The organism is Caballeronia cordobensis, from assembly GCF_001544575.2.
Classification (GTDB): Bacteria; Pseudomonadota; Gammaproteobacteria; order Burkholderiales; family Burkholderiaceae; genus Caballeronia; species Caballeronia cordobensis.
Window position 1 is genome coordinate 170,641 of the sequence record NZ_FCNY02000005.1, and the last position, 115,343, is coordinate 285,983.

At 64.7% G+C, this 115,343-nt stretch carries 101 protein-coding genes and 1 pseudogene (2 of these 102 only partly in view); 51 read left to right on the forward strand and 51 right to left on the reverse strand.

Going from position 1 to position 115,343, the window contains the following annotated elements; translation table 11 throughout:
- The 4 genes from AWB70_RS11575 to AWB70_RS11590 all read left to right on the forward strand — a co-directional run.
- Nucleotides 1-1,516 carry the 3' portion of an IlvD/Edd family dehydratase gene (locus tag AWB70_RS11575; RefSeq protein ID WP_053570169.1) on the forward strand. It extends 254 nt beyond the left edge of the window, so only the last 1,516 of its 1,770 coding nucleotides appear in the window; its start codon lies beyond the left edge, outside the window; its stop codon occupies nt 1,514-1,516.
- Between the two features lie 192 nt (nt 1,517-1,708).
- The gene (locus AWB70_RS11580; protein WP_053570168.1) at nt 1,709-2,659 is read left to right on the forward strand and encodes a dihydrodipicolinate synthase family protein; all 951 of its coding nucleotides are present in this window, start codon (nt 1,709-1,711) and stop codon (nt 2,657-2,659) included.
- Nucleotides 2,660-2,707: 48 nt separating this feature from the next.
- A complete protein-coding gene (locus AWB70_RS11585) occupies nt 2,708-4,015 on the forward strand; it encodes an MFS transporter (RefSeq protein WP_014193174.1) in 1,308 nt (435 codons plus the stop codon).
- Between the two features lie 9 nt (nt 4,016-4,024).
- Nucleotides 4,025-4,969, forward strand: coding sequence for a 2-hydroxyacid dehydrogenase (locus AWB70_RS11590; RefSeq protein ID WP_053570167.1), 945 nt, complete (start codon nt 4,025-4,027; stop codon nt 4,967-4,969).
- Here AWB70_RS11590 and AWB70_RS11595 read toward each other — a convergent pair whose 3' ends face one another.
- The 4 genes from AWB70_RS11595 to AWB70_RS11610 all read right to left on the reverse strand — a co-directional run bounded on the left by AWB70_RS11595 (nt 4,970) and on the right by AWB70_RS11610 (nt 9,692).
- Nucleotides 4,970-5,920 (reverse strand): amidohydrolase family protein, encoded by a 951-nt coding sequence (locus AWB70_RS11595; protein ID WP_053570166.1) that lies wholly within the window; start codon nt 5,918-5,920, stop codon nt 4,970-4,972.
- A gap of 24 nt (nt 5,921-5,944) precedes the next feature.
- Nucleotides 5,945-6,751: an NAD-dependent epimerase/dehydratase family protein gene (locus tag AWB70_RS11600; protein ID WP_053570165.1), complete on the reverse strand. Its 807-nt coding sequence runs from the start codon at nt 6,749-6,751 to the stop codon at nt 5,945-5,947.
- Nucleotides 6,752-6,765: 14 nt separating this feature from the next.
- Complete coding sequence (locus tag AWB70_RS11605) at nt 6,766-8,058, reverse strand: MFS transporter (protein WP_053570164.1); 1,293 nt, start codon at nt 8,056-8,058, stop codon at nt 6,766-6,768.
- Between the two features lie 86 nt (nt 8,059-8,144).
- The gene (locus AWB70_RS11610) at nt 8,145-9,692 is read right to left on the reverse strand and encodes a D-arabinonate dehydratase (protein WP_053570163.1); all 1,548 of its coding nucleotides are present in this window, start codon (nt 9,690-9,692) and stop codon (nt 8,145-8,147) included.
- 203 nt (nt 9,693-9,895) lie between these two features.
- Here AWB70_RS11610 and AWB70_RS11615 point away from each other — a divergent pair, with 203 nt between their 5' ends.
- The 8 genes from AWB70_RS11615 to AWB70_RS11650 all read left to right on the forward strand — a co-directional run bounded on the left by AWB70_RS11615 (nt 9,896) and on the right by AWB70_RS11650 (nt 17,935).
- Nucleotides 9,896-10,834: an SMP-30/gluconolactonase/LRE family protein gene (locus AWB70_RS11615; RefSeq protein ID WP_053570162.1), complete on the forward strand. Its 939-nt coding sequence runs from the start codon at nt 9,896-9,898 to the stop codon at nt 10,832-10,834.
- Nucleotides 10,835-10,925: 91 nt separating this feature from the next.
- Nucleotides 10,926-11,993 (forward strand): catalase family peroxidase, encoded by a 1,068-nt coding sequence (locus tag AWB70_RS11620; protein WP_053570161.1) that lies wholly within the window; start codon nt 10,926-10,928, stop codon nt 11,991-11,993.
- A gap of 166 nt (nt 11,994-12,159) precedes the next feature.
- Nucleotides 12,160-12,705, forward strand: a complete 546-nt coding sequence (locus AWB70_RS11625) for an RNA polymerase sigma factor (protein WP_014193166.1) — start codon at nt 12,160-12,162, stop codon at nt 12,703-12,705.
- Nucleotides 12,702-13,616 carry an anti-sigma factor gene (locus AWB70_RS11630; protein WP_053570160.1) on the forward strand — a complete coding sequence of 305 codons (915 nt, stop codon included), beginning with the start codon at nt 12,702-12,704 and terminating at the stop codon, nt 13,614-13,616. Before AWB70_RS11625 ends, AWB70_RS11630 begins: the two co-directional genes overlap by 4 nt.
- A gap of 161 nt (nt 13,617-13,777) precedes the next feature.
- Nucleotides 13,778-14,731, forward strand: coding sequence for an anti-sigma factor family protein (locus tag AWB70_RS38725; RefSeq protein WP_053570159.1), 954 nt, complete (start codon nt 13,778-13,780; stop codon nt 14,729-14,731).
- A 91-nt stretch (nt 14,732-14,822) separates the two neighbouring features.
- A complete protein-coding gene (locus AWB70_RS11640; RefSeq protein ID WP_053570158.1) occupies nt 14,823-15,659 on the forward strand; it encodes a hypothetical protein in 837 nt (278 codons plus the stop codon).
- 29 nt (nt 15,660-15,688) lie between these two features.
- Nucleotides 15,689-16,582: a Tll0287-like and HAMP domain-containing protein gene (locus AWB70_RS11645; protein ID WP_053570157.1), complete on the forward strand. Its 894-nt coding sequence runs from the start codon at nt 15,689-15,691 to the stop codon at nt 16,580-16,582.
- Between the two features lie 3 nt (nt 16,583-16,585).
- On the forward strand, nt 16,586-17,935 hold the full coding sequence (locus AWB70_RS11650) for a serine/threonine-protein kinase (RefSeq protein ID WP_053570156.1): 1,350 nt from the start codon (nt 16,586-16,588) through the stop codon (nt 17,933-17,935).
- Nucleotides 17,936-17,937: 2 nt separating this feature from the next.
- On the opposite strand, the gene tagF is transcribed toward AWB70_RS11650, so the two are convergent.
- The 23 genes from tagF to AWB70_RS11765 form a co-directional block, all read right to left on the reverse strand.
- On the reverse strand, nt 17,938-18,480 hold the full coding sequence (gene tagF, locus AWB70_RS11655) for a type VI secretion system-associated protein TagF (protein WP_143281630.1): 543 nt from the start codon (nt 18,478-18,480) through the stop codon (nt 17,938-17,940).
- On the reverse strand, nt 18,462-21,971 hold the full coding sequence (gene tssM / locus AWB70_RS11660) for a type VI secretion system membrane subunit TssM (protein ID WP_053570154.1): 3,510 nt from the start codon (nt 21,969-21,971) through the stop codon (nt 18,462-18,464). The genes tagF and tssM overlap by 19 nt, the downstream gene beginning before the upstream one ends.
- Complete coding sequence (tssL, locus tag AWB70_RS11665; protein ID WP_053570153.1) at nt 21,968-23,302, reverse strand: type VI secretion system protein TssL, long form; 1,335 nt, start codon at nt 23,300-23,302, stop codon at nt 21,968-21,970. The genes tssM and tssL overlap by 4 nt, the downstream gene beginning before the upstream one ends.
- Nucleotides 23,303-23,330: 28 nt before the next feature.
- A complete protein-coding gene (gene tssK, locus AWB70_RS11670; RefSeq protein WP_053570152.1) occupies nt 23,331-24,665 on the reverse strand; it encodes a type VI secretion system baseplate subunit TssK in 1,335 nt (444 codons plus the stop codon).
- 8 nt (nt 24,666-24,673) lie between these two features.
- A complete protein-coding gene (tagH, locus tag AWB70_RS11675; protein WP_053570151.1) occupies nt 24,674-26,041 on the reverse strand; it encodes a type VI secretion system-associated FHA domain protein TagH in 1,368 nt (455 codons plus the stop codon).
- Between the two features lie 9 nt (nt 26,042-26,050).
- Nucleotides 26,051-28,024 carry a type VI secretion system Vgr family protein gene (locus tag AWB70_RS11680; RefSeq protein ID WP_053570150.1) on the reverse strand — a complete coding sequence of 658 codons (1,974 nt, stop codon included), beginning with the start codon at nt 28,022-28,024 and terminating at the stop codon, nt 26,051-26,053.
- Nucleotides 28,011-30,620 (reverse strand): type VI secretion system ATPase TssH, encoded by a 2,610-nt coding sequence (gene tssH, locus AWB70_RS11685; protein WP_053570149.1) that lies wholly within the window; start codon nt 30,618-30,620, stop codon nt 28,011-28,013. Before tssH ends, AWB70_RS11680 begins: the two co-directional genes overlap by 14 nt.
- A 4-nt stretch (nt 30,621-30,624) precedes the next feature.
- The gene (gene tssG / locus AWB70_RS11690; RefSeq protein WP_053570148.1) at nt 30,625-31,641 is read right to left on the reverse strand and encodes a type VI secretion system baseplate subunit TssG; all 1,017 of its coding nucleotides are present in this window, start codon (nt 31,639-31,641) and stop codon (nt 30,625-30,627) included.
- Complete coding sequence (gene tssF, locus AWB70_RS11695) at nt 31,626-33,488, reverse strand: type VI secretion system baseplate subunit TssF (protein ID WP_053570147.1); 1,863 nt, start codon at nt 33,486-33,488, stop codon at nt 31,626-31,628. Before tssF ends, tssG begins: the two co-directional genes overlap by 16 nt.
- The gene (gene tssE / locus AWB70_RS11700) at nt 33,485-33,988 is read right to left on the reverse strand and encodes a type VI secretion system baseplate subunit TssE (protein WP_053570146.1); all 504 of its coding nucleotides are present in this window, start codon (nt 33,986-33,988) and stop codon (nt 33,485-33,487) included. Before tssE ends, tssF begins: the two co-directional genes overlap by 4 nt.
- A gap of 13 nt (nt 33,989-34,001) precedes the next feature.
- The gene (locus tag AWB70_RS11705) at nt 34,002-34,493 is read right to left on the reverse strand and encodes an Hcp family type VI secretion system effector (protein ID WP_014193150.1); all 492 of its coding nucleotides are present in this window, start codon (nt 34,491-34,493) and stop codon (nt 34,002-34,004) included.
- 50 nt (nt 34,494-34,543) lie between these two features.
- Entirely contained in the window at nt 34,544-36,061 is a 1,518-nt protein-coding gene (gene tssC / locus AWB70_RS11710; protein ID WP_053570145.1) for a type VI secretion system contractile sheath large subunit, read from the reverse strand.
- Nucleotides 36,062-36,071: 10 nt separating this feature from the next.
- On the reverse strand, nt 36,072-36,596 hold the full coding sequence (gene tssB / locus AWB70_RS11715) for a type VI secretion system contractile sheath small subunit (protein WP_045457535.1): 525 nt from the start codon (nt 36,594-36,596) through the stop codon (nt 36,072-36,074).
- Between the two features lie 37 nt (nt 36,597-36,633).
- A complete protein-coding gene (gene tssA / locus AWB70_RS11720) occupies nt 36,634-37,656 on the reverse strand; it encodes a type VI secretion system protein TssA (protein WP_053570144.1) in 1,023 nt (340 codons plus the stop codon).
- Between the two features lie 83 nt (nt 37,657-37,739).
- Complete coding sequence (locus AWB70_RS11725) at nt 37,740-38,243, reverse strand: DUF3455 domain-containing protein (protein ID WP_053570143.1); 504 nt, start codon at nt 38,241-38,243, stop codon at nt 37,740-37,742.
- 85 nt (nt 38,244-38,328) lie between these two features.
- Nucleotides 38,329-39,351, reverse strand: coding sequence for a hypothetical protein (locus tag AWB70_RS11730; RefSeq protein ID WP_053570142.1), 1,023 nt, complete (start codon nt 39,349-39,351; stop codon nt 38,329-38,331).
- Between the two features lie 71 nt (nt 39,352-39,422).
- Nucleotides 39,423-40,904, reverse strand: coding sequence for a M81 family metallopeptidase (locus AWB70_RS11735; RefSeq protein ID WP_053570141.1), 1,482 nt, complete (start codon nt 40,902-40,904; stop codon nt 39,423-39,425).
- Nucleotides 40,901-42,160: a Zn-dependent hydrolase gene (locus tag AWB70_RS11740; RefSeq protein ID WP_053570140.1), complete on the reverse strand. Its 1,260-nt coding sequence runs from the start codon at nt 42,158-42,160 to the stop codon at nt 40,901-40,903. The genes AWB70_RS11735 and AWB70_RS11740 overlap by 4 nt, the downstream gene beginning before the upstream one ends.
- A 36-nt stretch (nt 42,161-42,196) precedes the next feature.
- Nucleotides 42,197-42,898: an ABC transporter ATP-binding protein gene (locus AWB70_RS11745; RefSeq protein WP_014193142.1), complete on the reverse strand. Its 702-nt coding sequence runs from the start codon at nt 42,896-42,898 to the stop codon at nt 42,197-42,199.
- Nucleotides 42,895-43,662, reverse strand: coding sequence for an ABC transporter ATP-binding protein (locus AWB70_RS11750; RefSeq protein WP_053570139.1), 768 nt, complete (start codon nt 43,660-43,662; stop codon nt 42,895-42,897). The genes AWB70_RS11745 and AWB70_RS11750 overlap by 4 nt, the downstream gene beginning before the upstream one ends.
- On the reverse strand, nt 43,659-44,624 hold the full coding sequence (locus AWB70_RS11755; RefSeq protein ID WP_235024228.1) for a branched-chain amino acid ABC transporter permease: 966 nt from the start codon (nt 44,622-44,624) through the stop codon (nt 43,659-43,661). The genes AWB70_RS11750 and AWB70_RS11755 overlap by 4 nt, the downstream gene beginning before the upstream one ends.
- A 53-nt stretch (nt 44,625-44,677) precedes the next feature.
- Complete coding sequence (locus tag AWB70_RS11760) at nt 44,678-45,538, reverse strand: branched-chain amino acid ABC transporter permease (protein WP_053570137.1); 861 nt, start codon at nt 45,536-45,538, stop codon at nt 44,678-44,680.
- 83 nt (nt 45,539-45,621) lie between these two features.
- Nucleotides 45,622-46,830, reverse strand: coding sequence for an ABC transporter substrate-binding protein (locus AWB70_RS11765; protein WP_014193138.1), 1,209 nt, complete (start codon nt 46,828-46,830; stop codon nt 45,622-45,624).
- Between the two features lie 209 nt (nt 46,831-47,039).
- Between AWB70_RS11765 and AWB70_RS11770 the strand changes: the two genes are divergently transcribed.
- Complete coding sequence (locus AWB70_RS11770; RefSeq protein WP_045457560.1) at nt 47,040-47,873, forward strand: FadR/GntR family transcriptional regulator; 834 nt, start codon at nt 47,040-47,042, stop codon at nt 47,871-47,873.
- Between the two features lie 4 nt (nt 47,874-47,877).
- Here the strand turns inward: AWB70_RS11770 and AWB70_RS11775 are convergent, their stop codons facing one another.
- A complete protein-coding gene (locus tag AWB70_RS11775) occupies nt 47,878-49,428 on the reverse strand; it encodes a bifunctional AfsR/SARP family transcriptional regulator/alpha/beta hydrolase (protein ID WP_053570136.1) in 1,551 nt (516 codons plus the stop codon).
- Between the two features lie 119 nt (nt 49,429-49,547).
- Here AWB70_RS11775 and AWB70_RS11780 point away from each other — a divergent pair, with 119 nt between their 5' ends.
- The 4 genes and pseudogenes from AWB70_RS11780 to AWB70_RS11795 all read left to right on the forward strand — a co-directional run bounded on the left by AWB70_RS11780 (nt 49,548) and on the right by AWB70_RS11795 (nt 53,052).
- Nucleotides 49,548-50,921, forward strand: coding sequence for an NAD(P)/FAD-dependent oxidoreductase (locus AWB70_RS11780; protein WP_053570135.1), 1,374 nt, complete (start codon nt 49,548-49,550; stop codon nt 50,919-50,921).
- Nucleotides 50,922-50,976: 55 nt separating this feature from the next.
- Nucleotides 50,977-51,220 (forward strand): annotated as a pseudogene (locus tag AWB70_RS39260) (DUF6429 family protein).
- 504 nt (nt 51,221-51,724) lie between these two features.
- Complete coding sequence (locus AWB70_RS11790) at nt 51,725-52,522, forward strand: DUF2092 domain-containing protein (protein WP_232355545.1); 798 nt, start codon at nt 51,725-51,727, stop codon at nt 52,520-52,522.
- A gap of 20 nt (nt 52,523-52,542) precedes the next feature.
- On the forward strand, nt 52,543-53,052 hold the full coding sequence (locus tag AWB70_RS11795; RefSeq protein WP_235024217.1) for a DUF6515 family protein: 510 nt from the start codon (nt 52,543-52,545) through the stop codon (nt 53,050-53,052).
- A 135-nt stretch (nt 53,053-53,187) separates the two neighbouring features.
- On the opposite strand, the gene AWB70_RS11800 is transcribed toward AWB70_RS11795, so the two are convergent.
- From AWB70_RS11800 to AWB70_RS11810, 3 genes are all read right to left on the reverse strand, one after another.
- Nucleotides 53,188-54,588 (reverse strand): DEAD/DEAH box helicase, encoded by a 1,401-nt coding sequence (locus AWB70_RS11800; protein ID WP_053570132.1) that lies wholly within the window; start codon nt 54,586-54,588, stop codon nt 53,188-53,190.
- A gap of 95 nt (nt 54,589-54,683) precedes the next feature.
- Nucleotides 54,684-55,901, reverse strand: coding sequence for a GGDEF domain-containing protein (locus tag AWB70_RS11805; protein WP_053570131.1), 1,218 nt, complete (start codon nt 55,899-55,901; stop codon nt 54,684-54,686).
- Nucleotides 55,902-55,995: 94 nt separating this feature from the next.
- The gene (locus AWB70_RS11810) at nt 55,996-57,024 is read right to left on the reverse strand and encodes a GlxA family transcriptional regulator (RefSeq protein WP_041732527.1); all 1,029 of its coding nucleotides are present in this window, start codon (nt 57,022-57,024) and stop codon (nt 55,996-55,998) included.
- 129 nt (nt 57,025-57,153) lie between these two features.
- Here AWB70_RS11810 and AWB70_RS11815 point away from each other — a divergent pair, with 129 nt between their 5' ends.
- The 7 genes from AWB70_RS11815 to AWB70_RS11845 all read left to right on the forward strand — a co-directional run bounded on the left by AWB70_RS11815 (nt 57,154) and on the right by AWB70_RS11845 (nt 63,584).
- Entirely contained in the window at nt 57,154-58,095 is a 942-nt protein-coding gene (locus tag AWB70_RS11815) for an ornithine cyclodeaminase family protein (RefSeq protein WP_053570130.1), read from the forward strand.
- Nucleotides 58,096-58,223: 128 nt separating this feature from the next.
- Nucleotides 58,224-59,324 carry a cis-3-hydroxy-L-proline dehydratase gene (locus AWB70_RS11820; protein WP_053570129.1) on the forward strand — a complete coding sequence of 367 codons (1,101 nt, stop codon included), beginning with the start codon at nt 58,224-58,226 and terminating at the stop codon, nt 59,322-59,324.
- Between the two features lie 166 nt (nt 59,325-59,490).
- Nucleotides 59,491-60,309: an amino acid ABC transporter ATP-binding protein gene (locus AWB70_RS11825; RefSeq protein ID WP_053570128.1), complete on the forward strand. Its 819-nt coding sequence runs from the start codon at nt 59,491-59,493 to the stop codon at nt 60,307-60,309.
- Complete coding sequence (locus AWB70_RS11830) at nt 60,306-60,947, forward strand: amino acid ABC transporter permease (RefSeq protein WP_053570127.1); 642 nt, start codon at nt 60,306-60,308, stop codon at nt 60,945-60,947. The genes AWB70_RS11825 and AWB70_RS11830 overlap by 4 nt, the downstream gene beginning before the upstream one ends.
- Nucleotides 60,944-61,603 carry an amino acid ABC transporter permease gene (locus AWB70_RS11835; protein WP_053570126.1) on the forward strand — a complete coding sequence of 220 codons (660 nt, stop codon included), beginning with the start codon at nt 60,944-60,946 and terminating at the stop codon, nt 61,601-61,603. The genes AWB70_RS11830 and AWB70_RS11835 overlap by 4 nt, the downstream gene beginning before the upstream one ends.
- 61 nt (nt 61,604-61,664) lie before the next feature.
- Entirely contained in the window at nt 61,665-62,501 is an 837-nt protein-coding gene (locus AWB70_RS11840) for a substrate-binding periplasmic protein (RefSeq protein WP_053570125.1), read from the forward strand.
- 48 nt (nt 62,502-62,549) lie between these two features.
- Nucleotides 62,550-63,584 carry a proline racemase family protein gene (locus AWB70_RS11845; protein ID WP_053570124.1) on the forward strand — a complete coding sequence of 345 codons (1,035 nt, stop codon included), beginning with the start codon at nt 62,550-62,552 and terminating at the stop codon, nt 63,582-63,584.
- Nucleotides 63,585-63,646: 62 nt separating this feature from the next.
- Here AWB70_RS11845 and AWB70_RS11850 read toward each other — a convergent pair whose 3' ends face one another.
- Nucleotides 63,647-64,540: a LysR family transcriptional regulator gene (locus tag AWB70_RS11850; RefSeq protein WP_053570123.1), complete on the reverse strand. Its 894-nt coding sequence runs from the start codon at nt 64,538-64,540 to the stop codon at nt 63,647-63,649.
- Nucleotides 64,541-64,646: 106 nt separating this feature from the next.
- Here AWB70_RS11850 and AWB70_RS11855 point away from each other — a divergent pair, with 106 nt between their 5' ends.
- Together AWB70_RS11855 and AWB70_RS11860 are read left to right on the forward strand one after the other, a co-directional pair.
- Complete coding sequence (locus AWB70_RS11855; RefSeq protein WP_053570122.1) at nt 64,647-65,306, forward strand: peroxiredoxin-like family protein; 660 nt, start codon at nt 64,647-64,649, stop codon at nt 65,304-65,306.
- Between the two features lie 224 nt (nt 65,307-65,530).
- Entirely contained in the window at nt 65,531-68,794 is a 3,264-nt protein-coding gene (locus AWB70_RS11860) for an efflux RND transporter permease subunit (RefSeq protein WP_053570121.1), read from the forward strand.
- 11 nt (nt 68,795-68,805) lie between these two features.
- Here the strand turns inward: AWB70_RS11860 and AWB70_RS11865 are convergent, their stop codons facing one another.
- The gene (locus tag AWB70_RS11865) at nt 68,806-69,711 is read right to left on the reverse strand and encodes a LysR family transcriptional regulator (protein ID WP_053570120.1); all 906 of its coding nucleotides are present in this window, start codon (nt 69,709-69,711) and stop codon (nt 68,806-68,808) included.
- 268 nt (nt 69,712-69,979) lie between these two features.
- Between AWB70_RS11865 and AWB70_RS11870 the strand changes: the two genes are divergently transcribed.
- Nucleotides 69,980-70,612: a glutathione S-transferase family protein gene (locus AWB70_RS11870; RefSeq protein WP_053570119.1), complete on the forward strand. Its 633-nt coding sequence runs from the start codon at nt 69,980-69,982 to the stop codon at nt 70,610-70,612.
- Nucleotides 70,613-70,877: 265 nt separating this feature from the next.
- Nucleotides 70,878-72,428 (forward strand): amino acid adenylation domain-containing protein, encoded by a 1,551-nt coding sequence (locus AWB70_RS11875; protein ID WP_053570118.1) that lies wholly within the window; start codon nt 70,878-70,880, stop codon nt 72,426-72,428.
- A 13-nt stretch (nt 72,429-72,441) separates the two neighbouring features.
- On the opposite strand, the gene AWB70_RS11880 is transcribed toward AWB70_RS11875, so the two are convergent.
- The gene (locus AWB70_RS11880; protein WP_045457610.1) at nt 72,442-73,389 is read right to left on the reverse strand and encodes a LysR family transcriptional regulator; all 948 of its coding nucleotides are present in this window, start codon (nt 73,387-73,389) and stop codon (nt 72,442-72,444) included.
- 117 nt (nt 73,390-73,506) lie between these two features.
- Between AWB70_RS11880 and AWB70_RS11885 the strand changes: the two genes are divergently transcribed.
- The gene (locus AWB70_RS11885; RefSeq protein ID WP_053570117.1) at nt 73,507-74,571 is read left to right on the forward strand and encodes an Ldh family oxidoreductase; all 1,065 of its coding nucleotides are present in this window, start codon (nt 73,507-73,509) and stop codon (nt 74,569-74,571) included.
- A gap of 54 nt (nt 74,572-74,625) precedes the next feature.
- Here the strand turns inward: AWB70_RS11885 and AWB70_RS11890 are convergent, their stop codons facing one another.
- The 6 genes from AWB70_RS11890 to AWB70_RS11915 form a co-directional block, all read right to left on the reverse strand.
- A complete protein-coding gene (locus tag AWB70_RS11890) occupies nt 74,626-75,978 on the reverse strand; it encodes an MFS transporter (protein ID WP_014193114.1) in 1,353 nt (450 codons plus the stop codon).
- A 210-nt stretch (nt 75,979-76,188) separates the two neighbouring features.
- Nucleotides 76,189-77,121, reverse strand: coding sequence for an MBL fold metallo-hydrolase (locus AWB70_RS11895; RefSeq protein WP_053570116.1), 933 nt, complete (start codon nt 77,119-77,121; stop codon nt 76,189-76,191).
- A 319-nt stretch (nt 77,122-77,440) separates the two neighbouring features.
- Nucleotides 77,441-78,487 carry a porin gene (locus tag AWB70_RS11900; RefSeq protein ID WP_143281631.1) on the reverse strand — a complete coding sequence of 349 codons (1,047 nt, stop codon included), beginning with the start codon at nt 78,485-78,487 and terminating at the stop codon, nt 77,441-77,443.
- A 144-nt stretch (nt 78,488-78,631) separates the two neighbouring features.
- The gene (locus AWB70_RS11905) at nt 78,632-80,011 is read right to left on the reverse strand and encodes a uracil-xanthine permease family protein (protein ID WP_053570115.1); all 1,380 of its coding nucleotides are present in this window, start codon (nt 80,009-80,011) and stop codon (nt 78,632-78,634) included.
- Between the two features lie 38 nt (nt 80,012-80,049).
- A complete protein-coding gene (locus tag AWB70_RS11910) occupies nt 80,050-81,348 on the reverse strand; it encodes an MFS transporter (RefSeq protein WP_053570114.1) in 1,299 nt (432 codons plus the stop codon).
- A gap of 244 nt (nt 81,349-81,592) precedes the next feature.
- Nucleotides 81,593-82,306 (reverse strand): GntR family transcriptional regulator, encoded by a 714-nt coding sequence (locus AWB70_RS11915; RefSeq protein WP_014193109.1) that lies wholly within the window; start codon nt 82,304-82,306, stop codon nt 81,593-81,595.
- A 125-nt stretch (nt 82,307-82,431) separates the two neighbouring features.
- Here AWB70_RS11915 and AWB70_RS11920 point away from each other — a divergent pair, with 125 nt between their 5' ends.
- The 20 genes from AWB70_RS11920 to AWB70_RS12015 all read left to right on the forward strand — a co-directional run bounded on the left by AWB70_RS11920 (nt 82,432) and on the right by AWB70_RS12015 (nt 103,164).
- Nucleotides 82,432-82,827: a carboxymuconolactone decarboxylase family protein gene (locus AWB70_RS11920; RefSeq protein ID WP_041732523.1), complete on the forward strand. Its 396-nt coding sequence runs from the start codon at nt 82,432-82,434 to the stop codon at nt 82,825-82,827.
- A gap of 116 nt (nt 82,828-82,943) precedes the next feature.
- On the forward strand, nt 82,944-83,738 hold the full coding sequence (locus AWB70_RS11925) for an alpha/beta fold hydrolase (RefSeq protein WP_053570113.1): 795 nt from the start codon (nt 82,944-82,946) through the stop codon (nt 83,736-83,738).
- 77 nt (nt 83,739-83,815) lie between these two features.
- Nucleotides 83,816-84,529: an SRPBCC family protein gene (locus tag AWB70_RS11930; protein ID WP_075644278.1), complete on the forward strand. Its 714-nt coding sequence runs from the start codon at nt 83,816-83,818 to the stop codon at nt 84,527-84,529.
- 30 nt (nt 84,530-84,559) lie between these two features.
- Nucleotides 84,560-85,441, forward strand: a complete 882-nt coding sequence (locus AWB70_RS11935; RefSeq protein WP_053570112.1) for an FAD binding domain-containing protein — start codon at nt 84,560-84,562, stop codon at nt 85,439-85,441.
- A 23-nt stretch (nt 85,442-85,464) separates the two neighbouring features.
- Nucleotides 85,465-85,977, forward strand: a complete 513-nt coding sequence (locus AWB70_RS11940) for a (2Fe-2S)-binding protein (protein ID WP_041732877.1) — start codon at nt 85,465-85,467, stop codon at nt 85,975-85,977.
- Between the two features lie 4 nt (nt 85,978-85,981).
- Nucleotides 85,982-88,348 carry a xanthine dehydrogenase family protein molybdopterin-binding subunit gene (locus AWB70_RS11945; protein ID WP_053570111.1) on the forward strand — a complete coding sequence of 789 codons (2,367 nt, stop codon included), beginning with the start codon at nt 85,982-85,984 and terminating at the stop codon, nt 88,346-88,348.
- A 59-nt stretch (nt 88,349-88,407) separates the two neighbouring features.
- On the forward strand, nt 88,408-89,136 hold the full coding sequence (locus AWB70_RS11950) for an enoyl-CoA hydratase/isomerase family protein (RefSeq protein WP_053570110.1): 729 nt from the start codon (nt 88,408-88,410) through the stop codon (nt 89,134-89,136).
- Between the two features lie 73 nt (nt 89,137-89,209).
- Nucleotides 89,210-90,886 (forward strand): UbiD family decarboxylase, encoded by a 1,677-nt coding sequence (locus tag AWB70_RS11955; RefSeq protein WP_053570109.1) that lies wholly within the window; start codon nt 89,210-89,212, stop codon nt 90,884-90,886.
- Nucleotides 90,873-91,466 carry a UbiX family flavin prenyltransferase gene (locus tag AWB70_RS11960; protein ID WP_014193100.1) on the forward strand — a complete coding sequence of 198 codons (594 nt, stop codon included), beginning with the start codon at nt 90,873-90,875 and terminating at the stop codon, nt 91,464-91,466. Before AWB70_RS11955 ends, AWB70_RS11960 begins: the two co-directional genes overlap by 14 nt.
- Nucleotides 91,467-91,537: 71 nt before the next feature.
- Nucleotides 91,538-93,010, forward strand: a complete 1,473-nt coding sequence (locus tag AWB70_RS11965; RefSeq protein ID WP_053570108.1) for an NAD-dependent succinate-semialdehyde dehydrogenase — start codon at nt 91,538-91,540, stop codon at nt 93,008-93,010.
- 76 nt (nt 93,011-93,086) lie between these two features.
- On the forward strand, nt 93,087-94,748 hold the full coding sequence (locus AWB70_RS11970; RefSeq protein ID WP_053570107.1) for a UbiD family decarboxylase: 1,662 nt from the start codon (nt 93,087-93,089) through the stop codon (nt 94,746-94,748).
- Between the two features lie 109 nt (nt 94,749-94,857).
- The gene (locus AWB70_RS11975; RefSeq protein ID WP_053570106.1) at nt 94,858-96,216 is read left to right on the forward strand and encodes an MFS transporter; all 1,359 of its coding nucleotides are present in this window, start codon (nt 94,858-94,860) and stop codon (nt 96,214-96,216) included.
- A gap of 16 nt (nt 96,217-96,232) precedes the next feature.
- Nucleotides 96,233-97,270 carry an XdhC family protein gene (locus tag AWB70_RS11980; RefSeq protein ID WP_053570105.1) on the forward strand — a complete coding sequence of 346 codons (1,038 nt, stop codon included), beginning with the start codon at nt 96,233-96,235 and terminating at the stop codon, nt 97,268-97,270.
- A 100-nt stretch (nt 97,271-97,370) separates the two neighbouring features.
- Nucleotides 97,371-97,817 carry a hypothetical protein gene (locus AWB70_RS11985; RefSeq protein ID WP_053570104.1) on the forward strand — a complete coding sequence of 149 codons (447 nt, stop codon included), beginning with the start codon at nt 97,371-97,373 and terminating at the stop codon, nt 97,815-97,817.
- Between the two features lie 134 nt (nt 97,818-97,951).
- The gene (locus AWB70_RS11990; protein WP_053570103.1) at nt 97,952-98,971 is read left to right on the forward strand and encodes an AAA family ATPase; all 1,020 of its coding nucleotides are present in this window, start codon (nt 97,952-97,954) and stop codon (nt 98,969-98,971) included.
- A 3-nt stretch (nt 98,972-98,974) separates the two neighbouring features.
- Entirely contained in the window at nt 98,975-99,838 is an 864-nt protein-coding gene (locus tag AWB70_RS11995; protein ID WP_053570102.1) for a DUF58 domain-containing protein, read from the forward strand.
- Nucleotides 99,835-100,695 (forward strand): hypothetical protein, encoded by an 861-nt coding sequence (locus AWB70_RS12000; RefSeq protein ID WP_082378128.1) that lies wholly within the window; start codon nt 99,835-99,837, stop codon nt 100,693-100,695. Before AWB70_RS11995 ends, AWB70_RS12000 begins: the two co-directional genes overlap by 4 nt.
- Nucleotides 100,692-101,681 (forward strand): vWA domain-containing protein, encoded by a 990-nt coding sequence (locus tag AWB70_RS12005; RefSeq protein WP_053570101.1) that lies wholly within the window; start codon nt 100,692-100,694, stop codon nt 101,679-101,681. Before AWB70_RS12000 ends, AWB70_RS12005 begins: the two co-directional genes overlap by 4 nt.
- Entirely contained in the window at nt 101,678-102,217 is a 540-nt protein-coding gene (locus AWB70_RS12010; protein ID WP_053570100.1) for a hypothetical protein, read from the forward strand. The genes AWB70_RS12005 and AWB70_RS12010 overlap by 4 nt, the downstream gene beginning before the upstream one ends.
- A complete protein-coding gene (locus AWB70_RS12015; RefSeq protein ID WP_053570099.1) occupies nt 102,214-103,164 on the forward strand; it encodes a vWA domain-containing protein in 951 nt (316 codons plus the stop codon). The genes AWB70_RS12010 and AWB70_RS12015 overlap by 4 nt, the downstream gene beginning before the upstream one ends.
- Here AWB70_RS12015 and AWB70_RS12020 read toward each other — a convergent pair.
- On the reverse strand, nt 103,147-104,067 hold the full coding sequence (locus AWB70_RS12020; protein WP_053570098.1) for a LysR family transcriptional regulator: 921 nt from the start codon (nt 104,065-104,067) through the stop codon (nt 103,147-103,149). The two genes, AWB70_RS12015 and AWB70_RS12020, sit on opposite strands and share 18 nt — an antisense overlap.
- Nucleotides 104,068-104,201: 134 nt before the next feature.
- Between AWB70_RS12020 and AWB70_RS12025 the strand changes: the two genes are divergently transcribed.
- Nucleotides 104,202-104,954, forward strand: coding sequence for an SDR family NAD(P)-dependent oxidoreductase (locus AWB70_RS12025; RefSeq protein ID WP_014193087.1), 753 nt, complete (start codon nt 104,202-104,204; stop codon nt 104,952-104,954).
- Between the two features lie 45 nt (nt 104,955-104,999).
- On the opposite strand, the gene AWB70_RS12030 is transcribed toward AWB70_RS12025, so the two are convergent.
- The 10 genes from AWB70_RS12030 to AWB70_RS12075 are packed head-to-tail and all read right to left on the reverse strand — an operon-like array spanning nt 105,000 to nt 114,245.
- On the reverse strand, nt 105,000-106,016 hold the full coding sequence (locus AWB70_RS12030) for a branched-chain amino acid ABC transporter permease (protein WP_053570097.1): 1,017 nt from the start codon (nt 106,014-106,016) through the stop codon (nt 105,000-105,002).
- An 8-nt stretch (nt 106,017-106,024) separates the two neighbouring features.
- The gene (locus AWB70_RS12035) at nt 106,025-106,909 is read right to left on the reverse strand and encodes a branched-chain amino acid ABC transporter permease (RefSeq protein WP_053570096.1); all 885 of its coding nucleotides are present in this window, start codon (nt 106,907-106,909) and stop codon (nt 106,025-106,027) included.
- A gap of 14 nt (nt 106,910-106,923) precedes the next feature.
- Nucleotides 106,924-107,694, reverse strand: coding sequence for an ABC transporter ATP-binding protein (locus tag AWB70_RS12040; RefSeq protein WP_053570095.1), 771 nt, complete (start codon nt 107,692-107,694; stop codon nt 106,924-106,926).
- The gene (locus AWB70_RS12045) at nt 107,675-108,445 is read right to left on the reverse strand and encodes an ABC transporter ATP-binding protein (protein WP_053570094.1); all 771 of its coding nucleotides are present in this window, start codon (nt 108,443-108,445) and stop codon (nt 107,675-107,677) included. The genes AWB70_RS12040 and AWB70_RS12045 overlap by 20 nt, the downstream gene beginning before the upstream one ends.
- Nucleotides 108,446-108,476: 31 nt before the next feature.
- Entirely contained in the window at nt 108,477-109,166 is a 690-nt protein-coding gene (locus AWB70_RS12050) for a DUF2848 domain-containing protein (protein WP_053570093.1), read from the reverse strand.
- 11 nt (nt 109,167-109,177) lie between these two features.
- Entirely contained in the window at nt 109,178-110,413 is a 1,236-nt protein-coding gene (locus AWB70_RS12055) for an ABC transporter substrate-binding protein (protein WP_087086262.1), read from the reverse strand.
- A gap of 37 nt (nt 110,414-110,450) precedes the next feature.
- On the reverse strand, nt 110,451-111,794 hold the full coding sequence (locus tag AWB70_RS12060) for an amidase (RefSeq protein WP_053570092.1): 1,344 nt from the start codon (nt 111,792-111,794) through the stop codon (nt 110,451-110,453).
- Nucleotides 111,795-111,796: 2 nt separating this feature from the next.
- Nucleotides 111,797-112,183 carry a hypothetical protein gene (locus tag AWB70_RS12065; protein WP_053570091.1) on the reverse strand — a complete coding sequence of 129 codons (387 nt, stop codon included), beginning with the start codon at nt 112,181-112,183 and terminating at the stop codon, nt 111,797-111,799.
- A 29-nt stretch (nt 112,184-112,212) separates the two neighbouring features.
- On the reverse strand, nt 112,213-113,694 hold the full coding sequence (locus AWB70_RS12070) for a 4-hydroxyphenylacetate 3-hydroxylase family protein (protein WP_053570090.1): 1,482 nt from the start codon (nt 113,692-113,694) through the stop codon (nt 112,213-112,215).
- A gap of 32 nt (nt 113,695-113,726) precedes the next feature.
- Nucleotides 113,727-114,245: a flavin reductase family protein gene (locus AWB70_RS12075; RefSeq protein ID WP_045457696.1), complete on the reverse strand. Its 519-nt coding sequence runs from the start codon at nt 114,243-114,245 to the stop codon at nt 113,727-113,729.
- Nucleotides 114,246-114,517: 272 nt separating this feature from the next.
- Here AWB70_RS12075 and AWB70_RS12080 point away from each other — a divergent pair, with 272 nt between their 5' ends.
- Nucleotides 114,518-115,343, forward strand: partial view of an IscS subfamily cysteine desulfurase gene (locus AWB70_RS12080; RefSeq protein ID WP_053570089.1) — the 5' portion only. It continues 386 nt past the right edge of the window; 826 of the gene's 1,212 nt are visible here — the first part of the coding sequence; it begins with the start codon at nt 114,518-114,520; the stop codon falls past the right edge of the window.

Genomic DNA, 115,343 nt, shown 5'->3' on the forward strand with positions numbered 1-115,343 from the left:
CGTGATGCTCGCGGGCGGCCTGCCGATGGACTTCCCCACCATCTCGATCGCCGAATCGTTCTCGCAGCCCACCAGCATGTATCTGCGCAACCTCATGTCGATCGACACCGAGGAAATGATCCGCGCGCAGCCGATGGACGCCGTCGTGCTGATCGGCGGTTGCGACAAGACCGTGCCCGCGCAGCTGATGGGCGCGGCATCGGCGAACATTCCGACGATCCAGCTCATCACCGGTTCGATGCTGACGGGCGCGCATCGCGGCGAACGCGTCGGCGCGTGTACGGATTGCCGGCGCTACTGGGGCCGTTTTCGCGCGGAAGAGATCGACGAGACCGAGATCGCGGCCGTCAACAATCAGCTCGTCGCGAGCGTGGGCACGTGTTCGGTGATGGGCACGGCAAGCACGATGGCCTGTATCGCCGAGGCATTGGGCATGACGGTGCCGGGCGGTGCATCGCCGCCGGCGGTGACGTCGGACCGCATGCGCATTGCGGAGATGACCGGCACGCAAGCCGTGCAAATGGCGCGCGACGGACTCACCATCGACAAGATCCTCACCGCCGAAGCCTTCGAGAACGCCATGCGCGTGCTGCTCGCCATCGGCGGCTCGACGAACGGCATCGTGCATCTGACGGCGATCGCGGGCCGCATGGGCTACGACGTCGATCTGAAAGCGCTCGATCGCATGGGGCGCGAGACGCCCGTTCTGGTCGATCTGAAACCGTCGGGTTCGCATTACATGGAGGACTTTCACAAGGCGGGCGGCATGGCCACCTTGCTGCGCGAACTGAAGCCGCTATTGAATCTCGACACGCTGACGGTCACGGGCCGCACGCTCGGCGAGGAAATCGAAGCCGCGGGGCCGGCATTCGAACAGGATGTGGTGCGGCCCTTCGACCGGCCGATCTTTCCGCAAGGCGGCATTGCCGTGTTGCAGGGCAATCTCGCGCCGGGCGGCGCGATCATCAAGCAGTCCGCGGCGAACGCGAAGCTCATGGAGCACGAGGGCCGCGCGGTCGTGTTCGAGAATGCGGCGGACCTCGCCGCGCGCATCGACGCCGACGATCTCGACGTCAACGCGGACGATATTCTGGTGCTGAAGAACATCGGCCCGAAGGGCGCGCCCGGCATGCCCGAAGCGGGCTATATCCCGATCCCGCGCAAGCTCGCCACGGCCGGCGTGAAGGATATGGTGCGCATCTCCGACGGCCGCATGAGCGGCACCGCGTTCGGCACCATCGTGCTGCATGTGACGCCCGAATCGGCGGTGGGCGGGCCGCTCGCCTACGTGCAGTCCGGCGACCGGATTCGCCTGAGCGTGGCGAAGCGCGAAATCTCGCTGCTGGTCAGTGACGACGAACTCGCGGCACGCGCGGCGCGTCATCCCGTCACCGTGCCGAAAGCCGAGCGTGGCTATCGCAAGCTGTTCTTCGATACGGTCACACAAGCGGATCAAGGCGTCGATTTCGATTTCCTGCGCGCTACGGAACATCGCGGCACCACGCCCAGAAGCTAGACGCAACGCGTTCCGTTCTCCTCCGCGTGAGGCCGCCTTCGGGCGGCCTCTTTTCATTGCTGCGCCGGGTTTCGCGCGAGACATCAAAAATTCTTTTCTTTGAAGCAAGCATGTAGCGGCACTTCGAGGTCCGGCGCGCGACGATACTGACCGCGCCCCTCGAACCTGTCAGGACACTCAGGAGACGCTTGCATGACTTCGTCAAGGACCTTTCAGGGCGCGCTGTCGCCCGTTCTCACGCCATTCGACGACGACGGCGCGCCCTCGGCGCAACGGCTCGTGCGCCATTGCCGCGCGTTGCTGAACGACGATGTCGGCCTCGCCGTGTTCGGCACCAACTCGGAAGCCAACTCGCTCTCGGTCGCGGAAAAGCGCGGCCTGCTCGACGCGCTCATCGCCGCGGGACTGCCCGCCGCGCGCATGATGCCCGGCACCGGCGCGTGCGCCCTGCCCGATGCCGTCGAACTCACGCGACACGCCGTGGCGAACGGCTGCGGCGGCGTGCTGATGCTGCCGCCGTTCTACTACAAGGGCGTGAGCGACGAAGGCCTGTTCCGCGCCTATGCCAGCGTGATCGAAGCCGTCGGCGACGCGCGTCTCAGGATCTACCTCTATCACATTCCGCCGGTCGCGCAGGTGCCGTTGAGTCTCGCGCTCATCGAACGGCTGCTGAAGGCGTATCCGGGCACGATCGCGGGCATCAAGGACAGTTCGGGCGACTGGGGCAACACCTCGGCGCTGATCGACGCGTTTGCGGCCACGGGCTTCGAAGTATTCGCGGGCAGCGAGACGTTCCTGCTGCGCACCCTGCAGGCGGGCGGTGCCGGTTGCATCACCGCGACCGGCAACGTCAACGCGGCCGCCATCGCCCGACTTGCGCGCGAATGGCAGGCCGTCGATGCCCCCGCGCAGCAGCGCCGGCTCGATGAAACCCGCGCCGTGTTCCAGCGCTTCCCGATGATCGCCGCCATGAAAGCCGCCATCGCGTGGCAGTCGGGCGACGACGCGTGGGCGAACCTGCGTCCCCCGCTCGTCGAACTCGATGCGACGCAGCGCGTGCAGCTTGAAAACGCGCTGGAGGCGATCGGCTTTCGCATGCCCCATGCGGACCAGCTTGCGTTGCGCGCCGAAGCGGCGCACTGAGCGTCGCACAGCCACTACAACGACCCGGACGACAAGAAGGAGACAGCCTTGTACGAAAGCACGTCATTTCCCGCATCGATCGAAGCCAGCGAAGCCGACTCCATCTTTCGGCGCGTCGCGTTGCGCTTCATGCCGCTCCTCTTCACCGGTTACGTGGTGGCTTATCTGGATCGCGTGAATGTGGGCTTTGCGAAACTGCAAATGCTCAACTCGCTGCATCTGAGCGAAGCGGTGTATGGCTTCGGCGCGGGACTGTTTTTCGTCGGGTATTTTTTCTTCGAGGTGCCCAGCAACCTGCTCTTGCATCGCATCGGCGCGCGACGATGGATTGCGCGCATCATGATCACGTGGGCGCTGCTCTCGATGGCAACCGCCTGGGTGAGCACGCCCATGCAGTTCTATGCCGTGCGGTTCATGCTCGGCGTGGCGGAAGCGGGATTTTTTCCGGGCATGGTGCTCTATCTGACCTACTGGTTTCCATCGCACCGGCGCGGCAAGATGGTCGCGCTGCTGATGGCGGGCAATCCGGTGTCGGGGCTCGTCGGCGGACCGGCATCGGGATGGATCATCCATTCGATGAACGGCCTGTGGGGCCTCGCGGGCTGGCAGTGGCTCTTCATCATCGAAGCGTTGCCGTCGATCGCGCTGGGCATCGTGATCCTGAAGCATCTCGACGACCGCGTCGCCGATGCCGCCTGGCTCACCGAGCGCGAGCGCCGCGTGGTGCAGGATGAAATCGCCGCCGATACCGCCACGCAGACGCACGGCTCGGTGCGCGCCGTGTTCACGTCGGCGCGCGTGTATCTGATGTGCCTGATCCTGTTCGGCATCGTGATGGGCTCGTATGCCATCGGCTTCTGGCAACCGAGCATTCTGCGCTCGACCGGCATCGAAGACGCCTTCGTCATCGGCCTGCTGACGATGATCCCCTACTCCATCGCGCTCGTCGCGATGATCGTCGCCGGCAAGCATGCGGACCGCACCCGCGAGCGCCGCTGGCACGTCGCGCTACCCGCGCTGATCGCGGCGGCGGGCTTCGTGCTGTGCGCGCTGTTCGGCTCGTCGTCGGCGATCTCGGTGGCGGGCCTTACGCTGGCGACCGCGGGCGTCATCACCGCCTTGCCGATGTTCTGGGCGTTGCCCACCGCGTTTCTCGGCGGCACGGGCGCGGCGGCGGGCATCGCACTCATCAACTGCACGGGCAATCTCGCGGGCTTCATCAGCCCGGCCGTGATCGGCTGGCTCAAGACGATGACGCATTCGCTTTCGTCGGGGCTGTTCGTGGTCGCGGCGTCGCTCGCGCTCTCGGCGCTGCTGATTCTCGTCTTCGTGCCCGCGAAACTCGTCAACAGGTAAGGATGCGAGATGCAACACGACGACCTCACCCTGCCGCCCGTCCTGCAGATCGGCGAGTTTCCGGCGATTGCGCAGGCGCTGCTGAACGAGCGGCTGACCTTGCACTCGCTCGCCGACATCGACGCCGACGATGCCCTGCGCGCGCGCATCGGCGCAATTGCAACGCGTTCGAACTACGACATCGACATCGCGCTGATCGAGCGCCTGCCGTCGCTGCGTATCATCGCGACGAGCGGCGTCGGATTCGATCGCATTCCGGTCGAGTTCGCGCGCGAACGCGGCATCGTCGTCACGAACACGCCGGATCTGCTCAACGCGGCCGTCGCGGAACTGACTATCGGCCTGATCCTCGCGTTGCTGCGCCAGTTGCCGCTGGCGGATCGTTACGTGCGCGAGGGCATGTGGAGCCGGGGCGCGTTTCCGCTCGGATCGAGTCTCGCTGGAAAGCGCGCGGGTATCGTGGGCATGGGGCGCATCGGCAAGGAGATCGCGCGGCGGCTCGAACCGTTCGGGACCGAGATTGCCTACTCCGGCCGCACGCGCCAGAGCCTGCCGTTCGAATGGTTCGCCACGCCCGTGGAACTGGCGCGCTGGTCCGATATATTGATCGCGAGCTGTCCCGGCGGCAGCGCGACGCGGCATCTGATCGATGCGGCCGTGCTCGATGCGCTCGGCGCGAAGGGGCTGCTGGTGAATATCGCGCGCGGTTCGGTGGTGGACGAGGCGGCCCTGGTGGCGGCGCTGCAACGCAAGGCGATCGCCGGCGCCGCGCTCGACGTCTTCGAACACGAGCCGCTCGAGGCCGGTTCGCCGCTCTGCACCTTCGATGAAGTCGTGCTCGCCCCGCATATCGGCAGCGCAACGCATGAGACGCGTCTCGCGATGGCGCGTCTCACTGCCGATAACATCGTCTCGTTCCTGACGACGGGAAAGGCCCTGACGCCGGTCTGCTGATCAAACGAAGCCGTAGAGCTTCGCGGGCGTATCGACGAGGATCATCTTGCGCGTGGCTTCGTCCGGAACCACCCGCGCGAACAGGTCGGTGAGCAAGGCGTCGTCGGGAATGCGGTTCAGCGGCTGCTCGGTCGGATGCGGCCAGTCGCTGCCCCACAGCACGCGCTCCGGCGCGACCTTCGCGAATCCGGATGCCAGCGCGACGCTGTCCGCATAGGTCGGCGGCCCGACGCGCGTCTCGTTGTAGAAGCCGATCAGCTTGACGTACGCCTTGCCGCTCGTGAGCAGTTCCGACACCATCTGAAACGCGGTCTGATGGAGCGCGTCCGGTTCGGGCACATGCGCGAGATGATCGAACACCACCGGGCACGGCAGGTCGTACCACACGCTGCGCGCCTGCAGCAGAAACGCCGCGGGCGCGTTCACCTGCACATGCCAGCCCATCGGCGCAATGCGCGCCGCCAGCGGCTTCACCATGTCGAGCGTGGTCGTGCCGGGCGGCGCGAGATTGAAGCGGATGCCGCGCACGCCGGCGCGATCGAGCGCTTCGAGTTCCGCCTGGGTGACGCTCGTATTGACGACCGCGATGCCGCGCGCGCGGCCATCGAAACGCGCAATGGATTCCACGAGCAGGCGGTTGTCCACGCCATAACTCGATGGCTGCACGATCACGTTGCGCGTGGTGCCGATGCGCTGCTGCAATTGCCGGTAGTCGTCCACGGTCGCATCGCCGGGTTTGAGCGTCGCTTCGGGCGCCCACGGATAACGATGATCGTAGATATGGTGATGACAGTCCGTCGCGTTCGGCGGCATCGGCAGCGTCGCGCGCTCGGTGCCCGTGGACCATTTCACTTGCGAATTCTGAACTTGCGTTTGCGCGCAGCCGCCCAGCATCGCCAACGCACCGAGCGCCTTGAGCGTCGTGCGGCGCTTCTCATCGAATCCCGCCATGCCTTCTCCTTTTATTAACGTCATTCAGTCGATGCGATCCGGATTGCCGGCGAACTCGCGCAAACAACCGAATCCGCCATGAAACAGGGCCTCCGTTTCATCTTCGGGCGGATTCGACGCAAGCACCTCCGCCGCATGTGTCTCGCCGTCGTCCTGAGGGACATAGCCGAGTGCCCGCGCGTTCGCATTGCTCCAGCGATTGCGCGCATTGTCCGACACGCCGTACACGACGACGAAGTGATAGTCGGGCGCATCGATGCAGCGGCGCGTGAGCTGAACCATGTCGCGATGACTGATCCACGAGGCGAGATGCCGCGGCGCGCTCGGCCGGTCGTCCGGGCGAAACGAACCGATGCGCATGCACGCGACCGACATGCCGTACTTGTCGGCATAGAGACGTCCGAGCGCTTCGCCGAATACCTTCGATACACCGTAGCGGCTGTCGGGCCGGAACATGACGGTGTCGTCGATCATGCGATCGCGCCGATGAAATCCCACCGCGTGATTCGAACTCGCGAACACCATGCGCTTCACGCCGGCCTGACGCGCCGCTTCGAACACGTTGTAGCAGCCGTCGATATTCATGTCGCGGATCTTCTGCCATGTGTCCTCGTCGGGAATGCCCGCGAGATGCACGACCGTATCGACGCCTTCCATAATCGCGCGCAGCGCCTCCGGGCGCGTGATGTCCGCCGTGACGACTTCCTCATGCTCGCCCGCGCTCGCCTGAGGCGCGATATCCGCGAGACGCAGCGCGTAATGTCCCGCGAGCCCCGCGCGCAACACGCGGCCGATCTGCCCGCCCGCACCCGTGATCAGGATACGTTTCATATAGAGTCTCCGTCTTAGCGTGCCGACTGGCCTGCGATGCCCAGGTTGGACACGCGGCGGTTATGCACGAACAGCACCATCGCGATCACACCGGTAAAGTCGATGAGCGCGCCGAACAGGAACGCGCTGTGATAGCCGCCGAAGTACTGGATGAGAAAGCCCGTGAGCGCCGGCCCGATGATGCCCGACAGATTGCTCAGGAAGTGAATGAAGCCGCCCACGCCGCCCTGACGATGCAGCGGCAGGATTTCGTGCTGAATGGCCCAGATTGCCTGGCACGAACCGGTGAGAAACAGCAGCGCCGCCGCGATCAAACCCACCGCCGCCGCAAGCGATGTCGCCGACGTGATGCTCAGCACCGCCACGCCCGAGAGCGCCAGCGGAATCGTCGCGACGAGCTTGCGCGCCTTCACGGGATCGTCCATGCGCCGGTAGATCCAGTCGCCGATCAGACCGCCGCCGAAGTAGCCGATCGCGCCGCAGATCCACGGTATCGACGTGATAATGCTCATCTGCTTCAAGTCGAGATGCAGCACGTTGGTGAGATAACTCGGCAGCCACGAGATGAACACATACTGCGTGTAGTTCACGGCGAACAGCCCCGCGCCCAGCGCGAGCGTGCTCGGACGGCGCAGATACGCGCCGAGCGTCATGCCGTCGTCCTCCACGTTCGCGGCTTCGGCAACGGCGCGGCTTTCGTCGATCAGGCGGCGTTCATCGGCATGCACGCGCGCATTGCTGGCGGGCTTGTCCGTCACGAAGATGCGCCACACGACGAGCCACAGAAAGCCCAGCACCGCAATGACGATGAACGACATGCGCCAGTCGAACGCATACGCAATGAGCCCGACGATGGGACCGGCGATCGCGTTGCCGAGCGTTTGCCCGGAGAACGTGAAGCCGATCATCGTCGAGGTTTCATGGCGCGGAAACCAGTTCGAGATGGTGCGGTTCGTGTTCGAACTCATGGGCCCTTCGCCGATGCCGAAGAACACGCGGCACAGCAGCAGCGACACGAATCCCGTTGCTGCCGCAGTGAGGCCGCAGAACAGCGACCATAGGCCCATTGCGTAAGTGAACACGCGCACCGTGCCCCACTTGTCGGCGAAGTAGCCGCCGAGAAACGAGAAGATCGAATAGCCGATGAAGAAGCTGCTGAAGATGATGCCGAGCTGCGAGGGCGACAGGTCGAGCGTCTTGCTCACGATGGGCGCGACGATGCCGAGCGCCGCGCGGTCCATATAGTTGATCGCGCCCGCCGTGAATAGCAGGCCCGCGACCACATAGCGGTATTTGCCGGTTTTCATATGTCTCCTTGACTGCTTTTTTATGGGTCACGCGGCGGCGACTTCATGTGCGTCGCCGGCCGTCGCGAGTCACGCGCACTGCGCCTTCAACTCATGATGCCGATCTGCCAGGGCACGAACTCGTGATCGCCGAGGCCGAGCAGTTCGCTCTTCGTCCGTTTGCCCGATGCCGTTTCCAGCAGCGCTTCGAAGATGGCTTGCCCCATGCTTTCGATCGTCGCTTCGCCATCGAGAATCGCGCCGCAATTCAGGTCCATGTCTTCGCTCAGGCGCCGGTACATCGCCGTGTTGGTGGCGAGCTTGATCGAGGGCACGGGCTTCGCGCCGAACATCGAGCCGCGCCCCGTCGTGAACGCGATGAGATTCGCGCCGCCCGCGATCTGCCCTGTCGCCGACACCGGATCGAAGCCGGGCGTATCCATGAAGACGAGGCCGTTCTGCGTCACCGGCTGGGCGTAGCGGTACACCTCCATCAAAGGCGTGGTGCCGCCTTTCATCGACGAACCGATCGACTTTTCGAAGATGTTCGCGAGTCCGCCGACCTGATTGCCGGGGCTGACTTTTCCGTTGATCTGCACGTCGCGGCCGACGGAATACTCTTCTTTCCACCAGCGAATGCGCTCGACGAGCTTCTCGCCCACCGCGCGACTCGCCGCGCGGCACGTGAGCGTGTGCTCCACGCCATAGACCTCGGGCGTCTCCGAGAGGATCGCCGTGCCGCCGTGACGCACGAGGATGTCCATCGCGGCGCCGAGCGCGGGATTCGCGCTGATGGACGAGAAGCCGTCCGAGCCGCCGCATTGCAGGCCGATCTTGAGATGACTCGCATCGACCGTGCTGCGCGTCACGGCGTTCGCATGCGGCAAGAGCGCCTTCACCGTTTCGATGCCCGCCTCGATGGTCTTGCGCGTGCCGCCCGACTCCTGCATCACGAAGGTATGCAGACGCGAATTCGCTCCCATGCCTTCCTGATCGAGCAAACCTTGCAGTTGATTGCGTTCGCAGCCGAGCCCGACGATGAGCGCCGCCGCGAGATTGGCGTGTCGCGCGTAGCCCGCCATCGTGCGGCGCAGAAGCTGCATGGGCTCGCCGCTCATTTCCATGCCGCAGCCGATCGAATGACTGAACGCGACGACACCATCGACATTGGGATACGCCGCGAGACGTTCGGGCGTGAACCATTCAGCGATCTTGTGCACGACGGTCGCGGAGCAGTTCACCGTCGACAGAATGCCGATGTAGTTGCGCGTCGCCACGCTGCCGTCCGCGCGCACGATGCCCTGAAACGTCGCACGTTGCGATGCGGGCAGCAGGTCGACCGCGCGATAGTCCCGGCCGTGCGCATAATCGCGATCGAAATCGCGAAACTCGACATTGTGTCCGTGGACCAGCGTGCCAGCCGGAATATCTGTCGCGGCAAAGCCGATCACGACGTTGTACTTGCGAATCGCCTCGCCTTGCCGGATCGCGCGTGCGGCGATCTTGTAGCCGGCCGTGACCTGGCTGCGGCTCACGAAATCTTCCGCCTCCACGCGCGTGCCGATGGCCACATCGGTGCGGGCGATCACCACGTTGTCATGGGAATGCAGGCGAATCACCGGCCCGGCGACGCGCTTTTCGGACTGCTCGATCATGGGGGTTCTCGTTCCTTGGACGTTTGATGCGCGGCGCGCACGCGCCCTTTTACGCGTTCCACGACTCGCCATGCCCATGATACGAATCGGGGATTTGCTATGGCTTGCTTGAGAACCAAGAATTTTTATCGTCCGGAGGCTTAATCTTCAGGCTCCGGACAAACGGTCCATGCAGAACAACCCGGCAAACAGGAGACGACCCGATGTGGCAACAGACCGAACGCTATCCCGACCCCCGCGTGATCTCGCTCGATCCTTCGTTCGATCGCTATCGCGTGAACTTCTCCGCGGTCGAACGCCTTGCAACAGGCTTTCGCTTCATCGAAGGCCCGGTATATTTCGGCGATGCGCGATGCGTGTTGTTCAGCGATATTCCCAACAGCCGCATCATGCGCTGGGACGAAGAGACGGGCGCGGTCAGCGTGTACCGTGCGCAGTCGAACTACGCCAACGGCAATACGCGCGACCGTCAGGGACGGCTCATCACCTGCGAGCATGGACGGCGCATCGTGCGCACGGAATACGACGGGCGCATGACGGTCCTCATGGATTCGTTCGAGGGCAAGCCGCTCAACTCGCCGAACGACATCGTCGTCAGATCGGACGACTCGATCTGGTTCACCGACCCGCCGATGGGCATCTGGGGCCACTATGAAGGCAACAAGGCCGAGCCGGAGCTGCCGCATTCGATCTACCGCATCGACGGCAGGACGGGCGAAGCGAGCCTCGTCACCGCCGACCTCAAGGGCCCCAATGGTCTGTGCTTCTCGCCCGACGAGAAGCGCTTGTACGTGACCGAATCGCGCGGCGTGCCGAACAAGCTGATCCACGTCTTCGACGTGTCGGACGATGGCCGCGGCATCGGCCGGGGCCGCGTGTTTTACGACGCGGGCGTGGGCACCGTCGACGGCATTCGCGTGGATATCGACGGCAATCTGTGGTGCGGCTGGGGCATGGGCAGCGAAGAACTCGACGGCGTGATGGTGCTGTCGCCGGCGGGGAAAGCGATCGGCCGCATCGCGCTGCCGGAACGATGCGCGAACATCTGCTTCGGCGGCCCGAAGCGCAATCGTCTCTTCATGGCGGCGTCGCAATCGCTCTATGCGGTGTATGTGAACACGCAAGGCGTCGCGGGCGGTTGAGGGTGCGGGCTGGGGATTCTGCGCGTTTGCACGGGCTATCCTATACTCGACAGCCTTTCGCTCTGATCAGTCGCGTAGTCCGCTCTGCGTTATGCCCCGAATTCCGCCTGCGCGATTCGTCATCGGTTGCGCATTCATCGCGTCAGCGCTCACCGTGGTCGTCGTATCGTTCGCGTGGGTCGCCGGGTGGATTGCCTGGCCCGGCACGGCACCGGCGCTTTCGCCCGCACGTCTGATCGACGCATTCGAGCACGCAGGCGGCAGGCACCTAGGGTTTCGTCGCAATCATGCCAAGGGAATCTGTGTAAGCGGCTACTTCGACAGCAACGGCAACGGCGCGGCGCTTTCGCGTGCCGAGGTCTTTCGACCGGGCCGCACGCCGGTGACGGGGCGCTTCTCCGCGCCCGGCGGCAATCCCGCGGAAAGCGACGCGGCCACCACCGTGCGCAGCTTCGCGCTGCGCTTCATGATGCGCAACGGAGAAGAATGGCGCACCGGCATGAACTCCGCGCCGGTCTTCGCCGTTCGCACGCCGCAAGCCGTGTTCGAGCAACAGGAAGCCATGCGGCCCGACCCGCGCACGGGCCGCGCGGATCCCGCCAGGCTGGAGGCGTTCTTCGCGGCGCACCCGGAAACCAACGCGTTGCGCGACTGGCTCGCCGCGCATGCGCCGTCCTCGACCTTCTACAACGCGAACTATTACAGCATCAACGCGTTCCGTTTCACCAATTCGGACGATGCCACGCGATTCGTGCGCTGGAGCGTGACGCCGGAAACGCCCTACGCACCCTTCGACGCCAGCCGGAATGCAACGCGCGATCCCGACTTTCTCGCGCATGACCTGCGCACGCGGCTGCGCGAGCATCCCGTCACATGGCGCTTGATGCTGACGCCAGCCGGCCCGGGCGATCCCGTCGACGACGCCACGCGCGCGTGGCCTGCCGAACGCGAAGCGCATCGAATCGACGCGGGGACGCTCGTCATCACGTCCGCCGAGTCGCAGATCGACGGCGCATGCCGCGACGTCAATTTCGATCCGACCGTGCTGCCGCGGGGCATCGCGCCTTCCGGCGACCCGCTGCTCGCCGCACGCGCCGCGGCCTACGCCGAGTCGTTCAGGCGTCGCACAGCCGAGGAGGCCCGTGCGAACGTGCGTTGAAAAAATGAGAGAACGCGTGGAATAAAGCCCTCGGGCGAAGTGTTTCATCCCAAGTTAAACTTTGCGGTTCGTACCTCGCGCCGGTGCCGGGAAGGAGACGATCGACCACGATCGCGACAGCACGCGCGGCATGGATCCGCCCGGGGATCATGGAGAGATACGTTCAATGAGCGGTGCAGACCTGCCCGGCATGCTTCCTGACATGCTGCCGCGCCTATGGGCATTCGCGCTTCGTCTTTCGGGCGACCAGCACGATGCCGAAGATCTCGTGCAGCGCGCGTGCGTGCGCGGGCTCGAACGCGCACATCAGCTTCAACCCGACACCGCGCCCCTGAGCTGGATGTATGCCATCATCCATTCGACGTGGATCAACGAACTGCGCGCGCGCAGCGTCCGCAAGCGGGCGAGCTTCGAGTGGGACGACGACTTCCTCGAAAATCTGCCCGACCCGGTCGACAGAAGTCCGGAAACGCAGTTGATGCACGGGCAGATCGTCGATGCGATCGAGCGCCTGCCTGAAGCGCAACGTGTGGTCATGTTGCTCGTCGCGGTCGAAGGCTTCTCGTATCAGCAGGCCGCGGACACGCTGGAGATTCCCATCGGCACGGTGATGAGCCGCCTCTCGCGCGCCCGGCAATCGATCGGCGCCATGTTCGGCGAGCAGACGCCCAAGGCTCGCCCCGCTCCGACTCACAAGGATTCGTTCGCATGATGGCCGACGACGCTCAACTTCTCGCTTATGTCGACGGCGGGCTCTCTCCGGAGGAGCGCGAATCCGTCGAAGCCCAACTACGCGAATCCGCGGAAGCGCGCAAGAAAGTCGCGCTCCTGCGTGCCTCGAAGGTCGAGTTCGCGGACGCCTTCGCGAAACAGCCTCTGCCTCCCGTGCCGGAGAGCCTGCGGCTCAACATCGACCAGATGGTGAAGGCGCATCGGGCCGCCGCGGCCGCGCCCGCCGCCGCCAATGAACCCGCCAATCCTGACGACGCGCACGCTCCCGCCGCGCCGGTGCGGTCGCGGCTGCGCCGCATGCCCATGTGGCTCGCCGCGGCATGCGTCGCGGGCGCGTTCGTGGCCGGCCAGTTCGTCCATTTCGGCTCGCTGCTCGGTTCACCGCAGCCCGGCGGCGGCACGCAAATGGCGAGCGCCGATGTCTCTCCGTGGGTCGCCGCCGCCGTCGGCTATCAGAAGCTCTATACGCGCGACACGGTCGGCTATCGCGAAGACGATCCGGCCACCGCCGCCCGCGTCGTGGCCGATATCCGCAACGAAGACCGCATCGCGCTGCGCGTGCCGGACCTCAGCAGCGCGGGGCTGACTTTCAAGTCGGTGCAGCGCCTGCGCTTCAACAACAAGCCGCTGGTGCAGATCGTCTATCTGCCGCGCAACGGGCCGCCCATTGCGCTGTGCGTGATGAAAGATGCCCGGCCGGACGAGACGGTCGCGTCCCGCACGGTCGACGCCATGGACGTCACAACCTGGCGGCAGGGCGAGATGAGCTATGCGCTCATCGGCCAGGCGGGCGACGTCGATCTGGGCGCGCTCGGCAAACGCATCTCCGAACTCGACATGGCGCCGCTCTTCAGCGAGGCCTCGCACGGGCCGGCGAACCTGGCCGGGTGATGCGCCGCGCTTTTCTTTTTTAGCGCATGGAATAAACACCGTTTCCGGGTGTTGTGTGATTAGCCCCTCGTATCCGGGGGGCGTGGGACGCGCGTCCGGTTCGCCGGACAGCGCGTGAGACCGCGCTGCACAATCCGCCGCGAACAGCGCTTGAAAGCCTTATGACACCGGACGACATCGAACTGCTGGCCTACGTGGACGGCAAGCTGCCCGCGCCTGAACGCGCGGCGCTCGAGCGCCTGCTTGCCGCATCGCCCGATGCGGCGTTGCGTGTCAAACGCCTCGAAGCGTCGAGCCTGCCGTACGCGGAGGCCTTCGCGTATCAGCGGCTGCCGCCGGTTCCGCCGTCGCTCGCACGGATGATCGACGGCATCGCGCAGGCCGCGCGCCTCGACACGCCGGGGCCGGCTCACAGCGGGCGCGGCGCCGGCGCCAACGACGACAGAAACATCGGCGCGCCCGTATGGCACGCGACGGCGCGGGTCCGCAGGACAGCCGCGGCCGGCTGGCTCGCCGCGGCGTTCTTCGCCGGCGCACTTGCATGCGGCTTCGCGTTGCGCTTTGGTTACGACGATGCCCGTCTCGTGCCGCATCAGGAAGGCGCTCAGGCGTCGGCTCAGGTATCCGCGGACCCGGCGGCCGCGCCCTGGGTCGAGGCCGCCGCGCACTATCAACAGCTTTACAGCCGGGAAACGCTGGCGAATGTCGAGGCCGATGCGGCCCTCTCGCAGACGACGCTCGACAAGATTCGCCAGGACGACCGGCTCGCCATCGGCATTCCCGACTTGCGCGCGTACGGCCTCACGTTCAAGCGCGTCCAGCGCCTGCAATTTCATGGCCGGCCGCTGGTGCAGATCGTCTACCTTCCCGCGCAGGGCAATCCCGTCGCGCTGTGCCTGATGCACGAAGCGCAGGCTGACGCGATGCCCGCCGACCGCACGGTCGCCTCGATGGCGGTCGTCACCTGGCGCCGTGCGCACATCGGTTATGCGCTCATCGGCGCATCGGGCGACGCCGCGCTGAACCGGCTGGCGCGCAGCCTCGCGCAGGGCGACGCCGCCTCGCTGTTCGGCGCAGCAGAGGGTCTGCGCACCCTCGTCGCATCGTCCAGCTGAGGCGAGACAGCACGGAATAATCGCGCTTCCCGGCTGTTGTGTTGAAGAGACCGGCGTCTGCCGGACCACAACGCATCGACCGGCGGCGAGGATGATTCATCGATTGCCCTTCAGCACAGCAGGACTTGTCATTGCCGCGGCGGTAGCGTCGCCCGCTTACGCGGGATGGACGCTCGCGAGCGCCGATGCGCCCGTCAGCGTGATTCGCGGAGAGCGCCTGAGCGACCTCACCGCGGGCGCGAGCCTGCGCGAAGGCGATATCCTCGAATCACGCGAAGGCGTCGTGCACCTGCAGGACGAACACGGCACGCTGCTCGCGCTCGGCGCGCGCACCCGCGCCATGCTCGCCGCGGATGCGCACGTCGCGCTGCTCGACGGCTGGCTCAAGGTGGCCGCCGCACCCTGCGACGCTCACGCATGCGCTGCGCCGCATGTGGATACCGAGCGCGGCGCGCTGGATATCGGCGCTGGCGCTGCGGCGATCGTGCTCGCGCGCGACGATACGAACGCCGTCGATATCTTCAGCGAAACCGGCACGCAGACCCTCCCGGCGAAACCGCCCGTGACGCTCGCCAGCGGCCGTTTCGTCACCCTCGATGCGCATGCCGGCGCGCAACAGTCGGCGCGGCCATCGAGTGCATTTCTCGCCGATATGCCCGTCGCCTTTCGCGACGCCTTGCAGCCGCTCCCGCCCGCGAAGCCGTCGCAGAACGCGCCGGTTTCGCGCGCCGTGAATTACGGCGATGTCTCGCCGTGGCTCGTCAGCGGCCTGCCCGAACGCAGGACATTCCCTGCGCGCTTTCGCTCGCGTCTTGCCGACACCGCTTTTCGCCGCGACGTGGATGCGCATCTGAAGGCACTGCCCGACTGGCGCGCCCTGCTCTATCCGCCGCGTCGCCCCAGCGCCGAGGGCGCGCGTCATCCATAAGCATTGCATATCATCACCATGTCATCGCCATGAAGCTCAGACTGTCTCTCACCGTCAAATTCAACCTCGTGTTCCTGGTCATTTTCGCGGTCGCACTGGTGGCGATCGGCGCGGTGTCGGACCGCCTGCTTCAGAAGCAGGCGCTCGAAGAAACCGTGCACGATGCCAACGTGCTTGCAAGCGCGGCATCGTCGATGCAGAACTACACGGCCGCGCACGTGACGCCGCTGCTCGCCACTCAGGTGAAGTACCGCTTCGTCCCCGAATCGATTCCCGCGTTCTCCGCCATCGAAATGCTGAACCTGCTGGAGAAGGACTTCCCGAACTTCTCTTACAAGTCGACGATGCTCAACCCGACCAATCCGCGCGACCGGCCGACAGACTGGGAAACGGACGTGATCCGCCATCTGCACGATCATCCCGAACTGAAAACCCTTTCCGGCGAACGCGATGCGCCCGGCGGCCGGGCGCTGTTTCTCGCGCGTCCGAGCCGCATCACCGATGCCGCGTGCATGCAGTGTCACAGCACGCCATCGGCCGCGCCCGCGACGGTCACCGAGAAATACGGCACCGCGAACGGCTTCGGCTGGACCATGAATGAAGTCATCGGCGCGGAGTTCGTGTCGGTGCCGATGGCGCAACCCGTGGCGCGCGGCCGCGCCGTGTGGCGCACCTTCATGCTGTCGCTGACCGGCGTGTTCGCGGTCTTGCTGATCGCGATGAACGTCATGATGCATGTGCTGATCACACGGCCGATCCGCTCGCTGTCCCACGCCGCCGATGAAATGAGCCTCGGCAAGCTCGACACCGTCATTCTGCAAACGCGCGGTTCGGACGAGATCGCCTCGCTCGCGGTGTCGTTCGGCCGCATGCGGACGAGCCTCGTCGAAGCGTTCCGCATGCTCGACGAAGAGCAGGCCTAGCCGATGCCATCGGCAGACGACGTGCCGGCAACGCTTGGGCGCTACGTCATCGAGCGCGTGCTCGGGCGCGGCGCGATGGGCATCGTCTATCTCGCGTTCGATCCGCATATCGAGCGGCAGGTCGCGCTGAAGACGCTGCACCGCCTTGCCGCCGACGACGCCACCGCCGCGCACGAACTGACCGCGCGCTTTCTGAACGAAGCGCGCGCGTCCGGACGTCTCGTGCATCCGAACATCGTCGCGATCTACGACTACGGCGAAGCCGACGACATCGCCTTCATCACGATGGAATACGTGCGCGGGGAAAGCCTCGCCGCGCGTCTCGCCCGGCACGCGCGCACGGCCACGCCGATGAATCCGGCCAGCGCGCTTCGCTGGTTCGCGCAACTGCTCGATGCACTCGACTACGCGCACGAGGCTGGCATCGTGCATCGCGACATCAAACCGGCCAATCTGCTGATCGCGCCGCGCGGCGAATGCAAGATCGCCGATTTCGGCATCGCCCGTCTCGACACGTCGGCGCTCACCCAGACGGGCACCTTGCTCGGCACGCCGAGTTACATGTCTCCGGAACAGTTCACCGGCGATACCGTCGATGCGCGCGCCGACCTGTTCTCTGCCGCCGTCGTGCTCTATGAAATGCTGACTGGCGTGTGCCCGTTCACCGGCACCCCGGCGGCGGTCATGCGCGGCATTCTCGACGACATGCCGCCGCTTCCGTCGAGCGTCGCGCGCGGCGTTCCCGCTTTTATCGACGACCTCGTGATGAAGGGCATGGCGAAGCGCCCGGACGCCCGCTTCACTTCGGCGCGCGAATGGCGCGACGCGGTGCTGGCCGCGCTCGCTGCCGATGCACAGGACGATGCCGAACGCACGGTGATCGCCGCGCGCGTTCCGCCCGCCGCGCTGGATGCGCTCGTTGCGCCGCCCGCCTTCGCGCCGGACATGATCGCGCAAATCGAAAAGCGCCTCGCGAGCCACGTGGGTCCGGTCGCATCGCTGCTGATGCGCCGCGCCTGCGCGAACGCGGCGGACATCAATACGCTGCGCGGGCGGCTCGCGGCACATCTGCCGACAGACGAAGCGCGCCGCGATCTCGATGCGTTGCTGATGCGCCTGGCAGCCGTTACGCCGCCTTCGCCCGACGCACGGGCGCAGACCGTCAGCGCGGAAAGCGTGAACGAGGCCGCCGCGCGGCTCACGACTTATCTCGGCCCGGTCGCGCGCATCGTCGCACGCCGCGCCGCCGCGCAATCCGCCGATCTGCCCACTTTCTATGCGCGTCTGCTCGACGCCGTGCCCGACGAGCATCGCGAGACCTTGCGGCGCGAATGGGGCATCGCGGGCGGCTAGCGTCAGTCGCCGAGCAGACGCAAGAACAAGCCGGAGTCGAGCGCGCCAGTGTGCCGATGCGCTTCGCCGTCCGCTGCCGTCCACCACGTGCTGCCGCTATCAAACGAGGTTGCACGGAACGGCGGCGCAGGCAATGCCGCGAGCCGCGCCTCGAATGCACGCAATGAAAACGACGGCGCGAGCGTGGACAGCGCGAGCGCAGCCGCCGCTTCGTGCCACGGCGAATCGCAGGCGCACGACGCGCCGTCGGTTTGCCGCGCGACGATCAGCGGGAAGTAGCGCCCCACCGCATCGATGCCGGGCATCAGCACGCCGGCATACGCGCATTCGTCGAACGAGCCGGGACTTGCGCAGAAGCGCCACACGGGCATCGCGAGATAGTGTTCGAGCCAGTCCTCCGGCGCACGCTGGCGGGCCGTCAGCAGGCCGCGTTGCAGCCAGGCGTCGCAGGTTTTCACGAATGAGTCCGGCAAACCGCGCCCGACGAAGTCTCCGTGCGTGCGGACCTTGCCATAGAAGCCCGCGCTCATAACGAAGCCGGGCAACGGAAGGCATTCAGGACGCCCGCGCGGAACGCATTGTTCACGCTGCTGGCAACGAGCGACAGCACGACCTTGCCGCCATCGAACGACACACTGAAGCGATCGGGTGGCCCGGCCTGTTGCACCCGCGCACCGTCGAACACATGAAACAGCGCCCACGGTCCGTCCGCGCGCAGCGGCGTACCGTCGGCGGGATCGAGTTCGACATGGGCCTGCCCCGTGCCCTTGCCGCTCGGCCAGCGAAACTCGGCCGTGGCGTTGGGCGCGTCGCCCGAGGCGGCGAGCTGCGTGCCGTCGATATCGAGCACGAAGCGCTTCACCGACGGATCGAGCGACGTCACTTTCGCCGTGAAGCGAACGGACACATCGCGGCCGCCGTCGCGGAACAGCGCATCGCGCAACATCGCGGCACGCTGGAACTGCACCGGCACGTCGTCCGACAGACCGAGCGCCTTCGCCTCGGGACGCCACTTCCACACCGCCCCCGACGTGTCGACGCGGCTCTGCAGATTCTGCTGAAAGAACGTATCGACGAGGCCGCCGGGCGCGAGCACGCGCGCGAAATCGTCGGGGGCTGCGTCGCGCGCTGCGCCGCGCACCAGCGGATAGCGCCCGTCGAGCGCCTGTCTGCACGCCGGCGCGACGCTAGCCGCCCACGCGGACTGCAACTGCGCCCGCTGGCTCTGGATCTGCACGGTATCGGCGTTGCCGGCGACGCCCTGCAGGATGGCCGCGAGCGGCGCGGGCGCATTCTGCGACATCAGCTTGAGCCGGTCCAGCGGCGCGGTCGCGGGCAGCGGCAGGGACTGCCTGCGCGCGGTGTCTTCCGCCTGCAAGGTCGCGGCGGCGTCTTTCAGCGCGTTGACGTAGTCGTCGAGCGGTGCGCCGGCGAGATCGTGCAGCGCCTGGAAATGCGCATCGACGAGCGTCGGCGCGGCGGGCGCGTCCGTCTCGACGCCGATGCGCTTGCGCAGCGTGTCGAGCTTGCCGGGCTGCACGGCGGGCGGCGTAAAGCGCGTTTCGCGCGCAATCCCTTCGATCAGCGCGCGCAGCGGCGAATTCGGCGCGCCGAGCAGGTTCGCCACGCGGGCGCCCTGATCCGGCGCATCGAACGGCACGACGCCGATATCCGCCAGCAGCGCGTCCCATTGGCGAATGGTTTCGTCGCTATAGAGGCGTGTGAGCGCGGTGCGCAACGCGTCCGTATCCTGCGCGCCGGCGCGGGTCTGGCCGTTGCCGAGCACCCAGTCGTCCTTGGGCAGATTCGCAAGCGCCGCTTCGCGCAGACGCTCGAACGCCGCGAAGCCCTCGCGCGTATAGGCGCCGTCGATGCCTTGCGTGAGCGGCGCGCCGCTCTTTCTGACGAACACGATCTGTCCGCTCGGACCCGCCGCCTTCGCGACCGTGAATTCCGGCAGCCGCTGCTGCGCAAGCTGCTGCTGGATGCGTCCGTCGAGCCGCTGCGCCAGCGGCACGCGATTCAGCACGGCGCGCGCCTGCGCAATCAGGCTCTGGTCGAGCGGCAGGTTCGAATCGAACTGTCCGCGGCTGAACAGCGCCCGGAGATGACGCTCGATGTTCGCGCGCTCTGTGTCGCTCGCGTCCTTCATGGCGCCCTGCCGCCAGGTGCGCATCGCCCAGACCTGCAGTGCGTCGGGGTCGAAGTGGGCCGGATCGCCCAGCATCAGATACGCGCGCAGGGCCTCGTAGAGCGTCGCTGTATCTTCAGACCCGGCGTGGCGCAACTGGTCCTCCATGCGCTGCACGACGATCGGCAGCAAGGTCTGCCGCAACAGCCGCTGATAGACGCGCTCGGCTTCGAGCCCGAGCTTCTCGCGCTGATCGAGCCCGAAGCCCGCCCACCACGACGGTTCGCGCGAGGCGCGCTCGGCATCGCCGCCGGGCAGATCGCGCGCGGCATCGAGCAGCGGCAGCACGGCGAGCGGACTGTCGCCGGCGCTCGTCTGCTTCGCGCGTTCCGCCAGCGCCGCGATCTGCTGACGGCTTTCCTCGACGAAACGCCGGTTCTGCCGGTCGCTGGCAATCAGTCCGGCCAGCCCCGCCGCGAGCAACACGCCGATCAGGCCGACGGCGATCCGCTGAAAGCGCGTGCGCCGCCGTTCCGTGCGCGGATCCGTGCCCGCGATCCCCTGCTCCGCAAAGATCACGTCACGCAGCAGCCGCTTGACGAAGTAGGCGCGTCCGCTCGATGCATCCGCCATCACGACTTCGCGGCGCAGTCCGAGCGAGCCGGCCATGGCGCTCATCATGCGGTCGAGCGGACGGCCGCTTTGCGTGCCGCTCGTGAAGTAGACGCCGCGCAGCAACGCCGCGCGGGAGAAGCGCGAATCGCCGAAAGCATCGTCGAGAAAGCGCTGCAACGCCTGCTCGATGCCCGCGAACTGCTGCGGGAACGCGTGGATCAGCGCGCGGCGGCGCACGTCGGTTTCCTGCTGCATGCGTTGCAGCACGCGGTCCTGCACCTGCCGGTGAAGCAGACGGAACTCGTCGGGAAAGCGCGCGAGCGGTGTGGCGGCCTCGGCTTCGCCCTGATCCGATGCGAGCGGAAACGTCACGCCCCAGACCTGTTCGCGTTCGTCGCGGCCGAAGTCGTCGAAGTATTCGGAGAAACCCGCGAGCATGTCGCTCTTGGTGACGACGACGTACACCGGCAGACGCACGCCGAGTTGCCTGTTCAGTTCGGACAGACGCTCGCGGATGGTCACCGCATGCGCGGCGCGCGCTTCGTCGGACTGCTGCAGCAGATCGGCGACGGACACCACGGCCATCACGCCATCCAGCGGGCGGCGCGGACGATATTTGCGCAGCAGGGCGAGAAAGCCGAGCCACGCGCCGCGATCCGCTTCTTCATGGCTATCCTGCGTCGTGAAGCGGCCGGCGGTATCGAGCAGCACGGCGTCGTCGGTGAACCACCAGTCGCAATTGCGCGTGCCGCCGACCCCGCCCACCGCCTGCGCGCCCAGCCGGTCCGCCAGCGGAAAGCGCAGGCCGGAGTGCGCCAGCGCGGTGGTCTTGCCCGCCCCCGGCGCGCCGACGAACATGTACCACGGCAGATCGTAAAGCGCTTCGCGGCGCGGCCTGAGCCAGCCGGCCACGCCCTGCTTCGCGCCGCCGCGCGTTTCGCGCAGCGTTCTGAGAGCGTCTTCGAAACGCGTGCGCAGCGTGGCGAGTTCGGCATCGGCGGCCTGGCGCGCGGGGTCCGGCTCGCGCCGCGCGGGATCGAGCGCATCGGCGACGAGACCCTGCACGAACTTCGACCCGGCGATGCGCGCCTTGGCATACCGCACGCCCCAGTATCCCGCCCAGCACAGGACGATCAGCGCGACTGCGAGCCACCGGCGTGCTGCGCTGTCGAGCGGCGCGCGTCCGTCGAAGGCGACGAGCGGCCCGTAGAACCATACGAGCGCAACCAGCGCGAGCACGCCGGCGAACGAGACGACAGCAGGCTTCTTCAGGGTATCGATCCACTTCATGGTGCGGCTCCCGGCGAAAGAATGTCGATGCTCACGCGGCGATTGCGTGCGCGCCCGGCGGCCGTATCGTTCGAGGCGACCGGTTCCGTGTCGCCGCGTCCTTCGGCGCTGACCCGGGCCGGATCGGGCAGTTTCGCGGCGAGCATCGCGCGCACCGTGTCCGCGCGCGCCTGCGAGAGCGCAACGTTCGACGGAAAGCGCGCCGACACGATGCGCTGGTTGTCCGTATGCCCGATCACGACGACATTGCCCGGCTTGTCGCGCAACGCTTCGCCGATGCGCTGCACGAGCGGGGCGAAATGCGCATCGAGATCGGCGCTGCCGGACGCGAAAATCTGCACGCCTTGCGCCGTGTTGTTGAGCGTGACGGTCGTGCGGTCCGCCGACTCGCCGACCGTCACCAGCCCCTGCGCGATCTCCGGCGCGAGGAAGCCGCTCAGCGCGGCGGCCAGCTTGGGCGCGGCCTTCGTCTTGTCGGCGAGCACCGGCGCGGGCGCGACCCGGATCGCGCGCATCGCGGCGAACACCGGATCCGAGAACGCGTTGATGCGCAGGCCGAGCACGAGCCCCGCCGTCATCAGCACGGCGGCTGCGAGCGCGAGCGCCACCCACAGCGGCAGGAAGCCGAGCAGCCGTTTGCGTTCGCGGTCGGCGGGCCGCCAGTGCGGCGACAGCGCCCGTTCCATCGCACCGCGCTGCGCGCGGATCATCTGTTCGAGGCGGGCGCGAATGTCGTCGAGCTGACGCTTGCCGCCTTCGATCAGGCGATAGCGCCCGTCGAAGCCGAGCGCGAGCATCACGTAGATGAGTTCGAGCATGTCGATATCCACCGCCGGGGTTTGCGCCAGCCGTTGCAGGATGACGAAGAGCCGCTCGCCACCCGATGCCTCATTGTGAAACGTCACGAGCAGACTGCGGCGGCCCCAGACGCCCGCGCCCCACGGCGTGGCCGCAATGGCTTCGTCGATGAACGTGCACAGGCAGTAGCGGGCCGGTCCGAGCTGGGCATCGGGCACGCCGAACGAGCGGCCATCGGCCTCGAACCTGCGCACCATCTGGATAAGCTGTGCGCGCAGGGCTTCGAGATCGGGGTGGCTCGCGAGCCGGCGCAGCGGCAGCGCGAGTTCGAGCAGCGGACTCGCCGCGCGCAGGAGCGGATTGCGCCCCGCGATCGAGGCGTCGAGCGGCGCGAGCGGCGCTTCTGACGTCGCGGGCGGCGCGCCGGCGTTCGTCGCGGGCTCGCGCTTGCGGCCGGGCGTCGGCATCCGGATGGTCTGGGCCGCGTCGAGAAACACCGCGTCGTCGAGCGGCGGGTGGGTGTCGTTGGACATGGAAAGGCTTCCTTTAAACGGCGTGGCTTCAGTGCCGGATCGCCCAGAGTTCCATCGCGAGGCCGGGGAATTCGCCCGCGACGTGCAGCGCCATGCCGGCGGAGGACGCCAGCGTCGCCCATGCTTCGTTCTTGTCGTCGAGTTCGAAGTAGCTGTAGCCGGCGTGGAACGGCAACTGGCGCGGCGCGACGGCGAGCGCGCGCAGCGCAATGCCGGGCAATTGCAGATTCACGAGGTCGCGGATCTTTTCGATACTGCCGATCTTCACCTGACTGCCGAACCCGGACAGCAGCGTGTCGGTCGGCACCTGAGCGCGCGCCGCCAGCACGAAAGTCGCCCCGGTGAAGAGCGCGCGATCGTTGACCAGCGCGACGCGCAGGCCGTAGCGGCGCTCCTCCAGCGCAATGGACACGACCTGCGGATCGGCCACGCGCGACAAGGCGAGGCGCAGCGCGGCGATCACCGGCTCGAAGCTCTCCTTCAGCCGTTCGTGCCGGTACGCGGGAAATTCCGGCGGCCGGCGGCCCGCCTGACTGAACGTGGCAAGCTCCCCCGCGAGGCCGATGCACACCCGATAAAGCGCCTCGGGATGCAGCCCGCTCAGCGCGTTGAAATGCGCGACGAGCGGCTGCGCCCGGTTGACGATCTGCAGCAGCAGGAAATCGGCGATCTCGGCCATGCCCGCGCCATCGGGCTGCGCGAGCCGCCCCGCAAGCGCTTCGCCGCGCTGCTGCAGCAGGCCGGCAAGCTCCGTCGCAAAGCGCGCGAGCTTGCCCGCCACGCGATAGTCGAGACACGGCGCGCAGTATTCATCGTCGAGCACCACACGGCCGTCGCTCTTGCGTTCGATCACATGCGCGACCCCGGCGCACGCATGGGCATGCGCGACGTCGGGCGAGAGCGCGAGGCGCAGACGCAGCTTGCCCACCTGCAGCAGCGTGGCGAGCGCATCGGCGTCGTTGCTGTCGTGAACTTCGACATCGCCTGCGCGATAACGCGCGAGATTGTCCGCGTGTTCGTCGCCGCCCGATTCCGGCGAGCCGGGGCGTCGCACCGGCAAGGCGAGCATGACCGTCACGTTCGCCGCGTTCTCGGGAATCTCGAGCGGCTCGGGCAGGTCGTCGTCGGCGGGCAGGCTGAAGGGCGTGCCGTCCGGCAGCACGCCGGCCACGGATCTAAGCGCGAGCTTGCCGAGCTTGAGCAGCGCCTCGTCGATTTCGAGTTTCGTGAAGCCCCACGCATACGGACGCAGTGCGCCGGCGCGGCCTTCGAGCAGCGCCTCGACATGACGGTCGTGCTGCTGCAGATGCTGCGGCTGGAGGAACATGCCCTCCGACCAGATGACCTTGTTGTTCCAGTACATGAGCTGACTCAGTCTTTCGGGGATTGCAGCGCATCGAGCTGCGCCTGATACGCACGGCCGAACGGCTCGCCGAAGCGCTGCTGAAAGTCGTCGCCGGTATCGCGCGACACGCGTTCCCAGGTCTTGACGTAGCGCTGCCACAGCCGCGCCTTGCGATTGCCGACGATGGCGTGGAACCGGCCCGGCGCGTCGAGCGAGCGTTCGATGGCGGCCGGTTCGATGCGCGCCATGGCGTCGTCGAGCGCGGCGCGCATGCCGGCGATGAGCGCCAGCTCGTGCGTCTGGATGTCGTGGAACGCGGCGCGCATGGCGTCGTCGGGCGCAAGGTAGCCGCGGCCCCGCGCGCCGAGCATCTGCGTCAGCGCACGATCGGCGTCCGGAAAGAACTTGAGCGGATTGTTGTCGCGCTCCTCGATCATCGTCATGGCCATGCGGGTTTCGCGCTTGGTCATCGCCCGCGAACGAAGGACGGACATCGCGCCCTGCGTGGCCGTGCGCAACATCGATCCGATCAGGCGCGCGAGGTCCGGCGCGGCGATGTGCGCGACGTCGGCATGTTCGACGCCGAGGCCGTCGAGCAAGGCATCGAGCAGCGCCGCTTCGTTCTGCGGCGTATCCGCTTCGTCGTCTTTCCATGCAGATGGTGGCGCATCGCGCACCTCGTGCGGCGGTGGCATAACGGGCAACGCCGACATGACGCGTTCCGGCGAGACGTGCTCCAGACTGCGCACCGCCGCCTCCACCCGTGGAGCGCGCGGCGCGCCCGCGTCGCGCAGCGGATCGGCGCCGCTCAGCGCATCCATCAGGGCCTGACTCGCATCGCCGCCGAAATTGCCGGGTTCGCGCAGGAGCGGCGTCGCGGCAAGCGGGTCGGGGGTGAAGGGGGCATCGTCGTCGCCCGGTCCGGCGTGAGACGCGGTGCGGTCATGCGGCGCGTTCCAGTCGTCGGGAATGAGCGGCGCGGGCGGCGGCGCCTCGAATTCCGGCGTGGCCGGCAAGGCCGCGGACGGAACCGGCGCGGACGGCGCGGGCTGCGTCATCAGCGTCTGGTCGACGGCGAACACCGTTTCGACCGACACGACCAGCGTATAAGCCCCGATCCCGATACGGTCGTCGTTCGACAGGACGGCCTCGCGCTCGGCCCCGAGCGCCTCGTCGTTCAGGAGCGTCGGATTGCTGCCGGCATCGACCAGAACGTAGGTGTCGCCGCGGCGTTCGATGCGCGCCTGAATGCGCGAGATGCCGCGCTGCGCGTCTCCCAGCACCAGCGTGCACTCCGGCGCGCGCCCGATGGTGGCGCCCTCGTCGATTGCCATCGTATGCGGCGCGGCGCGCTCGTCGCCTTCGCCGCCTCGCACTGTCAGCGTCAGTGTCATCGTGATCTCCTATTTGCGGCCCTTGCTGGCGCCATCGTCGGCATCGCGCGGCGGCGCGGGCGGCGCGGGCGGAATGGCGAGCGGCACCGGCGGCACGCCAGGGCCGATCGGAATCGGAAAGCTCGACATCTCGATCGTCTCGGGACCGATGAGGATGTACGACGCGCCGGCGCGCAATGCGATGGTCGCGCCCGCCTCGACTTCCACCGCCGCGCCCGCCTTGATGCGCACCGTCGCGCCCGCCTCCAGCGAGTACGCCTCGCCGACAAACTGGTCGTGCGTCGTCATGCTCGCCGCCGACACGCCGCCGAGCACGCGCGACGTGCTTCGCCCCGTGACGGAATCGTTGCGCGCGCCGCGCGTCGCGCGGAACTCGTCGCCGCCGATGCTCACGTGGCGCTCGCCCGATACGTTCATCAGGGCGTCGTTCTTGATCCAGGTTTCGTGATCGCGTTCGGCATGAAAGAACATCTGCTCGCTGCCCTTGCGATCGTCGAAACGGACTTCGTTGTAGCCGTTGCCGCCTTTGGTCGACTGGCTCTTCAGCGTGGAGACGGCGCTTTGCGCGGGCAGTTCATACGGCGGCATGTTGGTCGAGTTGTAGGCCGCGCCCGTGATCACCGGCCTGTCCGGGTCGCCCTCGACGAACTCGACGAGCACTTCCTGCCCGATGCGCGGCAGGAACATCGCGCCCCAGCGCCGGTTGGCCCAGCCTTGCGCAACGCGCACCCAGCAGCGGTCGAGCGGGTTGGCGCCGTCGGTCTGCGTGAGTTGTTCCCAGTGGAACCGCACTTTCACGCGACCGTATTGATCCGTGAGGATCTCCTCTCCCGGCGGCCCGATCACCACGGCGGTCTGCGGTCCGGCGACGCGCGGCGCGGGCGTCACGCGCGGCGAGCGGAACGTGGTGTCGCCGCGGATCGCCCGGAAGCGGCAATCGAAAAGCGGCCGGCTCGGATCGTCGGAAGATACATAGGCATCCGACACGATCTCCGCGTGGTTTTCGATCACCAGATACTGACGGTTCTGCGCGCTCGCAGGATGATCGCGAAGACGGAACAGCCCGCCCGCCGCGATGCCACGCACGGTGCTGCGCCCTTCGATCGAATCGTTCTGCGTCTGATGGATCTCGACGTTCACGCGCGCAAGCCGCTCGCCGTCGCCCGCCGACAGATGTCCGGTCAGATGCTCCTGCATCAGATAGCGCGGCGGGTCATACGGCGCGCCGCGCGTGGCCCGGGCGACGAGCCCTTCGCTGTTGCTGACGGAGGCTTTCTCGAAGTCGTAATCGTTGACTTCGTAGCGCCCCGTTTCCAGCGTCGCGCCCGATACCCAGCGATACACGCATTCCTCGTCCTGCCGTGGCGTGTCCCATGCCTGAAACGGCACCGTGCCGTAATGCGCGATGGGCCGGTGTTCGGCGCCGGAGTCCGCGAGCACGAGCGTGTGCTTGCCGCCTTCGTGCTCGAAGAAATAGTGAATGCCTTCGCGCTCCATCAGGCGGCTGACGAAATCGAAATCCGTTTCGCGGTGCTGCACGCAATGATCGAGCGGCGGATAACTCGCCGTGCACGCGTTACGAAAATCGACGTCGTACGATTCGAGCACCTTCGACACGATCTGCGGCACCGTGCGCTGATGGTAGAAGCGCCGGTGCGCGGCGCGCGTGAGCAGCCACATGCGCGGATGCACGATCGCTTCGTAGCGCGCCATGCGGTTCTTCGTGCTGTCGCCGGGAATCAGGAGACGCAGCGTCGTCACGATGCCGTTGAACTCGCGCGCGCCGCCGGCGGGATAGTCGAGCGTCACCGTGAGGTCCTGCCCGAGCACCTTGCCCGGATCGATGTCGTTATGCATCGAAAGAAAAACGATCTCGTAACGGCTCAGACGCCCGAGCGCCTCGCTGGCGGACATGCGCAGGAACACGGCATCGCCGCCGAGCGCCGCGCAATTCAGGCGCACATGGCGTTCAGTCGAAGGCATACGTGAACTCCTCGTCCTCGACGCCCACATGCACCCGCGAAAGGGCCGTGCCCGCCATCACGCGCGACAGATACTCCGTACTGATGCGCGGCAGCACGCTGTTGGTGAGGATCGCGTCGATCATGCGGCCGCCGCTTTCCAGCCGCGTACAGCGCAGCGCGATCTGCGCGACGACGGCATCGTCGTAAGTAAACGGCACACGATGCATGCTCGTCACCCGCTCCGCCACGCGCCCGAGCTGCAGCCGGATGATCGCGCGCAGCATGTCGCCGGAAAGCGGGTAATACGGAATCGTCACCATGCGCCCGAGCAGCGCGGGCGGAAACGTCTGCAGCAGTTGCGCATGCAGTTCCCGCTCGATCACCTCCATCGGCGCGGGCGCCCGCGGGCCGGCGCACAGTTCCGCGATACAGTCCGTGCCCGCGTTGGTGGTCAGCAGGATCAGCGTGTTGCGAAAATCGATGGAACGCCCTTCGCTGTCGTCCATGCGGCCCTTGTCGAAGACCTGGAAGAACAGTTCGTGCACATCCGGATGGGCCTTCTCCACTTCGTCGAGCAGCACGACACTATGCGGACGGCGGCGCACCGCCTCGGTCAGCACGCCACCCTCGCCGAAACCGACATAGCCCGGCGGCGCGCCCTTCAGGAGCGACACGGTATGCGCCTCCTGATACTCGCTCATGTTGATGGTGATGAGATTCTGCTCGCCGCCATAGAGCGCCTCCGCGAGCGCGAGCGCCGTCTCCGTCTTGCCGACGCCCGAGGTTCCGGCCAGCAGAAACACGCCGACGGGCTTGTTCGGATCGTCGAGTCCCGCGCGCGAGGTCTGCACGCGGCGCGCGATCATGCGCGTGGCGTGGTGCTGCCCGATGATGCGCCTGTCGAGCAGTTCGTCGAGACGCAGGACATTGCCCACCTCGTTCTTCAGCATGTTGAGCACGGGCACGCCCGTCCAGTCCTGAACGACCGCCGCGACCGCGTGGCGATCGACGCCGGGCAGGATCAGCGGCGCTTCGCCCTGATGCAGGGCGAGGTGCGCCTGACGTTCGCGCAGCGCGTTCAGATCCGCGTCGGGCGCGTGTTCGCGCAACGCGCGGCGGCGCGCGAGGATGTCCTCGACCATGCCGCGCTCGGCGTGCCAGCGCGCTTCGAGGGCCGCCAGATGCGCGTTGGCAAGCTGCAGGTCCGCGGATGCCGCTTCGTGCCGTGCCGCGGTATCGATGCCGATGGCCGCCTCGCGCGCGATGACGTCGAGTTCGGTCATGAGCGTCTCGATGCGCCGCCTTGCATCGTCGACGGCGGGCGGTGTCGCATGCTGGCTCACGGCGACCCGCGCGCAAGCGGTGTCGAGCAGGCTCACCGACTTGTCGGGCAACTGACGCGCCGGCAGATAGCGATGCGAAAGCCTCACCGCCGCCTCGACGGCTTCGTCGAGGATCTGCACGCCGTGATGCGCTTCGAGCGCAGCCGCGACGCCGCGCATCATCGTCACCGCGCGCGTCTCGTCGGGCTCATGCACCTGCACGACCTGAAAACGCCGCGTGAGGGCGGGATCCTTCTCGATGTGCCGCCGGTATTCGGACCACGTCGTGGCCGCGATCGTGCGCACGGCGCCGCGCGCCAGCGCCGGCTTGAGCAGATTCGCCGCGTCGCCTGTGCCCGCCGCCCCGCCCGCGCCGATCAGCGTGTGCGCCTCGTCGATGAAGAGGATCACCGGCTTCTCCGCGGACTGCACCGCATCCAGCACCTGACGCAGACGCGTCTCGAACTCGCCTTTCACGCCCGCGCCCGCCTGCAGCAGCGCCACGTCGAGCGTGCGCAGGCTCACGTGCCGCAAGGCGGGCGGCACATCGCCCGCGACGATGCGCAACGCCAGCCCTTCCACGACCGCCGTCTTGCCGACGCCGGCCTCGCCCGTGAGAATCGGATTGTTCTGCCGGCGGCGCATGAGAATGTCGATGACCTGGCGGATTTCCTCGTCCCGGCCGACGATCGGATCGAGCTTGCCGGAGCGCGCGTCCTCGGTCAGATCGACGGTGAAGCGTTGCAGCGCGTCGTTCGTCCGCGGCGCGCCCGCGTCCGCCGAAGGCTGCGGCGCGGGCGCTGTCTGCGCTTGCGTTTCGGGCGAGCCGTCGAACAGATCGGCATGACGCTCGACGATATCGTCCGTCTTCACGCGGTCGAACTCGCGCGAGATGCCGCGCAACACGTTGCGCAGCGCGGGCGTCCGCAACATGCCAACGAGCACATGCGCGCTACGTATCGCGTGCGCCTCGAACAGCAGCGATGCATGCACCCAGCCGCGCTCCACCGCTTCTTCGAGTTGCGCGCCGATATCCGTCACCGACGATGCGCCGCGCGGCAGACGGTCCAGCGCATCGGTCAGATCGCGCGCGAGCACCGATGGATCGATGTCCGCATGGCGGATCACGCGATGCAGATCGGAATCCGGCAACTGCAATACCTGATGCAGCCAGTGCACGATCTCCACATACGGATTGCCGCGCAGACGGCAGAACGTCGTGGCGCTTTCCATCGCGCGGAAGCTGAGCGTGTCGAGTTTGCCGAACATGACGGCACGGCTGATGTCTGCCATTGAGCTAGTCCTTTGCATGAGATGAGGCGAGCGGCCGAAGCATGAGCTGCGTCGCGTCGCGGCTCGGCGCGCGCGCATGCAGCCACGTCGTGTAGCCAAGGCGCTGATGCCGCCCGAGCGCGAGACGCGGGACGTCCGCGCGCTGCAATTGCAGATTCACGTCCCATTCGAGCGGGTCGCGCACATAGAAGCGCACCCAGTCGACCAGGCGCACGAGGCTCGCGCCATCCGGCAGGAAGCGCGCGTAGTCGTGCAGCGAAAGCGGGCCGAGCACGATGCGGAACTTGTGCTGGCGATCGAACACGCGCGCGCCGAGCATCGTGCCGACGCCCATGCGCGCGCCGTCGTCGGGCGCGCCGAGCCGCGAGCGTGCCTCGTCAGGCAGCTTCAGCCAGTGACCGACGTTCTGCGTCACCTGCACCGGCAGCCCGAAATAACGCGACAGCACCAGCCGCAAGCCGGCGGCATGGCGCGTCGGCCCCGCCAGCAGCCCGGCGAAATGCAGCCTGGCAAAATCGTGCACCGAGTCGCGGTTGCGCAGCGATGGCTGATTGAGCCCGAACACCGTGCCGACATAGGACGAAAAGCGGTCGTCGTCGCGGCGATCCAGACTGACGACCGGCTGCGCGGCCGCCCATGCGCGATAGAACAGCGACGTCATGCGGTGATGAAACACATCGAGAAAGCGCGCAAAGGTCGGATCGCCCGCATTGCGCGCGCGATCGCGCACGTATTCGGTCAGATGCGTGGGCATCGGGCCGTTCGGTCCGAGCAGGCCGAAAAAGTTGACGGCGAGCCTGGGCGGCTGTGCCTGCATGCCGACGAAGTGCTTCAGCGTGGTCGGAAAGAAGATCAACTCCGGTTCCTGGCCGAAGCGCACCGCATCGTCGCGCGGACGCAGGGACGCGCCGGTGCGCGGCCACGCCGGATGAGCCGCGTCGATGAGCCTGACCGCCTGAAAAAAATCGAAGCGGTTCGCATCGGCGGCGAAGCGTTCGAACAAGGTCACAGCGTCCGGCATCGTCCGCTCTCCGGCGCCCAGCGCATGATTTCACCGCGCGTCACCGACGACACGATGGTTTCCGTGAAGGCGTTCAACGAGACGTATTGCTCGAAGAAGCGCGCGAGCACCGCGCCGAACAGAAACGCGCTCGCGCCTTCGAATCCGCTCTCGTCGAGCAGCACGTCGAGTGCGAGGCCGCGCCCGAATACGATCGGCCCGCGCGAGGGCAACCGGCGCGTGACCGCGTTCGAGCGAATCGAGCGCAGTGCATCGATCTGACGCGCGGCTGCGCTGTCGCCTTCGGGCGCGTAGAGCGCGAGCAGATCGCGCATGGCGCGCGCGCCGCTGCCGTCGGCATCGTCCACGAGGGAGCCGTGGTTCAGCGACAGATGGCTCAGCAGCCGCCATGCGACCGCGCCCTGTGCGTACGAAGGCAACGGACGGCTCGGCGCGGCCACGCAGCGCACGGCCGCGACGGGCGCTTCGAGTTCCAGCGTGAAGTCGGTCTCACCGCGTCCGAGCGGCATGGTCAGCGTGAGATCGCGGTTGGTGCACAGCACGCTGATGCCGAGCTGATGAAGATCGGCGGGATAAGGCGACTCGCGCGTGTCCACGAGCGCAATCCACGTTTCGCTGCCCGCATAGGAGGAACGCGCGGCAGACCGGACGCCGCGCTCGTTCTCGCGCGCCGACGGCAGACGCTTCTCGCGACGCACCTGATAGAACGCGGCATCGGGCTCGTCGATGCCGAGATCGCGCATGCGGTAGAACGGCTGGAATGCGATCTCGCCGCCGCCCGCACGGTATCCCGTCACGCCCTGAATGCGGACCACCTCGAAATCGCGCGGCCGCGTGCGATCGACGACGACGTGATGTTCGAACTGCTCGCCCGTTACGGCGATGCGATCGGCGCGCCGCGGGAACAGATTGATCGCGGGCGTGCAATGCAGGGCGAAATTCGCCTGATCGACGACCTGTTCCAGCGCGGTGTCCGCGCGCGACAGCAGCACGACCAGTTCGATCTCGCTCTTGTCGCAGCGCGCCAGTTGAGCACGCAGTCCCTCGATACCAATGAACATGAAACGCTGCGGGCAGGCGAAATACTCCTGCAGCAGCCGATAGCCCGGAAACGATTGCTCGCTCACGGGCAGCAACGCTTCCTCATCACTGAAACCGAGCGGGCGCAGTGCGGAGGCCGGCAGCACGGCATCGCCCGCCACGACGCCGAGCGTCGAGCCAATCAGCAACTCGTAGAGCTTCGCGGCGACGCCATCGTTGCCGCGCAAATAAATGGGCAGACGATCGATCGCGAGGTCGCGCAGCTTCCGCCCGCCGGCCGCGCGCAAGGTCAGACGCAGGCCCGCCTTCACGCCGCGAGGCAGGCGCGCTTCGATGCCCGGCATCGCGCCGGTATGCGTGAAGAGCCGCACCGCCGACAGTTCGATGGGCCACAGCGTCAACCCATGCGCGGTGCGGAATTCGCAACGCGTTGCGCGTTCACCGTCGAGCCGGCCGTGCAAGGCGGTGCCGCGCGGCACGGGCACGCCCTCGGCGAGCGCGGGATGCGTCATGTCAGGCTGCACGTGCACGACGGTCATCGCGGGCGTCGGTGCCAGATAGTGCGGATAGACCAGTTCCGCCAGATGCTGCGTGAAGCGGGGAAACTCCGCGTCGATCTTCATCTGAACGCGGGCGGCGAGAAAGCCGAAACCTTCCAGCAGACGCTCGACGTAAGGATCGGCGCATTCGAAGCCTTCGAGTCCCAGCCGTCCCGCGATCTTCGGAAACGCCTGCGCGAATTCGCCGCCCATTTCGCGGATATGCTGCAATTCGCGGCTGTAGTACTGGATGAGGTCGGGGTTCATCGCTCGATGGCTCCTTCGAATACCTTGGCCTTGCCTGCTTCGAGATCCAGCTCCGTGCGCAGATAGAGGCGCTCCGGCACGGGATGCGCATGCAGATCCGCCTCCACGATGAAGGCCAGCGCGTTGTGTTGGATGGCCGCGTCGTCCGACTGCATGGCGCGCACCCGCAGCGTGCCAGGCACGATGCGCGGCTCGAACGCGCCGATGGCGTCGCTCATCAATCGTTCGATGCGTCCGATATCGACGTTCGACGCGCTCTTGCCGGCCAGGTCCGCGAAGCCGAAGTTGAGCACCGATGCCGCGACTTCCGGAAAACGCGCGATATCCTGCGCCGACGCGATACCCTGCGCGTTGAGCAGCCAGCCGATATCGCGCATCACGCTCAGGCGTTGCGCGCGCGCCGAACTGGCCCGGTGCTCGCGCCCTTCGCGCGATGCGCCGGGCGCATGATCGGTCAGACGGTCGAGCAGCGACGGCCGCACTCTGTCCGCGTTTCTCATGCGGATGCCTCGCTTACGCGGTCGCGTTGGCGGGGATGTTCCACTTGCTCTCCACCACGCCGCCCTGCGCGGACCCGGTGCTCGGGTCCTGTTGCTGATACGTGACGTGAAACTTTTCGAAGTTGAGCGTCACCGTCTCCGTGAAGCGATCCTCGGCGTCCGAGCCCCCGGTCGCGTAGTTCGTCACGATGATCTTTTCGAGCTCGATGGTGTAGTACTCGAGCGGCTTGGTGCCGCCCGCCTTGCGTACCGTGAGCTTGCCGGTCGGAAAGTGCTTGCCGGTGGCGCAGGCGGAAATGATCGACGGCGTGCCGCGGTCGGTGTATTTCGTGATGGTCAGGTCCTGCACCGCGACCTTGCCGCCGCCGCCGCCCGTGCCGAGGTGCATGGTCCCGGACTGCGACAGACCCCAGCTCCACGAGAGCACGTCGATCTCGTCCTTGTGCTTCGAATCCAGCGATTCGCCCTTGACCGTGTCCAGCTTCAGAAAAATATCGACTGCCATGACGTTTCCTTATCGATGATGGATTGACTGCGCTAAAGCGTGTGTGCCGTTCAGGCGGCTTTTGCGGAAGGCAGCTTCGAGACGAGCCGCAACGACACCGTCAGGCCTTCGAGCTGGTAGTGCGGCCGCAGGAAGAACTTGGACGTGTAGTAGCCCGGATTGCCCTCCACTTCCTCGACGACGACTTCCGCCGCGGCCAGCGGCCGGCGCGCCTTGGTCTCTTCCGACGAGTTGGCGGGATCACCGTCCACGTACTGGAGAATCCAGTCCTGCAGCCAGCGCTGCATCTCGTCCTTCTCCTTGAAGCTGCCCACCTTGTCGCGCGCGATGCACTTCAGGTAGTGCGCAAAGCGGCCGCACGCGAACAGATACGGCAGACGCGCCGCCAGATTCGCGTTCGCGGTGGCGTCCGGGTCTTCGTACTCGATCGGCTTGTTGAGCGACTGCGCACCGATGAATGCCGCGAAGTCGGAGTTCTTCCGGTGCACGAGCGGCATGAAACCGTTCTTCGCGAGTTCGGCCTCGCGACGGTCGCTGATGGCGATCTCGGTCGGGCACTTCATGTCCACGCCGCCGTCGTCGGTCGGGAATGCATGGACCGGCAGGTTCTCGACCGCGCCACCGGACTCGATGCCGCGAATGCGCGAGCACCATCCCCACGTCTTGAACGAACGGTTGATGTTGGCCGCCATGGCATAGGCGGCATTCGCCCATGCGTATTTCGATGCATCCGTGCCCGCCGTGTCTTCCTCGAAATCGAACGCGTCGACCGGGCTCGTCTTCGCGCCATAGGGCGTGCGCGCGAGAAAGCGCGGCATGGCGAGACCGATGTAGCGCGAGTCCTCGGAATCGCGCAGCGAACGCCACGCGGCGTGCTCGGGCGTCTGAAAGATCTTGGTGAGATCGCGCGGGTTCGCAAGCTCCTGCCACGAATCCATCAGCATGACGGCAGGATCCGCGCCGGCGATGAACGGTGCGTGCGCCGCCGCCGACACCCTGCCGATCTGCGTGAGGAAATCGACATCGGGGCCGCTGTTGTCGAAGTAATAGTCGGCCACGAGCGCACCGTACGGCTCGCCGCCGAACTGGCCGTATTCCTCTTCGTAGAGCCGCTTGAAGAGTGGGCTCTGATCCCATGCCACGCCCTTGTACTTGCGCAACGAACGGTGCAGGTCCGCCTTCGACACGTTCATCACGCGCAGCTTGAGACTCTCGTCGCTTTCGGTGTTGGTGACGAGGTAGTGAAGACCACGCCATGCGCTTTCGAGCTTCTGAAAAGGCTCCGCATGCAGGATCACGTTGATCTGCGCGCTCAGCTTTTCGTCGATGCGCGCAATCAGCGCTTCGATGGTCGCGAGCGCATCGTCGGACACGCGCTGCGTGTCGAGCAGCGCCTGCTCGGCAAGCGTGCGCACCGAGCTTTCGACCGCTTCGCGGGCCTTGTCAGAGCGAGGACGAAACGCCTTCTGCAGGAGTTGCTGGAACTCGCCTGACGGGCTCGCGTCGTCGGCTTCGTAGGCGGGTTGCCGATCGCGCTCGACGGATTGATCGAAGTTGGTTTCTGCCATCGTCGTTCCCTTATTCGGTGTCCTGGGTTTCGGCATGCTCGCCGGGCTTGGGTGAGGCGGCCAGCGAACTCATGAGCGCCGGGTCTTCGAGCAGCCGCGCGACGAGCTTCTCGGCGTCGGTCTTGCCGTCCATGTAGGTCAGCAGGTTGCGCAACTGACTGCGTGCTTCGAGCAGCCTCGCGAGCGGTTCCACCTTGCGGGCGATCGCGGCGGGCTCGAAGTCGTCCATGCTCTCGAAGGTCATGTCGACGCCGATCTTGCCTTCGCCCGTCAGCGTGTTGTCGACCTGCATGGCGACGCGGGGCTTCATCGAACGCAGGCGTTCATCGAAGTTGTCGATGTCGATCTCGAGGAACTTGCGCTCCGCGACAGGCGGCAGGTCCTCCTGCGGCTGCCCGGACAAGTCGGACAGCACGCCCATCACGAAAGGAAGATTGACCTTCTTCTGCGAGCCGTACACCTCGACGTCGTACTCGATCTGCACGCGCGGCGCGCGATTGCGCGCGATGAATTTCTGACTGCTCTCTTTGGCCATCTGTCGGTGCTCCTGGTTGAAAAGCGCGGCGTGAGGCTCAGTCGTCGAACGACTCGACCGCCGATACGCCGACCACTTGGGTGAGTTGCGCCAGTCCTTCCGGCGCGAGGTCCTTCATCAGATCGACAAACGATTTGTCGATCAGCGTGATGGCGCGCCCGAGCAGCAGCGGCACGGGGCTCGCGGGCTCCTGACGCGCGTAGTACTCGCACAGCCGCGCAAGCGTCGCCGCCACGTCGGCGCGGCTATTGATGACGTCGCCCGCCCCGGCCGCCATCGGTACGCCCTCGCCCAGCACGGGTGCATCCGCGCGATTCCCGAGACACCCGGCGAAAAGCGCTCTCGCCCGCTGCAACAGCGTCTTCAACGGAGCGAGATCGAGCGTCCTTGCCGCACCGACACGCGCCGACAGAAGCGCTTCGAGCGCCTCGACGTGAACGGCCGCGGCATCGAAAGCAGCTTTCGCGCGCAGCGATGTTTCAGGTGTAGCCGAGATCGCCGCCTCGATTTCCGGCGCGCTGCGCAGCGCGCGGCCATCGGGTGCGCGGGCATCGCCGCTGGCGTAGGCCCATTCGCGCAGCGTGACCGGCTGCCCCTGGCCCGACAGCGGCGTGTCCGCCAGTTCGGCCAGCAAGCCAGCGGGATCGACCCATGCGGCAAGCGCATTGACGCGCGCGGTGGGATCGTCGGCATCGCCCGCATCGAGCTGAGGATGCACGTGCGGCCATTGCTGTTCGAGCAGTGCGACCGTGAGGGCGAGTCCATCGCTCAGTCCTTCGACGCCTTCGCGAGCCAGACGGGCCCGCGCCAGCGGCACGATCACACGCAGGTCCCGCGTGCGCTCCATCAGCGCCGTGCCGAGTGAGTCCACGACGGTCCAGTCGGCCGGCACCGCGGCGACGAGCGTCGCGCCATACTCCGCTTCCGGGCGGCCCTTGATCGCCTCTTCGAACTCGCGAAACTGAGGGTCGTACTCGAGGTCGGGCCCGCAGGGGGCATCGTCGGTGAGCGGTGAGAGCCAGCGATTCCAGCTCTGATGCGTAATGAGCGCGGTGTTCATGTCGGCTTTGAGATGAGAGATATAATTTCGTCATCCTAATCGTCGAATAACGAAATATTCCGATGCAGGTTCGACGGGATGCTTTATCGATAGAAGATGTAGGTGGCCGTATAAGGCGAACCGGCCAACTCATGTTCCTGCGTGCACGATGTTTGCGGCTTCACGCCCCCGATCGTATTGACGCGCTGCACGCGGTGCACCGAAGCCAGCAATCCCGGCGTGCCCGTCGAGCGCGTTTCGAGCAGCAGTTCGGGCACGCTGTTTGCCGTCTTGCTCGGACGTTGTGCCAGCACGCGGCCTTCGATCCGGCTGCCATCCCCGGCTTGCCAGGACGGTCCCGCCCCATGCTCGATGACGGGTGCGCCGCTCTCATCGGAAAGCGTGGCGCGCGGCGCCTTGAATACCCAGCCGAGCACGCGATCCGCGCCATATTCACACGAATAGATCTGCTCGCCCGACGCAGTCGTTCGCAGCAGCGGCTGGGCATCGGGCAAATCGACCGACGCCGCCTGTGCGCCCGCGCCGCACGCGACGATCATGAAAGTGACGCCGCTCAAGGCGTGCATGGTGCGTGACAGACCGTTCATCTCGTGCTCTCCTGTATCCCTGTTTGGAAGCCGCCACGCGTGTGGGACTTGCGCTGGCTCTTTCATAACACCCGAGCCCCGCAGGCTATTCCATCGAATCCTGGCTGTAATTCGAGGCGGAGTCGGAATCCGAGCCGCGACTGGGCCCACCGTGGTACGCGTCCAGAATGTCCATGTAGGTCGGCGAAGCGGGAGTCGGCGGAAGCGACGGCGGTGCGGCGCCGCTGGTCTCATCCAGATGCTTCTCGAACTTGTCGGTGATCAGGAACCGTGCCAGCTTGAGTTCCGGCCTGAACAGGCCGTTGAGGGTTTTGTCGGTGTCATCGTCGGATAGCGCGGAAAGGAGCTTGCGCTGCGAATCCGGGGTCAAGTCGCGCGTGAGTTCCACGATCGATAACGCCACGCCCACCATCATCGAGCCGCCCGAGAAGACATAGGTCGGCTTGTTGTAAACGTCCACTGCGTTATTGACCTTCCGGTAATCGCTTTCAGGGAGTCCGGGAACGCGGCGCGGGAGCGTGTTGTCCGGCGGTGCGACCATGTCGTTGAGGCTCAGCCACGCATGTTCGAAGCGCGAGCCGACCCGCGAGGACGCAAGATCGAAACGGTACAGCACGTCCCCGAACCGGCTGCTGGCCTTCTTGGGCGTGCGGCCACATTCGAGCGAGAAGAACACGTAGTCGTCGTTGGCCGCCTCGGCGAGATCGGCTGCCTGCGAATGGGACAGATCGAACGTGATGCCCTTTTCGATCAGCTTCTTGCGCGAATACAACGTGGTTTCCCCGTCGCGGTCACGCTCGGCGGGTGTGAAGTGGGTCGCGTAGAACGGCCGCTTGTCGAACTTCGTCACGAAGTCGTACTCGAGCGGGTTAAGCCTCTTCAGGTTGGCGCGCAGGCGGGCGAGATTCGCGCGCGAAAGCTTGTCGATAGCCTCGATCTGTCCGTTGTCCCTTTGATGTCTGCGCCAGAGTTCACCTTTGTCGAACATGTCCCGCTGCGGCTTTTCGGCGACTCGTGCGCGCAGTGCGGAAGCGGTCTTTCTGGCGAATCGGTCAAGGGACTCGGGGCTGATGTCCGCGGGCCTGGCGTTGCGCTTTTCATCGGTCATGTCGCGTTCCTCCGTTCAGATGTCTGAGTCAGAACATCCGACGGGGCCGCATTATTCCGTGTTTTTTTGGCTCAATATTCGGCGTTCGAATCCAGCGGATAGACCGGCCGCTTCAGATTCTCGAATGTAAAGAGCCCGTAGTCGGAGCTCGTCGCGCCACGGCTATCGCACTCGACAAGTCCGCCCGAGATGGGCACGAACACCGGCCTGCAATACATGCGCGACTTGAGGATCAGAAACCGCGCGCCGCGAGGATCGATACCGACGCTTTCGAACACGCCCAGATCCCACGGCTCGTGCGTGCGCTCCGTCACGAGGATGCGCGCCGCCGGCGTCTCGATCACCGCCGCGCGGCCCATGTAGGCGCGCTGTCCCGTGTACGTCGGGCCGCTGATCACATATTCGCCGTCGGTCAGGGCACGCACGATGCCCGTCACTTCGAGCGGCGGCTTGCCGAGCGATGCGACGCTTGCGAGCTTGTTGCCGATGCCGACCGTGACCGTCGCGCCCTCGCCCGCTTCGAACAGCGCCGCCACCGCTTCGGGATCGCACAAAGGCCCGACGACGATGCCTTCGAGTCCTTGTTTGAGCGCTTCTTCGAAGGCGTCGGTCGTGTCGCAGGTGCCGCCCGACATGCAATTGTCGCCGTGATCGAGCAGCAGCACGGGCTTGTCAGTGTCGCGCGCGAGCGCCGCGCCTTCACCGATCGATTGCGCAAGCGGCGCGCTGCGATACACGAACGCGTCGCGCTCGTCCCAGATCTGACGCGCGATCCGGTCCGCCACGTCCTGCGCCTTCGCGCGCTCGCCGTCCGCGACCACAACGACGCTGATGCAGGGCGCGGCGATATCCGCGAGAGAGAAACCCGACAGCACGGACACCGCCAGCACGCCCTCCTCCCGCTCGGCGGCGCGCGCCGCATCGACCGCGCGCTTCATCGCGCCCGCGGCGGTCGAGCTTCTGAGCGTGTGCGTCAGGAGCGGCGGCTGCGCCCATGCCATCACGGGCGCGGCCTTGCCATGCACGAGATCGAGCAGAAGCCGCGCGGCATGCTCGCCGCTTTCGTACATGTCGATGTGCGGATAGGTCTTGAAGCTCACGATCACATCCGCGTTGTCGATGATCTTCTGCGTGACGTTCGCATGCAGATCGAGCGACACGGCGATGGGCGCATGCGGCAGCGCGCGCCGCACGCGTTCGAGCAGATCGCCTTCGCCGTCGGGCGAATTCTCCGCGACCATCGCGCCATGCAGATCGAGCATGACGGCATCGCAACCGTGAGCGGCATCGACGATCGTCTGGCAGATCGCGTCATAGGCGGCAGCCGCCACACGGCCGCTCGGGTTCGCCGATGCCGCGATCGGCGTGACGATCTCGGCATGCTCGCGCTTCGCCGCGTCGATGAACGCGGACATCGCCGTGCGCATGCCAGCATGCTCGCGAAACGCGTCCTCGCCATAACTGGGGCCATTGCGTCCGAACGCCTCGAGCGAAGTCGCGACCGGCGAAAACGTATTGGTCTCGTGATTCATGCGCGCGATGAGAATCTTCATGCGGCTTCTCCTTCGGACGCGTTCGCGGCTCGCACCATCACCTGAAGCAGCACGTTGCAGCCCGCTTCGAGATGGTCGGCGCGTGCATCCTCGATCTCGTTGTGGCTGATGCCGTCCTTGCAGGGCACGAAGATCATCGCGGCGGGCGCCACGCGCGCCAGATACACGGCGTCATGCCCCGCTCCGCTCACCACATCCATCGACGTGAATCCGAGCGTGCCGGCGCTCTCGCGCACCGAAGCAACCAGCGATGCCTCGAACGGCTGTGGCGCGAAGTAGACCACTTCGTCTACCGTCACCGGCAAGCCTGCTTGCGCGCATGCGTCGCGCAGCGCGTTGTCCATCGCGGTAAGAGAAGCATCGTCGGCGGCGCGCAGATCGACGGTCAGTTTCACGCGCCCCGGAATCACGTTGCGCGAGTTCGGATGCACGTTCACCCAGCCCACCGTGCCGCGCCCATGCGGTGCGTGATCGAGCGCGATGCGATTGACCGTGCGAATCAGATCGGCGGCGACGAGCAGCGCATCGCGCCGCAACTCCATCGGCGTCGGGCCCGCGTGCGCTTCCATGCCTTCGATCGTCACGTCGTACCAGCGCTGGCCGAGCGCGCCGCGCACGACGCCGATCACCTTGTCGTTCGCTTCGAGCGCCGGGCCCTGCTCGATGTGCGCTTCGAAGTACGCGCCCACGTCATGCGCCGCGACGCGTTCGCCCGCATAGCCGATCGATGCGAGCGCGTCGCGCACGGACACGCCTTCGCGGTCCACTTGCGCGAGCGCGTGATCGAGCGTGAATGCGCCCGCGAACACGCCCGAACCCATCATCACGGGAACGAAGCGCGATCCCTCTTCGTTGGTCCACACCGCCACTTCCAGCGGCGCGGCCGTGCGCACGTTATTGTCGTGCAGCGTGCGCAGCACTTCGAGGCCGGCCAGCACGCCGTAGTTGCCGTCGAACTTGCCGCCGGTCGGCTGCGTATCGATGTGACTGCCCGTTACAACGGGCGGCAGATCATCGCGCTGGCCCGCACGGCGCGCGAAGATGTTGCCGATCGCATCGACGCGCACGGTGCAGCCGATCTCCTGCGCCCACGCGATGAAGAGATCGCGGCCCTGCTTGTCGAGCTCGGTGAGCGCGAGACGGCATACGCCGCCCTTCTCCGTCGCGCCGATGCGCGCGAGCGCCATCAGGCTGTTCCAGAGACGCGCACCGTCGATGCGCAAGCCGGCATGCGCCGGCATATCGTGAGCTTGCATTCGGAATTCCTTCGCTGAGAGTGGCGCGTGCGGCGTTCAGGCGACGCCTACGCCGAGATAACGATCCTTGACCGATTCGTCCGCGATGAACGCATCGTTCGCGCCTTCGTACACGATGCGCCCTTGCTCGATGATGTAATGGCGGTCCGCGAGTTGCGTGCACACTTCGAGGTTCTGCTCGACGAGCAGAATCGCCACGCCCGCTTGGCGGATCAGCTTCAGTTGCGCGACGATCTCTTCGACGATCACCGGCGCGAGTCCCTCCACCGGTTCATCGAGCATCAGCAGGCGCGGATGATTCATCAGCGCGCGGCCGATCGCGAGCATTTGCTGTTCGCCGCCGGAAAGCTGTCCGCCTCCGTTCGTGCGGCGCTCTTTCAGACGCGGAAAGATGCGGTAGATATCCGCAAGCTGCCAGGGCGAATCCTTGCGAGCGCCGAGACGCAGATTCTCTTCGACGGACAACACCTTGAAGATGCCGCGATGCTCCGGCACGAAGCACACGCCGCGCGCCGCGATCTTGTGAGGCGGCAGCTTCGCCAGCTCCGCGCCTTTGAACTTCACGCTGCCTCGTTGCGGCGTGACGACGCCCGCGATGCTCTTGAGCGTGGTCGATTTGCCCGCGCCGTTGCGCCCGAGCAGCGTCACGGTCTCTCCCTCGCCGATCTTCAGCGACACGCCCTGAAGAATATGGCTCTTGCCGTAGTAGCCGTGAATGTGATCGACATCGAGAATCATGCGCGGCCTCCGGTGATCATGTTGCCGAGATAGGCGCTGCGCACGCGCTCGTCGCCGCGAATGTCCGCCGGCTTGCCTTCGACGAGCACGCGGCCTTGCTGCATCACCGTGATCGTGTCGGAGATATCCATCACGATATCCATGTTGTGCTCGATCAGCACGACCGTGTAGTCGTCGCGCAGACTGCGGATCAGCTGCTTCATGTCGTCCAGATCGTCGATGCCCATGCCCGAGGTGGGTTCGTCGAGAAAGATCGCCTTGGGACGCGCGGCCAAAGCCATCCCGACTTCGAGGCGGCGCTGCTGCCCGTGCGACAACGCGCTCGCCTGTGTCGCCGCGAAGCGTTGCAGCGCGAGGCGTTCCAGAATGGCGTCGACGGTATCGCGATGTTCGAGCGCGCCGCGCGGAGGCGTCCATGCATTGAGCGCGCGCTTCGCATTCACGCCTTGCGCGGCGAGCCGCAGATTCTCGCGCACGGACAGATTCGCAAAGAGGCTCGTCACCTGAAACGAGCGCGCGATGCCACGTTTCACACGACGATGATCGGGCTCCTGCGTCACATCGTGACCATCGAACACGATCGTGCCCGCGCTGATGGGCACCGTGCCCGTCAGCACATGAAAGAGCGTGGTCTTGCCCGCGCCGTTCGGGCCGATCACGGAGTGCACGGTGTGCTTCGCGATGCGCAGATTCACATCGGTGAGCGCTGCGAACTTCCCATAGCGTTTGGCGACGCCCTTCGCTTCCAGTATCGATGCGCTCATGCCGGCTCTCCCCGATCGCGCTTCACCGCGCTCCAGATGCGTTCGCCCAGCCCCCACAAACCGCGTTGCATGAAGAGACTCACGGCGATCAGCACGAGACCGAGCAGCAGCAGCCAGCGTGGCCAGAGTGTCGAAAGCCAGTCGGCGAAAAGGACATAGAAGGCCGCGCCGAGCACGGACGAAAACAGATTGCCCGTGCCGCCGATCACGGTCATCACGAGAATCATCTCGCTCGTGTGATAGTCGATGTTCGACAACGGCGCGATGCCCGTCATCATCGCGTGCAGCGCGCCGGCCAGGCCCGTGACCGCGCCCGAGACGACGAAGGCCGCGAGCTTGAAGCGTCGGACGTCGTAGCCGACAGCGGCGGCGCGCGCTTCGTTGTCGCGGATCGCAAGCAGCGTGCGGCCGAAGACCGAATGCGACACGCGCAGCATCAGCCAGAACGCGATCAGGAACAGCACCGCGACGAACGCGTAGTACTGCCATGGCGAGGCGATCGGCACGAGCGTTCGCCCGAACACGGACAACGCCGGACGCGGGATATCGAGCAGGCCGTTGTCGCCGCCGGTGAGATCGGGCGTCGTGTAGGCAAGGAAGTAGAACATCTGCCCGAATGCGAGCGTGAGCATCACGAAGTACGCGCCGCGCTGACGAATGGAGAACCATCCGACGATGGCCGCGGCCAGCGCGCCCACGACGACGGCGCCCAGCAACGCCGCGGGAACCTGAAGTCCCGCCTTCGTGAGAATGAGGCCCGCGCTATAGCTCCCGAGGCCGAAGAAAATGCCCTGCCCAAAGGACAGCAAGCCCGTATGCCCGAGCAGCAGATTGCAGCCGAGCGCGGCGAGCGCAAAAACGAGCACTTCGGTGGCGAGCGACCCGGATCGCATCGTCAGCGGAAGAATGCAGACGACGGCGGCCGCAAGCAGCAGAAAGCGATAGCGATGCAGCGGGCTCATGAAGGATCGTCGTGGCACGCTCACGTCCAGAGTCTTCGTTTCGAGTTCGGAATTCACGCGGTCCTCCCCAGCAGGCCGTTGGGACGCAGCAGCAACACCGCGGCCATCGCGACATAGATCATGAGGCGCGCGCCTTCGGGCCATAACGTGCTCATCACGCTTTGCACGATGCCGACCAGCAATCCGCCGACGAGCGCGCCGAGGAAATTCCCCATGCCGCCCACCACCACCACGACGAACGCCACGCCGAGCGCTTCGATGCCCATGAACGGATCGACGCCGCGGATCGGCGCGGCAAGCACACCCGCGAGCGCCGCCGTGCCCGCCCCCAGCGCGAAGACGAGACTGAAGATGCGCGTCACGTTGATGCCGAGCAGCGACACCATCTCGCTCGATTCGCTGCCCGCGCGCACCGCGCTGCCGAGCCGCGTTCCGTCGAGCACCCACCACAGGATGCCCGCCAGCACGGCCGTGAAGGCAATCACGAAGAGCCGGTATTTCGGGTAGATGAAGCTGCCCCACATCACGACACCGTTCAGGATGTCGGGGACCGGCACGTTATCGCCGATCGGCCCCCATGCGAGGATCGAGCACTCCTGGATGACGAGCGCGAGACCCACCGTCGCGAGGATATGGAACTCGTGCTGCTGCGCATAGACATGCCGCAGCACCGCTTTCTCGACGATCCACGCAATCGCGCCGACGACGATGGGCACGATGACGAGCGCGGTCCAGAAGTTCATGGACCACTGCATCGCCTGATAGCAGAAATACGCGCCCAGCAGATAAAAAGCGCCGTGCGCGAAGTTCACGAAGCGCAGCAACCCGAACACGATCGACAACCCGACCGCGAGCAGAAAATACAGCATGCCCACGCCGATGCCGTTCACGACCTGCAGCAGATAAACGTTCATGGCCTTGCATCACGAAAGTGGCGGCGCGAATGCGGGTCGTGCCCGCATTCGCCTGAGAACAGCGCGTCAAACCATCATGCGTTTCACGCGAGCTTGCACTGCGTCTTGTCGAGCGGCAGGAACGATTGACCCGAGCTCACGATGTCGGCGTAATCGTCCTTGTCCTTCATCTTGCTCTTGGGCTTGCCCTTGAGCAGATAGTAGTTCTTCAATACCTGATGGTCTCCCGCGCGAATCTCTTCCGGACCCGTCAGGCCCGCGTACTTCATGCCTTCGAGCGCGGCGACGACTTTCTTTGGATCGGCGGTGCCCGCCTTCACGATGCCGTCGAGCAGAATCTTCGTGCAGATGTACGAACCCGCGAGGCTGTAGTTCGGGTTGGACTTGTAGGTCGCGTTCACGCGCTTCACGAGATCGTGATTGAGCGGCGAGTCGATCGCATGCCAGTATTGCGCGCCGAAGTACACGCCCTCGCAGATGTCCGGCCCGAGCGCTTCGAACTGCTCCAGGCCCGAGGCCCAAGCCATGAGGATCGTGCAGTTGTTCTTCATGCCGAAGCTCACGGCCTGGCGCAGCGTGTCCGACGATTGCGAGCCGAAGTTGAGGATGAGAAGCACATCGGGTTTGGCGGCGACCGCGTTGGTCAGATAGCCGCTGAACTCTTTTTCGTTGAGCGAGTGATAGCTGTTGCCCACATGCTCGATGCCCTTCTCCTTGAAGATGGCCTTGGCCGCCGACAGGAGGCCGTCGCCGAACACGTACTGCGGCGTGATCGTGTACCAGCGCTTCGCCTTGGGCATCGTTTGAATCAGCGGGCGCACGGTCTGTTCGATCGCGCCGAAGGTCGGCACCGACCAGCGGAACGTCGCGCTGTTGCAGTCCTTGCCGGTGAGCTCGTCCGCGCCCGCCGTCGTGATGAAGATGCCGTCGGCCTTCTCGGCTTCCTTGCCCATTGCAAGCGCTTCCGACGACAGAATGCCGCCCGCGAAAAAGCGCGCGTTCTTCTGCTGCGCGACTTCCTGCACGCGCCGCACGGCGGTTGCGGGTTTTCCCTCGGTATCGAGCGCGAGGTAGGCGAGCGGCTGGCCGAGCACCTTGCCGTATTGATCGATCGCGAGCTTCATGCCGAGATCGGCGTACTTGCCGTTGGCCGCGAACGGGCCGGACATCGGAACCGGGCACGCAAACTGAATCGGCGAGCCCTGCGCGAAGGCGCTTCTTGCCACGAGCGCTTCGAGCGAGCCGGGAATGGCCGACAGCGCGGCCAGCTTCAACATGTTTCGGCGATTCAAAATTGACGCTCCTTGAGAAGTGACCTGCGCGGCCGCCGCGCTTTTTTTCGTGGTACGTTCATGCGTCGGCTTGGATCTATTTATGATGATAAATAGAATGAACCTGATGCTAGGAACAATAAATTCGGGTGTCAATAAGGCAATATTCCAGTCTGCGGAGTCGTCAACGCCCCGCATGCGCAAAGTGGACGAGAACAGGGAGCATCGACATGGTGATGGAGCGTGCAAAGCGCGCCGGCGCGGCAATCGAGATCGCGCAGCAGCCGATCAAGCAGCCGAAGCGCGCGGACCTGGTCGCGGAGGAGATCAAGCGACTCATCACGGAAAAGAATCTGAAGCCCGGCGACAAGCTGCCCCGTGAGGTCGAATTGCAGCAGCTTTTTTCCGTGAGCAAGAGCACGACGCGCGAGGCGCTCAAGTCGCTCGAAGTGCAGGGACTCATCAAGGTCACGACGGGGCCTTCAGGCGGCGGCACGATCGTCGAGGTGCCGCTCGATCGCACCTTGCAACTCTTGCAGAACTATCTGTTCTTCAAGGACGTGACCATCGACGACATCTACACGGTGCGTCAACTGCTCGAGCCCGAACTGGCGGCGGGCGCGGTGCCGCATCTCACCGACGAGGATTTCACGGCGCTCGAAGCCAACATCGCCTGTTGCGACGAACCCGCGTCGATGCATGCGAATCGCGACATCGTGCGGCAGCGTCAGGAAGACGTGAACTTCCACGATATTCTCGCCGCGGCGAATCCCAATCCCTTTCTGCGATTTACGTGCGAGTTGATCAACGAGATGATCCGGCAACTGATCGAGTTCAGAAACGACACACCGCAAGCCGAGCACGAACGCTTTGGACGCGCCAACGTGAAGATCCACAAGGCGATCACCGAAGCGGCGCGGGCGAGGGATTCCGATAAGGTCCGCGAACTGATGGTGATCCATATGACCGAGGCGCCGCGCTATGTGAAGCGCATGAAAGGCAAGCTGCGCGGGCGCCTCATTCTCGACTCGGAGATTCGCAAGCGCGTGAGCGGACGCGGCTGAGCACTTACGCAGCAAGGCTGCCGATGAACTGTCTGAGGTTATCCAGCACGGGGCGTTGATCGCCGGCGAAAGCCCAGTGGTCCGCCCCATCGAGCTCGACGAATCGCGCATGCGCGATATGGCTTGCGAGATGCCGGCCCGCGCCGATGCGCACGGCGCGGTCGTCGCGACGGTGCAGCACGAGCGTCGGAATCGAAACGCGGCTCAGAAGATGCCGCACATCCATATCGCGCAACGCTTTGAGCACGCCCTCGATGGCGCCCGGACTCGACGCGGCTCGCAGCATGCCCGCCCACCAGGCTCTCGCCTGCGCATCGCCGGCGAGGCTCGGCGCGAATGTCTCGATGCCCGCGGGCCCGCCCCAGTGCGCAATGAGTTCCCGCAGCCACGCGTCGTACTGGCCTGCGTGCAGCGCGTGAGGATAGTCCTGCGTGGCGGTCCCTTTCGCTAGCGAGCCGAACAGAACGAGACCCGCGACGCGGCCGGGGTGATCGACGGCGAATCTGATGCACGCGGGACCGCCCTCCGACGCGCCGAATAGCAAGACGCGGCGGCTTCCGGCGGCATCGAGCACGGTGCCGATGTCCTGCGCGGTCGCGTCGACGCCGGGATTGAATCCGACCCGGTCGGACAACCCGATACCGCGACGATCGAGCAGGACGAGACGGCCCATTCCCGCGAGCGCGGACAGAAACGCGCGGCATCGCGGCTCCTCCCACACGCGTTCGACGTGGGAAACGAAACCGGGCAGCAACAGCACGTCGATGCGGCCGTCGCCGTAGGTCTGGTAAGCGAGATGAACGCCGCCGCCGCTGGCATAGCGCGTCGGCGGCGGATCGCCGACCGGCGGCGCTGCGCTCATATCCAGCAGCGCGCACGTCTCGGCTTCGGGCGCGACATGGAGTTCGTCGCGAAGGCGCTGCGTCAGCGCGTCGAAGTGCCGCCTGGCCGTGGCCCGGTCCCCGCCGAGCAGAAGATTGCGGATGAGGTGGCGTCCGTACACTTCGCTGAGCGGATCGAAGGCCACGAGACGGCCTGCGTGCGCGGCGGCCGCGGCATAGTCGCCAGCCGCGTTCTTGTCTTGCACCACGCGCTCGAACGCCTGGATCGCCCGGCCCCGCAGGGCCTCCCGCCGAAAAAAGGCCCACTCGTCGAACGCCGGGCAGTCGCCGGGCGAAAAACCGTCGAGAAAATCGCCGGAATACGCGCGGCACGCCCGCTCGTACTCGCCGCGATCGCAGGCTTGCTCGAAAAGCTGCGAATCCACCTGCAAATCGATGGCCGCCGACCATCGGATCGTCGACCGGTCGGCGCTCAGCACGTCGTCGCCGAGCGTGAGCTGGAGGCGATGCAACAGCCGCCGCAGCCGCGCCCGCACGACTTCTTCGCGGTCTTCCGGCCACAACATCGCGGCGATGGTGTCGCGCCCGACCGACATCTTCGCTTCGGCCAGGTAGACCAGCAGTGCAGAGCCCTTGCGCAAGGCCAGCTGGCACGGTTGACCATCCCGGCGAATCTCCGGAAATCCAAGCGTTCGCACGCTGAACGATGCCATGGCGGGGCGGCCTTCGATGATGGCGTCCGGGGGGACGCTCAGGGGACGAGGCAATCCTAGCATTGCCTGCAGACGATGGCCGCGGGGTTCATCGCGACAGATCGAACTGGAGGATTGCCATGAAGAAACTGGGCGAACATGCGATCGTGATCGGCGCAAGCGTAGGCGGTCTGCTGGCCGCCCGCGTGCTGTCGGATTTCTATACCCGCGTCACCGTGCTCGAACGCGATGCGTTTCCGGCGACAGACGCGCCGCGCAAGGGCGTGCCGCAAGGCCGGCATACCCACGGGCTCCTTGCGCGAGGCAGCGCGATATTCGAGGCCTTCTTCCCGCGATACAACAGCGAAGTCGTCGCGCTAAGCGGAGGCCTGATCGGCGATGTCGCCAACGACGTGATCTGGATCGGTCACAACGTGAGGCTCGCCAACGGCGCGAGCGACCTGAGCGGTCTGCTCGCGAGCCGTCCGGTGCTCGAAGGCCATTTGCGCCGGCGGCTCCTGGCGTTGCCCAACGTGCGGGCGATAGACCATTGCGCCGTGCGAGGGCTTGCCGCCGATCCCGCCCGCATGCGCGTGACGGGCGTGCGCGCGAGTGTCGACGGCAAATCCGAAGAGACCTTCGACGCCGACCTCGTCATCGACGCGACCGGTCGTGGTTCATCCGGCGCAGCGTGGCTCGAAGCGCTCGGCTACCCCGCGCCTGCCGATGAGAAGGTCGACATCGGCATCTGCTACATGACGCGGACTTATCGGCGCCGGCCGGCCGATCTCGACGGCAAGCACGGGATCGTCGTCGCCGGCAGCGCGCCGGACTGGCGCAACGGCGTCATGCTCGCGCAGGAAGACGATACGTGGATCGTCAGCACCGGCGGTTATCTCGGCGACGACGCACCCGGCGACGATCAGGGCTTTCTCGCGTATCTGGCGACGTTGCCGACCATGGCGATTCATGATGTCGTCGCCAGCGCGGAGCCGCTCACCGATTTCAGGCGCTACCGCTACGCCGCCAGTCTGCGCCGGCGATACGAGCGGCTCGCGCGCTTTCCGGCGCATTACCTGGCTTTCGGCGATGCGATCTGCAGCTTCAATCCAGTCTACGGACAGGGGATGACGGTCGCGGCCGAGGAAGCGCTGGCGCTGCAGCGGTGCCTCTGCGCAGGCTCGACGGATCTGGCGCGCCGGTTCTTCGCGGCGGCCGCGAAAATCGTCGATATTCCGTGGGACATCGCCGTTGGCAACGACCTGCGTCATCCGCAAGTCGAGGGTGCGCGCCCGCCGATGCGGCGTTTCATCAACTGGTACATCGGCAAGCTTCATCGTGCCGCGACCCGCGACGCCGTGCTGGCGACTGCGTTCCTGAAAGTCGTGAACCTGATGATGCCGCCGTCGTCGCTGCTGAGCCCGGCGATCGTCAGGCGCGTCTGGCTGGGCAACCGGCGGCCAGTTTCATTCGTTCGCTCGCCGGAGCCGCGCGTGCGCGTCAGATGCGATTGAAAGCGAGCCTCGAACCGTTTTGTGAACGGGTATAAACAGCCTCAGAATAAACGCCATGAACATCAATACAGCTGCGCTTGACGACGCCGTTCTTGTGTTCCTGCATTTGACCTTGCATGACCACAACCGCGCCCGGAAAGGCTTCGATTGGGAGTGCCTTAATCGCCTTTATGAGCGCGGCTTCATCGACGATCCCGTCAGCAAGACGAAATTCGTAATACTCACTAACGACGGATTGCGCAAATCCGGGGCGGCTCTTCAGGCAGTTCTTCAGCACTGCTGGCAGCAAGATCGACTAACGAAGAAAATTTCTGACTCACAACACTAGATGCCCTCGCAAGGCAGGGCAAGAATTTCATCGGCATCCTGCAAAGCGTGCCTGCGGCGATACGCCACAACCTCGAAGAGGCCATGCGCCTGCCCGGCATGGCGCCGACGCGTTAGTCATATGGGCACTCGCCATCGCGCGCCTATCAGCGCTTCGGTAGAGACGCCCGGCACGCGAAACCAGGCGGAAATCAACCTGATTAACCGCACATATCTTGTGGCACCGGAAGCGTTTTTTTGACGGGGTGATGGACATACTCACGCGCCAGTAGGCAAACCCGGCACGTGGCGCCGCGCGCATGGTAATTGCACGAGTCTGTTTGCGTTGGGTGCACAAATCTTTGCGGATCGGTAACGGGAACAATAAAACAACGCGTTACACTGATATGCAGCGTCACGGACGACTAACCATAGTCATGAGTTGTACGCCAATGTTTTGAAATCGGCCGCTCGGGCCAGTTTGAGGAGAATAAAGAGTGACGCAAAAGCTTACCAGGTTGGCACTTTTCGCCGCGATTGCTGGCGCACTATGCACTTCGGAAGGTGCTGCAGTTGCGGCATCGAAGGCGGTCGTATCGTCCGTCGGGCATACACCGAATGCAGAGGCGATAGATGCACTGGTCAAGATGAACAGTTATTTGCAAACCGTCAAACAGTTTGATCTCAATGTCGATTCGACTACGGATCAAATCATGGTCGACGGTTCAACGACGCAACTGATTCAGGTGTCGCACAACACGAAGATGACCGTGAGCCGCCCCGGCTCGCTCAAGGCCGATATTGTCGGTGGCGCGCCAGGCAACAGCCGGCACGCTTTCTACGACGGCAAGAGCTTCACGCTCTATACGGAGCCGAACAACTATTACGCGACGGTCCCCGCGCCTTCGACGATCAAAGAGTTAACGGACGATCTTCAGGAAAAGTATGGAGTCGAGTTGCCGCTGAGCGATGTCTTCTCGCTGGGTGCGAATCCGTCTGACTTCACCCATGTGATGTCTGCGGTTTATATAGGCGATGAAGTTGTAAGCGGGAATGTATGTTCGCACTATGCCTATCATGAAAAGACGGTCGATTGGCAAATCTGGATTCAGAAAGGCGATCAGCCGCTGCCATGCAAGCTGAATATCGTGACCTCAACGGACAAGGAAAAGCCCCAATACACAGCGGTGTATCACTGGAATCTCAAACCCGAGATCACGTCGGCAACATTCAAATTCACGCCCCCCGTAAATGCACATCAGATCAAGTTTGTGCAATCCAGCGGCGCTCAATAAATTTCAATCCAGAGATCACCATGCACTCGAAAAAATTCCTGATGACAGCGAGCGCTGCGTTGATAGCAGCGGGGGTTGCAACAGCCGCAGGCGCATTTCAGGTTCGGGGCGGCGCTCAGACGTCGATGAATGCCGCTAACTTTCAGGCCGCGCATGAAACCAATGTCGCGACCCGGCAGGCCAACCGTACCGCGCGCGCGAGCGATCGCCAGAATACCATTCAGCAGGTGAGTTCGAACCGGACCACTGCGGCTACGAATATCAGCAACAACCGGACCAATGCCGTCAATAACTACAACGACAACCACGGCAGCTGGTACAACGATCACCCGGTTGCAACGGCCGCTGCCGTGACCACGGCGGTAGTCGGGACGGCGGCCGTGGTTGGCTCCATCGTTCGTAGCCTGCCCCCTAGTTGCTCGGCGATGAACGTGAATGGTGTGACGTACCAGCAATGCGGCTCGACGTGGTATCAGCCGCAATACGCTGGGACAACCGTGCAATACGTGGTGGTCAACGCCCCGGGCTGAGAAACGCGGGCGTCGATGTTTTAACCGCGTCGTCGCCCCATCAAGCAATCAGGCGGCGACGCCGGTGGCGGGTGCCGGAGTGCACGTCGGTGCCGCCCGTCAGCGGTTCAAGGCTGGCCTATGCATCCTTTCGGATCAGGGTCGGCTTTTGCCGCGGCCATTGGCCGGTTTGCCACGTGGTTTTTTCACGCTGAATGGATTGCCGCCGGACAAGCGCGTACCTTGCTCCGCAGCCACTGCACGTTGCGCCGTGGGCTTGCGCTTGTTTTCGCCGCTTTGCGCGCCCGTTTTCGTGCCGACTGCCTGCACGGTGCCGGGCGCACCTTGCGGCACTTTCGGCTTCTTGAGCTTTTTGGGCTTCTTGACGATCTGGCCCGTCGTGCTGGTTTGCGGCACGCGATGCTCCGCTTCGAATCCCGGCTCTTCTTCACGAGACAGCGTTTCCCTGATCAGCGCTTCGATCGCGGCCAGTTGCGGCGCTTCATCGGCGCATACGAGGGACACCGCCACGCCGCTCGCGCCCGCGCGGCCGGTGCGGCCCACACGGTGCACATAATCCTGCGCGACGATCGGCAGATCGACGTTGATCACGAGCGGCAGGTCGTCGATATCGAGCCCGCGCGCAGCCACGTCGGTGGCGACCAGCATCTGTACTTCGCCCGTCTTGAAGCGCTCCAGCGCACGCAGGCGCGCGGGCTGCGGCTTGTCGCCGTGGATGGTGTCGATCGCATAGCCCGCTTCGTCCAGCATGGCCGCGAGGTAATCCACGCCCTTGCGTGTCTTGACGAACACCAGCGCGTGCTCCCACTTGTTCTCGGCCACGAGGTGCATGAAAAGCTCGGGCTTGTTGCGCTTATCCACGGGCACGACCCATTGCCTGATCTTGCTGGCCGTGGCATTGGGCGGGCTGACGCTGATATTGACCGGGCCGCGCAGAATGCTCGCCGCCATGGCGCGGATATCATCGGTGAATGTGGCGGAGAACAGCAGCGTCTGGCGCTCGGCCGGCAAGGCGGCAAAGATCGCGTTGAGTTCGCGCGCGAAGCCCAGATCCAGCATGCGGTCGGCTTCATCCAGCACCAGCGTTTGGACCTGATCGAACTGCACGGCGTTCTGGCGATTGAGATCCAGCAGGCGGCCCGGCGTGGCGACGAGCACATCCACGCCCTTGCGCAGCTTCATCATCTGCGGATTGATGCTCACACCGCCGTAGGCGGCCAGCAATCGCAGATCGAGGCCTTTGCCGTATGCGATAAAGCTTTGCAGCACTTGTTCGGCCAATTCGCGCGTGGGCACCAGCACCAGAACCCCCGCGCGGTTGCTGGACGCCGCCGGACCGTGCTGCACCAGCCGCTGCAACAGCGGCAGCGCGAAACCCGCCGTCTTGCCCGTGCCGGTCTGCGCCGCGGCCATGACGTCCTTGCCGCTGAGCACGGCGGGAATCGCCTTGACCTGCACGGGCGTAGGTGTCTGGTAATCGAGGGCCTGCACGTTGCGCAGCAAGGGGTCGATCAGGCCGAGCGAGGCAAAAGACATGCGCGTATTCCGGGCTAAAAACCTCGATTTTAGCGGTTGCCGCGCCGATCGAACCGCGCTCGGTCGAGTCTATCGCCGGACAGCGGGACGTAATCTCAGAGGACCGTCAGGCGGCGATCCGGCGCATCGTCGAGATTCGCGCGCGTGGTTGCGGCCCGCGCGACTTCGAGCCGGTTGCCACCGCGCGATTTTGCGCTGTAAAGCGCGCGATCCGCGGCGGCGAGCACTTTTGCCAGCGTGTCTTCATCAGTTCCGAAGCGCGCCATGCCGACGCTCACCGTCGCCTCGATCTCCATGCCGCCCGCGGTGCGCGTGACCGTCTGCGCGAATCGACGGACGACCGCTTCGGCGAGGTCTTTCGCGCGGGCGCTTTCGTGCCCCGGCAACAGGGCGGCAAACTCTTCACCGCCGATGCGCGCGAGAATCGCATCGCGTCCGAGCACGCTGCGCAGAATCCCGGCGAACGACTTCAGCACTTCATCGCCGGCTTCGTGGCCGAAGCGGTCGTTGATCGCCTTGAAGTGGTCGAGGTCGAGCGCGAGACAGGACACAGGCGGAAAGGCCTTGCTTTCGCGGATGACGCGCGCCCCTTCTTCGAAGAACCATCGGCGGTTGCCGAGACCCGTGAGGTAATCGGTCTGCGATTCGCGTCGCAGATCGGCGTGGGCTTCGTCGCGCGCGAGGCGCAGGAGCGTCATCGGCAGGATGACGGAATAGAGCACCCCTTCGTACATCGTCACCTGGCCGATGATCGCCAGCAAGTGCGGTCCGAACGATGCCGCCAGCCACGGCAGAATGGTGATTCTGAACGCATAGAAGAGCGCGTGACCGCCCGTGACGGCCACGGCGATATTGCGCGACTGCTTCCATTTCGAATCGCGCGTGTCGAGCAGTTCGCGCGCGGTCAGCGCGCACACCACGAAGATGGGCACGGCGCTGATGTACGCCCACATGACCGCTTCGCCGCGCGTGCCCGCGATGGCCCAGGCGACCGCGAGTATCGACACCATGCCGAGGGACATCGCCCCATAACGCCGTCCGTTCAGGAGCGCGACGCCTTGCAGGTTCAGCAGATATCCGCCGACGATGATGATATTCGCCAGCGCGGAGCCCACGACGCCGGGAAGGCCGGGCACGCTATGCCGGATCGAGGCGGCGGCGCAGCCGAGCGCGAGCGTCGCGTAACCGGCTGCGAGCACGCCGAGTTCGCGCCTGCGCCGCGGATACGACCGGCGCTCCCAGAGCGTCAGGCCGCTGCTGGCGAGGAGCGTTCCGATCGCTAACAGATAAATGGTAATGAGGTCGACACGCATGCGCTCGCTGAGGCTTCTCCCAGCCGAAGACGATCTGACATGACTCGTTTACGGCAGGAAAATGGAAAAATTGAGGCAGGCAGTGTGCTTCGGCTCAGTGCACGCCGAAGTCGGATCGCATCTTTCGAAACCTGGCCGGAGTGACATTAAACTCGCGTTTGAACAAGTTGATGAGATGCGAGCTATCCGTGAAACCACATTCATACGCGATCTGAGTGATTGACCGGTCGCTGTTGAGCACCATCCATTTTGCTGTTTTGAGGCGCAAGCTTCTCCAGTATTGGAGCGGCGCGACGCGGAGATGCTTCTTGAAGAGCCGATTGAGTTCGCGCTCACTCGTGCCGATCGCCTGCGCTATGCTCGCGACCGAGCCCGGTTCCAGCGTTTGCTGCATCATTAAACCCACGGCATTCACAACGCGCCGGTCCGGACAATGCAAGCCAATTTCGGCGTTGCTTTTCATGGCCTGCATTTCGTCGAAGCCCCGATCGGCCATCAGGTAATGCATCGCCTTGTGCGAACGCGTGCTGCCGCAATGCGTGGTCACAAGATGCATGGCGAGATTGATGGCCGCAAGGCCACCCGGGCATGTAATGAAGCCCCCGTCTGCCACGACCGAGGCGTCCGTCACGGCCTCGATATCGGGAAAATGGACCGCCATGGCTTGCGCCAGCGAAAAATGCACTGCGCAGCGCTTGCCGGACAGATAGCCCAGTTCGGCCAGCACGAATTGGCCCGTACATAGCCCGACGACAGGCACGCCCGCTTCGACGCAAGATTGTACGAATCGGTAGAGTTCGTCGGGAATCGGCGTCGAGCTGTGAAGCTGGCCGCCATGCACTACGACATAGTCGTATTCGGTCGGGTCGCCGAAGATCCTGGTTGGCAACATGGTGAAACCGCAGCTTGCCCTGATCGGTGCGATCTCGTGCGATAAAAGGTCCCACGAACAGTAGATCTGCCTGCTGAAGTCCGCCTCATCTGCCGAGAGCCGCAGAAACTCCACGAAGCATGAAAGCGACATGAGCGTAAAGTCCGGCGTCGGAACAATGCCGATCCTGAGCGGCGCTTCGACCTCGGGCGCAGACTTGCTCGGTCGAAGGAAAGAGTAGTCGCGCCGCATCCGCCGTCTCCAGAACGTACCGTCGATTGTCCGAAGCGTACAATTTTTTTAATTCGCCAGCAATTATAGTTTTCTACAGACGACGCGCGGGCAAACAGGTCAGCACGCAAAGACTTTGGGAGAAGGCAAATGAGCGCTGTGACGTTTTCAGCTCGGGATATTCGCTCGGTCATGACGTGGGAACGCGCCATTCAGGCACTTCGCGACGGTCATCTCGGAGCACGACCGCGCAACGGCGGCTTTCTGGTGCAAGACGGTGCGTTCAGCCTTTTTTCGCGGGCCGTGATACTTCCCGGCTACGGCGCCGGCGTCAAGGTCGCGTCCATTTTTCCGCCGAATGCACAGAAGGAAAGTCCGCGAGCGGCTGAAGACGCCATCTTCGTCATCGTCGATGAAGAGACGAAGTCCATTTCCTGCATCCTCGACGGCCCCGAAATCACGCGCTGGAAAACCGCGGCCTGCTCCGCGCTTGCCTCCTCCCTCTTGTCGCCCATCGACAGTCGAACCCTTCTCGTCATTGGGGCGGGGCCGGTTGCACTCGCGCTGGCGCAGGCGCATGTGCACGTCAGGCCATCCATCGAGCGGATCATGCTATGGAATCGCACGCGGCAGAAGCTGGAAAGCCTTGCGCATGCATTGCAGCAGCTAGGGCGCACGATCGAAGTCGTCGCGAATGTGGACGAAGCGGTGTCACGAGCCGATGTCATTTCAGCCGCCACGGGTTCGACGCATCCCATCATCAAAGGCCGATTCCTGAAGCCCGGCACGCATGTCGATCTGGTGGGCGGATACCGCGCAGACATGCGCGAAGCCGACGACGACGTCATCGCGCAAGCCCATGTGTTCGTCGACTTCATCGACACGGCACTTGAGGCGGGAGACATAGCAGGCGCCATTGCCAACGGATCGCTCGCGCGAAACGCGATCAAGGGTGAACTCTTCGACCTGGTTCGGGGCGCGCCAGCAGGCGACCGGAACCTGACCGTGTTCAAGAACGCCGGAGGAGCGCATCAGGACTTGCTTGTGGCGCTGGCGGCGGCCAAGGAACTAAGCGCGAGCGTCCAGCGGTAAAAGGCTTTCCCGCGGGCGCCAGCTTCGTTCCGCGACTCATCCGAACCAAAGAATTCTTTCGTCACCGCGAGGCTAATCCGGCTGAACTCGACATCAGTCTGGATCAGTCACGCCACCAGGAGCCGTCCTTGAAAATCACCAAGATTTCCCTCTATCAAGTCGATCTTCCTTTGAAGGAAGGAAAGTACAGCTGGTCAACGTATTCCTTCGCTTCCTTCGATAGCACCGTGCTCATCGTCGAGACCGATAGCGGCCTGACCGGCGTCGGTGAAATCTGTCCGCTAGGCCCTTCTTATCTGGCAGCCTATGCGGAAGGCGCCCGCACCGGTCTGATGAAACTCGCGCACGGCTTGCTGGGCGAGGACCCTTGCCAGCTCGGACGAATCAATCTCCGGATGGACGAATTGCTCAAAGGGCATCCGTACGTCAAGTCCGCACTCGATATGGCGTGCTGGGACATTCTTGGCAAAGCAACCGGTCAGCCCGTCTATAACTTATTGGGCGGGCGCATTCACGACAAAGTGAAGCTCTTCAAAGTCGTCAGCCGTCAAGAGCCCGACGCGATGGCCGCCAAGATTCGCCAGTATCAGGAAGAAGGCTTCAGGCAGTTTCAAATGAAGGTCGGGGCGGCGCCGGACGGTGACATCGAGCGAATCTTCGCGGTGTCGGCAGAATTACGCCCCGGCAACATTCTCGCCGCGGACGCCAATACCGGCTGGCGCCAGCATGAGGCGATTCGCGTCGTCAAGGCGATTCGCGATGTCGATATCTATATCGAGCAACCGTGCCTCAGCTATGAGGAGTGCCTTGCGGTCCGCAAACATTCGGATCACCCCATGATCCTCGACGAATGTATGGAGGACATCAAGGTCCTCATGCGCGGGTATCAGGATCAGGCAATGGACGTCATCAATCTGAAAATCAGCCGAATCGGTGGCTTGACGAAGGCGCGCCTGTTCAGAGATCTTGCGGCCACGTTAGGCATCGCCCTCACGATCGAAGACTCGTGGGGTGGAGAAATCGATACCGCAGCCATCGCGCACCTTGCCCATTCGGCGCCTGCCGGCTACCACTTCCAGTCGTCCGCTTTCCACGAATACCACAGCCTGTCGATCGCTTCGGGTGGACCGGCAATGAGCGACGGCTACATGTATGCCTCCGATGCGCCGGGATTGGGCGTCACCCCGAACATGGAAGCGCTCGGCGATCCCGTCGGCACGGTGTCGTAAGGGACTGGATAACGGGGTAAACGCGACTGCCCCGCTTTATCCCATAACTTGTCCGAAACATGCAATTCCAAAGTTTTTGATGCCGCTAATCTGACTGCACGAATTGCCCACCGTGAAGCAGCCTCGTTTGGCGCGCTGAACCCGCTCATGTTGATGAGGATTTCTGATGAGTAGCCTTGCTCGCGCTTCCGAAGTGCGCCCCGTCAGCGCACCGCCACTTACTGCCATGCCAGCACCGATACTTCTCAAGGCCGTTGGAATCGGCAAGACCTTTGGCGCACACCGCGTTCTGGACAAGGTCAGTCTGGAAATGAGAAAAGGCGAAGTGGTGGCCATCATCGGACCGAGCGGTTCCGGGAAAAGCGCGTTTCTCCGCTGCATCAACCAGCTCGAAACGCCGACCGAAGGTGTTGTGTCGATCGGAGATGTCACGCTGTCCGCAGGCGCGTCACCGTCTCGGCGCGACCTGCTGGCGCTGCGACGGAAGATCGGGATGGTGTTTCAATCCTTCAATCTTTTCCCGCACTTGAGCGTTCTGCGCAACGTGAGTCTGGCGCAAGAACGCACGATGGGGCGAACGCAAAAAGAAGCCGATGAGCGGTCGATGGAGTTGCTGGCCCGGGTCGGGCTTGCACAGAAAGCGAATCAGTATCCTGCGCGTTGCTCAGGGGGCCAGCAGCAGCGCATCGCCATTGCAAGGGCTCTGGCGCTCGATCCGGAAGTCATGCTCTTCGACGAACCGACTTCGGCACTCGATCCCGAACTAGGCCTCGAAGTGCTGGCCGTCATGCAGGAACTGGCGGCATCGGGCATGACCATGATCGTCGTGACGCACGAGATGCACTTCGCCGAGCGCGTTTCCGATCGCGTTGTATTGATGGCGGATGGCCGCATTCTCGAAGAGGGACCGAGCGCCGACGTCATGCGCTTTCCGAAGACCGAGCGCGCCATCAAGTTCTTCCATGCCGTGAGGGATCGCTCATGAGCATCACCCTATCCGCGCTGCTCTCCGGTGTTCCGTGGACGATTGCAGTGACAAGCGTGTCGTTTGTCGTGGGCGCCGTGGCGGGTCTGCCGATCTGCGCGATGCGTGTCTCGAAGAACGTGATCGCGCGCAGTGTCGCTAACGTGTTCATCGTTGCATGTCGATCGATACCGCCGATCGTCTTGCTGTTCTTTATCTTCTTCGGAGTTGGAAACGGGTTTCTGGCGATGAGCGGCTTTACTGCTGCCGTAATCGGGCTCGGCCTGATCACGGCAGCGAATATGTCGGAGATTTATCGCGGTTCCTTGGCGGCGATCCATCCCGGGCAATTCGAAGCCAGCAGAGCGTTGAATCTTTCAAAGGCCCAGCAATTCAGGGATGTGATTCTGCCGCAGCTCGGACGTATTGCCCTTCCATCCGCCGGTACCTATCTGATCGGCCTTTTGAAGGACTCCGCGATCGCATCGACCATCGGCGTGGGTGAACTGGCCTTTCAGGCATACCACCTTTCGCAGGAGACCTTTCGCGGGCTGAGCATTTATGCCGAAACGGCACTGCTTTACATCTTGCTTAGCTTGCCGGTCGCTTATCTTGCCCGCCGTGCGGATGCTCACATGCGCTCGAAGGTTTCACGATGACTCATCTCCTCGAATTCTGGAAAGACTGGTTCCCCGCCCTCGCTGACGGCTTCGTTCTGTCGTTGAAAGTCACGGCTGTTTCGCTGATCGCTGGCATTCCGCTGGGCATGCTGCTCGCGTTGACCGTCCAGGCAAAGTCGCGCCTTGTTCGCTATACCGCGCTTTTCGTCGTCGAGGTCGGCCGCGGCACGCCGCTCCTGATTCTTCTCCAGTTCGTCTACTTCGGCATGCCGTCCGCCGGGATGACCTTCACCGCTTTCGTGGCTACGGTTATCGCTTTTACGTGCAATGCCGGGGCCTACACGAGCGAGATCATCCGCGCGGGATTCGATGCCGTCCCGTATGGCCAGAAAGAAGCTGCGGCCAGTATCGGGCTGACAAGTTGGGATGCGTTGCGCTTCATCGTCATTCCGCAAGGCCTGCAGGTTGCATTGCCGGCGCTACTCGGATTCTCGGTCCTCATGCTTCAGGGGACGTCGCTTTGCTTCACCATTTCACTTCCCGAGATCGTGAGTCAGGCGTCCAGCATCGGCTCAGACACATTCGAATACATGCCGATACTGACGCTGGCGGCCTTGTTCTTCGTATCGGTATGCGTTCCCGCCAGTTTTCTCGTGTCCTTTCTCGAAAGGAGACTGACCCGGCATACCGCCTGACTTAACGCTGTGTCGACGCATTACTTAGTTTCCATCAATCCCCGTAACTTCGGATACCGAAATGAAAGCACATTCGATTGGCAACCTGGGCATTTGCGCGGGCGTCATGTTCGCCCTTCTGTCGGGTAACGCGATTGCGGACGAGTGCAAGCCCGCTCACACGTTTTCGAGCGTCACGCCGGGCACACTCACCATCGTCGCGCACGAGTACATGCCTTTTTCAGGTAAATCGGGAGATGACGCAATCAAGGGAATCGACGGCGATATCATCAAGGCAATCGCCGCGAAAGAATGCCTGAAGCTGAACGTGAGCATTGTCGATGCCGCAGCGGTCATTCAATCGGTGTCGACCGGCAAGGCGGACTTCGGTATCGGTGACTGGCAGCGAACCGTGGCGCGTTCGAAAGTACTCGGCCTGAGTGGCCCGCTCTACACAGACCAAATGGGTGTGATCTCAGCGGACGGCGTGGACACCATCCCCGCGCTACAGGGCAAGAAAGTGGGCGTTGTCGCCGGCTCGTACTGGAACGCCGATCTCAAGAAATATCTCGGTAGTTCACTGACGATCTATCCCAACCCGGTTGCCTTGGCGCAAGATCTTTCAGCGAAACGTATCGATATCGGAATCGATAGCTACCTGACCGCAGCGTATAACCAGAAGACGGCGGGATATCGCGGATTCAAGGTGTTACCGATCAGGCCAGACGCAAGCGTGCCGGCGTCGCTCAGTCCTAGTCAGGCAGGGTTTCCCTATCAGAAGTCAAACGGCGCGCTTGGCGATGCCATCACCGCGGATATCGCGGAAATGCACAAGGCCGGTGACATTGCCAGAATCATCCAGTCCTACGACTTGCAACCTTCAGCGGCTGACGTAGGCGAGCCGCGGCTCGTGCAGTAATTCATAAGACGCCCAGGCTCTCATACACACCATAAAAGGCAATCGATCATGCGCTGGAAAAAGACTTTGCAACTGCTCGACGTTCATTGCGAGGGAGAGGTCGGAAAGGTCGTGTTATCCGGTATCTATGACATTCCGGGTGAAACGATGACGGCGAAGATGGACTACATCAACAAGGAGAACGATAGCCTGCGCCGCTTCGTCTGCCTGGAGCCGCGTGGCGCCGTCAATCAAACGGTGAACCTCATGGTCCCGCCGTGCGATCCGACAGCCGATGCCGGTTTTATCGTTTTGCAGGCCGACGAGGCGCATCCGATGTCAGGGGCCAACACGATGTGCGTCGCCACGGCCCTTCTCGAAACCGGGATGATCGAGATGCAGGAACCGCACACCCGGCTCCGGCTCGAAGCGCCTGCCGGAATCGTCACGGCTAATGTCGAATGCAAGGACGGCAAATGCGTTCGCGTGTCTCTGGACATGATTCCCGCCTTTGTGGAAGCGCTGGATCAGGTGGTCGATACAAGCGAATGGGGCAAGGTCAAGGTCGACATTGCCTTTGGCGGCGTGTTCTATGCCGTCGTGTTTGTCGAACAGCTCGGCTTCGAAATCAGGCCTGAGGACACGGATAAGCTGGTCCGGGCCGGGATGGCGATCAAGAAAGCGGCCAACGAGACGTTCAAGGTGCAGCATCCGGAGATTCCGTCGATCGACCATATTGCCTATGCGATCTTCGCGCAGCGAATGCCTGGCGGCGTCATTCGCACGTGCTGCACCCTTTGGCCGGGGCGAGTCGACAGATCGCCGTGCGGCACGGGAAGTTCAGCGATTCTCTCGGTATTACATGCGCGCAAGGAGCTCTCCGTAGGCGACGCTTTCACCACGCAGTCGATCATCGGGAGCGAGTTCCGCGTGCAATTGACGGGAGAGACGTCAGTGGGGACCAAGCCGGCCGTGTTGCCGAATGTATCCGGGCGTTGCTGGACCTATGGGATGAGTCAGCTTTCACTGGATCCGACCGATCCGTTCGCCGCCGGGTTCGCGCTCCCTGATGCATGGGGATCCGAAGCCATTCACATCAGTTGAGCACGCGAGAGACAGAGATGGCAGCGTCGTTCGACGCTGCCATCCCGCCGGCGCAAGATCCGTTACGCCGAGATCGGCGCCACTTCCTTCACGAGGTAATCGATCAGCGCGCGGGCCGCGGGACGTGAAGCACGGCCCGGCGGAAACACAGCGTGGACCTCGACCGATTCGAGTTGCCAGTCTTCCAGAACGCGGACGAGCCGTCCGTCCGCGATTTCATTGCGGCAACCCCAGAAACCGACCGTCAGGATGCCGAGACCCGCAACGGCAGCCGCCGTCGCACCCTCGTTGACCGAGGTCATGAAGCGGCCCTCGCCGCGAAACGTCACCTCGCGCCCGTCCTTCCTCAGCGTCCAGCCTAGTGACGCCGCGCTGGACGGTCCAATCACGAACGTATGCCGGCCAAGGTCCGCCGGTTCCAGCGGACGGCCCGCCTTCGCAAGATAGTCCGGCGAAGCAACGAGCAAGCGCGCAGAGCGTCCCAGCAGCCTCGATCGTGCGCTCGAATCCGGCAACGCACCGAAGCGGATCGCCACGTCGGCGCCTTCGGCAATCAGATCCTGGCGATCGTCCGACATCAGCAACTCGATGTGCAACGCCGGATGCAGTGCCATGAATCGTCCGATGCGCGGGATCACTTCGCGAATGCCGAAGCTCGTCGACAACGCCACGCGAAGATGGCCGCGCAGATCCGAACTGCCGCGCGCCACATGATCCGCTTCCTCCAGCGCCTCCAGAATCGCTTCGACGCGCGTCAGATAGTCGGCGCCCGCCTCGGTCAGTTTCACGGCCCGCGTGCTCCTGACGAAGAGCGCCGTGCCCACGTCCGCCTCCAGTTCGGCGATCTGCCTCGAGACGGACGGCTGGCTCAGGCCCACTTCGCGCCCCGCCCGGCTGAAACTCGATGTACGGGCGACGCGGACGAAAAGCCGCAGCGTCGATAGCTTGTCATTCATTTGCGTGACGAATAACTGATAGTCATTAGCGCATTCTACCCGGCTCCGGTCAAATGAATCATGATGACTTCACGCCAGCACCGGCGCGTCAACAAGGAGCGGGAACATGTCACTGCAAGCGAAACTGGATGCCTTCAAATCGCACTTCGAGAGCAAGGTTGCGCCGCCCGAAGTCGTCGAAATTTTTCACCGGACCACGGCCGAGCTGATTGCGAGCGGTCAGGCGGAGCGCTCGCTGAAGGCCGGCGATATCGCGCCCACCTTCACGCTCGCCACGGCCGAAGGCGAGCTCGTCTCATCGACGGACATGCTCGAACGCGGACCGCTGGTCGTCACGTTTTATCGCGGTGCCTGGTGTCCGTACTGCAACCTCGACCTGCAAGCCATCGAGGAAGTCGCGGCGGACATTCGCTCCCTCGGCGCCACGCTCGTCTCGGTTTCGATGCAGACGGCGGTCAACAGTCTGAAGTCGCAGCGCCAGAACAAGCTCAGCTATCCGATTCTGGTCGACGAAGGCGGCAAGACGGCCGACGCGTTCGGCATCCGCTTTCGGCTCCAGGACGAACTGATCGACGCCTACAAGGGATTCAAGGTCGATTTGCCGGACATCAACGGCGAGCCGAGCTGGACGCTGCCGATGCCGGCCCGCTACGTGATTGCGCCGGACGGCACGATCGCCTATGCCGAAGTCAGCCCGGATTACACGCAACGGCCCGACCCGAGCGAACTCGTTGCCGTGCTGCGGCGCCTGAAAGAGACCGTTTAAGACCCGCGCGATTGTCGCTGCCGCGGCGACAAAGAAACCACCGGCGGCGGCTTTATCGCCGTCGATGCGAAACCCATACTGGCCTGAACATCGCGCGAGCTCATAGCGGCCCGCGCGAGAGTCATTTCCCATCCCATCCGATCAGGAATCCAGGTCATGTCACCCAAGCCAGACCGCTTCGAAGACCGCCGCCGGATGAAGCACGCCGGAACGAAAGCGACATCATGAACATTTCCCGATTCTTTATCGACCGGCCGATTTTCGCGGCCGTGCTGTCCGTGGTCATTCTGCTCGCGGGGCTGATCGCGCTGACGAAACTGCCGACGGCGGAATATCCGGAAGTCGTGCCGCCGTCGGTGGTCGTGCGCGCGCAGTATCCCGGCGCCAATCCGAAGGTGATTGCGGAAACGGTCGCCTCGCCGATCGAGGAACAGATCAACGGCGTCGAGAACATGCTGTACATGCAGTCGCAGGCGAACAGCGACGGCAACATGACGACCACGGTCACGTTCAAGCTCGGCACCGATCCCGACAAGGCGCAGCAGCTCGTGCAGAACCGCGTATCGCAGGCGCTGCCGCGCCTGCCGGAAGACGTGCAGCGGCTTGGCGTGACGACGGTGAAATCGTCGCCCACGCTGACCATGGGCGTGAATCTCCTGTCGCCGAACGATCGCTACGATCTCACGTATCTGCGCAACTATGCGCTCATCAACATCAAGGACCGCTTCGCGCAGGTGCCGGGCGTCGGCGAAGTCGTGCTATGGGGCTCGGGCGACTATTCGATGCGCGTGTGGCTCGACCCGACCAAGGTGGCGCGCCAGAACCTCACCGCCACCGATATCGTGAAGGCAATCCGCGAGCAGAACGTGCAGGTCGCGGCGGGCATCGTCGGCGGCGCGCCGATGACGACCAGCGTGCCGCTGCAACTGAGCGTGAACGCGCAGGGACGCCTCAAGACCGAGGAGGAGTTTCGCCGCATCATCCTGAAGACCTCGGCCGATGGCGCGGTGACGCATCTCGGCGATGTCGCGCGCGTCGAGCTGGGTGCGTCGGAATACGCGCTGCGCGCCGGCATCGACGGCAAGAAGGCCGTGCAGATCATCCTGTTCCAGCAGCCCAACGCGAACTCGCTGCAGATCTCCGACGACATCCGCAAGCTTACCGCCGAGATGCAGAAGGACATGCCCGACGGCGTGAAGGCGGAGATCGTCTACGACCCGACGCAGTTCGTGCGCGAGAGTATCGACGCCGTGGTGCACACGCTGTTCGAAGCGATCATTCTCGTCGTGCTGGTCGTGATCGTGTTCCTGCAAACATGGCGCGCGTCGCTCATTCCGCTGCTGGCGGTGCCGGTGTCGATCGTCGGCACGTTTTCGCTGATGCTCGCGTTCGGCTTCACGATCAACGCGCTTTCGCTGTTCGGCATGGTGCTCGCAATCGGTATCGTGGTGGACGATGCGATCGTGGTGGTCGAGAACGTCGAGCGCAACATCGCGGCGGGGCTTTCGCCGCTCGAAGCGTCCTATGAAGCGATGCGCGAGGTGAGCGGACCGATCATCGCGATTGCGCTGACGCTCGTCGCCGTGTTCGTTCCGCTCGCGTTCATGTCGGGGCTCACGGGTCAGTTCTACAAGCAGTTCGCGATGACCATCGCCATCTCGACCGTGATCTCCGCGTTCAACTCGCTCACGCTGTCGCCGGCGCTGTCCGCGCTCTTGCTCAAGGATCACCACGCGCCGAAAGACTGGCTCACGCGCGCGATGGACCGCATCCTCGGGCCGTTCTTCAGGCTTTTCAACAAGGTCTTCCAGCGCGGCTCGGAAGGCTATGGCAAAGGGGTCGGCGGCATCATCAACCGCAAGCTCGCGATGATGATCGTCTATGCCGTGCTGCTCGGCGGAACCGTTCTGCTCGGCAAGCTCGTGCCCGGCGGCTTCGTGCCCGCGCAGGACAAGGATTACTTCGTCAGCATCCTCCAGTTGCCGGCGGGCGCGTCGCTCGACCGGACCGAGAAGGTGGTGAACCAGATGGGCGAGATCGCGCGCCGGCAGCCGGGCGTCCTGCACACGCCGGAGTTTCCAGGCCTGTCCGTGACCGGTCTGATGAACTCGTCGAGCAGCGGTCTGGTGTTCTCGGTCGCGAAGCCTTCGAAGGAGCGCGGCAAGGGCGAAACGGGCGCGGATATCGTCGCCGGCTTGAACCAGCAGTACGGCCGGATCAAGGATGCCGCCATCGCCACTTTTCCGCCGCCTCCGGTGCAGGGGCTCGGCACCATCGGCGGCTTCAAGCTTCAGATCGAAGATCGCGGCGCGCTCGGCTACGAGGCGCTCAACCGGGCCGTGCAGGCCTTTCTCGCGGCGGCGGCGAAAGCGCCCGAACTCGGGCCGTCGTTCTCCAGCTATCAGATCAACGTGCCGCAACTGAACGTGGAACTCGACCGCGAGAAGGCGAAACAGCTCGGCGTCTCCGTCACCGACGTATTCGACACGATGCAGATCTATCTCGGCTCGCTCTACGTGAACGACTTCAACAAGTTCGGCCGCGTCTATCAAGTGCGCGCCCAGGCGGATGCGCCGTTTCGCGCCAACGCCGACAGCATTCTGCAACTGAAGACGCGCAACGAACGCGGCGAGATGGTGCCGCTCTCCTCGCTCGTGAAGGTGACGCCGACCTACGGCCCGGAGATGGTCCTGCGCTACAACGGCTTTCTCGCCGCCGACATCAACGGCGGTCCCGCGCCGGGCTACTCGTCGGGTCAGGCGATGGCGGCAGTCGAGCGCATTGCGAAGGAAACGCTTCCGCGCGGCATCAGGTTCGAATGGACCGATCTCACGTATCAGCAGATCCTGACGGGCAACACGGCCTTCTGGGTCTTTCCGATCAGCGTGTTGCTCGTGTTCCTCGTGCTTGCCGCGATGTACGAAAGCGTCACGCTGCCGCTCGCGATCCTGCTGATCGTGCCGATGAGCATTCTGTCCGCGCTCGCCGGCGTATGGCTCACGCGCGGCGACAACAACATCTTCACGCAGATCGGCCTGATGGTGCTGGTCGGCCTCTCGGCGAAGAATGCGATTCTCATCGTGGAATTCGCGCGCGAACTGGAGATGCAGGGACGCTCCATCGTGCAGGCGGCCATCGAGGCATCGCGGCTGCGTCTGCGGCCTATCCTGATGACGTCGATCGCTTTCATCATGGGGGTCGTGCCGCTCGTGATCTCGACCGGCGCGGGTTCGGAGATGCGGCGCGCGATGGGTATCGCCGTGTTCTTCGGCATGCTCGGCGTGACGTTCTTCGGCCTCATGCTGACGCCCGTGTTCTACGTGATCCTGCGCAAGCTCTCCGGCGCGAAGCCTTTGCGCGACCGGCATGGCCGTCATCCGCACATTCACGGGCCGGACGATGCGCCGCTTGCCCCCGCGCCGTCCGCGGCTTCCGCTACCCCTGCCCGAACCGCCGAAGCCAGCCGCGAACCCGCTTTGCAGGATTGATTACGTGTGAATCACTCGCGCTGCAGCGTCTCGGCCAGATGATTGACGACAGCGCGTGTTTTCGCCGCCATTTTCTGGCCCAGCGAGATGATCGCGTGCACGGGCGGGCCGTCGACATCGGCTTCGGGCAAGACGTGCACGAGCCTGCCCGCGCGTACATGCGGCAGCGCGACGCGATCGAAGATTTGCGCGATGCCGAAACCCGCGACCGCCGCTTCGACGAGCGCCTGACCGTCCGCGAGCACGAGCACCGGCGGCGGCGCGAACGCTTTCGTCGATGCGCCCTCGCGCAGGGTCCAGGGCCGCAGACGTCCCATCGGTCCGCGGAAGATGACGGCATCGTGCTCGCTCAGTTCGTCGAGGTCCGCGGGCGTGCCCTTGCGCTCGAGATACTCGGGCGATGCATAGAGACCCTGCCGCAGGTCGCAGAGCTTGCGCACGGTCAGTTCGCTGTCCGCGGGCAGCGCGCCAATGCGCACCACGATGTCCCAGCCCTCGCCGATCGGGTCCGACATGCGATCCGTGAGCGCCACTTCGAGCGTCACCTTCGGGTGCCTCGCGCGCAGGTCGAGAAAGCTCGGCAGCAGCAGACGGCCAAAGCCGGCGGGCACGTCGATCTTCACGCGTCCGACCGGTTCCGAGCGCCGCGCGGCGAGTTGCTGCTCGGCTTCGCGCAGACCGTCCAGGGCCTCGCGCGCGGCTTGCAGATAGGTTTCGCCGTCTTCGGTGAGACGCACGGCGCGCGTCGTGCGCTGAAAGAGGCGCGTGCCGAGCCTCGCTTCCAGCCGCTGCACGGCTTTGCCGACGTTGGATTTGCTGTTGCCCATTTCCTCGGCGGCGCGCGTGAAACTGCCGGTCTGCGCGACCGCCACGAAGACGGCAATCTCGTTGATCGGTGCGTCCGCGCGCTCGTTCATTTCACGCTCCTTTCGCTGGCTTTTGCTGGCTTTTTGCTTGAAGACGTTGCCCGAAGACCGGGCGACCTCGCACTGTAGCAGTTGACCGCTCGGATACGGCAAGGCGCCATTCGCGGCGCGCGATTGTCTCCTCGCGAGCGACGGTGCGGCGCCCGTTGCGCCGTTTATCGCGGCGTCGAATCTCGCGATACTGCATTCCAACGGGACGGCAACAAGCAACGCCGATGACCCTGCAACCCATCCTTATCCGAGATACGCGAGACCTGTCATGAAACTCTATATTGCCCAAGCCACTTGTTCTCTTGCCGTGCAAGCCGTCTTCAACGAACTGGGTCTTGCGCCCGAACTCGTGCATTTCGACGTATTCGGCAAGACCACGTCCGATCAGTCGGATTTCGCCGAAGTGAACGAACTGCTCTACGTGCCCGCGCTGCAACTGGACGGTGAAGCCGAGCCGCTCACGGAAACGATCACCATCGTGTCGTACATTGCGGATCGACATCCGGAGTCGGGCCTGATTCCGCGGCACGGCACACTCGAACGCGTGCGCATGGACCAGCTTCTGACTTTCGTCGCGACGGAAATCGCACAGAAGCACATTCCGCTGATGCGCAAGCTGATGACACCCGAAGGCATCGCGTTCCATAGCAACAAGTTGCTCAAGGCTTACGGCAAGCTCGATGCCATGCTTGCGGATGGTCGCTCGTATCTCACGGGCGAGCGCTTCACCGTCGTCGATGCATATGTTTGGGCAACCATGTGGCACGAGCGCTCGGGCGTCAAGCTCGATCATCTGGGCGACCTGGCGGCGTATATCGAGCGCATCGAGGCGCGTGCTTCGGTCAGGAAGGCGTTGCGCGATGAAGCGGAGATCGTCGCGCAACACAAGCAGACGCACTGAGGTCTCCAATAGCGCAGGCGCCTTGCGGAGCACGCGCTGCTCCGCAAGAACGCTCTTTTTTTGCCGAGGTTCGGCGGCGTACAGTTCTAACCTTACAAAAACATAACAATGCATTCACATCACCTCAGCGCATGCAGCAATCCACGATCGCCTTAAACCACCCGGCATCGCGACCTGGCCGAACATCGCATTGATGGTTTAAAGGCATCGAGTATTTCTGGCTGGCATGCGGCCTCTTTCACCCGTGTGCCATGGAGCCGGTCAGATGCTGCAAACCCACTTCTTCGATTCTGCTACGAACCAGCCGGACAGCCCCGCGTTATGGGTCGATGGGCATCTCTACAGCTACGGCGAAATCGGAACACGGGCCCGTCGCGTGTCCGCGGGACTGGCGGCGTTTGCACGAAACGGCGACACGAGCCGATGCTTGCTGTTCGCCCATCGCAGCGTCGACGCTTATGCCGGGATTCTGGGCATTCTCGATGCCGGTATGGCCTATGTGCCGCTCAACCCGAAGATGCCGGCTGCGCGAATCGCAGCCATCATCCGGCAATCCGGCGCGCCGTTGATGCTGGTCGACCGGGCTTGCGCCGCGTCGCTCGATGAAGTGCTGTCCTTGCTCGACGAATGTCCTCGCGTCTTTCTGCTCGACGCGGACGCGGACGATTCGCAGGCACTGCCAACCGCGCCGCATGTGCAGAATCGGGGCGCGGCGCAGGACGTCGCCTATGTTCTTTTTACCTCGGGCTCGACGGGCGAGCCGAAGGGCGTGCCGATCACGCATGCGAACGCCGATGCCTACGTGAAGGGCCAATTGCAACTGATCGATAACGTGCGCGATGCGCGTTACATGCAGCTATGCGAGCTGAGCTTCGATCCCTCCGTGCATGACATGTTCGTCTGCTGGGCGAACGGCGGCTGCCTGTATGTGCCTGCAAACGTCGATCCCGTCGATAACGCGCGCTTCATCCAGACTCACCGGATTACACATTGGAGCAGCGTGCCATCGGTAGCCGGCATCATGCAGCAAATGCGCAAGCTGCCACCGGGCGCATTCCCGAGCATTCGCGTGTCGATGTTCGGCGGCGAGCCCTTGCCTCGCTCGCTGGCACAGGCCTGGATGCGCGCCACGCCGAATAGCCGGCTCCTGCATATGTACGGGCCGACTGAAGCGACCATCGCCAGCACGTGCTTCGAAGTCACCCCCGAATTTCTGGACGATCCGCGGCACACGGTCATTCCGTTGGGCCAGGCGTTGCCCGGCGTGGAACTCCTCATCGTGGATGCCGAGCTCGAACCCGTCGCCGCGGGCCAGACGGGCGAATTGCTGATTGGCGGCCCGCAGCTCGCCTATGGCTATCTGTCGGCTGACGAACCCGGCAATAGCCGGTTCATTGCAATGACTTATCCGGGAAAGTCCGCGCATCGCTGGTATCGATCTTCCGACGCCGCGCGCGAAACGACGCCACACGGCATCGTGTTTCAGGGACGTCTCGATACGCAGGTAAAAATCCACGGCAACCGGCTCGAACTGGAGGAAGTCGAACATGTCGTGCAAGCGTCCAGCCGGGCTGCATCGTGCGCGGTCATTCCCTGGCCGCTCGATGAAGTCGGCCGGGCAACGGGTCTCGTCGCGTTCGTGACGAATCCGGCGGTCGAAAGCGCGCTCGTTCTGCGCGCATGCCGGCAGCGCCTGCCCGTCTATGCGATGCCGCAACGCATCGTGGTGATCGATGCGTTCCCGCTTACGGTGAATGGCAAAATCGACAGAAAAGCACTCGCGAGACAATGCGCACGCGACGATGTCACCGCATGACGCCAACGCGTGTTCACTCGCATTGCGCGGCGATTTCCAGCAGGATCGCAATGAATTCGTTCATCGCTTGTGAAGTCGCTTCGTCCTTGCGCGTAATGACGCTGTAGTTCGACAGCGTCCGCCGTATCGGCAAGTCGAGATAACCTAGAAGGCCATGCTTGACGTACTTGTCCATCGCTGCCTTGGGTTGCAGCGAGATCATGTCGGTGGCCTGCAGCAATTCCAGCGTCGAAAAGATCGAGGGCGTTTCCACGATACCCACCGGCGCGACCATCCCTGCCGCCGCGAACGTCTCTTCGAACAACTGCCGCATGGCGGTGCCCTGAGGATACAAGATCCAGGGCCACTCGCCCACATCCGCGATTTCCATGCGCTGCTGCTTCAGCAATGGATGATGCTGCCCGACGACCGCACGCGCCGGCTCCGCCAATAGCTCGACGACATGGAAAAGCGCTTGATGCCGCGGCTCGGTCGGCCGCCCGATCATGACATCGAGTCGCCTTTCCTCGAGCCATATCGCAAGCTGATCGCTGCTTTGCTCGACCAGCTTGATGATGAGTCTCGGGCGGCGGCGCTGAATCTCCTTGATGGACGCCGTGACGAGTTGCGCGGCGGAAGCCGGAATGAAGCCGACCGTGAGATGACCATAGCCGCCGTTTTTCAGCGTTGAAAACTCGCCCGAGAACTTGCCCAGATTGGACAGCGTCGTGCTGGCGTAGCGCACCGACAGTGCACCGAGATCGGTTGGCCGCATCTCGCGCGGCAGTCGTTCGAAAAGCGGCGCACCGAACATCGCCTCCAGGTCGCTCAGGATTTTCGTGGCGGCCGGCTGCGTGATGTGCATGTGCTCGGCCGCGACACGGAGATTGCGTGTGCGGCCAAGCAGTTCGAGCAACTGCAGATGCCTGAAGCGCAACTTCGTCAGTATCTGCGTGGCGGAAGCATTGGAGTCTTGCGACATAGGGTAAACACAGGCGGGCTGATAACCGGATGGAATTGATTTTACCGATTTAGCGATTGGACGCTTATCGGACGTGCAATGGACAATTCGTGATTCCCCTCACCAGACGCGAAACCGATGAACACACGAACTCGATATCCCGCCGCCGAACTGCAAGACTTCGCACAGCGCCTGCTGATCAAGGCAGGCATGGAGGACGTGAAAGCGCTCGCAGTCGCGCGTACGCTCGTGGATGGCGACCTGATGGGTCACGATACGCACGGGCTCGCTTTGCTGCCGGGCTATGTCGGTGAACTCGAACGCGGCGCAATGACCCGCTCCGGTGAACCCGAGGTCATATCGGATCGTGGCGCGAGTCTGCTATGGGATGGCCGGCGTCTTCCCGGCCCGTGGCTGGTGCTGCGCGGCATCGAAACGCTGGCGCCGAGAGCCAGAGAGTATGGCAGCGCGACTTTGGTGATTCGGCGCAGTCATCATATCGCCTGCCTGGCCAGCTATCTCGAGAAGGCGACGGCCGACGGCTTCATGATCGTGCTCAGCAGTTCCGATCCGGCCGTACAAAGCGTTGCGCCTCACGGCGGCACACGGTCCGTGTTCACGCCGAACCCGATCGCGGCCGGTATTCCCACCTCGGGCACGCCGTTTCTGATCGACATCTCCGCATCGACCGTAACCAACGGCATGACCGCCCGTCAGCATAAAGCGGGGCAACTCTTCGACGAAGCATGCTTTCTCGATGCGGATGGGCACCCGAGCCGCGATCCCGCCGTGCTCTCCGCCAATCCGCCGGGTTCCATCCTGCCGGTCGGCGGCATGCAATGGGGACACAAGGGCTTCGGGCTGGCGTTGCTCATCGAAGCGATGACGGGAGGTCTCGCGGGACACGGGCGCGCAGATCCCGCCGATGGCTGGGGCGCTACCGTGTTCCTGTCACTCTACGATCCGGCGGCTTTCGGTGGTCCCGCCGCGTTTGCACGTCAGATGGACTGGATCGGCGATGCATGCCGGGAGAACCCGCCGCGCCCTGGAACATCGAGTGTGCGCATGCCGGGCGATCGCGGACTGAGCCTCAAGCGCGACCAGTTGCGCGAAGGCGTTGCGCTGCACCCGACGATCGCACCGGCACTCGAAGCCTGCGCGCAGCGCTATGAAATCCCGCTTCCGAACGCCCTGCCCGAATGAAAAAAAGCGAAGCGAGAGCGTAAAGCTCTCGCTTACCGTTACGGCTTTTTGCTTTTATGCGTTGTCATCGAGCGCGGCCGGGGGAATCGGTCCGCGCACGAGCAACCAGTAGCCGATCACGGCGACAGCGGCGACGCCCGCGCCGACGAACAGCGCAGGCTGAAACGAGCTCGACCGCTGCACGATGAAGCCCGTGACCACCGGCGCCAGCGCGCCCCCGAAGTAGCCTCCGAAGTTCTGCATCGCGCCGATCGACGCGGTGCAATTGGCGGGCGCCGCAACCGACGCCGTCGCCCAGGCCGCGCTGCTCGACACGTACAGCAGCAGCATCGAGATCGAGATGAACACGACCGCCAGCACCGCGCTGTGCGTGAGGCCCGTCAGGACCGTGAACACCGCGACGCCGCACAGCGAGGCCGCCATCGGATACTTCCGGCTGTTGACCGCCGACACGCCGCGTCGCGCGAGGATGTCGCAAATCTTCCCGCCAGACAGACTGCCCACCACGCCGAAGAGATAGGGCACCGCCGCGACCCATCCGGACTTGGCAATGGTCAGGTGAAATTCCATCTGCAGGTAAGTCGGCAGCCACGCGTTGTACAGCCACAAGACGTAGATCGTGCCGAAAAATCCCAGCAGCATGCCCCACGTGGTGCCGAACTCGAACAGACGCTTCCACTCACGCCACGTCGGACGGCTCTGGACTTCCCCATCGACGTCGGACAGATAGGCACGCTCGCGCTGGGTCAGATCGACCTGATTCGGATTACGGTGGACGAGGTAGAAGCAGAGCGCCACGACGAGCCCGGCAATACCCATGATGCCGAACATCCAGCGCCATCCCACCGTCAACATGATGACGGTCAGCAGAGGCGCCGATATCGCGGTGCCGAGCGTGGACGAACTATTCCAGATCCCGGTCGCCGCGCCGCGCTCCTTCTTGCCGAACCAGTCGCGAACGACTTTGGCGCTCGTCGGAAACTGCGGCGCCTCCCCGATTCCCAGCACCATGCGCGCGGCGAAGAACTGGCTGAAACTGGTGACGACCCCGCCGAACGCTTGCGCGACCGACCACATCGCAAGGCTCACGGCGAGCATGACGCGCGCGCCGAAGCGGTCGACCAGCGCACCCGCAGGCAATTGCGCGAACGCATAGGCCCATAGAAACGCCGAAAGCAACAAGCCCATTTCAGCGACCGAAAGCCCGAGATCCTGGCGGATCAGCGGATTGGCAATGGAGAGCGTTGCACGGTCAATGTAGTTGATGACCCCGCTCAAAAGGAGCAGCGCCAGCGCGGTACGCTGAATGCGCCGTACTCTTGGCGAGGCCTGATCGTTGGAAGCGATGCTGTGAGCACCGCTCGCGTCCGACTCCGGCACACGCGGCACCGTCGAGGATGGGTCCATGGGTAAGTCTCCTGGATATATTGTTCTTGGCGAGGCCGATTTTTGTTTCGATCCGAACGCGCGCATTGCGCCATTGGACTGACGCACGATATGTCCGCATCCGTCGGAAATCCAATCAAAATTCCTCGCGGAGCAATTCCATTTACTTATCGCGACATAGGGGCAAACCCGAGCGCCGCCATGGACAACCAGACTGACGAGAGCCTCCGATCAGTAGTCCCAAAGCACGGGCACGAAACGGAAGTGATCGCCGTCCTTCGCAATATGCCCAATAGATGGGAACGCGACATGCGCCGCGGCCAGCATGGCGCCCGTTTCGGCCGCTTCATTGAGCAGGGCCACGCGTACGCTCACAGCCTTTTCAGGATCGTGCTCGAAGCCGTTTTGCCATGCGGGGTTCTCGAAGCCGACTTCGAAGATGGCGTCGCCCACGAAGGTCAGCTTCTCGCCGTTCGATGCGACGTCCACGACGCAGTGTCCCGGCGTATGCCCGCCCGTCACGCGCGCGGAGACGCCCGCCGCAACTTCCACGGTCTGATCGAACTGCACGATGTTTTCGCTGTAAAGCGCCACGAACTTTTCCGCAGCCTTGCGAAGCGCGGGCGGAACGGCTTCCGGCATCACCGTCTTGCTGAAGTCCGGATTCTTCCAGAACGCCACTTCTGCCGCCGCGACATGAATACGCACGTCAGGGCGCAGCTTGCGCCTCACGCCATCCACGTTCAGTCCGCCGACGTGATCCATGTGCATGTGCGTAATCACGATATCGGTGATCGCCGACAGGTCGATGCCCGCCGATTCGAGCCGCGTCATCGACTGGCCGGCGCGCGTGAAATAGTCGAAACCGTCGCCCACGCCCGAGTCGATCAGGATCAGGCGATCGCCCCTCTTCACGAGCGCGATATTCAGCGCCCAGTCGAACATGTCGCGTTGCAGGAATCGGCCGTCGAACCATTCGTTGCGGTCCGCTTCGCTCACGTTAGTGGACATCGTCGAGGTCGGCAGCGGCAGAATGCCATCGCTGATCAGCACGACGTCGATGTCACCGATCTTCACGGCATAGCGGGACGGCACGAGTTCGCCCGCCCCCTCTTTGCCGATGCGGGCGGTCACTGGCTGCACATTGCGGGTTATTTTAGCCATCGCTGATAGTCCTCTGATATTAAATTAGTATGACGAAGTGAATCTCGGAAATCCGTCGCACGATGGCGGGTTTTGCGCGCTTCGGCTGGCGCGCTTATCCCACCGAACGTGTGATGAATTTTAGTCAGACGGACGAATACCGGTAGCGTCGCGAAAGCGTTCAGCGAGTTGACCGAAGGGCAACAATCGATCTGGGGCGGGCGTGTCGCTGATCTGCCGTGGAGCGGCGCACGATCCGCAGCGCGCCGGGTTCAGCAGAATCAGGAAAGCGATGGCCGGAAGGCGGCCATCGAATGGAGAAAAGGCTGGAAGCGGACGCTCAGAACCAGTGGTTCATACCGAACGAGATACCCGTCTGCTTTTCATGCAAAGACGGATTCAACGTCGCATTGGTCGCGTAGCCGCCCGTGAAATGCGTGTAATCGATATCCGCGTACAGCAGCGTGCGTTTCGACAGCGAATACGTGACGCCCAGAATCGACACGTCCTTTCTGCCGCTCACGCCGCTGGTCGTGTTCTTGTTGTCGTAGTAGGCGGCGGTCACGTTGAAGAACGGCGTCGCGTGATAGCGCACGCCGCCCCACATGTACTGATTGCGCGTCTTTCCGGCCATCGTGGACGGAACGGCTTGCATCATGAGCGAATAGCCGCCCATGACTTCGACGGGGCCGAACGTCACGCCGCCGCCCGCCGTGTATTGATCGTTGCCGAAATACGCGCTCGATGTCGACGGAACCGGCGTCGAGCGGCGCGTATAGCCCGCGCCGACATTGAAGCGCTGCGTGTGGTAATTGAAACCGCCTGCGATCATCGAACCGCTGGCGAGACTGCCCGGCACGCCGCCCGGCGCGTAGTCCGCGCGCGCCGTCCACGGACCGAAGTCGCCGTGATAGTAGATCGCGTTGTCGTCCCGTCCGCTCGTGCCGCCCGAGATCGCCGCCGCTTCGGTAACGGAAAGATAGTCGAGATCGAACGGCTCGAACTCCTTGATCAGCCTGTGCTGCAACGTGAACTGATGGCCGATATCGACCCGTCCGAACGCCCCGCCGACACCGATCGTCGAATTACGCTGGAACATCTGATTGGTCGTGCTGCTGTTCGCGCCGGTCGAGAGAACGTAGCCCGCCTCCAGGTTGAAGCGAACGTAGTATCCGCCGCCCAGATCCTCCGTGCCGACAAAGCCCCAGCGGTTCGATTTGTACATCCCGTTCGAGGCCATCGTCAGTGCCGCGCCGCCTGCCTTGGTGCCGTTCACCAGATTGCGCAGACCGCCGTCCAGCGAGCCGTACAACGTAACGCTGTTTTGTCCGTACGCGGCGCCGCTCGACAGCCCAACCAACGTCAATGCGGTCAGCGACCGTCTCATTCCACTTCTCACCATTTCTCCTCCAGTTGACATCGTTCAATGTGTGCATCGAGGATCGGCGGTGTCATCGCCCTCCTCGTTTGGTCGTCGATTCGGCATGCTAATCGATGCATATCGCATGATTCACTCACTTCACTTCGAGGCTCAATGCCGTGTAGGCGTGGCCGCGGCGGATGGCGTCGCCGATGGCTGCGGCGACGAGCACAGCAACGTGTGCAGCACGACGAGCGTGAGGCCGCCCGAGATCACCGGCTGCTGAAGCACGAGCTGGAGCATCAGCGGCATCGCGTGCATGACGTCCGGCGAGACGAAGAGTCCGCCAAGGCCGATCAGAAAAGAGAGTCCCGTCGCGATCAGCTTGCGGTCATCCCACTCGACCTTCGCCAGAATATGCACACCGTGCATGAAGACGACGCCGAACAGCAAGGTCGCGGCAGCCGAGATCACGGGAATCGGCACGACGACGAGCAGCATGTCGAACTTGACGCAGCCGCCGAGCACGATCAGGAAGATGCCCGCCGTCAGCGTCACGAAACGCGACCCGACGCGCGTCGCGCGCAGAATGCCGATGTTGTCTGGGTACGCGATCGTGCTGAAGCCGCCCAGCGTCGCCGCGACGACCGAACCGAGCGCGACACCGAACAGTCCCTCGGACATGCGGCCCGGCGTGAGCGTTTCGCCGCCCCAGTCCGCAACCGTCTGGTACAGCGCCATCGAGCCCATCCCGGCGGGAATCAGCACGAGCAGAAACACGGCGACGAAGTCGGGACGCACGCCGAAACCGAACGGAAAGACGCGCGGCAAAACGACGAGCGGCGCGGCGGCCACCGCGGCGAACGAAATCGGCTGGAACAGCGTGTAGGCGAGCGTGCCGAGCGCAAGGCCGAGGAGGATGGAGACGCGGCGGGTCCAGCGGCCGCCCCACAGCATCGCGAACACGATGCCGCATACCGCCACGCCGCCCGCGAACAGGTTCACGCCCGGAAAACCGGGACTCGCGCGGTTGCCGATCCACGTCGGCAGCGCGACGCTGGCGATCTGCACCATGATCAGCATCACGATCATCCCGGAGATGATCGGCACGCGCAGATGACGCGCGAACAGGCCCGCGACGCTGCGCCCGCGAATCGGCACCGTGAGCAGACACCAGATCAGCGACGCGGCGAAGAACGAGCCGAAGGCAGTGCCGAGCCCGCCTGCCTGCATGTGCCCGACGGTCAAGAGCGCGCCGAAGCTGCCTGCATACGGCCCCTGCGCAATCGGCAATCGCAGCAGACACACCGACTGCAGAATCGTGATGATCCCGCACGCGATGAACGTCATGCCATAGAGATACGCGATCTGCGCATCGGGCAGATGAAACGCGCGGCCGAGAATGCCGGGAAACACGAACATGCCCGTCATGCCGAACACGTTCTGCACGCCCAGCACGGCGAGTTGCGAAAGCGGCAGGCGTTCGTTGATGCCGACATCGAAGACGCGCGCGCTGACCGCGCTCTGGCTCGAGACGCCTGGCTTCGACATATCTGAACTCGGGGTCGTTTGCATTGGATTGAGGCGAATCAGTCGTCGAGCGGAACGCCCTTGGTTTCGGGACCGAGCCAGATCGACACCATTCCGACGACGAACAGCAGCGAGACCGCCGCCGACGCCGCCGGGAACGAGCCGAACTTCGCGACCACCACATTGCCGGCAAGCGGTCCGATGCTGGTCAGCGCGCGCGCCATGTTCCAGCAGAAGCCCTGGCCGGTCGCGCGAACGCGCGTCGGAAAAAGCTCGGGCAAATAGGCGGCGAAGGTGCCGAACGCGCCGATCACGAAGTAGCCGTACAGAGGCATCAGCCACAGCACGCCGCCGATGTCGTGCACCGTCATGAACAGCACGAGCGAAATGGCGAGCGAACCGACCGAAAAGATGAAGTACGACATCCGCCGCCCGAGCGCGTCGAGCATCCAGATGAGCGTGAGATAGCCGAGCGTGGCGCCGATCATCATCAGGATGAAGGCGTAGCTCACCGTCGAGCCGACGTCGCGCTGACCCGACGCCGCCGCCGACAACTGATGAATCCAGCTCGGAAGAAACGTGAGTCCGCCCCAGCAGCCCAGCATCGCCGCCGACGCGACGAGCACGCCCACGATCGTCTTGCGGCGCAGGCCCGGCGCGAAGATCGCGGCGAAGGTCCGCATGGCTGGTTCGGCGTCCACGCTTGCCCGCACCTTGACCCAGCGCTGCGGCTCCGGCACGAAGAACCGGATGAGAATCGTGACGAGCGCGGGCGCCGCGCCCATGCCGAGCACCCAGCGCCAGCCCAGGCTGCCGAGCAGCAGATTGTCGAGCGCCGCGGCGAGAAATCCGAACGCGAAGGCCATCTGCATGATCTGCATGGCGCGGGCGCGATACCGCTCCGGCCACGACTCAGCGACGAGCGCGGCGCCGGCCGCCCATTCCCCGCCAATGCCGAAGCCGGCCATGGCCTGCGCGGCCGCGAGCTGCGTCCAGGTCTGCGCGAAGGCGCTCAGCAGCGTGAACGTGGCATAGATCAGGATGGTCCACGCCATGACGCGCGAGCGGCCGAGCCGGTCGGCGGCCACGCCGAACAACACGCCGCCGATGCCCCACGTCAGCAGCTTGCCGGCGATGATGTAACTGCCGATCTTGCTGATCTGCGCGGCGTCCGTGGTGTGCATCAGCTGGCTCACGCTCGGCACGAGTACGAGCGTGAAGAGATTCAGGTCCATCGAATCGAACATCCAGCCGAGGAACGCGGAAATCAGCGTCAGCCACTGATAGCGCGATAGCCGGAATGTCGGCGCCGCGGCCGATGCCGCCACACGCTCGCCAACCTCCTGCGAAGTGTCCATCCCTGCTGTCTCCTGGTCTTCTATCGTTTTAACGACCGGACGCACATGGTGCGGCCTTTTCGGCACACAGCGATGCGTTGCCCGGAGTATATGCCGTAATACAATGTGATTGCAATACGGAATATTGTCGGCGCGATTGATATCGCCTTGAATGGCCGAAAGCTGCGCGAAGGGAGAAAAACCGGGGGAAGACGAGACAGCCGCCCCGATGCGCGGCGCACATCGGGGCGGGCAGAAGAGTGAATCAGTTGATGTCTGCGAGGACTTCGACGGCGAGACGCTCGGCTTGCTGGACATGCCGCTTGCAGGCCGCGGCGGCCTGATCGGCGTCGTTGCGCATGACCGCGTCGACGATCGCCGATATCTCGTTGTAACTCTCGGCGAGGCGGCCTTCCTGCGAAAGCGTCGTGGCGCGCAGCATCATCACGCGCGTGTGCACGAGGCGAAGCATTTCGGTCAGCACCGGATTGCCCGCGCCTTCGAGAATCACGTCGTAAAACTTGGCTTTCTGTTTGAGAAACAACAGGATGCCGTCGTCGGACGTCATGTTCCGCAGGGCGGCGAGTTCCTTCAGCGCCTGCATCAGCGCGACGCGCTGATCGTTCGACGCCCGCTCCGTGAACTGATGCCCGGCCAGCGCCTCCAGCGCGGCGCGCACTTCATATAGCCCCTTCGCTTCGTTCTTCGTGATGACGGCGACGATCGGGCCTTTGTGCGGAATCGTCTGCACCAGCCCTTCGGCCACCAGCTGGCTCAGCGCCTCGCGAATCAGCGTGCGGCTCACGCCCAGCATTTCGCAGAGTTCACGCTCGATAAGCCGGTCGCCCGGCTTGAACGTCATGTCGCTGATGCAGGAGCGCAACCCTTCGATGACCTGCTGCCGCAACGTGGCCGCCGGTCGCACAACTTGCCTGTTCGTACCCACTCCGTCCTTGACCGACGTTGGCGTATCTGACATTCGAGCACCCTCTCTTATTCAAAGGTCGTAATACAATCATATTGACACGGCCTCGGCGCGTGTTCATACTGTCTGCGATTATACAATCGTACAACCGTCCAAACCACTGCACCCAAGAGGTTTTCATGCAAGACATCACGTCATCTGAACGCAGGGCTATCGGGGCAACGATCCGCAAGGAAGTGCTCGGCACGGCGCACACTCAGCGCAACGCCGAGCCTCACTTGTTCGACGCCGTGTTTCTGGAATTCACCGAGGATTTCTGCTGGGGCAACGTCTGGAACCGCCCCGGCCTCACGCGCTCGACGCGCAGCATGCTGAACCTCGCGATGCTCGCCTCGCTCGGCCGCTGGCACGAATTCGAAGTGCATACGCGCGGCGCGGTGAACAACGGCGTGACCGAAGAGGAAATCGCCGAAGTGCTGCTGCAGGCAGGCGTGTACGCGGGCATTCCGGTCGCGGCGGAAGCGCTGCGCCGCGCGAAGGCGGTCATTCTGGAACTCAGGGCAAAGGCCGCCTGAGCGGCGCCGGGCATGTCCCGCGCCGGTGGCTCGCGGGCCAGCGCCCGCGCGTCGTTGCCGTTTCGCGCGTTCGATCGTCGGGCGCGCACGTCTTCCCCGCTTTCCCCGCACATGTCATGTCACAGTTAAGTTACTGCGAAATTCCAGCCGGCCGTATCGCGTACTCGCGGCGCGGGACGGGCCGACCGCTGGTGCTGCTTCATCCGATTGGCGTCGATCGAAGCTGGTGGGACGAATATCTCGAAACCTGGGCCGCGTCGTATGACGTGCTCGCCATCGACATGCGCGGTCACGGCGACTCGAGCGCGGTCACCTCGACGATCACGCTCGCCGATCATGCCGCCGACGTCGCCGCCGTGCTGCACAAGGAGCGCATCGCCGGCGCCACGCTGATCGGCGTTTCGATGGGCGGCATGGTCGCTCAGCGCGTGGCGATCCAGTTCCCCGATCTCGTCGGCGCGATGATTCTCTGCGCGACGGCCGGCGGTTTCCCCGACGACGTTCGTCCGCGCATTCGAGCGCGCGGCGACACGAGCCGTGAGGGCGCGATGTCGGAAGTCATCGACGACACCCTCGCGCGCTGGTTCGCGACGGACACGCCGCGCCCCGATCTCGTCGCGAAATGCCGCGCGCGCCTCGCTGCCGACGACTGGTTCAGCTGGAGCGCAAACTGGGAAGCGATTTCCCGCCTCGACAATCTCGCCGAGTTGCGCGACGTGGGCACGCCCGCGCTCGTCGTGGCCGGCGACGCCGACGCGAGCATTCCGCCGGCGGTATCGCAAAAAATCGCCGACGCGCTGCCCGCAGGCCGCTTCGCCGTGATCCCGGGCGCGGCGCATTTCGGCGCGTTCGACATGCGCGAGGCCTTTGCGCCCGTGTTCGACGGGTTCCTGACGGACATCGCGCAGTAAGACCGAGCCGCGCGGCTCAGTATCAACTCAATAAGTGGAGCGACGCCCGCCTGGGGCGGCCGCTCCGAGGAGGCAGCATGGCAATCACCATCCGTTCGTCGTTCACCGTCGATGCGCAACCCGCCGACGTCTGGAAGACGATGACCGACATCGAGCGTTCCGCGCCGTGCTTTCCGGGCGCGGAGCTCAAGGAACAGCAGCCCGACGGCAGCTACAAGGGCGGCTTCACCGTCAAGCTCGGTCCGCTCACGCTGAAGTTCGCGGGCAAATTCAAGATCGCCGATCAGAACGACGCCAACCGCACGGTCGTCGTGTCGGCGAGCGGCACCGATACCAAAGGCCGCGGCGGCGCCGATGCGCAGATCAACGCCGCCGTCTCCGAAGCCGGCGGTGGCAAGACGAAAGTCGACGTCGTCTCGGAGGTCAATCTCTCGGGCACGGTCGCGCAGTATGGCCGCGGCGCGGGGATGATCGAAGCGCTCTCGCAGCAATTGCTCAACCAGTTCGCCAAGAATCTGACCGCGCTCATCGAAGCGGATGCGGCGCACGCCGCCGAACCGCCGACGCACACGCTCGTCGGCGCCGATGCCCCGAACGCCGCCGCGGCATCCGCCGCACCGCACAACGCAGCCGGAACGTCCGCGCCGGTGCCGCCCGCCGAGCCGCGCCGCGTGCCGCCCGCCCCCGCGCCGGTCGCGCCGCTCGATGCCGGCGCGCTGATGCGCAAGGCGATGTGGCAGTCGATCCGAAACTTCTTCGCCCGGATTTTCCGGCCCGGGCAACAGCATTGACGAAGCGGCCGTCGCATCCGTGGAGCACCCATGAAACCCAGTGAATTTCAGTATCACGCGCCGACCACCGTCGACGAAGCCGCGCAATTGCTCGGCACGCTCGAAGACGCGCGCGTGCTCGCCGGCGGCCAGTCGTTGATGCCGATGATGAACTTCCGTTATCTGATGACGAGTCATCTGATCGACCTGAACGGCGTCGAGGCCCTGACGCGCATCGAGGAGCGCAATGGCCGCCTGCATATCGGCGCGATGGCGCGGCAGCGCGACATCGAACTGTCGCCGCTCGTCACCCAGCGCGCGCCGCTGATCCGCGAGGCGTATCAGCTCGTGAGCCACAAGCAGATCCGCAATCGCGGCACGCTCGGCGGCAGCCTGTGCCAGCTCGATCCGTCGTCCGAGCAGCCGTGCTTCACCGCGGCGCTCGACGGCGTGCTGACGATCGCGCGCTACGAAGACGGCGCAGTCACCCATCGCGAACTGCCGATGGCCGACTGGGCGCTGATGTACATGACGCCCGCGCTCGAAGAAGGCGAACTGCTCGCCGGCATCTCGCTCGACATCTGGCCCGAAGGCCACGGCTACGCGTTCGAAGAATTCGCGCGGCGTCATGGCGATTACGCCATCGTCGGCGTCGCGGCGCTCTGCACCGCCGATGCGCGCGGGAACATCGACCGCCTTTCGCTGACGATCTGCGGCGTCGCGCCCGGCCCCGTGCGCATGCACGACGTCGAAAGCGCGCTGCACGGCCGTCCGATGAACGAAGACGCGCTCACCGTCGCGAGCGACGCCGCCCGCGCGCTCGACGTCATGACCGACGCGCATGTGAGCACCGACTACCGCCAGCATCTCGCCGGCGTCCTGACCGAAAGAGCGCTGAAACGGGCGTTCTCGCGCGTCGCAAGACAATCGTAAAAAGAGTGACTAAGGAGATGGACATGGAGACTCGTACCGTCAGAGTCGTCGTCAACGGCACCGCTTACGAGCGCGAAGTCGAATCGCGCCGCATGCTCGGTGACTTCCTGCGTCACGACCTCGAACTCACCGGCACGCACTACGGCTGCGAACACGGCGTGTGCGGCGCCTGCACCGTGCTGATCGAAGGCCGCACCGCGCGCGCCTGCCTCACGCTCGCCGCGCAAGTGAACGGCCGCACGCTCACCACCGTCGAAGGGCTCGCCCACGCGGACGGCACGCTCAACGAACTGCAAAAAGCCTTCACCGAAACGCACGCGCTCCAATGCGGCTTCTGCACGCCCGGCATGCTGATGACGCTGACCGAACTGCTGAACGAAACGGATTCGCCGAGCGAAGCCGACATCCGCGAAGCGATCACGGGCAACTTGTGCCGCTGCACGGGCTATCAGCCGATCGTGGCCGCGGCCCTGCTCGCCGCGCAGCGCATCCGCGATCAGCGCGCCGCCGCACCGGCGACTTACGCGACGGAGTAACACGATGGAAATCGATGATCTGAAAGGCGCGCCCACCGACCAGCGCTACATCGGCAAGCGCGTGATGCGCACCGAGGACAAGAAGCTGCTGCAAGGCCAAGGCTCGTACGTCGACGACGTGCATCTGCCGAACATGCTGCAGGCCGCCGTGCTGCGCAGCCCGCATGCGCACGCGAAAATCGTCTCGATCGACTGCGCGGCCGCGCGCGAACTGAAGGGCGTGCATGCCGTCTACACGCACGCGGACCTGAGCGGGCGCGCACGCGGCCGCGCGCCCTCGATGCTGCCGAATCCGGCGATCCGCTTCGAGCGCACCCAGGAACTGCTCGCCTCGACCGAAGTCACGTTCGCGGGCGAAGCGGTGGCGTTCGTCGTCGCGGACAACCGTTACATCGCCGAAGATGCGTGCGGTCTGATCGAAGTCGAGTACGACACCCTGCCCGCCGTCGCCGATTGCCGCGACGGACTGCGCCCCGAGTCGCCGCTGTGCCACACCGAAGCGAAGGACAACATCGTCGCCCATATCGAGATGGGTTTCGGCGACATCGACGCGGCCTTCGACGGCGCGCCGCATGTGGTCGAGGAAACGTACTGGCAGAACCGCGGCTCCGCGCATCCGATGGAAACGCGCGGCTATCTCGCCGAATATCACGCGGCCAACGGCGAGCTGACCGTCTGGTCGTCGGGCCAGGCGCCGCATCACGAGAAGAAGAATCTCGTCGAGCTGCTCGAATGGGACGCGGAAAAGCTGCGCGTGCTGATGAACGACGTCGGCGGCGGCTTCGGCCCGAAGCTGCCGTTCTATCCGGAAGAAGCGCTCGTTGCGATCGCGGCGGTCGCGCTCAAGCGTCCCGTCAAGTGGATCGAGGACCGGCGCGAGCACTTTCTCGCGGTCACGCAGGAGCGCGATCAGTGGTGGACCGTGCGCATGGCGCTGGAAAGCGACGGCAAGATTCGCGGCGTGAAACTCGAGATGGTTCACGACAACGGCGCGTTTCTGCCGTGGGGCATCATCACGCCGTACATTTCGATCACGACGACGCCCGGCCCCTACGTGATCCCGGCGATGGGCGCCAAGCTCGACGTCGTCTACACGAACAAGTGCGCGACCTCGCCGGTGCGCGGCGCTGGCCGTCCGCAAGCCGTGTTCGCGATGGAGCGGATTCTCGACAAGGCCGCGCGCACGCTCGGCATGGACCGCGCGGAATTGCGCTGGCGCAACCTGATCCAGCCGGAGCAGATGCCGTACGACGCGGGCTTCATCTATCGCGACGGCAGCCCGCTGCGCTACGACAGCGGCGACTATCCGGCGACCCAGAAGGCGGCGCTCGAACGCGCGAATTACGCGGGCTTCGCCGAGCGCAAGGCTGAAGCGCGCCGTCAGGGACGCTTCGTCGGCATCGGCATGGCGAGCTTCGTCGAAGGCACGGGCATGGGGCCGTTCGAAGGCGCGACGGTGCGCGTGCAGGCGAACGGCCGCATCGCAGTCATCACGGGCGCGTCACCGCAGGGCCAGGGCCACAAGACGACCTTCGCGCAGATCTGCGCCGAGCAACTGAACGTGCCGCTCGAAACCATCGACGTCATTACCGGCGACACGGGCGGCATCTCGATGGGCGTCGGAACCTTCGCGAGCCGCGTCACGGTGAATGCCGGGAACTCGGTCTACATTGCCGCGCAGGCCGTCGGCGAAAAAATGCTCACGCTCGCCGCGCATCTGTGGAAGTGCGAGCCGGAAGAACTCCTGCTCGTCGAAGGACACGTGGCGCGCCGTGCGGGCATCGAACAGCGCATGAGCTATGGCCAGCTCGCGAAGATTTCGCAGGGCATGCCGGGCTTCACCATGCCCAAGGGCCTCACCGCCGGGCTCGAAGAGACGAAATACTTCTCGCCCGCGCAGTCGACGTATTGCAACGGCACTGCGGTCGTGGAGCTGGAAGTGGATCGGGAAACCGGCCACATCACGATCCTCAACTATGTGATGGCGCACGACTCGGGCAAGCTCATCAACCCGCTGATCGTCGATGGCCAGGTGATCGGCTCGGTGGCGCACGGTATCGGCAACGCGACGCTCGAATGGATGCAGTACGACGAGAACGCGCAGCCGACCACGACGAACTTCGGCGAATACCTGCTGCCCATGGCGACCGACGTGCCGAACATCGACATCGTGCACCTGGAAACGCCGTCGCCGCTGAACCCGCTCGGCGTCAAGGGCGCGGGCGAAGGCGGCACGATTCCGGCCGCGGCCGCGATCGTCGCGGCGATCGAGGACGCGCTCTCGGAATACGGCGTCGAGTTCACGGAAGCGCCGCTCGTTCCGCAACGCGTGTTCCAGAAGCTCAAGGAGGCCGGCGCCTACGCTCGCTGACCGGCGCTCGCTCACCAGAAGTGCCGATTCCCTGTTTTCATTGACTGTATGCCTACGCCATGACGACCGAATTCAACGCAGCGCTCCACGAATCCGAATACCGGATCACCCTGAACCAGCCGGACCTCGGCAACACGCTGACGCTCGACGCGATGCGCGCGGTCGCCGCTGAAATCCGCAAGGCCGGCCGCGATCCCGAAGTGAAGATCATCCGCCTCCGCGCGTCGGGCCCGGCGTTCTGCCGTGGCCGCGCGGTCAGCGCGCCGCCCGCCACGCCGCCGACGTCCGCGCAATTCCGCCGCAACGTCGCCGATCCGATTCTCGATGTCTATCGCGCGATGCACGAAAGCGAAGTGCCGCTCATCGCCGAAGTGCAAGGCGATGCCGAAGGCTTCGGCTGCGCGCTCGTCACCGCGTGCGATATGGCCGTCGCATCGGATACCGCGCGCTTCAGCCTGCCCGAGTTGCAAAAGAACCTGCCGCCGACGCTCGTCTTGTCCGTGCTGCGCCACAAGGTGCCGCCGAAGGCGTCCGCGCATCTGGTCTATCTGACCGAGACCATCGACGCCGCGAATGCGCGCGAATGGGGCATTGTCGCGGAAGTCGTGCCGGGCACGGACTTGAGCGCGCGCGCCGACGCCATGGTCGCGTCGATCTGCACGCGCGACCGCATCGCCATTGCGACGCTGAAGACGTATTTCCGCGAAATCACGATTCCCGACTTCTCGCTCGCAAGCGAAGTGGCCGGCGCGTCGCTCGCGAACGCGATGACGTCGATGCGCCGCTGAAACATCGCGTCACCCCTCTCCTCTCAAGCAACAAGGGCGCCGCGCAACGCGGCGCGTCACGGGAATTCCAGTCATGGCTGATCAAGACACCACTTCCACGGCGTCCGCGACCACGGGTTACGCGGACCTGCACGAACACATCGCGCGGCTCGAAGCGGCGGGCCTGCTGTATCGAATCGACGAGCCGGTCAATAAAGACACCGAAATGCATCCGCTCGTGCGATGGCAGTTTCGCGGCGGCATTCCGGAAGCGGAGCGCAAGGCGTTTCTTTTCACGAATATCGTCGACAGCAAGGGGCGCAAGTACGACATTCCGGTGATCGTCGGCGGCATCGCGGCGAATCCGGAGATTTACCGCATCGGCATGAACGTGGCCTCGCTCGACGACATCGGCGACGCGTGGAACCGCGCGATCGACAACCCGGTGCCGCCGGTCGTCGTCGAAAGCGGCCCGGTGCACGATATCGTGATCGAAGGAAAAGACCTCGAAGGTCCGGGCAACGGCCTCGAATCGCTGCCGCTGCCGATCTCCACGCCAGGCTTCGACGCCGCGCCCTACATGACGATGACGGGCGTGATCTCGCGCGATCCGGAAACCGGCGTGCAGAACATGGGCACGTATCGCGGCCATCTGAAATCGGCAACGCGTCTGGGCATGATGATGCTGGTCAACCTGCGCGCGGGCGGTCTCGACCACTGGCGCAAGTACGCGGCGAAGGGCGAGAAGATGCCCGTCGCGATCGTGCTCGGCGCGCCGCCGGTCGTCGCGTTCCAGGGTCCGCAAAAGCTGCGTCCGAATGTCGATGAACTGAGCGTCGCGGGCGGTCTCGCCGGTGAGCCGATCCGCATCGTCAAGGGCCGCACCGTCGATCTGATGGTGCCCGCCGAAGCGGAAGTCGTCGTCGAAGGTTATGTCGATCCGACGTATCTCGAACCGGAAGGTCCCTTCGGCGAAAGCCACGGCTACGTCGCGCTGGAAGACTTCAATCTCGTGATCGAAGTGACCGCGATCACGCGCCGCAAGGACGCCGTGCTGACGTCGATCATTTCGCAGGTCACGCCCTCGGAATCGAGCGTCATCAAGCGGCTCGCCTACGAACCGATGTTCCTGCGCCATCTGCGCGACCATCTCGGCATTCGCGGCATCAAGAAGGTGTTCCTGCACGAGCCGCTGACGAACCTGCGCCGCTTCGTGTTCCTGCAATTTGAGCGCGGCTCGAAGAAGACGGAAATCTGGCGCGCGCTGTACGGCACGATGTCGCTGCAGGCGGCCATCGGCAAGTTCGTGATCGCGGTGGACGACGACATCGATCCGAACAACGCCGACGCCGTGTTCTGGGCAATGGGCTATCGCTGCAATCCGGTCGAGGACGTGAAGCTGATCTCGTACCGCGAGCACGGCCACGGCCCGCGCTCGGACCACGATACGGGCCTCGATTCGGCCATGCTCATCGACGCGACCATGAAAGCGCCGATGCCGCCGCTCGCGCTGCCGAAGAAAGAGTACATGGAGAACGCGAAGCAGCTCTGGGAACGTCTCGGCTTGCCGGCGCTCAAGCCCGAGTCGCCGTGGTACGGCTATTCGCTCGGCGACTGGACCGAGGAATGGGACCGCAACGCCGAGCAGGCGACGCGCGGCGAATGGATGCAACGCGATGCGTCGTATCAGGCGCGGCAGCGCCGCCACAGCAGCGGCATCGAGCCGAATTCTCCGGCGCGTACTTTCGAGGACGATCGTGGCAACCAATAACGGCACTCCGGAACGGATCATCGTCGGCATCACGGGCGCGTCCGGCGTGATCTACGGGATTCGCGCGCTCGAACTGCTCGCCGAGGCGGGCGTCGAGACGCATCTCGTGATCAGCAAGGCCGCCGAGCTGACGATGACCTACGAAACCGATATCCGCGCAGCCGATCTGCGCGCGCGCGCGTCGAAGTGGTATGCGGCGGGCGATATCGGCGCGGCCATTTCATCGGGCTCGTTCAAGACGAAAGGCATGCTGATCGTGCCGTGCTCCGTGCGTTCGATGAGCGAGATCGCCACCGGCATCACGAGTTCGCTCGTGAGCCGCGCCGCCGATGTCGTCCTGAAAGAGCGCCGGCGTCTCGTGCTCGGCGTGCGCGAGACGCCGCTGCATGGCGGCCATCTGCGCACGCTCGTCCAGCTCTCCGACATGGGCGCGGTCATCGCGCCGATCGTGCCGGCTTTCTATTCGAAGCCGAAGACGATCGACGACATCGTGAATCACACGGTCGGCCGCATGCTCGACCTGTTCGATATCGAAAGCGGCGTGGTCAAGCGCTGGAAAGAGCAGCAGGAAGCGGACTAAACGAGCCGCCTCGCCTTCATCACCATCACTGGCCCGCCGCGTCCGGCGGCAGCCGCCCCATTGCGATGACCATGACCGAATCCAATCCGCTTTCCCGGCTCGCCGATCCGAGCCTGTTGCGCACGCTCGCCTATATCGACGGCGCGTGGTGCGCGGCCGACGACGCCCGCACGTTCGCCGTCGACGATCCCGCCACCGGCGAGACCATCGCCGATGTTCCGCTCATGACCGGCATCGAGACGCGCCGCGCGATCGAAGCCGGCGAACGCGCGCAGCGTGAGTGGCGCGCGCAAACCGGCGCGCAGCGCGCGTCGATCCTCAAGCGCTGGCACGCGCTGATGGTCGCCAACACCGACGACCTCGCGATCATCATGTCGGCCGAGCAAGGCAAGCCGTTCGCGGAAGCGAAAGGCGAGATCGGCTACGCGGCATCGTTCATCGAATGGTTCGCCGAGCAGGCCAAGCGTATCGACGGCGACGTGCTCGCCTCGCCCGCCGCCGACAAGCGGCTGCTGGTGACGAAGGAGCCGATCGGCGTCTGCGCCGCGATCACGCCGTGGAATTTCCCGGCCGCGATGATCACCCGCAAGGCTGCGCCCGCGCTCGCCGCCGGTTGCGCGATGATCGTCAAGCCGGCCGAGGCCACGCCGCTCTCGGCGCTCGCGCTGGCCGAACTCGCGCATCGCGCGGGCGTGCCGGCGGGCGTGTTCAGCGTGGTCGTCGGCGATCCGCGCGAGATCGGCGCGGAGATGACCGGCAACCCGATCGTGCGCAAGCTGTCGTTTACGGGCTCGACGCCGGTCGGCCGCCTGCTGATGAGCCAGTGCGCGCCGACGGTCAAGAAGCTCTCGCTCGAACTGGGCGGCAACGCGCCGTTCATCGTCTTCGACGACGCCGATCTCGACGCCGCGGTCGAAGGCGCGCTCGCCTCGAAGTATCGGAACGCCGGGCAAACCTGCGTCTGCACGAACCGCTTCTACGTGCAGGACGGCGTGTACGACGCCTTCGCCGACAAATTCGCGGCGGCGGTGAGCCGTATCAAGGTGGGCAACGGCTTCGAGAACGGCGTCACGCAGGGCCCGCTCATCAACGAGGCGGCCGTCGGGAAAGTCGAAGCGCATATCGCGGACGCGCTCGCGCACGGCGCGCGCGTGATCGCCGGCGGCAAGCGTCATGCGGCCGGAAAGCTCTTTTTCGAGCCGACCGTGATCGACGGCGTCACGGCATCGATGCGCTTCGCGACCGAGGAAACCTTCGGCCCGGTCGCCCCGCTCTTTCGTTTTCGCGATGAACGCGAGGCCATCGACGCGGCGAACGCCACCGAGTTCGGGCTGGCGGCGTACTTCTACAGCCGCGACATCGGGCGGATCTGGCGCGTGTCGGAGGCGCTCGAATACGGCATGGTCGGGATCAACACCGGCCTGATCTCGAACGAAGTCGCGCCCTTCGGCGGTGTCAAGCAGTCGGGGCTCGGCCGCGAAGGCTCGAAATACGGCATCGAGGAATACCTCGAACTCAAATACCTGTGCATGGGCGGCCTCTGAGCGCCCCTCGCATCGACACGAATTCAACAATCACCGTGACGACCCCGTTCGCCGGGTCTCACACGAAGGAGAAAGCATGTCATCTTCGCCTCGCGACATTTCGCCAGCGACCGCCGCCGAAGGCGCCCCGCGCGACTTGCAGGAACACATCGCGCGCCTGGAAGCCAAGGGTTTGCTGACGCGTATCGATCGCCCGATCAACAAGGACACGGAGCTGCATCCGCTCGCGCGCTGGCAGTTTCAGGGCGGGCTGCACGAAGATCAGCGCCGCGCGTTTCTGTTCACCAACGTGGTCGACGGCGACGGTCATCGCTATGACATTCCGGTGCTGATCGGCGGCCTCGCGGCATCGCCGGAAATCTACGCGACCGGTCTCGGCTTGCCGGTCGAGCAGATCGGCCGTGCGTGGACCGGTGCGATCGCCGAGCCGGTTCCCCCCGTGATGGTCGAGCGCGCGCCCTGTCAGGAAGTGGTGATCAGCGGCGACGCGCTGAAGGAAAAAGGTCTGTCGCGGCTGCCGGTGCCGGTCTCCACGCCCGGCTTCGACGCGGCGCCCTATCTGACCGCGACGCTTTGCGTGACCAAGGACCCCGAGAACGGCGTGCAGAACATGGGCACGTACCGCGCCGCGCTGAAGTCGGAAAACCGGCTCGGCGTGCGCATGGCGAGCCGTCTTTCGGGCGCGGGCGGCTATCTCCATTGGGAAAAGTATCGCGCGAAAGGTGAACAGATGCCCTGCGCCATCGTGCTGGGCTGCGCGCCCGCCGTGCTCTTCACCGGGCCGCAGAAGCTGCAGATCGATCAGGACGAAATGGCCGTCGCGGGCGGGCTGATGCGCGCGCCGGTCGATGTGGTGCGCTGCAAGACCATCGATCTCGTCGTGCCCGCCGACGCCGAAATCGTCATCGAAGGCCTGATCGACACCGATGCGCTCGAACCCGAAGGACCGTTCGGCGAGAGCCACGGCCACATCGCGCTCGAAGACTACAACATGTCGATGCACGTCACCGCGATCACGATGAAGAAGAAGCCCGTCTTCGTTTCGATCATCAGCCAGGTGACGCCCAGCGAAAGCTCGGTGCTGAAGAAAGTGGCCTACGAGCCGTTGTACTTCGAACACCTGAGCAAAGTGATGGGCGTGCGCGGCATCAAGCGCGTGGTGATGCACGAGCCGCTGACCAACCTGCGCAAGGTGATCTTCCTCCAGTTCGCACGCGGCACGCAGCAGGCGGAAGTGTGGCGCGGCCTGCAGGGTGCGGCGACGCTGCAGGCGCAGTGCGGCAAGCTGGTCATCGCGGTGTCCGAAGACATCAATCCGGAAAACGCCGATGCGATTTTCTGGTCGCTCGCGTATCGCTCCGATTTCACGCACGACCTGCACGTGACGCCGTATCGCACGAGCGGCCACGGGCCCAAGTCCGGCCGCGCGCCGCTCGAAAGCACGCTTCTCATCGACGCGACGCTCAAGCACGCCATGCCGCCGCTCGCGCTGCCGACCGAGCCGTACATGAGCGCCGCACGCAAGATCTGGGAAGAGCTGCAGCTTCCGGGTCTCACGCCGCAGCCGCCGTGGCATGGCTATCACCTGGGCGACTGGGACAAGCGCTGGGATGAATACGCGGAGGCGGCCACCTCGGGCGGCTGGCGCGAAACCGGCGAGCGCACCTGGGCCAACCGGCGCGGCGGCGTGAAGCCGGAAACGCCGGTGCGCGAAGCGTCGGGCAGTCACGGCGAATAAGCGCCTTCGGCAATCGCACCCGAGCGATTGTCGCTTCCGGACAGGTTCGGCGAGCGACACACGGTCGGGTGCTGCCCAGGCTGCCAGAGAAAAGACATTCGGAGACGCCATGACCCAATCACATACCGTCGATATCGCCCAAGTCGTCGAGACGCAGGAGCGTAGCTGGTTCACCGCGAGCCTGTTCATCCTGTGCGCCCTCGTCATGCTGGCGGACGGTTTCGACAATCAGGCATTGAATTACGCCGCGCCCGGCATCATCAAGGAAATGGGCATCAGCCGGGCGCTGATGACGCCCGTGTTCAACATCAGCATCGTCGGCTGGATGGCGGGGTCGGTCCTCTTCGCCATGCTGGCCGACCGCATCGGGCGGCGGCGCGCCATCCTGCTCGCCACCGTGGTCTTCGGCGGCTTCACATTCGCCGTGCCGTTCGCCCACAATCTGGTCGAACTGTCGATCATGCGTTTTTGCGCCGCGCTCGGCATCGGCGGCGGCATGCCGATGGCCGTCTCGCTCATCACGGACTACGCCCGCTCGGCGAATCGCGGGCTGATCATCACCCTGCTCTATCTCGGCTACACGGCCGGTTCGTCCGGCGGCGGCCTGCTCGCGGCGGAGATCATTCCGGCCTATGGCTGGCGCTCGGTCTTTTATCTGGGTGGCGCGGGCGCGGTGGTGGTGGGCATCATCCTGTTCATCGGTCTGCCCGAGTCCATTCGCTATCTCGCGCTGCGCAATCCCACGAGCGACCGTATCCTGCGCTACGCCCGCAAGCTGAAGCCTGGCGCGCAATTCGCCGACGACACGCGTTTCACGATTCAGGAACAGGTGCGCACAGGCGTGCCGGTGAAGCACCTCTTCACCGAAGGCCGGGGCGCGATGACCGCTTTCCTCTGGCTCGGGCTCGGCCTTTCTTTCGTCACGCACTTCTTCCTGTCGCAGTGGATGACGACCTTATTGACCGACGAAATCGGCTTTGCCAATGCGGCCCGCAGTCAGGCGTTGTTTCAGCTCGGCGCAGGCTTCAGCTTCTTCTTCGGCTGGCTGATCGACAAGAAAGGTGTGCAGGTGATGACGCTGACGATGATCTTCGGCGCCCTTCCCGTCGCCGCCCTCGGGCTGGCCGTCGGATCGGGCGCGAGTCTCACGATGGCGATGTCGCTGGCTTCGGGTCTGCTGGTGCTGGGCGGCAACATCGGCCTGAACGCCATTTCGAGCATGATCTATCCGACCTTCATCCGCTCGACCGCGACGGGCGCGTCGTTCGCGGTGGCGCGTATTGGTGCGATCATCGGACCGCTGCTCGCCGGTGTGCTCATCGCCATCGGTACGCCGATCGCCACGATCTTCCTTCTCGGTGCGCTGCCGTTGCTGGCGGCGGGCGTCGCCTGCTTCATGCTCAACCGGACAATCACGCCGGAAGTGGCGCGGGAGATGTCCTCGCGCTCGGCGCTGTCGCGGCACTAGCGGGCAGCTTCCGGACATGGACAGCATCGATCTCGATGTGCTCAAGGCCAGCGCCCGCTGGCTCGAAAGCGGACGCCGCGTGCTGCTCGTCACCGTCGTCAGGACGTGGGGCTCATCGCCACGGCCTGAAGGCGCGATGCTGGCGATCTGCGAGGACGGCTCGGTCGCGGGCTCGGTGTCCGGCGGCTGCATCGAGGACGATCTGATCGATCGCGTGCGGCGGCTCGGCATTCAGCAGACGCATCCGGAAGCCGTCAAATACGGGATTTCGGCGGAGGAAGCGCATCGTTTCGGCTTGCCATGCGGCGGCACGATCGAACTGGTTCTGGAGCCAGTGACGCCCGATAGCCGGATCGACGATCTATGCGCCCGCGTGATCGCCGGCGAGGTGGTCATGCGCTCGCTCGATATGACGAGCGGCGCGGTGACACTCACACCGGGTTCGTCGGCCGAAGGCGTCGTTTTCGATGGGCGCTGCTTGCGGACAGTTCACGGCCCGCGTTACCGGATGCTCGTGATCGGCGCGGGCCAGCTTTCGCGCTATCTGTGCGAGATCGCGCTGGGGCTGGACTACAGAGTCATCGTCTGCGATCCGCGCGAGGAGTACAGCGATACGTGGCATGTGCCCGGCACGACGCTCGTGCGAACCATGCCGGACGACACCGTGCTCGACATGAAGCTCGATGACCGCTCCGCCGTGATCGCGCTGACGCACGATCCGAAGCTCGACGACCTCGCGTTGATGGAAGCGTTGAAAACCCCTGCGTTCTACGTCGGCGCGCTCGGCTCGCGCAGGAACAACATGGCTCGACGCGAACGGCTCGAATCGTATTTTGATCTGAGCAAGGAAGAACTGAGCCGGTTGCGCGGGCCCGCGGGCATCTATATCGGCAGCCGCACGCCGCCGGAGATTGCGATATCGATACTCGCCGAAGTGACCGCGGCCAAGAACGGCGTAGTCATACCATACGAGCTACGAACCGGCGAAGCGAAGGCTGCGCGCGACATCGCCGTGAACGAACAGACCGCCTGCATCGCAGACGGTATTCGTTAGAATTACGCACGATCGTGACGTAAATTTCGATCAAGGAAGTAAGAATTTCGCCACGCGCTTCCGTTACGATGAGTGAACTCGGTCACCATCGGAAGACGCCTTGAACGACGTTGCCCCGTTCGTCGATCTCCTTTACATCGTCCTCGCGGGCCTCGCCGTTTTCGGCGGCGGCTGGCTGGGGACGCGTCGGCTTTTCGCGCTGCAAGCCGACAACATGACCGGAATCTGGTCGAATGAAGACAATCCGGAATCGCCGCACAGCGCCCGCTCGATTGATCTGTACATCGAAGTCACCGGCGCACATGTCAGAGGATATCTGCAAGCCTGGCATGTCGAGACGCCTTCATCGCATCTGTCTCTGCGCGGCTGGCGCATCGGGCCGTTCGTGCGGATTCATGCAAGCCCGCACCGCAAGGCGGGCTTTCCGCTTTGCAGGATCACGCTGCGTTACTACCGCAAAACCAAACGCCCGCTGCTGGTCTTTTCATACGATGGCCCGGACGCGACGATTCCGCGCAAGGCTGAAATCTGGCGCGTTTGCGATTAGTCCGCGCGACAGGTTGTCTCGCGCGATGACACACTGCCCCGCCTCGACACCCAGCGCTTAGTGAATTTCCGGCGGCACGGCTCGTGCTTTCGTCGAACGACAGTGCTCATCCGCGGGCGCATCGTCACGAAAACATGACAACGGAAAGCGAACTACAGGACTGGCGCGCCGACGCGCTGAAGCTGGAAGACGCGGTCGCGAACGCCGTCGTGGGCCAGCAGGACACGATTCATCTGATCAACGTGGCGCTCTATGCGCGGGGCCACGTGCTGCTCGAAGGCGGCGTGGGCGTCGGCAAGACGACGCTGCTGCGTGCGTTCGCGCGCGCGGCGGGCGGCGCGTTCGAGCGGATCGAAGGCACGATCGACCTCATGCCGGGCGACTTGATCTATCACACCTTTGTCGACGCCGACGGCAAGCCGCGCATCGATCCCGGCCCGCTGCTGCGTCACGGCGAGCACCTGACGACGTTCTTCTTCAACGAGATCAACCGCTCGCGTCCGCAAGTTCAATCGCTCTTGCTGCGCGCGATGGCCGAGCGTTCCGTGTCCGCGTTCGGCCGCGACTATCGCTTTCCGCACATGACGGTCTTCGCCGACCGCAACAAGGTCGAGAAGGACGAGACGTTCGAGCTGGCCTCCGCCGCGCGCGACCGCTTTCTCTTCGAGCTCAACATGCCGACGCCCGCGACGCCGGACATCCGCCGCGCGCTCGTTTTCGATCCCGCCTTCCACGACGTCGATACGCTGATGGAAACCGTGCCCGCCGGCGTGATCGATGCGGCGCGGCTGAATCGCATCGGCGCGGCGATCCAGCGCAGCGTGACCTTGAGCGCGAGCATCGAGCAATACGTGCTCGACATCTGGCAGGCGACGGAAACGCCGCAGCGCTACGGCATCGAGATCGATGGCGTCGATATGGAACGGCTGATTCTCGCGGGCGCGAGTCCGCGCGGGATGAGTGCGCTGGTCCGCGCGGTGCGCGCGCACGCGTGGCTCGACGGGCGGCTGCACGTGCTGCCCGAGGATGTGCACGCGGTGCTGCTGCCGGCGCTCGGGCATCGCGTGTTCTTCACGCCGGTCTATGAGATGCGGCGTCAGGCGCTCGCGGAAACATTGACCGCGACGATCGTGCAGAAGATTGCGGTGCCGTGACGCATGAACGATCCCGTCGAATTCCACTATCGATTGCCGGGGCGCGCGAAGGGCTTCCGGCCCGGCTCGCATCCCGGTTCGAGCTTCGGCGCGGGACAGGAATTCGCGATGCACGCGCGCCTCTTCGATCATCCCGATCCGCGCCGCCTCGATCTGCGCGCGAGTCAGCGCGCCGTGCCGCCGCAATGGCTCGTGCGGCTGCATCTGCAGCGCGTCGCGGTGCCGTTGCAGGTCGTGGCGGACGTCTCCGAATCGATGCATTTCGGCGCGGGCCGCACGAAGCTCGATCTCGCCGCCGACTTCGTCGAAGCGCTGGGTTACAGCGCGTTCCGGGCGGGCGATCAGGTCGGCATGCTTGCGTTCGATCATCGCGTGCGCGAAGACTTGTACATGCCGCCTCGCCACGGTCGCGCGGTCGGCGACGACATGGCGGCGGCGTTGCGTGGCGTCGTTTCGTCGCCGCAAAACACGCACGACGGCACCGTTCTCGTGCGCACGCTCGACCGTCTTGCGGGCCGCCACGGGCTCGTCTTCCTCGTCTCCGATTTTCACTGGCCGCTCGCCGTGATCGACGCCGCCCTGCATCATCTCGTGAGCGCGCGCGTCGTGCCGATCGTGATCTGGGACCCGGCCGAAACCGAACCGCCCGAAGCCGGCCGGTTTCTGCCGGTGCGCGATATGGAGACCGGCGGCAAGCGCGCGCTATGGCTGCGTGCGCGCGTGATCGAACGGTGGCGCGCGAACGTCGCCGCGCGCCGCGCCGAGCTGAAGAAAGCTTTCGGCCGGCACGGCGCGTATCCGTTCTTCGTCGAAGGCGCGTTCGATGCGGACGCGCTGTCGCGGCACTTTCTGGAAACCACCGAGTGAAGCGCGGCTGCGTCCTGGTCCTGATGGCCCTGGCGCTGAACGGCGCATGCCGCGCCGACACGATCGTGCAACAGCCGCGCGCGTTCGGTTACGTGCTGGGCGACATGCTGACGCAACGCGTGCTGCTTTCGCTCGATGGTCACGACCTGCACGACGTTCCGCCGCCGTCGACGGGGCGCACCGGCCTATGGCTCGAACGCCGTCAGACGCGCATCGAGAAGGACGCGCAGGGCCGCGCGTGGATGGTCATCGACTATCAGATCGTGAACGCGGCGCAGTCGCTGACGCAAGCCGAAGTGCCCGCGTTCGACCTGACGCCGGCGACGGGCGCGACGCTGCACGTCCCCGCCTGGCCGATCAGCATCGGCGCGCTCACGCCGCGCGCGTCGTTCAACGCGGGCGATCTTCAGCCGCTGAGGCCGGACCGCATCGTGCTGCCCGAGCCGCGCGTCGATACGCGGCGGCGCATGTTCGCGATGCTCGCGCTCACGGCCGCCACGCTGACCGGCTGGATGGCGTGGTGGTCGTGGCGCAGGCGCGAGGACGCGCGGCGGCTACCGTTCGCACGCGCGTGGGAATCGATCCGCAAGCGCGATGCCGCCGACATCGATGCCGACGATGGCGCCTGGGTCAGCGTGCATCGCGCGCTCGACGAAACCGCCGGACAGGTCGTGCACGCGCGCTCGCTCAACGAGCTCTTGCTCCGTGCGCCGTGGCTCGAAGCGCTCAGGACGCAACTCGAAGCGTTCTACGCCGGCTCGCAGCAGCGCTTCTTCAGCCGCGAAAATTCTTCCGCGCCGTTCGCGTTGCGCGCATTCGCGCGGGCGCTGTATCGCGCCGAGAAGAAGCGGCAATGACCGCCATGTCGTTCGATTTCCTCCGGCCCTGGCTCTTGCTCATGCTGCCGCTCGCGGTGTTGCCGTGGCTGCCGAGGCCGTCGGAGAACTACGCGTTCTCGTTCATCGGCTGGCTGCCGCGCGACACGCTCGGCACGGCGATCGAATACGCGCGGCGCGCGTGCGCAATGCTGGCGCTCTTCGCCATCGTCGTCGGGCTGGCCGGTCCGGGTCGCTCGAACGTGCGCGTGATGCGCACCGGCACCGCGTCCGAGATTCTCATTCTGATGGACCGCAGCGCGAGCATGGACGCCGTGATGTCGAAGACGCCCGTCGCCGAACCGGGCGGACAGTCGAAGAACGCGGTGGCGCGCCACGCGCTCGAACGCTTCGTCGCAGGGCGGCGCGACGACCGGTTCGCGTTCATGATGTTCGGCATCAGCCCGATTCTCGCCGTGCCGTTCACCGCGAATCATCGCATCATCGAGGCGGCGCTTTCGGGCACCGCGATCGGCCGCGGCACGCCGGACACGCGGCTCGACCGCGGTCTTATCGCCGCGATCGGGCAGTTCGACGGCCACGATCATGCGGGCCGCAGAACCATCGTGCTGGTCTCCGATGGCGGCGCGCGTCTCGATGCCGCCGCGCGCGCGGCCATCGGCAGCGGGCTCGCGCGCAATCGCATCGCGCTGTACTTCGTGTATCTGCGCAGCGGCGTGTACAGTCCCGACCTCACGAAGACGACATCGGCCGACGATGAATCCGAGGAAGCGGAACTGCATCGCTATTTTCAGGGGCTCGCGACGCCGTACCGGCTCTATCAGACGGAAGACGCCGCCGCGATGGCCGCCGCGATGTCGGACATCGACAGACAGCATCGCTCGCTCGTTGCGTACGAAGAACGCCTGCCACGGCAGGATGGCAGCGCGGCCTGCTTCGCCGTCGCGCTGGCGGCGTGCGCGGCCCTGCTCGCGCTGCGGCTTGTTCAGGCAAGGAGCTGGCGATGAAGCGTGGCGCCGTTCACCTCGCGTTCGGCATCGCCGCGTGCGTGTTCGCGGCGATCGCGGGTTACGACTGGGCGACGCTTCGACAGGCGCAAGCCGTTGCCAAAGCAGTAGGCACCGTGACCGTCGATAGTCCGGCACAACACGACGACGCGCCCGAAGTGCGGCTCGCGCGCGCGGTCGCGCTCTCGAAAGCGGGACGCGCGAACGATGCCCAGCGTCTCTTCGATGCGCTCATCGCACAAGAGGCCAGTCCGACGCTGCGCGCCGCCGCGCTGTTCGATCTCGCGAACATGCAGTTGCGCGAAGCGGCCGGCTCCGATGCCGCCGGTCCGATCCGCTCGATGCCATCGCTCGAACAAGCCAAGGAGCGTTATCGTGCGGCGCTGCGGCTCGCGCCGGGCGACTGGGACGCGCGCTATAACCTCGAGCGCGCGCTGTGGCTCGCGCCCGAAACGCCCGGCGATCACGACGATGCCGACGTCAAGAAGCGCTCGACCGTGAAGCTGCGCGGCGCACAGAGCGACGATCTGCCATGAGCGCGTCAGCCACATTGCTCACGCTTCTCACGCTGTTGCGCGGGCGAAACTGGGCGATCGTCGCCGCCGTGCCCTTGCTCGCCGCCGCCGTCTTCATGCCGGGCGTGATGCTTCAGCGCGATGTGTTCAACTACATCGTCACGTTCGATATCACGCAGAGCATGGATGTCGAAGATGTCGGCGATATCGATGGAAACGGCGCGCCCGTCAGCAGGCTCGACTTCGCGCGCGCGGCGATGCGCGAGGCGCTGGGGCGCATGCCATGCGGATCGAAGATCGGCTGGAGCATCTTCACGGGGCAGAACACGTTGCTGACCGTGCCGCCCATCGAAGTCTGCGCGAACTTCGACGCGCTGCTCGCGTCGCTGGACCGCATCGACGGCAGCATGCGCTGGACCAACTGGAGCCGCGTGGCCGAAGGCGGTGTCTATGCCGCCGCGCGCACGGCGGCGAGCGTCGGGCACGGCGCGAGCGTTCTGTTCGTCACGGACGGACAGGAAGCGCCGCCCGTCCTGCCCGACGACCAGCGCGTGCGCGATATTCCGCGCGGCGCGGTGAAGGGATGGCTCATCGGCGTCGGCGGCGATCAGCCCGCGCCCATTCCGAAGACCGATCGCAACGGCAAGCGCATCGGCTACTGGCGCGCCGACGAGGTGATTCAGGTGCCCGCGCAATCGCGTGCGCGCGGGGTCGTCGAAAGCCATGAAGAGCTATCGCAATTGCGCGGGCAGTATCTGTCGTCGGTGGCCGAGCAAATCGGTTTTGCGTATCGGCGCTTGCGCGCGCCGCCAGATTTGATTGCCGCGATGACCGACGCGCGCTACGCCCTGCGCGATCGCGTGCCGACACGGCTCAACTGGATTCCCGCCGCACTCGCATTCGTTCTGCTCGTCTGGCGGTTCAGCCCGTTTCGAGCACGAAGGCAGCGTCTACCGCCCGGACCCTAGCCACAACGGCTCGCTCAGATGCTTGGCGAAATAGTCGGCCAGCGCCGTGACTTTGGCCGGACGCGATCGCGCCGAAGGCGTCACGAAATAGAGCCCGCCCCGTGTCAGATGCCAGTCGGTCAGGAGCGCTTCCAGGCGCCCGTCCGCCAGGTACTCGCACGCGATGAAATCGGGCAGTTCTGCGATCGCCAGTCCTTCGAGAAGCGTCGGCAGCAATGCATCCGCATTCGTCACCCGAAGCGGACCGGTAGGCGTGACGGCTTCTTCCTCGCCCGCATCGTTCGTGAATCGCCAGACGTCGCTGCGGGCACGATAGGCATACGAGAGACACGGCCTGCCGGCAAGCTCGCGAGGATGCGCCGGCCTTCCGTGGCGTTTCAGATACCCCGGCGATGCGACGACGAGTTGAGAGACGGGACACAGCCGCTTCGCAACGAGCGATGAGTCCGGCAATGCGGCGATCCTCAACGCCGCGTCGAAGCCTTGCGCGACGATGTCGACCGTTGCATCGGACAGGTGCAGATCGATCGCCACCTCGGGATAAGCCTCGAAGAACCCCGGCAAGAGCGGCGCGACCCAGCGCAGCCCGAACGACATCGGCACGGCGAGCCGCACGAGACCGCGCGGCTGAACCGACATTTCGCGCGCGGCGTTCTCGGCTTCCTCGGCTTGCCGATAGATGTCCCCGGCTTTCTCCGCGATCGTGCCGCCGAACTCGGTGAGCGCAAGCTGCCGCGACGTCCGGTTGAAAAGCCGCGCACCGAGCCGCTCTTCCAGCCGCGCCACGCCGCGCGAGACCGTGGCGACCGACACGCCCATCGCACGCGCAGCCGCCGCGAACGATCCCTCTTCCGCCACCTTGGCGAACATGGCCAGCCCTTCGAAGTCCGGGAAGCTCGTCATTTCATTTCTGCAATGATGGTTTGCAGACGATTCTATTTCGAAAAGGCTCGCCAGTCGATATCCTCCTTACATCGCTTCATGACTCGTCCACCCGGCGGAAATCCCCGGTGAACCGAACGAACAGGAGAAACACCATGACACGCAAGCTCGAAGGCAAGATCGCTCTCGTCACCGGCGGATCCACCGGCATCGGCCTGGCAACGGCCAGGCGCTTTGCGGCGGAAGGCGCGTACGTGTACATCACCGGCCGCCGGCAGGCTGAACTGGACGCAGCGGTTGCCGAAGTCGGCAATGCGACCGGCGTACGCGTCGATTCGTCGAAGCTCGATCAACTGGACGCGCTGTATGAACAGATTCGCCGCGAAAAAGGCCGCCTGGACGTGCTCTTCGCCAACGCAGGCGGCGGCTCGATGGTGCCGCTCGGCGACATCACCGAAGCGCACTATCACGACACGTTCGACCGCAATGTGAAGGGCACGCTCTTTACCGTGCAGAAAGCACTGCCGCTTCTGTCGAAGGGCGCATCGGTGATTCTCACCGGCTCGACGACCAGCATCGAAGGCACGGCCGCTTTCAGCGTGTATTCGGCGTCGAAGGCCGCGATCCGCAACTTCGCGCGAAGCTGGATTCTCGATCTGAAGGACCGCGATATCCGTGTCAATACGATCAGCCCCGGCGCGACGAAGACACCGGGCCTCGTCGGGCTTGCGGGACCGGACGCCGCGCAGCAACAGGGCTTGCTGGACCACCTCGCGTCGCGCATCCCGATGGGCCGCGTGGGCGACCCGAACGAGATCGCCGCCGCGGCGCTCTTCCTGGCATCGGACGAAGCGAGCTTCGTGAACGGCGTCGAGTTGTTCGTCGACGGCGGTCAGGCCCAGGTCTGAGCCTGTGAATGGCGACGGCAGCGCTCAGTCGCGCTGCCGCGCACTTCAACCGGCGTCGCGCTGCATCATGGGCCCGGAAAGACGGATCCGGGTTCGCTCCCGACGCCCGAGCCACTGCCCGATTTCCCCGACGATGCCGCGCCGGAACAGCAGCACGCACGCGACGAACATCGCCCCGGTCGCGATGCTGACCGATTCGCCCAGCCCCTGAAACCACGCGATATGCGTGAGTTCCGCGAGCCACGCGCCGAACGCGGCGAGCTTCGTCTCCAGCCCGACGACGATCACCGCGCCAACGGCCGGTCCGAGCCGCGTGCCGAGACCGCCGAGCAAGGTCATGAGGATGACGGTGCCCGACATCGTCCAGTGCACGTCGGATAGCGTGGCGAAGCCGAGCACGAGCGTCTTCATCGCGCCCGCGAGACCCGCGCACGCAGCCGATATGACGAACGCCAGCAGCTTGAAGCGATCGACGTCGTAGCCGAGCGATACGGTGCGCGCCTCGTTTTCCTTCAACGCGCCGAGAATCCGGCCGAACGGCGAATCGATCACGCGGCCGATAAACGCGAACGCCATCGCACCGATGACCAGCACGACGTAATAGAGCGTGAGGTCGTCGTCGAGCGGCAACGCGCCGAACAGTTGCCCGCGCGGCACGCCCTGCATGCCGTCCTCGCCGCCGGTGAACGGCTCCTGCACGCAGAAGAAGTAGATCATCTGCGCGAGCGCGAGCGTGACCATCGCGAAGTAGATGCCTTTGCGGCGGATCGCGAGCAACCCCATCACGAAGCCGAGCGCCGCGCCGACGCCCGCGCCGAGCAGCAACGCGCCTTCAGGCGGCACACCGTGATCGCGCAACGCGCTGCCCGCGACATAGGCCGCGACGCCGAAGAACGCCGCATGACCGAACGACAGCAGGCCGACATAGCCGAGCAGCAGGTTCAGCGAAGTGGCGAAGAGCGCGAAGCACATCAGCTTCATCAGAAAGACGGGATACGCACCGAGCCACGGCGCGGCGGCGAGCACGGCCAATACGGTGAAGAACGCAAAGCGGTTATGCATGAGACACCTCATTTCGATTGACCGAACAGCCCGGCGGGACGCACGAGCAGAACCAGCGCCATGACGGCGAACACGACCGTCGCGGACGCTTCCGGATAGACCAGCTTCGTCAGGCTTTCGAGCACGCCGAGCGCGAGGCTCGTCAGCACCGATCCGGCAATCGAGCCCATTCCGCCGATCACGACGATCGCGAACACGGTGATGATCATGCTCTGCCCCATCAGCGGCGATACCTGCATGACCGGCGCGGCGAGCACGCCGGCAAACGCGGCGATCGCGACGCCGATGCCGTAACTCAGCGACACCATGCGCGGCACATTCACGCCGAATGCCGCGACGAGCCGCGGATTCTCGGTCGCCGCGCGCAGCAGCGCGCCGAGTTGCGTGCGCTCGATCGCCCACCACGTCCCCGCGCACACCGCGAGCGATGCGACGACGACCCACGCGCGATACGCGGGCAGCATCATGAAGCCGAGATCGACCACGCGCGCGAGGCTGTCGGGCGCGGCGTACGACATGCCCGAGACGCCGTAGACGGAACGCGACGTGCCTTCGAAGATCAGCGTGACGCCGAGCGTGAGCAACAGTCCATAAAGATGATCGAGCTTGTAGAGCCGGCGCAGCATCGAACGCTCGACCATCACGCCCACCGCGCCCACGGCGAGCGGCGCGGCGACGAGCATCAGCCAGTAATCGAAGCCGAAATAGTTCGTGCCCATCCACGCGAACAGCGCGCCGAGCATGAAGAACGCGCCGTGCGTGAAATTGATCACGTTCAACAGGCCGAAGATGAGCGACAGGCCCAGACTCAGCACGGCATAGAAGCAGCCGTTCATCAGCCCGAGGACGAGCTGACCCGATACCGCCTGCAGCGGCATACCGAAGATTTCCATGACGTTCGTTCCGATCAGATGTTGAGCAGCGCTTGCAGCGTGGCGGCTTTTTCCGCAAGACGCGCCGACTCGAAGGCGTCGACGATGCGTCCGTGCTCCATCACGTAGAAGCGATCGGCGAGCGGCGCGGCGAAGCGGAAGTTCTGCTCGACGAGCAGAATCGTGAAGCCGCGCGCCTTGAGAAGCCGGATGACGCGCGCGAGTGTCTGCACGATCACGGGCGCAAGCCCTTCGGAGATTTCATCGAGCAGAAGCACGTCGGCGCCGGTGCGAAGAATGCGCGCGATCGCGAGCATCTGCTGTTCGCCGCCCGAGAGACGCGTGCCCTGGCTTGCGCGACGCTCGGCGAGGTTCGGGAACATCGCATAGATTTCGTCGAGCGGCATCGGCGTGCCCTTCGCATGCGGCAGACGCGGCGGCAGCAACAGGTTCTCCTCGCACGACAGTCCCGCGAAGATGCCGCGCTCCTCCGGGCAATAGCCGACGCCCAGGCGCGCCACCTCTTGCGGCTGCCGGCCGATGGTCTCGCGTCCATCGATGCGAATCGAGCCGCGGCGCGTATCGGTGAGGCCCATGATCGCCTTCAGCGTCGTGCTGCGGCCCGAGCCGTTGCGCCCGAGCAGCGTGACCACTTCGCCGCGCGCCGCACGCAAGTCCACGCCGTGCAGGATGTGCGATTCGCCGTACCACGCTTCGAGGCCGGTCACGTGCAGTGCGTCCTCGTCCGCGCCTGCCACGGCCACGTTGCCATCGTCATGCAGGTCTTCAATGTGCGAGCGATTCATTCTCGGTCCCCATGTACGCTTCCTTCACTTGCGGGTTCGCGGAGACGGACGCGTAATCGCCTTCCGCCAGAATCTCGCCGCGCTGGAGCACGGTGATGGTGTCCGCGATGCTCGACACCATCTTCATGTTGTGCTCGACCATCAGGATCGTGCGTCCGCCCGATACCTTGCGAATGAGCGCCGTCACGCGCTCGACGTCCTCGTGTCCCATGCCCTGCGTCGGCTCGTCGAGCAACATGAGCACGGGGTCCATCGCGAGCGTCGTCGCGATTTCGAGCGCGCGCTTGTGACCGTATGAAAGCTCGGCGGTCCTCATATCGGCGTAGGCGGCGAGGCCGACTTCATCGAGCAGTTCGAGCGCGCGTTCGCGCAGGCGCGTGAGCATCGCGCTGCTTTTCCAGAAGCGGAACGACACGCCAAGCGGCCGTTGCAAAGCGATGGTCACGTTCTCGACGGGCGTCAGATGCGGAAACACCGCCGAGATCTGGAACGAGCGGATCACGCCGCTTCGCGCGATGGCCGCGGGCGCGGCACGCGTGATCTCGCGGCCGTCGAAGAAGATCTGTCCCGCACTCGGCGCAAGGAACTTCGTCAACAGGTTGAAGCAGGTGGTCTTGCCGGCGCCGTTCGGCCCGATCAGCGCGTGAATCGTGCCTCGCCGCACGCGCAGGTCGATGCCGTTGACCGCCGTGAAGCCGTTGAACTGCCGGGTCAAGCCCTTTGTCTCCAGAATCATGTCTGCATGCGTCATCGCGGCTCTCCTCTTAGGGCGATGCTGGGTGTCAGCCGACCACCGGCAAGGTCTCGATCTCATACGCGTGCCGCAGCGCGCGCCCGAGAACGGGGTCTTCGAGCACGGTCTCGAAGCGCTGCGCCGGACGAATGCCGCCGATGGCCGCAAGCGTGCCGCACAGCATCGCGGTTCCATCGGCGAACTCGCCGCCGCGTTGCGCGAACTGATCGAGCAGGTCCTGCGGCGAGCGCATCGCCGTCACCTTGCCTTCCTGATAGAGCACGCGCTCGCCGTCGATCGTCGCGTACGAACGCAACGACAACTGGTCCCAGTGACCGGCCACGTCGCTCAGCCGCCAGAGCGTGTTCGAGCACGGCTTGTCGCACATCTGCTTCGATACGGTGATGCCGTAGGCTTCGACCTGCCGGTCCGTGTGATCCGATGCGACGCCGACATACACCTCGCCGCCGTCTCTCACCAGCACGAATTCCGCCTCGCCGCTGCTCTCTTCGCCCGTGACCTGCATCGTCGGCGCGGGACTCAGGCGATCCGCCGCGACGCGATAAAACACCGGCGTATAAGCGGGCCGCTTGATGCCGAGCGCTTCGAGCTCGCGGATATGCTTCTCCATGGCTTCGGTGTCGCGTCCGGTCCAGCCCGCGATGACGAGCGTGTCGATTGAAATGGCGCGCTCGATGCTGCCGTCGCGTTCCTCGATGTTGAATGTGATGGCTTTCATGACTGGCTCCTTTATTTCCCGGCGACGACTTTCCCCGCGACGAGCGGGCAATGGCTCGCGCCGAGCGGCGCATACGCGTCCTGCGCGGAAATCGTCTGCTTGATCGTGTAGTAATCCCAGGGCTTCTTCGATTGCTCCGGGCTCTTGACTTCGGCGATGTACATGTCGTGCACCATCAGTCCATCGGCGCGAATCACGCCGTTCTTCGCGAAGAAATCGTTCACGGGCGTAGTGCGCATCTGCGCGAGCACCGCGTCGGATGCGTCGGTGCCGCTCGCCTGCACCGCCTTCAGGTAATGCAGCGTCGAGGAATAGACGCCCGCCTGGATGAACGTCGGCATGCGGCCGGTCTTTGCATGGAATCGCTGCGACCAGGCGCGGCTCGCGTCATCGCGGTCCCAGTAGAACGGGGTCGTCAGCATCATGCCTTGTGCCGACTTGAGGCCGAGGCTATGGACATCGCTGATGAACATCTGCAGGCCGGCGATCTTCTGCTTGCCCGGCGCGTTGATGCCGAACTCGCGCGCCGTCTTGATCGCGTTGACGGTGTCCGCGCCCGCGTTGGCGAGACCGATCACCTTCGCGCGCGACGCCTGCGCCTGCAGCAGATTCGAAGAGAGATCCGCCGCGTGCATCGGATGCTTCGATTCTCCGAGCACCTTGCCACCCGCCGCGATCAATGCCGCCGCCGAATCGTTCTTCAGCGACGCGCCGAGCGCATAGTCGACGCTCAGGAAGTACCACGAGTTATCGCCGGCGCGCGCCATCGCCTTGACGAGGCTCGTCGTCAGCACATAGGTGTCGTACGAGTACTGGATCGTGTAGGGCGAGCATGCTTCGTTGCTCAGCTTGGTCGTGCCCGCGCCGCTCGCAATCGCGATGCGATGCTTCTCCTTCGCCACGTTCGACACCGCGAGCGCAACCGACGACGGCAACAGGTCCTGCACCATATCCACCTGCTGATTGTCGAACCATTCGCGCGCCACGGTCGCGGCGACATCGGTCTTGTTCTGGTGATCCGCGCTGATCACCTTGACGGGCGCGCCGAGCACCTTGCCGCCGAAATCGTCGACGGCCATCTGCGCCGCGACGACCGAGCCTTTCCCGCCGATATCCGAAAAGATCGACGACATGTCGGTGAGCACGCCGATCTTCACCACGCCGTCGCTGATATCGGCCGCGCCGGCCGCGCTGGCTGACATGGCGACGGCGGCGGACACTGCACTGCACGCGAGTTGCCTGAACATGGAAGTCTCCTTGGTATGTATAGGGAAGTGCGCGGCGTCAATGCGCGCGCATGACGGCCTCGACACCGGCGCCCATCGCGAGCAACCGGCGATCGCTCATGTGCCGGCCCATCAACATCAGTCCGACGGGCGCGTCGCCGTTCGCGTGACACGGGATCGAAACCGCGCACAGGTCGAGCATGTTGGCGATCGACGGATTGCGCAGCAGCAGGCGATTCGCCGCCGTGTAGGCAGGCTCGTCGTCGAGATCGGCGATACGCGGCGCGACGATCGGCACCGTCGGGCAGACGATGGCGTCGTAAGGGCGCAGTTCGTCGTCGGCTTGCCGGCATAGCTCCTCGCGCAGCGCGCGATTGCGCAGATACTCCGCCGTGCTGTGCTCGCTGCCGAGCCGAATGCGCGCAATCACGCGCGGGTCGTAGTCGTCGGCATGACGTTTGATCAGGCCGACGTGCCACGCCCACGCTTCGGCCGCCACGAGACCGCCGTGCTGGCCGAGCGTCGCGAGATGCTTCCAGCTTTCGAACGAGACCTCCCGCACGATCGCGCCCGCCGCCGTCAAACATGCGATTGCCCGCTCGAACGTCACGGCGACGTGGGCATCCATGTCGTCGAACACGATGTGCGCAGGCATGGCAAGCCGCAGCCCGGTCAACGGCAGCGATTCAATCGACGCCGCTTCCGCCTCGCCCGCCATGATCGAATCGAGCGCGGCGCAGCACGCCACGCTGGGCGCGATCGAACCGATCGAGTCATAGCTCGACGACAGGGGCAACGCGCCTTGCAGCGGAATGCGCGCGGCGGTCGGCTTGAAACCCGCGAGCCCGCACAGCGCGGCCGGAATGCGGCACGATCCGCCGGTATCCGATCCGATCGCCGCGGCGGCCATGCCATCCGTCACCGACACCGCCGCGCCCGACGACGAGCCGCCCGGAATGCGCGCCGCGTGTCTGTCGAACGGATTCGCGGGCGTGCCGTAATGCGGGTTGATGCCGAGACCCGAATACGCGAACTCCGTCATGTTGGTGCGGCCGACGAACACCGCGCCCGCCGCACGCAACCGGCCGATCGCAAGCGCGTCGCGCGTGGCGGCCTGCTCCGGCAGAATCCGGCTGCCGGCGCGGGTGATTTCGCCTTGCACGTCGAAGAGATCCTTCACCGAGATCGGCACACCCGCGAGCGGACCGGCGACACCATGAAGGCGCAGCGCATCGCTTGCCGCTGCCTGTGCCGTCGCCGCGGCGCTCACGCCGTGCGGAAAGACGCGCCTGCCTTCGCCCGCGTCATCGCCGATTCGTTCGATGCAGGACGCGAGAAGCGATGCGGCATCGAGACGTCCATCGGCGAGCCGGGCGCGCAAGGTTTCGAGAGCGGGCAGCATGATCAGGCCGGGTCGTAGTAATGCACTTCGAGGAGCACGCAGCCGCCGTTCGACTTGAACGGACCATGCCACGCGCCCGGCGGACGCACCGCATACGTGTAGCCTTCGAACGGTTTGCCGCCCTCGCCTTGTTCGTCATTGCCGACCGTGAGATCGCCTTCGACGAGAAACACCTCCTCCCAGTAGTCGTGCACGAACGGCTTGGTCGTGTACATCCCCGCGGGCAGACGCAAAAGACGCGTGCGGCTGCCGCGCTTGTTGCCGGTATCGAGCGCGCCGGAGAGAATCAGCTCCTGCGCGCCGGAACCCGGCGCATAACCTTCCGGCAGTTGCCAGCCTGCGGCCATATCGAGTCCGTGAAACTCGTCGTGAAGTTTGTTGATAGCCATGTGTGTTTCTCCTGTGGGACAGTCGTGATTCAGGCGGCCTGGCGCGTCTTCGCCAGTTCGGCATCGAGCGAATAACTCGACAGCATGGTGTCGACGAGACCGGTGGCGCGGCGCCAGTCGTAGCTGCGATACGCATGACCCTTGGTCACGAACGAAGCGCCCGCATAGAAGAGCTCGTACTGGTTGTGACGCGATGCGAACTCGGAGCCGACCGCGTCCCACGCGAGCTTGAAGAACTTCACGCGTTCTTCGGCGCTGCAGACGGGCGACTTCTGCGTCTTCTCGATGATGCGTGCGAGGTCGGGATGCTCGAAGTCATGCACGCTCGACGGCAGCATGATCATTCCCCCGCCCGCGAGTTCGCGCAGCGTGGTGAGGATCTTCGAATAGAGCTGCTGCGTGAGGACCTGCGAGCTGTAGAGCATGTTGCGATCGGGCACGTAGTAACCGTTGACGATGCTGCCCTTCGCTTCCATGCCATACACATAAGCCTCGACCATCGATGCTTCCGAGGCGAGCTGGCCCAGCGTCTCGCGCACTTGCGGAAACGCATTCGTGCCGTTGACTTCCGAGATCTTGAGACCGAGGCCGACGAGGAAGCGCAGCTTCGTCATCAGGCGCACCTGACACTGATAGTTCTGGTAGACGTGCGCGGGCGTCGCATGAAACTGCTTCGCGCACATCGACACATCGCCCGCGACGAAGATCCGTTCCCACGGCACCTTGACGTCGTCGAAATAGAGCACGGCGTCGTTCTCGTCGTAGCGGCTCGACAGCGGGTTGTCGAACACGGATTGCGCATGCGCTTCGTACGACTTGCGCGACATCACCTTCATGCCCTTCGCGTTCATCGGAATCGCGAACGACAGCGCGTACATCTCGTCGCCTTCGCGCAGTGGCTGGATGCAACTGCAGAAGACTTCGTTCGCCATGATGCCGCTCGTGGCCAGCATCTTCGCGCCGCGCACCGTGATGCCTTCCGCATCCTGATCGACGATGCCCACCGCGAGATACTTGTCTTCCTGCTCGTGCGCCGACTTCGACTGATTCGCCTGCGGATTGACGATTACGTAGGTCAGGAAGAGATCGTTGTCGCGGGCATACTTGTAGTAGTCGCGCAGCGCGCCGGCGCGGGCCGGGTCGTACTGCTCGAACAGGTCGATGCCCATGACCATGCCCGAGATGCACGATGCGACGTGATCCGGCGAGCGGCCCATGAAGCCGAAATGCAGCTCCGTCCACGCTTCGAGCGCGGAACGCCGCTCGACCAGTTGATCGTAGGACGTCGGCAGTTCCCAGATACGGCTCACGCGCTGGCCCGAATCCGGCGAAACGAACGTCATCTTCTCGACGTTTTCCGGCCGCGCCTGATAGTCGTACAGGTTCGCGTAGCTGCGAATCGAATTGCGGAATGCCGGGTGCGCGGTGACATCGCCGACCGCCTTGCCGTCGAGATAGACCTGACGTCCGTCGCGCAATGACGCAATGTGTTGAGTGCCGTTCTTGATCATGGTGTTCTCCAGGAATGAATTCGTCCGCCGTTTCAGGCCGACGCTGCGTGTACGCCGTTGAGCGTGTGATAGCGACCGCCGAAGAAGATGAGCGGACGTCCTTGCGAGCGCGTCTGATGACGCGTCACGCGGCCGACGAAGATCACATGGTCGCCGCCGTCGTATTGCGCATAGGGTTCGCATTCGAAGGTCGCGAGGGTGTCGGGAAGCAGGACCGAGTCGTTCTCCGCATCGCGCCAGCCCCACTTGTCGCTGTTGGCCTTCGCGAAACAGTTCGACACGTCCTGCTGCGACTCTTCGAGCACGTTGACGGCGTAGCTGCCGGCCACGCACAGATCCGCGAGGCTCAGGCTGCGCCGGTCCACCGAAAACAGAATCAGCGGCGGATCGAGCGACACCGAATTGAACGACGCGACCGTCATGCCGATCGGCGCGCCTTCGCGCCTCGGCGCGGTGATGACCGCGACGCCCGTCGCGAACATGGACAACGCGGACCGGAACCGGCGCTGCACTTCCGGATCGCCGCTCGCCCGCACGATGCTGTCTTTCATCTCGCTCTCCTTCGCGCCGCGCTGCCGGCGACGCCTTCTCCAGAACCAACAAAGCCTTGTTATTTAGCTTTGTTACATAGCTGTTATTACAGGACAACACATCGCGCCGTTCAAGCTATCGTTTACCCTCTGTAAAAAAGCTTTGTATAAAAGACAACCCTATTCGGCGAATGGGTGTTGGCCTGTGGAAGCGAGTGTCCGGGCTACACTGCGGCCCAGTTCCGTTACGCGACTGACCGCGTTGGAAAAGGCACTGCACAGGAGCACGATCGATGACCTCACGCCCCATCTACATGGACTACAGCGCGACGACGCCCGTCGATTTGCGCGTGGTCGAAAAAATGGTTCCGTACCTTTACGAGCGCTTCGGCAATCCGGCATCGCGCAGCCACGCTTACGGCTGGGAAGCGGAAGAATCGGTGGAAACAGCGCGCCGCCATGTGGCCGCGCTGCTGCATGCGGACCCGCGCGAAATCGTCTGGACGTCGGGCGCGACCGAAGGAAACAATCTCGCGATCAAGGGCGCGGCGAACTTCTACAAGGCGCGGGGCCGTCACATCGTGACGGTGAAGACAGAGCACAAGGCGGTGCTGGATACGTGCCGCGAGCTGGAGCGGCAAGGGTTCGACGTCACGTATCTGGACGTGGGACACGACGGATTGCTCGATATCTCCGCGGTGCGCGCGGCGTTACGCGCGGATACGATTCTCGTGTCCGTCATGATGGTCAACAACGAGACCGGCGTGATCCAGCCGGTTGCCGGCATCGGCGCACTATGCCGCGAAAAGGGCATCGTGTTTCATTGCGACGCGGTGCAGGCGGCGGGCAAGATCGCCATCGATGTCCAGGCGCTCAACGTCGATCTGCTCACGGTCACGGCGCACAAGGTCTACGGTCCGAAGGGCATCGGCGCACTGTATGTGCGGCGCAAGCCGCGCGTGCGCATCGAAGCGCAGATGCATGGCGGCGGTCACGAACGCGGCATGCGATCGGGCACGCTGCCGACGCATCAGATCGTCGGCATGGGCGAGGCGTTCCGGCTCGCGAAGGAAGAGATGGAAGGCGAAAGCCGCCGGGTTCGTGCGTTGCGCGACCGGC

What these genes read in the sequence shown, in the direction of transcription:
- tssK (WP_053570152.1), bottom strand. Translation starts at nt 24,665, where the DNA reads ATGTACTGGAACAACAAGGTCATCTGGTCGGAGGGCATGTTCCTCCAG.
- AWB70_RS11915 (WP_014193109.1), bottom strand. Translation starts at nt 82,306, where the DNA reads ATGTCAGATACGCCAACGTCGGTCAAGGACGGAGTGGGTACGAACAGG.
- AWB70_RS11955 (WP_053570109.1), top strand. Translation starts at nt 89,210, where the DNA reads ATGGCTGATCAAGACACCACTTCCACGGCGTCCGCGACCACGGGTTAC.
- AWB70_RS11725 (WP_053570143.1), bottom strand. Translation starts at nt 38,243, where the DNA reads ATGAACGGTCTGTCACGCACCATGCACGCCTTGAGCGGCGTCACTTTC.
- AWB70_RS12055 (WP_087086262.1), bottom strand. Translation starts at nt 110,413, where the DNA reads ATGTTCAGGCAACTCGCGTGCAGTGCAGTGTCCGCCGCCGTCGCCATG.
- AWB70_RS11825 (WP_053570128.1), top strand. Translation starts at nt 59,491, where the DNA reads ATGAGTAGCCTTGCTCGCGCTTCCGAAGTGCGCCCCGTCAGCGCACCG.
- AWB70_RS12015 (WP_053570099.1), top strand. Translation starts at nt 102,214, where the DNA reads ATGAGCGCGTCAGCCACATTGCTCACGCTTCTCACGCTGTTGCGCGGG.
- AWB70_RS38725 (WP_053570159.1), top strand. Translation starts at nt 13,778, where the DNA reads ATGACACCGGACGACATCGAACTGCTGGCCTACGTGGACGGCAAGCTG.
- AWB70_RS11830 (WP_053570127.1), top strand. Translation starts at nt 60,306, where the DNA reads ATGAGCATCACCCTATCCGCGCTGCTCTCCGGTGTTCCGTGGACGATT.
- AWB70_RS11740 (WP_053570140.1), bottom strand. Translation starts at nt 42,160, where the DNA reads ATGCAAGCTCACGATATGCCGGCGCATGCCGGCTTGCGCATCGACGGT.
- AWB70_RS11625 (WP_014193166.1), top strand. Translation starts at nt 12,160, where the DNA reads ATGAGCGGTGCAGACCTGCCCGGCATGCTTCCTGACATGCTGCCGCGC.
- AWB70_RS12005 (WP_053570101.1), top strand. Translation starts at nt 100,692, where the DNA reads ATGACCGCCATGTCGTTCGATTTCCTCCGGCCCTGGCTCTTGCTCATG.
- AWB70_RS11855 (WP_053570122.1), top strand. Translation starts at nt 64,647, where the DNA reads ATGTCACTGCAAGCGAAACTGGATGCCTTCAAATCGCACTTCGAGAGC.
- tssE (WP_053570146.1), bottom strand. Translation starts at nt 33,988, where the DNA reads ATGAGAAACGCGGACAGAGTGCGGCCGTCGCTGCTCGACCGTCTGACC.
- AWB70_RS11840 (WP_053570125.1), top strand. Translation starts at nt 61,665, where the DNA reads ATGAAAGCACATTCGATTGGCAACCTGGGCATTTGCGCGGGCGTCATG.
- AWB70_RS11760 (WP_053570137.1), bottom strand. Translation starts at nt 45,538, where the DNA reads ATGAACGTTTATCTGCTGCAGGTCGTGAACGGCATCGGCGTGGGCATG.
- AWB70_RS11890 (WP_014193114.1), bottom strand. Translation starts at nt 75,978, where the DNA reads ATGGACCCATCCTCGACGGTGCCGCGTGTGCCGGAGTCGGACGCGAGC.
- AWB70_RS11650 (WP_053570156.1), top strand. Translation starts at nt 16,586, where the DNA reads ATGCCATCGGCAGACGACGTGCCGGCAACGCTTGGGCGCTACGTCATC.
- AWB70_RS11810 (WP_041732527.1), bottom strand. Translation starts at nt 57,024, where the DNA reads ATGCGGCGCGACTACTCTTTCCTTCGACCGAGCAAGTCTGCGCCCGAG.
- AWB70_RS11640 (WP_053570158.1), top strand. Translation starts at nt 14,823, where the DNA reads ATGATTCATCGATTGCCCTTCAGCACAGCAGGACTTGTCATTGCCGCG.
- AWB70_RS11580 (WP_053570168.1), top strand. Translation starts at nt 1,709, where the DNA reads ATGACTTCGTCAAGGACCTTTCAGGGCGCGCTGTCGCCCGTTCTCACG.
- AWB70_RS11875 (WP_053570118.1), top strand. Translation starts at nt 70,878, where the DNA reads ATGCTGCAAACCCACTTCTTCGATTCTGCTACGAACCAGCCGGACAGC.
- tssH (WP_053570149.1), bottom strand. Translation starts at nt 30,620, where the DNA reads ATGGCAGACATCAGCCGTGCCGTCATGTTCGGCAAACTCGACACGCTC.
- AWB70_RS11925 (WP_053570113.1), top strand. Translation starts at nt 82,944, where the DNA reads ATGTCACAGTTAAGTTACTGCGAAATTCCAGCCGGCCGTATCGCGTAC.
- AWB70_RS11905 (WP_053570115.1), bottom strand. Translation starts at nt 80,011, where the DNA reads ATGTCGAAGCCAGGCGTCTCGAGCCAGAGCGCGGTCAGCGCGCGCGTC.
- AWB70_RS11980 (WP_053570105.1), top strand. Translation starts at nt 96,233, where the DNA reads ATGGACAGCATCGATCTCGATGTGCTCAAGGCCAGCGCCCGCTGGCTC.
- AWB70_RS12060 (WP_053570092.1), bottom strand. Translation starts at nt 111,794, where the DNA reads ATGCTGCCCGCTCTCGAAACCTTGCGCGCCCGGCTCGCCGATGGACGT.
- AWB70_RS11800 (WP_053570132.1), bottom strand. Translation starts at nt 54,588, where the DNA reads ATGTCTTTTGCCTCGCTCGGCCTGATCGACCCCTTGCTGCGCAACGTG.
- AWB70_RS11920 (WP_041732523.1), top strand. Translation starts at nt 82,432, where the DNA reads ATGCAAGACATCACGTCATCTGAACGCAGGGCTATCGGGGCAACGATC.
- tssA (WP_053570144.1), bottom strand. Translation starts at nt 37,656, where the DNA reads ATGAACACCGCGCTCATTACGCATCAGAGCTGGAATCGCTGGCTCTCA.
- tssM (WP_053570154.1), bottom strand. Translation starts at nt 21,971, where the DNA reads ATGAAGTGGATCGATACCCTGAAGAAGCCTGCTGTCGTCTCGTTCGCC.
- AWB70_RS11910 (WP_053570114.1), bottom strand. Translation starts at nt 81,348, where the DNA reads ATGGACACTTCGCAGGAGGTTGGCGAGCGTGTGGCGGCATCGGCCGCG.
- AWB70_RS11615 (WP_053570162.1), top strand. Translation starts at nt 9,896, where the DNA reads ATGTGGCAACAGACCGAACGCTATCCCGACCCCCGCGTGATCTCGCTC.
- AWB70_RS11745 (WP_014193142.1), bottom strand. Translation starts at nt 42,898, where the DNA reads ATGATTCTCGATGTCGATCACATTCACGGCTACTACGGCAAGAGCCAT.
- AWB70_RS11815 (WP_053570130.1), top strand. Translation starts at nt 57,154, where the DNA reads ATGAGCGCTGTGACGTTTTCAGCTCGGGATATTCGCTCGGTCATGACG.
- AWB70_RS11965 (WP_053570108.1), top strand. Translation starts at nt 91,538, where the DNA reads ATGACCGAATCCAATCCGCTTTCCCGGCTCGCCGATCCGAGCCTGTTG.
- AWB70_RS12075 (WP_045457696.1), bottom strand. Translation starts at nt 114,245, where the DNA reads ATGAAAGACAGCATCGTGCGGGCGAGCGGCGATCCGGAAGTGCAGCGC.
- AWB70_RS11895 (WP_053570116.1), bottom strand. Translation starts at nt 77,121, where the DNA reads ATGGCTAAAATAACCCGCAATGTGCAGCCAGTGACCGCCCGCATCGGC.
- AWB70_RS12040 (WP_053570095.1), bottom strand. Translation starts at nt 107,694, where the DNA reads ATGAATCGCTCGCACATTGAAGACCTGCATGACGATGGCAACGTGGCC.
- AWB70_RS11930 (WP_075644278.1), top strand. Translation starts at nt 83,816, where the DNA reads ATGGCAATCACCATCCGTTCGTCGTTCACCGTCGATGCGCAACCCGCC.
- AWB70_RS11735 (WP_053570141.1), bottom strand. Translation starts at nt 40,904, where the DNA reads ATGAAGATTCTCATCGCGCGCATGAATCACGAGACCAATACGTTTTCG.
- AWB70_RS11865 (WP_053570120.1), bottom strand. Translation starts at nt 69,711, where the DNA reads ATGAACGAGCGCGCGGACGCACCGATCAACGAGATTGCCGTCTTCGTG.
- tssF (WP_053570147.1), bottom strand. Translation starts at nt 33,488, where the DNA reads ATGAACCCCGACCTCATCCAGTACTACAGCCGCGAATTGCAGCATATC.
- AWB70_RS12025 (WP_014193087.1), top strand. Translation starts at nt 104,202, where the DNA reads ATGACACGCAAGCTCGAAGGCAAGATCGCTCTCGTCACCGGCGGATCC.
- AWB70_RS11590 (WP_053570167.1), top strand. Translation starts at nt 4,025, where the DNA reads ATGCAACACGACGACCTCACCCTGCCGCCCGTCCTGCAGATCGGCGAG.
- AWB70_RS11850 (WP_053570123.1), bottom strand. Translation starts at nt 64,540, where the DNA reads ATGAATGACAAGCTATCGACGCTGCGGCTTTTCGTCCGCGTCGCCCGT.
- AWB70_RS11880 (WP_045457610.1), bottom strand. Translation starts at nt 73,389, where the DNA reads ATGTCGCAAGACTCCAATGCTTCCGCCACGCAGATACTGACGAAGTTG.
- AWB70_RS12030 (WP_053570097.1), bottom strand. Translation starts at nt 106,016, where the DNA reads ATGCATAACCGCTTTGCGTTCTTCACCGTATTGGCCGTGCTCGCCGCC.
- AWB70_RS11730 (WP_053570142.1), bottom strand. Translation starts at nt 39,351, where the DNA reads ATGACCGATGAAAAGCGCAACGCCAGGCCCGCGGACATCAGCCCCGAG.
- AWB70_RS11950 (WP_053570110.1), top strand. Translation starts at nt 88,408, where the DNA reads ATGACGACCGAATTCAACGCAGCGCTCCACGAATCCGAATACCGGATC.
- tssB (WP_045457535.1), bottom strand. Translation starts at nt 36,596, where the DNA reads ATGGCCAAAGAGAGCAGTCAGAAATTCATCGCGCGCAATCGCGCGCCG.
- AWB70_RS11970 (WP_053570107.1), top strand. Translation starts at nt 93,087, where the DNA reads ATGTCATCTTCGCCTCGCGACATTTCGCCAGCGACCGCCGCCGAAGGC.
- AWB70_RS11610 (WP_053570163.1), bottom strand. Translation starts at nt 9,692, where the DNA reads ATGATCGAGCAGTCCGAAAAGCGCGTCGCCGGGCCGGTGATTCGCCTG.
- AWB70_RS11595 (WP_053570166.1), bottom strand. Translation starts at nt 5,920, where the DNA reads ATGGCGGGATTCGATGAGAAGCGCCGCACGACGCTCAAGGCGCTCGGT.
- AWB70_RS11605 (WP_053570164.1), bottom strand. Translation starts at nt 8,058, where the DNA reads ATGAAAACCGGCAAATACCGCTATGTGGTCGCGGGCCTGCTATTCACG.
- AWB70_RS11860 (WP_053570121.1), top strand. Translation starts at nt 65,531, where the DNA reads ATGAACATTTCCCGATTCTTTATCGACCGGCCGATTTTCGCGGCCGTG.
- AWB70_RS11995 (WP_053570102.1), top strand. Translation starts at nt 98,975, where the DNA reads ATGAACGATCCCGTCGAATTCCACTATCGATTGCCGGGGCGCGCGAAG.
- tagH (WP_053570151.1), bottom strand. Translation starts at nt 26,041, where the DNA reads ATGACACTGACGCTGACAGTGCGAGGCGGCGAAGGCGACGAGCGCGCC.
- AWB70_RS12010 (WP_053570100.1), top strand. Translation starts at nt 101,678, where the DNA reads ATGAAGCGTGGCGCCGTTCACCTCGCGTTCGGCATCGCCGCGTGCGTG.
- AWB70_RS11945 (WP_053570111.1), top strand. Translation starts at nt 85,982, where the DNA reads ATGGAAATCGATGATCTGAAAGGCGCGCCCACCGACCAGCGCTACATC.
- AWB70_RS12050 (WP_053570093.1), bottom strand. Translation starts at nt 109,166, where the DNA reads ATGAAAGCCATCACATTCAACATCGAGGAACGCGACGGCAGCATCGAG.
- AWB70_RS12070 (WP_053570090.1), bottom strand. Translation starts at nt 113,694, where the DNA reads ATGATCAAGAACGGCACTCAACACATTGCGTCATTGCGCGACGGACGT.
- AWB70_RS11805 (WP_053570131.1), bottom strand. Translation starts at nt 55,901, where the DNA reads ATGCGTGTCGACCTCATTACCATTTATCTGTTAGCGATCGGAACGCTC.
- AWB70_RS12065 (WP_053570091.1), bottom strand. Translation starts at nt 112,183, where the DNA reads ATGGCTATCAACAAACTTCACGACGAGTTTCACGGACTCGATATGGCC.
- AWB70_RS11770 (WP_045457560.1), top strand. Translation starts at nt 47,040, where the DNA reads ATGGTGATGGAGCGTGCAAAGCGCGCCGGCGCGGCAATCGAGATCGCG.
- AWB70_RS11705 (WP_014193150.1), bottom strand. Translation starts at nt 34,493, where the DNA reads ATGGCAGTCGATATTTTTCTGAAGCTGGACACGGTCAAGGGCGAATCG.
- AWB70_RS11755 (WP_235024228.1), bottom strand. Translation starts at nt 44,624, where the DNA reads ATGAGCCCGCTGCATCGCTATCGCTTTCTGCTGCTTGCGGCCGCCGTC.
- AWB70_RS11630 (WP_053570160.1), top strand. Translation starts at nt 12,702, where the DNA reads ATGATGGCCGACGACGCTCAACTTCTCGCTTATGTCGACGGCGGGCTC.
- AWB70_RS11750 (WP_053570139.1), bottom strand. Translation starts at nt 43,662, where the DNA reads ATGAGCGCATCGATACTGGAAGCGAAGGGCGTCGCCAAACGCTATGGG.
- AWB70_RS11795 (WP_235024217.1), top strand. Translation starts at nt 52,543, where the DNA reads ATGCACTCGAAAAAATTCCTGATGACAGCGAGCGCTGCGTTGATAGCA.
- AWB70_RS11900 (WP_143281631.1), bottom strand. Translation starts at nt 78,487, where the DNA reads ATGAGACGGTCGCTGACCGCATTGACGTTGGTTGGGCTGTCGAGCGGC.
- tssG (WP_053570148.1), bottom strand. Translation starts at nt 31,641, where the DNA reads ATGCCGGACGCTGTGACCTTGTTCGAACGCTTCGCCGCCGATGCGAAC.
- AWB70_RS11645 (WP_053570157.1), top strand. Translation starts at nt 15,689, where the DNA reads ATGAAGCTCAGACTGTCTCTCACCGTCAAATTCAACCTCGTGTTCCTG.
- AWB70_RS11990 (WP_053570103.1), top strand. Translation starts at nt 97,952, where the DNA reads ATGACAACGGAAAGCGAACTACAGGACTGGCGCGCCGACGCGCTGAAG.
- AWB70_RS12020 (WP_053570098.1), bottom strand. Translation starts at nt 104,067, where the DNA reads ATGACGAGCTTCCCGGACTTCGAAGGGCTGGCCATGTTCGCCAAGGTG.
- AWB70_RS11975 (WP_053570106.1), top strand. Translation starts at nt 94,858, where the DNA reads ATGACCCAATCACATACCGTCGATATCGCCCAAGTCGTCGAGACGCAG.
- AWB70_RS12045 (WP_053570094.1), bottom strand. Translation starts at nt 108,445, where the DNA reads ATGACGCATGCAGACATGATTCTGGAGACAAAGGGCTTGACCCGGCAG.
- AWB70_RS11940 (WP_041732877.1), top strand. Translation starts at nt 85,465, where the DNA reads ATGGAGACTCGTACCGTCAGAGTCGTCGTCAACGGCACCGCTTACGAG.
- tssL (WP_053570153.1), bottom strand. Translation starts at nt 23,302, where the DNA reads ATGTCCAACGACACCCACCCGCCGCTCGACGACGCGGTGTTTCTCGAC.
- AWB70_RS11845 (WP_053570124.1), top strand. Translation starts at nt 62,550, where the DNA reads ATGCGCTGGAAAAAGACTTTGCAACTGCTCGACGTTCATTGCGAGGGA.
- AWB70_RS11885 (WP_053570117.1), top strand. Translation starts at nt 73,507, where the DNA reads ATGAACACACGAACTCGATATCCCGCCGCCGAACTGCAAGACTTCGCA.
- tssC (WP_053570145.1), bottom strand. Translation starts at nt 36,061, where the DNA reads ATGGCAGAAACCAACTTCGATCAATCCGTCGAGCGCGATCGGCAACCC.
- AWB70_RS11835 (WP_053570126.1), top strand. Translation starts at nt 60,944, where the DNA reads ATGACTCATCTCCTCGAATTCTGGAAAGACTGGTTCCCCGCCCTCGCT.
- AWB70_RS11780 (WP_053570135.1), top strand. Translation starts at nt 49,548, where the DNA reads ATGAAGAAACTGGGCGAACATGCGATCGTGATCGGCGCAAGCGTAGGC.
- AWB70_RS11620 (WP_053570161.1), top strand. Translation starts at nt 10,926, where the DNA reads ATGCCCCGAATTCCGCCTGCGCGATTCGTCATCGGTTGCGCATTCATC.
- AWB70_RS11935 (WP_053570112.1), top strand. Translation starts at nt 84,560, where the DNA reads ATGAAACCCAGTGAATTTCAGTATCACGCGCCGACCACCGTCGACGAA.
- AWB70_RS11600 (WP_053570165.1), bottom strand. Translation starts at nt 6,751, where the DNA reads ATGAAACGTATCCTGATCACGGGTGCGGGCGGGCAGATCGGCCGCGTG.
- AWB70_RS11680 (WP_053570150.1), bottom strand. Translation starts at nt 28,024, where the DNA reads ATGCCTTCGACTGAACGCCATGTGCGCCTGAATTGCGCGGCGCTCGGC.
- AWB70_RS12035 (WP_053570096.1), bottom strand. Translation starts at nt 106,909, where the DNA reads ATGGAAATCTTCGGTATGCCGCTGCAGGCGGTATCGGGTCAGCTCGTC.
- AWB70_RS11775 (WP_053570136.1), bottom strand. Translation starts at nt 49,428, where the DNA reads ATGGCATCGTTCAGCGTGCGAACGCTTGGATTTCCGGAGATTCGCCGG.
- AWB70_RS11870 (WP_053570119.1), top strand. Translation starts at nt 69,980, where the DNA reads ATGAAACTCTATATTGCCCAAGCCACTTGTTCTCTTGCCGTGCAAGCC.